We start from the raw sequence: 109,954 nt of genomic DNA on the forward strand, positions 1-109,954 counted from the left end.
CAGCTGTTCAATACCAGGTAGCTACCGGCCAGTATCGCGGCGATGGCGAGTACGCTGCCGATCAGAATGTGCTGGAAGCGCCGGCGGTGTGCGGCTTTCTTCTGTTCGCGGTGTGGCAGCAGGTTGATGCGGATCATGTCAGTCGAATCTCCGCAGGGCGAGACCACAGGCGACCAGCAGCGAAGGCGCATCCAGCAGCAGTTCCTTCAGCGGAATGCGCGGCGACTGGGTCATGGTGGTAAACGGGTTGGCAATCATGGTGCTGATCTGGGTACGCGCCAGTACGGCCTCGTCCAGGCCCGGCAGCATGCTGCAGCCACCGGCCAGCAGGATGTAATCCACGCGCAGGTATTGCGACACGCTTACCGTGGTGTAGAAGAACTGCAGCGCCCGCTGGATCTCCTGGGCCAGCGAGTCCACGAACGGGTGCAGCAACTCGCTTTCGAAACTGTCGGGCAGGGTCATCGAACGCTTGGCAACCTCGGCGTCCTCGAAGCTGTAACCGAAGCGGCGCTGAATGTCGCGGGTGAGCTGGCTGCCGCCGAACACCTGTTCGCGGTAGTACAGCTGCTGGTCGTTGCGGATGATCGAGCAGTGGGTCTTGTTGGCGCCCACGTCGAACAGGGCGAAGGTCTGGTTCATGCCCTGATCCGGCAGTTGCTGCTGGATCTGTTCGAAGGCGGTCATCATGGCAAAAGCGTCGATATCGACCACCTCCACCTTCAGCCCGGCCATTTCCGCCACCGCCACGCGCTCTTCCACCTTCTCCTTGCGTGCGGCACAGATCATCACGTCCAGGTCGCCGGCGCTGTTGAGCGCCGGGCCGAGCACCTGGTAGTCCAGGTTCACTTCGGCCAGCGGGAACGGGATGTACTGGTTGGCCTCACGTTCGACCTGCAACTCCAGGTCGTCCTCCTCCGCCGCGGCCGGCACCAGGATCTTCTTGTAGATGGCCATCGAGGTAGGCAGGCTGATGGCGACACGGCGCGTGGGGCTATCCAGCCGCTTCCAGGCGCGGGTAATGGTGGCGGCAACCTCTTCCATATTGTTGATGTTGCCGTCGATGATGACGTCCTTGGGCAGCGGCTCAATGACGTAGTGTTCGAGTTGCGGTGTCTGGCCAATGGCGCTGAACTCCACGATCTTGACCGCGGAGCTGCTGACATCCATTCCAAGCAGCGAATGCTGGGCGGGTTTAAGCCAACTTCCCAGAACGTTCTGCATGCTGGCGAAGTCAAAGCGACGTTTTTCTTCTGCCATCTGTGTATGGCCTGCCGGATACCGGCGGCCAACCTCCCTGGTTGCGGCGCTTGTTTGCTGCGCTTTGTTGCAAATCGTCGTGTGGCACGACCATACAGGTATAATGCCCCATCACATTTATAGGCTAGAACATCATGCTCAAGCGTGTTGCGATCATGATTGCAGGCATAGTTGCCGGCACTGCCGTGCTGCTGGCTGGTTTGCTTGCCGTCGCGATCATCGTGACCTACCCCCGACTGCCGAGTCTGGACATCCTTACCGACTACCGGCCCAAGATGCCGCTGCGTGTTTACACCGCGGACAGTGTGCTGATTGGCGAATTCGGCGAGGAGCGTCGCTCTTTTTCCCGCATCCAGGACGTGCCGCAAAACATGAAGCAGGCATTGCTGGCGGCCGAGGATGAACGCTTTTACCAGCACGGTGGCATTGATTACCTGGGTGTCTTACGTGCCGCAGTTGGAAACGTAGTATCCGGACGCACGCATTCTGGTGCAAGCACCATTACCATGCAGGTAGCCAAAAACTTCTTCTTATCGAGTGAAAGAACTTTCACTCGTAAATTCAATGAAGCACTGCTGGCCTTCAAGATTGAGCATACTTTATCGAAAGACCAGATTCTCGAGTTATACATCAATCAGATTTATCTGGGGCAGCGTGCTTACGGTTTTGCCGCCGCCGCGCAGGCTTATTATGGCAAGCCTTTGAATTCGCTGAGTATTGCCGAAATGGCCATGCTGGCGGGTTTGCCCAAGGCGCCATCCAGCTATAACCCGATTGTTAATCCGGACCGTGCCAGACTGCGCCAACTGTATGTTTTACGGCGCATGTACGAGCTGCATTTCATTACCAACGAACAGTATGAAGCGGCCAAGGCAGAAAAACTGGTTCTGGCACGCCAGGTAACCGATACCAGCCTGCCGGCGCAGTACGTGGCGGAGATGGTGCGACAGGCCATGTATGGTCGCTACAAGGAAGCGGCCTACACCGAGGGCTACCGCGTATACACCACGCTGGATAGTCACCACCAGCAGTGGGCGTTCGACTCGCTGCGCGCCGGTCTGCTGGACTACGACCGCCACCAGTCCTACCGTGGCCCGGAATCCTTTGTCGACCTGTCCGCCATCGCCAGCGATGAACTGGAAGAAACGCTGGATGAGGCGCTGTCCGCCATTCGCGACAGCGGCAATATGCAGCCGGCCATCGTGCTGGATGCCAGCCAGTCGCGCGTCAAGCTGTACCTGCGTGGCGGCAAGCGCGTGGACGTTACCGGCAGCGGCCTGAGCTTTGCCCGCTTTGCGCTGTCCGATCGCGCCCCGCCGGCCCAGCGCCTGCGCCCTGGCGCGCAGATTCGCGTGGTGCAGGATGCCAAGGGCAACTGGCAGATTACCCAGATGCCGGAAGTGGAGGGTGCCTTCGTGGCGCTGGATCCGCGCAGCGGCGCCATCAAGGCGCTGGTAGGTGGTTTCGACTTCAACCGCCGCAGCTTCAACCACGTTACCCAGGCCATGCGTCAGCCGGGTTCCACCTTCAAGCCGTTCATCTACTCGGCAGCACTGGATCGCGGTTTTACACCGTCCACGCTGATCAACGATGCGCCGCTCACCATCGACCCGCAGACCATTGGCGGCCAGAGCTGGGACCCGAAGAACGATGACGGCAAATATGCCGGCATGATCAGCATGCGCCGCGCGCTGGCTCTGTCGAAGAACCTGGTGTCCATCCGCATCATGATGGCCATCGGCCCGGATTTTGCGCAGCAGTACGTGCAGCGTTTCGGCTTCGACCCCAAGAACGTGCCGGCCTACCTGACCATGGCGCTGGGTGCCGGTCAGGCTTCGCCGCTGCAGATGGCCGAGGCCTACTCGGTGATCGCCAACGGCGGTTTCCGTACCCGTGCCTACTTCGTTGACCGCATCGAGGACGCAGACGGCCACGTGCTGGCCAAGACCGCGCCGGTGGTGGCGGGGCAGAACGCGCAGCAGGTGATGGACCCGCGCAATGCCTTCATCATCGGCAACATGATGAAGGACGTGGTGCGCTTCGGTACCGCCAACCGTGCCACCGCGCTGGGCCGCAGTGACATCGCCGGCAAGACCGGTACCACCAGCGAATTCCGCGATGCCTGGTTTGCCGGCTTCAACCCCGGTCTGGTGGCGGTTACCTGGGTGGGCTACGACCAGCCGCGCAGCCTGGGCCGTTACGGCTACGGTGCCACCGCGGCACTGCCGATCTGGATCAACTACATGGGCAATGCGCTCAAGGGTGTACCGGATGTGGAGCTGCCGCCGCCGAACGGCGTGGTGGTGAAGCCGGGCGCCGGTCTGCGCGGCAATGACGAGTACTTCCTGGACGAGTTCCAGAACACCAACCCTGAGCTGCACATCAACAACCGTGGCAGCGTGCCGGGCAGCGGCAATGGTGGTAGTGATGCTTCCGACAGCGGCTCGCAGGCACCGCCACCGCCGTCGCAGGATGCGGTGGAAAACGTCAAGGAACAGCTGTTCTGAGCGTACGCCTGGAAACAGCAACGGCCCGGGGGCTTGTTTCCCCCGGGCCGTTTTCATTCACAGCTGCCGCTTATAGCAGCTTGAGCAGGTTCTCCGGCGGGCGGCCAATGGCGGCAGCAGTATCGCCCACGGCGATCGGGCGCTCGATCAGGCGCGGATGCGCCAGCATGGCGGCGATCAGCGCTTCTTCGCCGAGGCTGCTATCGGCCAGGCCCAGTGCCTGGTATTCCTCTTCCTTGCTGCGCAGCAGCTCGCGCGCGGAAATGCCGAGCAGGGCCAGGATGTGGCGCAGCTCCTCGGCGCTGGGTGGCGTTTTCAGGTAGTCGATCACCTGCAGCTCGGCGCCGCGTTCCTGCAGCAGTTGCAGGCCTTCGCGCGATTTGGAGCAGCGGGGGTTGTGATAGTAGCGCAGCATGGTGGGCCTTTCCGGCGTTGTATCCGTCATGAAGTACAGTCGACAAAGACTGGGTCAAGCGCCTAATGTACAAAACGCCTGATTTGAGGGGGACTCGAAAAACCCTGCTTTCCAAGCGAGACAAGGCGCGAGCGAAACGACCTCCGCTGCATATGCTTGATATGCAAGGAGGCATAATCGTGAGCAAGGCCGTATCGTGACGAAAGCGGGTGTTTTTCGAGGCGCCCTTGAAACCGCACAGTGTAGTGCGCGGGCAACCTTTTGAGAAAGCACCTTATCTACATGGCCGATTCCGCCAATAAAAAGCATGGGGCGCTGGCCCTGCTGCTGGCGGCCCTGGCAACCCTGGGGCCGTTCTCCATCGATACCTTCCTGCCGGCGATGAGCGACATCGGCCATGCGCTGCAGGCCAGCCCGCTGCAGATGCAGCAGGCGCTGTCGGTATATCTGTTCTGCTATGGCCTGATGATGCTGTGGCACGGCGCCATCTCCGATGCGGTTGGCCGCAGGCCGGTGGTGCTGGTGACCTCCCTGCTGTTCGCGCTGGCGTCCGTGGGCTGCATGCTGGCGCCCAACCTGGGTACGCTGCTGCTGTTCCGCGCACTGCAGGGCCTGTGCGGCGGTGCTGGCCTGGTGGTGGGACGGGCGATCATCCGTGACCGTTTCACCGGCCACGATGCGCAGCGCATGATGTCGCAGGTCACCATGCTGTTCTCGCTGGCGCCGGCGGTGGCACCGGTGATCGGCGGCTGGCTGTTCGGCGCCTTCGGCTGGCGCTCCATCTTCCTGTTCATGGCGCTGGTGGGGCTGGCGCTGTTCGTGGCCAGCTGGCGCAGCCTGCCGGAAACCCACGGCCCGGCGCAGCGCAGCGCCCTGCACCTGGGCAAGCTTGCGGCCAACTATCTGGAGGTGGCAAAGAAGCACGACTTCCAGCTGCTGGCACTGGCCGTCACCTTCAACTTTGCCGGTTTCTTCGTCTACATCCCGGCGGCACCGGTATTCCTGATGCAGCACCTGGGGCTGGGGCACAACGATTTTCTGTGGCTGTTCGGCCCGGCGGTGGGCGGCATCATGCTGGGGGCGTTTGTTTCCGGGCGGCTGGCCGGCCGCCTTGCCGCGCGCGAACAGGTGAACCTGGGCTACGGGCTGATGTTCGCCGCCGCCGCGCTCAACCTGCTGCAGGCGCTGTTGCTGACGCCGGCGGTGCCGTGGGCAGTGCTGCCGCTGGGGCTTTACACCGTGGGCATGTCGGTGGCGGCGCCGTCCATCACCATCGTGCTGATGGACCAGTTTCCGCACCTGCGCGGCACAGTGTCTTCGGTGCAGGGCTTCGTGCAGACCATGATGTCCACGCTGCTGGCCGGGGTGATTGCGCCGCTGGTGTGGGGCAGCGTGCTTAACATGGCCTGCTGGATGACCTTCTCGGTGACGGCGGGCTTCCTGCTGCGCATGCGCTACCGCCGGCGCATGGATCGCCACTATCAGGCGATCGAGCTGGATTCCTGAGGCAGCGCTTCAGGCCTGGGCATTCACCAGCGTGGGCTGCAGCACGCGCTGTACATCGGCCGGGCTGATGCCCACCAGGAAGCCGCGCTTGCCGCCGTTGATGTAGATGCGCGGCAGCTCGGCGATGCTGGCTTCCATATACACCGGCATGGCGGCCTTGGTGCCGAACGGGCTGGTGCCGCCCACCTGGTAGCCGCTGTGCTTGTCGGCGGTTTTCGGGTCGCAGGGGCTGATCTTTTTGGCGCCGATCTGCTTGGCCAGCATGCCGGTGCCCACCTCGCAGTCGCCGTGCATCAGCACGATCAGCGGTTTCTTCTGCTCGTCTTCCATGATCAGCGTTTTCACCACGCAGTGCTCATCCACCCCCAGTTCGCGGGCGGAGACCGTGGTGCCGCCGCGCTCCTCGTACTTGTACAGGTGCTCGCTGTAGTCCACCTTGTGTTCGCGCAGTACCCGTACTGCCTGGGTTACCGGTGTCTTGTCCTTGGCCATACCTGTATCTACCACAAAATCAAACCGGTGCTCATTGTACGCGGCGCGGCCAACGTTGCCACAGCCGCCAGGCCAGCAGCACGGCCAGGATGCCGGCATACAGCATGGGCTGGCTGATGTCGCGCTTCACCAGCCACCAGTAGTGCAGCACGCCGCAGATGGCCAGCGGGTAGACCAGCCGGTGCAGCCGGCCCCAGTTGCGTTTCAGCCGTCGCATCCAGTTGTCGGTGGAGGTGAAGGCCAGCGGCAGCATCATGCTCATGGCCGCCATGCCCACGGTGATGAATGGCCGCTTCATGATGTCGTGGCCGATGGCGTGCCAGTCGAAGAACTGGTCCAGCCACAGGTAGCTGGAGAGGTGCAGCACGCCGTAGAAGAAGGCGTACAGCCCAAGCATGCGCCGCAGGCGCAGCAGCCAGCCGGGGGCGCCCAGCCAGCGCAGCGGCGAAACGGCCAGCGTCAGCAGCAGGAAGCGCAGCGTCCAGTCGCCCAGCGCGCGGATCAGGTATTCGATGGGGTTCACCGCCTGGCCGCCAAACACCACGTAGGCGATCTGCGCCAGCGGCAGCAGGCACAGCGCGAACACCACGCCCTTGAGCCAGGACAGCTGGCGTGGTGACGGGCGGACAAGGTTGGCCGCAAGGGTAGTATTCATAGTCATGTCAGAACCTGTTTACGATCTCGCGAGCTAGCGCGAGACAAGGCGAGAACGGCTGAGGGAGCGGAGTTTACGAACAGTAAATGAGCATTTCGAAGACGTTATCAACGCCGTGTCGCCGAAGCGCAGCAGCTCGTAAACCGGTTCTCAAAAGTTCTTTACCAGATCCATGCCTCGGTACAGCTGTGCCACCTGCGCGCCGTAACCGTTGAACGGCAGCGTCTTGCGCTTGAGGAACTCGCCGATGCGCCGCTCGGTAGCCTGGCTCCAGCGCGGGTGGTCCACCGCCGGGTTGACGTTGGAGTAGAAGCCGTACTCGTCCGGTGCCGCCTGGTTCCAGCTGGTCAACGGCTGCTTTTCCACCAGCCGGATGCGGGTGATGGCCTTGATGCTCTTGAAACCGTACTTCCACGGCACCACCAGGCGGATCGGCGCGCCGTTCTGGTTGGGCAGCACGTCGCCGTACAGGCCCACCGCCAGGATGGTGAGCGGCTGCATCGCTTCATCGATGCGCAGCCCCTCGCGGTACGGCCAGTCCAGCACCCGCCGCGCCACGCCCGGCATCTCGCCCGGGTGCAGCGCGGTTTCGAACGCCACGTACTTGGCTTTGGAGGTTGGCCGCACCTGCGCCAGCAGGCTGGCCAGCGGAAAGCCTATCCACGGAATCACCATGCTCCAGCCTTCCACGCAGCGCAGCCGGTAGATGCGCTCCTCCTGCGGGTACTTCAGCAGCTCCTCGATGCCGAAGCTGCGCGGCTTTTCCACCTCGCCATCCACCACGATGTTCCACGGCCGCGTCTTGAGCTTGCCGGCGTACATTGCCGGCTCATCCTTGCTGGTGCCGAACTCGTAGTAGTTGTTGTAGCTGGTGATATCGCTGCGGCTGTTGGGCTGCTCGGTGGTGGAGAACGGGCTTTTCCTGGCCGGCAGGCTTGCCAGCGCACTGGCCGGCAGCAGCAGGCCGGCGGCGCCAACCATGAACTGGCGGCGGTTGAGGTAAACGCTGCGGGGGGTGATATCCGACGGCAGGATGTCGGAAGGGTGGCGAATCAGCATGGCGCATCTCCTGGCAGGTGATGCCGGTGAGTCGGCAGGGGCGGTCAAATCTGACAGCGTAGAGCGCAAAAAATTCTCAACCGGGCGCTATGCGGCCAACTTTATGGTGGCTAGAGGCGGATGCCGGCGATGGCCAGTGCCACGAACAGTGCTGCACTGAGCAGCAGAGCCACCGCCAGGGTGCGCACGAAGCGGTGAATGTGTTGCCGTTGCTGCCGGCTCAGCAGCCAGCGGGCGGCCAGGTAGCAGATACCCAGCAGCAGGAACAGGCGGAACAGGCGGCCGATCATCGCGATATCCGGCAAATATGAAGGGTGACGATTATCAGGAACGGGTAGGCAGGTGCGCAAGCGCAGGTTACCGATATAATCGGGGCTTGCCATGGAGAAGCCTTGCCATGGACGTGCCAGAGTCGCAAAGACCGTGCCGCGCGTCCATCGCCGACTAGCAAAGAGAAACGCATGCCCAATAACGCATCTTCCGTCGGTATCGTCAGCGCGCAGCGCGCGCTGTTCGAGACACCGCTGGAGCTGGCCAGCGGGATGACGCTGCCCGGCTACGAGCTGGTGTTTGAAACCTATGGCGAACTGAACGCCGAGCGCAGCAATGCCATCCTGATCTGCCACGCGCTGTCCGGCCACCACCACGTTGCCGGCCGCTACAGCGCCGACGACAAGGCCGCCGGCTGGTGGGACAACATGATCGGCCCCGGCAAGCCCATCGATACCAACCGCTTCTTCGTGGTGGGCGTCAACAACCTGGGCGGCTGCCACGGCAGCACTGGCCCGTCCAGCATCGACCCGGCCACCGGCCAGCCATGGGGCTCGCGCTTCCCGGTGATGACGGTGCCGGACTGGGTTACCTCGCAGGCGCGCCTCGCCGACCGGCTGGGCGTCGGCCGCTGGGCGGCGGTGATCGGCGGCAGCCTGGGCGGCATGCAGGCGCTGCAGTGGAGCATCGCCTACCCGGAACGCATCGCCCACGCAATGGTGATCGCCTCGGCGCCCAAGCTGTCGGCGCAGAACATCGCCTTCAACGACGTGGCGCGGCAGGCCATTCTCACCGACCCGGATTTCTGCGGCGGCGACTTCTACGCCGTTGGCACCATTCCGCGCCGCGGCCTGCGCCTGGCGCGCATGCTGGGCCACATCACCTACCTGTCGGACGACGGCATGGGCGAGAAATTCGGCCGCATGCTGCGCTCCGGCGAATACAAGTTCGGCTACGACGTGGAGTTCGAGATCGAGAGCTACCTGCGCTACCAGGGCGACAAGTTCTCCGACTACTTCGACGCCAACACCTACCTGCTGATGACCAAGGCGCTGGATTACTTCGACCCGGCCAAGGACTACGACGGCGACCTGGTGGCGGCGCTGAAAAAGGCCAGCGCCAGCTTCCTGGTGGCCAGCTTCACCAGCGACTGGCGCTTCTCGCCGGAGCGCTCGCGCGAAACGGTGAAGGCGCTGATCGCCGCCGGCAAGCGCGTCAGCTACGGCGAGATCGAATCGGTGCACGGCCATGACGCCTTCCTGATGACCGATCAGCCCTATGTGGAGCTGATGCGTGCCTACCTGAACCGCGTGGCCGAGGAGGTGAACGCATGAGCTTTTTCGATTCCCTGCGCCCCGACCTGCAACTGATCGCCGACTGGATTCCGCCAGGCAGCCGCGTGCTGGATCTGGGCTGTGGCGAGGGCGAACTGCTGGCCTGGCTGCAGCACAACAAGCAGATCAACGGCTATGGCGTGGATTTCGACGTGAACAACGTGGTGAGCTGCGTGAAGGCCGGCGTCAACGCCATCCAGGGTGACCTGGAGGCCGGCCTCGCCGAGTTCGAGGACCAGCGCTTCGACCACGTGGTGCTGTCGCAGACCATCCAGGCCATGCGCCATACCGAGGAAATCCTGCTGGAGATGCTGCGGGTTGGCCGCGAAGCCATCGTGACCTTCCCCAACTTCGGCTACTGGCAGAACCGCTGGCAGATCATGCTCGGGCGCATGCCGGTGTCCGACGACATGCCCTACCAGTGGTACAACACCCCCAATATCCACTGGTGTATGCTCGGCGACTTTGACGCGCTGTGCGCCAAGAACCGCATCCGCGTGCTGGAGCGGGTGGTGATGACGCATGGCCGGCAGGTGAATGTCCTGCCCAATCTGCGCGGCAGCCTGGCGTTCTACCGCGTCAGCCGCGGCTGAATGCGGCCAACCCTGTATCGGCGGGCGCTGCGGCGCCCGCTGTGTTTTCGACAAGAGGGCGTGTAATGCGCGATATCCGACAGCTGGGCAGCTGGCGCATGCTGATGATCTGGGTACTGGGCTTTGCCAGCGGCTTGCCGCTGGCGCTGTCCGGCACCGCCATGCAGGCCTGGCTGACAGTGGACGGCATCGACGTGGCCACCATCGGCTTTCTGAGCCTGGTGGGGCTGCCGTATACCTTCAAGTTCCTGTGGGCGCCGCTGATGGACCGCTTCGAGCCGCCGCTGTTCGGCCGCCGCCGCGGCTGGCTGGTGCTCACCCAGCTTGGTCTCGCCGCCGCGCTGCTGGCGATGTCGGCGCTGTCGCCGGCGCGCGACGTGCAGGGCTTTGCCTTGCTGGCGGTGCTGCTGGCCTTTCTGTCCGCCTCGCAGGACGTGGTGATCGACGCCTACCGCACCGACGTGGTGACGCCGGAGCAGCGCGGGCTGGCGTCCTCGCTAGGGGTGTTCGGCTACCGGCTGGCCATGGTGCTGTCCGGTGGCATCGCCATGGTGTGGGCCGACCCGCTCAATGGCGGCGGCTGGAGCTGGAACGGCATCTACCGGCTGATGGCGCTGATCATGCTGCTGCTGGCCGGGCTGTCGCTGCTGCTGTTGCCGCCGGTGCCCAAGGACAGCGTGGCGCCGCAAAGCGATGCGCGCAACGACCTGAAAGGCTTTGCCGCGCTGCTGCTGGTGGTGGTGATCGGCTACCAGTTCACCACCCATCTGGTGGCGCCGCTGGCGGATCGCGTGCTGTCGCCGCTGTTCCCGCTGGCGGTGAGCCAGCCGCACTCCGCCAGCCAGGGTGCAGTGCAGGCCGTGGCACAAACGGTGCCGCCTGCGGCCAACCCTGCAAGCACTGCGACCGGCAACAAGATGCAGGCCGGCAAGGCGGCAGCCGCCAGACCGGCGGTAGCGCCCAAGAAGAAATGGGTGGATCTGCTGTCGCTGCTGATCGGCGTGGCGTTTACCGTGCCGCTGGCGTGGTGGGCGGCGCGGCGGGCGAAGTTCGAAACCCTCAACCGCTCGCTGGGCAACTTCTTCAGCATGGAAGCGGCCGGCTCCTTCCTGGCGCTGATCATCCTCTACAAGCTGGGCGATGCCTTCGCCGGCGCGCTCACTACTACCTTTCTGCTTAAGGGCGTGGGCTTTGCCCAGGCCGAAATCGGCGTGGTGAACAAGGTGATCGGCATCTGGCTCACCATTGTCGGCGCGCTGCTGGGCGGCACGCTGATGCTGCGGCTGGGGCTGTATCGTGCGCTGCTGGGCTTTGGCGTGTTCCAGATGTTCTCCAACCTCGGCTTCTGGCTGGTGGCGGTGTCCGGCAAGGGCGCCTGGGGCGGCTTCACCCTGCCGGCCTTCGACTGGATCATCGTGGCGCTGAAGGAAAGCACCCAGGTGGACTACCTGCTGCTGTTCGCGGTGGCGCTGGAGAATCTGGCCAGCGGCATGGGCACCGCGGCTTTCGTCGCCTTCCTGATGGCGCTGTGCAACCACCGCTTTACCGCCACCCAGTTCGCGCTGCTGTCGGCCTTCGCCGCCATCGGCCGGGTGTGGGTGGGGCCGCTGTCCGGCGTGCTGACCGAAAGCATAGGCTGGCCGGCGTTCTTCCTGTTCGCCACCGCCTCCGCCGCGCCGGGGCTGATCATGCTGATGCGGCTGAAGACGCGGGTGATGGCGCTGGATATCGCCCGGGCCTGAGCCTGCAAGGCCGCCGGGGACAAGAAAAAATGCCGTTCACGGAGCAGCGTGAACGGCATTTTTGCGTGGCTGGCCTGACGCGGGCGGCTCAGCCGTTTGCGGCCAACCTTTTCGCGGCCTCGGCCAGGCGTTTGCCCTGGGCGATGGCCAGTTTCTTTTCGTCCTCGCTGATCGGCGCATGCTGACTGCCGGCCACGTGGCTGGGGCCGTAGGGGGTGCCGCCACTGCGGGTGTGGCTCAGCGCCGGCTCGGTGAACGGTAGGCCCATGATCAGCATGCCGTGGTGCAGCAGCGGGATCATCATCGACAGCAGCGTGGATTCCTGGCCGCCGTGCTGGCTGCTGCTGCTGGTGAACACGCAGGCCGGCTTGCCGGCCAGGGTGCCCTGCATCCACTCCGCCGCGGTGCCGTCAAGGAAGTACTTCAGCGAGGCGGCCATGTTGCCGAAGCGGGTGGGGCTGCCCAGCGCCAGGCCGCTGCAGTCGGCCAGGTCCTGCCTTTCCACATAGGGGGCGCCGTTGTCCGGCACCGCCGGCGCGGTGGCCTCGCACACGGTGGAGACCTTGGGCACGGTGCGCAGGCGGGCGCGGCAGCCTTCCACGCTGTCGATGCCGCGGGCGATCAGCCGCGCCAGCTCGCGGGTGGCGCCGTGCTGGCTGTAATAGAGCACCAGAATATCCTGCATGACCAGTCCTATCGGTTAACATTGGCAACCAGCATTTTACCGGCTCGCCCCTACCGTGTCCCTTTCCGTCCCCACCGTGTTCGGCTTTGCCGTGTTCATCCGCAACCGCCTGGCGCAGCAGCGCGTGCTGCAGGTAGCGGGCAGCCTGACCTTTACCACCCTGCTGGCGCTGGTGCCGCTGCTCACCATCGCGCTGACGATGATGTCGGCGTTCCCGGTGTTTTCCGACTACAGCACCCGCTTCAAGGTGATGCTGCTGTCCACGCTGGTGCCGGAGTTCGCCGGCAAGGTGATTACCGTCTACATGCGCCAGTTTGCCGACAATGCCGAAAAGCTCACCGCCGCCGGCATCGTGATGCTGGGGGTGACCTCGCTGATGCTGATGTCCACGGTGGAGCGCACCTTCAACAGCATCTGGGGCGTGCGCCGCGCGCGGCCGTGGCTGCAGCAGGGCATGGTGTACTGGACGGTGCTGACGCTGGGGCCGCTGGTGCTGGGCGGCGGCCTGCTGGGCTGGCGGCTGCTGTTCAAGACCACCCGCATCGAGCACACCATGCCGCTGCTGGCGGAAACCCTGCAGGCGCTGGGCAGCATCGGCCTCACCATGCTGGTGCTGGGCCTGTTGTTCCGCATCGTGCCCAACCGCTACGTGCCGATGCGCCACGCCATGCTGGGCGGGCTGGTGACCGCGGTGCTGCTGGAGGTGACCAAGCTGGTGTTCGGTTTCTATATCGGCGAGGTGGCCAACTACCAGCTGGTGTACGGCGCCTTCGCCAGCCTGCCCATCCTGCTGCTGTGGCTGTTCTGCCTGTGGCTGGTGGTGCTGGTGGGCGCGGTGCTCACCGCTTCGTTCTCCTACTGGGAAGGCCGCGCCTGGCGCCGCCGGCTGGAGCCGCGCCGCCGCTTCCTGGATGCGGTGGAGGTGCTGGTGATGCTGGACCGCGCGCAGGATGCCGGCCAGGCCTTGCGCCCGGAAGACCTGCGCCGCGAGGTGAAGGTGGGCTACGACGAGCTGGGTAGCGTGCTGGACAAGCTGGCGCTGGCCGGCTACGTGCAGAAGGGCGGCAACGATGGCTGGGTGCTGCTCAAGCGGGCGGAGGGGATTTCCCTGGCCGATGTGTTCCGCCTGTTCGTCTACCGCCCGGAGCTGAATGCCGAGGATGACGATATCGCCGCCGGCGTGGAGCAGCTGCTGCAGCCCACCATGGGCGAGCTGGCTCAGTTCAGCGTGGCGGAGTTTGCGCGCCGGGTAGGGCGGAAGTAGTCGCGGTTGCCGTAGAAGGCGGCATCCTGCTGCGGCCACCAGCCGGGCATGCCCAGCAGCGGCAGCGGTAGCAGCTCGCGCGGGCGGGCAAGCCAGCCGTCGTCGGCCAGCAGGGCCGCCAGGCGCGCATCCAGCGCCTGCTGGCGCTGCCAGTAGTCCAGCCGGAAGAATTCCTCTGCCACCGGCAGCAGCAATGCCTTGCCGCACCAGCCGATGTGCATCGCCAGCCCCTGCTCGAACAGCGCATGGCCCAGCACGTGGCTGTCGATGCGCTGCCCCCAGTCCGCGGCGCGGCCGACGAACAGCGTCTGCCAGTCCATGTCGCGCAGCGCCTGTGCCAGCGTCTCGTCGCTTACCGGCACGATCACTCCGCATTCATCCAGCAGCGTGGCCGCGTCGCGGAACGGCCCGCGGCCAACTTCGCCACGTTCGATGGCGCGCACGTGGCGGTTATTCAGCGCCAGCTTGCTCTGCGGCCACGACAACCAGGCCAGCGCGCCGAACCAGTCATGCCAGTTCTGCGTGCGGGTGGGTACTTCGCCGCTGCTGCCGATATGCATCTCGTAGTACAGTTCCGGCGCCAGGTCGCAGGCAAAGCGCAGTGTCGCGGGCAAAGGTTGGCCGCAAGCACGGGCATGCGCCAGCAGCGCGTCGTACTCGGCCTGGCCTGGCCAGTCGGCAAACTGCGCAGCCTCGCGCCACGGCGCCAGGCTGCGGTACAGCGGGTGCGGCTGCCAGCTGCTGAAAGCGGTGGGCAGGCAGCCCTGGGCGACCATGCGCATTACTGGGCCTGGCTGCTGGCTTGGGCGGCGGGCTGGTTGCCGGCTTGCGGCTTGGCGGTGAAGTGGTTGATCACGCTGGCCAGCACGATGCCGATGACGGCCAGCAGGGCGAGACGTTGCAGTAGATTCAGTTTCATCGGGCTTTCGGCAGTAAAAATGCCGCCGGTACGGCCGGTCGGCAGGGAGTGGGCATGGCGGGGCAGTGCCGCCGCCACCGGGGGCGAAGTATCCGGCAGAAGGCCATGGTGTGTCACCTCCGTCGCATCGCTCGCCCCCATTGCAGCGGCTAGGCCAGCACGTGGGCCTGGCCGTCGACGCTGATCTGTACCGTGCTGCCGGGCTGCGGGGTGGCAAGACCGCTGTATTTTACCTGCAGCAGGGGCGTGGCGCCGTCGCCAGCCTGCAGGCGGATGCCCAGCAGGCTGCTGTGGCCGCCAAAGTCCACCTCCGTCACCGTGCCCAGGCAGCCGCTTTCCGCGGCGGCTTGCGCGGGCAGCGGGCGGATCTGCAATTGCTCCGGCCGCAGCATGATGCGGGCGGCGCCGGTTGGCGCGGTATCGCGGGTGGGTAGCGCGCCCAGCACGCAGTGCGCCCGGCCGTGCTCGATGCTGGCCGGCAGGATGACGGCCTCGCCCAGGAACAGCGCGGTGTCTTCGTCTGCCGGGTAGCGGTACAGCTCGGCCGGGCTGCCGGCCTGTACCAGGCGGCCCCGGCGCATGACGGCCAGCTGGTGGGCGAAGGACAGCGCCTCGGCCTGGTCGTGGGTGACAAGGATGGTGGTGATGCCGGCCGCGGCCAGCAGCTGCGATACCGTCTTGCGCATCTCGGCGCGCAGCCCGGTGTCCAGCGCGGAAAACGGCTCATCCAGCAGCATCAGCCGCGGTTGCTGTGCCAGCGCACGCGCCAGTGCCACCCGCTGCTGCTGGCCGCCGGACAGCTCATGCGGCCAACGTTTGAGCATGGCCTGGTCCAGCGCCACCCGTTCCAGCAGCTCCCGGACGCGGGGCAGCTTGTCGCGGGCCCGACCCGGCAGGCCGAAGCCGATGTTGTCCGCCACCGTCAGGTGCGGAAACAGCGCGCCATCCTGCGGCACGTAGCCGATGCCGCGCTGGTGTGCCGGTACGGCGCCGCGCTCATCGGCCAGGATGCTGCCATCCAGCCGGATGCTGCCGGCGTCGGGGAATTCGAAGCCGGCAATCATGCGCAGCAGCGTGGTCTTGCCGGAGCCGGATGGCCCGACGATGGCGGTGCGGCTGCCGGCGGCAACTTGCAGGCTGACTGCATCCACCGCCGGTGTAGCGGCATACCATTTGCCCAGTTGGCTTATTTCAAGAGTGCTCATCGGCCTGCAGCCCGTCGTGATTGGTGGTAGAGCAGCCAGGTCAGCGGCATGGACAGCAAGACCATGATGACCGCGTAGGGGGTGGCTGCAACGTAGTCGATTTCGCTGCTCAGCGACCAGAAGCCGGTGGCCAGCGTGCGGGTGCCGCTGGGGGAGAGCAGCAGGGTAGCCGTCAGCTCGGTGGTGATGGCCAGGAACACCATGGCCGCGCCGGCAGCGGCGCCCGGCGCGGCCAGGCGCAGGGTGACGCGCCACAGCGCACGGGCCGGGGACAGGCCCAGGCTTCTGGCGGCGTTCTCCAGCTCCACCGGCGCCTGCGCAATGCCGGCCCGCAGGCTTACCAGTGCGCGTGGCAGGAACATCAGCAGATAGGCCAGCAGCACGGTGACCACGGTCTGGTAGATGGGCCGTGCCCAGTGGATGGTCACGGTGACCAGCGCCAGCGCCACCACGATGCCGGGCAGGGCGCTGGTGATGTAGTTGCAGCCTTCCAGCAGGCGGTTGAGCCGGCCGGGGTGGCGTATCGACAGCCAGGCCACGGGCACGGCGGCCACGGTGGTGAGCGCGGCGCCGGCACAGGCCAGCAGCAGGGTCTGCCCCAGTGCCGGCAGGATGGCATCCATCGGCCAGGCGCCGATGCCGCCGATGGCCAGCCAGCGCCCCAGGGTGAACAGCGGTACACCCAGGGTAAGCAGGGCGACGGCGGCATGCAGCAGCAGCGCCAGCAGGCGGGTGGCCGGCGACAGCCGGTGCGGGGCGGCCATGCGCGCACTGCCGCTCCCCACCCGGGCATAGCGCGCCTTGCCGCGGGCCAGCGACTCCAGCAACAGCAGCAGCAGGCAGTTCAGTGCCAGCACCCCGGCCAGCATGTTGGCCGCAGGCCCGCTGAAGGTGGACTGGAACTGGTCGAAGATGGCGGTGGTGAAGGTATCAAAGCGGATCATGGCATACAGGCCGTACTCCGCCAGCAGGTGCAGCCCTACCAGCAGCGCGCCGCCGGCGATGGCCAGCCGCAGCTGCGGCAGTACCACGCGGCAGAAAATGGCCCATGGCCGCAGACCCAGCGAGGCGGCCATGTCTTCCAGCGCGGGGTCGAGGCGGCGTAGCGTGGCCGCCACCGGCAGGTACAGGAAGGGAAAGTAGGCAATCACCGAGATCAGCACGCCGGCTGCCAGGCCGTGCATGCCGGGCAGCAGGCTGATCCAGGCATAGCTGTGCACGAAGGCCGGCACGGCGATGGGTGCCACCGCCAGAGCCGACCACCAGCGACGGCCCGGCAGAGTGGTTCTTTCCGTCAGCCAGGCAAGCAGCACCCCCAGCACAGTGCACAGTGGCACGGTGATGACGACCAGCAGCAGGGTGTTGACCAGCAGTTCTCCCACCCGCGGGCGGAACAGCAGCTGGTGGATGGTGTCCCAGCCGGTTTGCAGGGAGACGCCGAACACGAAACCCAGCGGCAGCAGCGCCAAGAGGGCGACCAGCAGGGCCGCGGCCAGCAGCCAGGGGGCCGGCCTGGCGTGTCGGCTGGCACAGACGGCCAAAACCCCGCGACGCGGGGTGTTGGCCGCAGCGTTGGCGCCGGGCAGCGAAACAGAGGATGGCTCGGGCATCGGCTTACAGCAGCCCTGCCTGCATCATCAGGTCGATCACCTTCTTGCCGTTCAGGCGCGACGGCTCCACCCGGGGGGCGTCCAGCTCTTTCAGCGGCACCAGTTTGGCGTTGGAGGCCGCGCCCACGCCCACGGCATATTCAAACGAATTGCCGGTACGCAGTACCGCCTGCCCCTGCTTGCCGGTGATCCATTTCACGAACGCCTGCGCCTGCTCCTTGTGCTTGCTGGATGCCAGCACGCCACCGCCGGACAGGCTGACGAAGGCACCCGGGTCCTGGCGCTTGAAGTAGTGCAGGGCTGTGTTCTTGCTGTTTTCACCGGTCTTGGATTGATCCACGAAGCTGTAGTAGTGGTAGATCACGCCGCCATCGATCTGGCCGGCGTTTACCGCCTTGAGCACGGTGCTGTTGCCCTTGTAGGCGGTGAAGTTGGCCTTCATGCCCTTGAGCCATGCCAGCGTTGCCGGCTCGCCCTTCAGCTCCAGCATGGCGCTGACGATGGCCTGGAAGTCCGCACCGCTGGGCGAGGCGCCCCAGCGCCCGGCCCACTTGGCATCGGCCAACTCCTGCAGCGACTTGGGCAGCTCCGCCGGCTTGAGCTTGTCCTTGTTGTAGACGAAGACGGTGGAGCGGGCGGCGATGCCGGTCCACTTGCCGTGGGCAGGGCGGAAGGTGGCCGGTACCTGGGCCAGGGTGTCGGCCGGCAGCTGTGCCAGCAGGCCGGCATTGTCCACCAGCGCCATGGCCGGCGAGTTCTCGGTCAGGAACACATCGGCCGGCGAGGCCTTGCCTTCCTGCACGATCTGGTTCCCAAGCTCGCTGTCGCCGCCATTGCGCAGCGTCACCTTGATGCCGGTTTCGCGGGTAAAGCCGTCCACCCAGGCCTGGGTCAGGTTTTCATGCTGGGCGTTGTAGACGACGATGCCATCGTCTGCCAGCGCAGCCTTGGCCGAGAACAGGGCGACAAGTGCGGCCGCGGCAAGGGCGGTGCGGGAGGAGCGGGACGGGAAAAGGGTCATGCGAGCGGTCTCCAGATCAGCTAGACGGGGCGTGCAGCAGTTTGCCGTTGCGGCGCGCGTGGTCACGGGGCAAGGGTGCCGAACTGGTCGTGCCAGCCCCGGGTGGAGGCGCAGTATAGGGGATTAATCGCATAAATGGGAATTATTTTTATTTGTATTGGTGTGTGACTGCCGGCTGAGATCCGCCGGTGGCCAATGATCAGGCTGCTGCTGTCCTGGCCGCGGTATCGGTTTGCATGGGCTGACCAGACCATGCATGAAAAACCCGCAGGGCCTGGGCCGTGCGGGTTTTGTCGGAAGGGGTGTCGACGCGGCAACAAGCCGTCGGCACGTGGGGCGGCTATTAGTAGCCGTACATGGTGTGGGCTCCGGACTGCTTGTGCGGCCCCTCTGGCCAGATGTGGCGCTTGTCGTGCCGCATGATGGAGTAGAGGCAGGCGCCCCAGACGAGCAGGGTGGCCAGGCCCAGCGGGCGCAGGGTTTCCGTACGCTCCCAGCTCAGCAGCCGCATCGCCGCAAGCATGGTGCCGCCGCACAGCAGGATGGCCAGCTGCCGTTGTTGCCGGCTGCAGGCGGTGGCCTCATAGAGAATCCGGCCGAGCAGCACCGTCAGGGGCAGGATCAGGGCGCCAAAATAGTGGGCTTCGGAGATGGGCGGCACCAGCAGGCTCCAGCTTAGAAAGGCGCCGGCAAGCGCCAGCTCGTCATGGCGGTTTTGCACCCGCCGCGACGCCAGCAGCATGGCCAGCAGCATCAGGCCGCCGCTGAGCGTCACCAGCCGCTTGCTGCTTTCCGCGCCGAGGCCGGCAGACAGGAACATCGCCTCCAGCGACTGGTTCCTGGGCTTGGTGGTATCCATCAGCTGTTCGAACAGCGGGGTGCTGCTGGCGCGCTCGTGGTTGGACATCAGTGCCGGTGCGGCAACGACTTCGACCCAGCGCGCATCATCATGGAGATTCTGGCGCCAGCCCAGGGCCAGGCCGGGCAGCAGCAGGCCCATGACCAGCAGGCTGGCCGCCGTGGCCAGCAGGACGCGCCATTGCCGGCGCCAGATAAAATAGGCCACCAGTACGGCGGGAAAGACTTTCATCAGTATCGCCCCGGCCAGCGAGGCCCCGGCGGCGATCGGCCGGCCGCGAAAGTGCAGGTAGAAGGTGGCCACCATCAGGGCGAACATGAATACCGAAGCCTGGCAGCGCATCGCCCCGGACACCAGGATCACGCACAGCGATGCCAGCGGCAGGCCATACAGCAGGTCCTTGTGCCGGTCCGGCACGGTAGCGGGCAGCAGCCGTACCGACATGATGGACACCGCGGCAATGGCCGCGATTTCCAGCAGGTACCAGAGCAGGGCGCCGGACGCCAGCGACATGCGGGCGAAGGGAACCATCAGCAGGGCGAACGGTGGCGGGTAGACGTATTTCCACCCCCTGACATTCTGTGCCGAATACAGGTCGCCATGGTTCAGCAGGGCCTGGCCCGCGGCGGTGTAGACCGTGTAGTCGGTGCGCTGGATGTCCGACCACGCCACACGGTAGACGCAGGACAGCCCCACCCCCAGTAGCAGCAAGGCAAGAAAGCCGAGCAGAAAGATGCGACGACGGGTCATGGTGCGGCCAACTCTGGAAATAACGGTGCCGGGGTTGGCCGCACGGCTGCCAGAGTGTCGCGGTGGCACGGGTGGCGCACGCTAGGCCGCCTGCAGCCCAGGGCCACAACAGGGCCGTGGCGGTGTTGTCGGGTCGCTGGCGGGCATTGCCCTGTCCGGGCCGGTCAGCCAGAACCGGCCGAACTGCTCGGCAATGGTGTGTTCGAGTGCGCGCCGGCGCTGGTATTGCGCCCGCTTGCTGGAGGGCACTTCGGACAGCGGGCGTTCGTGCCCCGCGGTATCCAGCCGGAAATGCCGGGCATTCAGGCGGGTGCTGCCCAGCGAGTGCCAGAAAGCGTCGTAGTCCGCCTGGATCGACTGGTAGCGCCGCCAGGCGGTGTTGTGGACATGTGCCAGATTGCTGACGGCCAGCACCGTGTCGATGCCCATCAGCCGCGCCAGTGCATACAGCGACTTCATCAGCAGCACCTTGGGCATCAGGCCATGCAGATCCTTGGTGACCTCGCGGAACAAGTCGCGACCGCCCTGGCCACTGGGGCCCTGCAGGCAGCCGATGTAAATCTGGGCCCGCCCCTGACGGTCCTGGCCGAAGGAAAAGGCCAGTGTGGCAAGGCGCTGCCCGCCGGTTTCCGGCTGCAGCGTGAGCATCAGTTCGCCTTCCTTGTCCATGGTGTGCGTTACGGATAGCTGGACGCGGTAGCCCATGCCGCTTTTGCCGCTGACGGCAGCCATGAAAACCGCGTGCCGGCTGAGCAGGCTGTGGCGCAGTGGCTGGGGCAGACGCTGCAGGAACAATTCGAAGTGCTGGCGCAGCAAGCGCAGCTTGGTGCGCGTGCCATAGCCGGCACACAGGTAGGGGCGCTGCAGCTTGTGCAGCCACTGTGGCTGCTGTGGCAAGGCGGTGACCAACTCCGGCTGCGCCTGCAAATAGCGGAACCAGTGTTCGGAATAGGGCCACTGGGCCAGCGCCCGCAGCAGGAATTTGCAGCGGCGGGCTATCCCTTGCTGCCCCTGGCCATACAGCGCGGTGGCATTCAGCAGTGTACGTAGCATGGGAGGCCTCTTGTGATGGTTGTGGGAAATTATCACACGTATTTTTTACGGGTGGGAAAATTTCACACGAAGTAGGTGCGTGGTAGTATTCGCACTCCTCCTGCCCCGGTTACTGCCATGCTTGAGACGAGCACTCCGCCCAAGACAGAACGGCGCTTCATCAGCACGATCGAGCACATGCTGCGGCCATTGGTCCGGCTGCTGCTCGACCATGGCGTGGGTTACCCATCGCTTATCGAAATGCTGAAAGCCACCTATGTGAGCGTGGCCGAGCGTCATTTCCGGCTGGCGGAAAAGGCGCAGACCGATAGCCGGATCAGCCTGTTGACCGGCGTGCACCGCAAGGACGTAAAGCGTTTGCGTGGCGATGGGCGGCACTCGGAGGCGGATGCGCCGCTGGCGGCCCAGGTATTGGGCCGCTGGACCGGCGATGCGCGTTTTCTCGACGAGAACAAGGCGCCGCGCGTGCTGCCGCGGCTTTCCCGTGCCGGCAGTGAGTTGTCGTTCGATGCGCTGGTGCAGTCGATCAACAAGGACATTCGTCCGCGGGCACTGCTGGACGAATGGTTGAGCGTTGGCGTCGTCACCCTGGATGCGGACGACTGCGTACAACTGCAGCTTGATAGCGCCGTGCCGTCGGCCAGCAGGAGCGACAAGCTCGAATTCCTTGGCCGTAACCTGCATGACCATCTTGCTGCCGTCGGCGCCAACCTGCGTGAAACACCGGCGCCCTTCATGGAGCGCTGCGTGTTCTACGACGGGCTTACTCCCGGGCAGGTGGCGCAACTGCAGGCCATGGCTACCCAGCGTGCCATGGACACCCTGCTGGAGCTGAACCGGACTGCCCAGCAGATGCTGGCCTCCAATGGCGATAGCGTCGAAGACAGCCGGCGCTTCAATTTCGGGGTCTACTTTTTTCACGAGGCAGCCGATGAATCCGAGCGCTAAGCATTGTCTGGCGCTGCTGATGCTGCTCGGCAGCGCAGTGCAGGCGGCACCGATGTGCGAAATCGACCCTGTTGCGCACCATGCCCGGGTGCTGCAGGGAGAGAACGGTAGTGGCGGTATTGGCGGTACCGGCGCGCCGGCCATCGACAATGGCGGCGGCATTGGTGGCACTGGCGTGCAGGTGGCAGAGGGGACTGGCGGTATCGGCGGTACTGGCGCCCCGCTGCGGGTGCCGCTTGCCGGCCGGGTGATGTTTGCCCATGGCACCGCACTGGCGCTGCGCGGCGATGGCATGTCACGGCCGCTGCGGGTGGGTGAGCCGGTATGTGAAGGTGATAGCGTGGACACCGCGCAGGATGGCCTGGTGCAACTGGCCATGGCCGATGGCGGGCGGCTGGATGTCCGTGCGCAGAGCCGGATGCGCATCGACCACTTTGTGCTGCCGGAAAACATGGATGGCAGCGAACGCTTCGCGGCCACCCTGGAGTGGGGCAGCCTGCAGGCCACGACCGGCGATATCGGCCATGTGCACAAGGAGCTGTACCTGTTGCATACGCCGCTGGCGGAAATCGGCGTACGCGGTACTTCGCATGAGGTGTTCCACGTGCCGCAGGCACTGCCTGGCATACCGGCGGGTACTTACAACCGCGTGCTCTCCGGCGCTACCGTGCTGCGCAGCAGCGAAGGTGCACTCGACCTGGCCCCGGCACAGGCCGGTTTCATTCCGCTGGGTGGTGGCAAGCCCAGCTTGCTGGATCACCTGCCGGCTGCCTTGAGCACGCAGAATATCCTGGGGCTGTCCGCCGCCTGGCGCCACCTGTCGAAGAATCTCCGTAGCGAGGAAGAGCCGGCGGCCGTGTATTTGAAGCCGCTGACTACCATCGAACACCAGGTGGACATGACCGCCTTGTCACCGTGGGGATCGGCGTATGTCGGCGCCAGCCAGGATCTGGCGGCGGGGCAGGTACGCGTGGGCGGCGTGGTGAGCAGCTGGCGCAATCACTCGGTCATCGTGCTCGACCCGAGCTGGGGGCTGCCGTCTGCCGTGGCCGACACCACCAATGGCTTCAACTTCTTTACCACCGATGTCACCAACCTGTTCGACCTAGGGCTGGACAAGGTGGATGGGGTTTACGTGCTGTGGGGGCTGTATGGGCAGGGCAATGATGTCGACCCGCTGAGCGGCGCGATGCGCAATGTGGACTTTCACCATTTTGCGTTTGCGCCGCGCGGCATCACGCCTGCAAGCGTGCTCAATAACCTGTCCGGCACGGCAAGCTTTGGCAACCTGGTGGGTTCGACCATGTTGACCGATGAGAGCGGCAGCGTCGGTGGCCAGCTCAATACCCTGCAGATCGGCGTGCAATTCGGCCCGCAGATCAGAGTGACTTCCTATCAGCTGAACGCCACCGATGCGCAATCGCGCACCTGGAATGCGCAGTTCAGCGGCAATGTCGGGCTGCCCGATTTCAGGGCCGGCAGGCTGCCGCTCACCGTGCAATGCAGCGGCGATGGCTGCGGCAGCAGCACCGGTAGCGGCAGTGCCGCCGGGGTGGTGATCGGCAACAACGGCAAGGGCATTATTACCAGCTATGGCTTGCAGACCAGTGGCGGTGCCAAGGCAGGTGGCGTCGCCGTGGTCAGCCGCCCATGAGTGGTAAACCGTATCGCCAGGTGCTGCTGTTCGTCATGCTTGGTGTGCTGGCACAGCCGGCAGTGGCTGACGAATGTGATGACGCCCTGGCGGGCGCCGAGGCGGACTGGCATGCCGGCAGGGTGGCGGAGGTGGCGCGCAAGCTGCACCAGAATGAGCTGGCATGCGCTGCCCATGCGCGCTACAACCTGGTGCTGGGCGAGGCATTGCTGGCGGCCGGGCGGGCGGCAGATGCCGTGATGCCGCTGGAACGGGCGGTGGCGTTGGCGCCGGAAGAGCAAGGCGGCTGGCGTGCGCTGGCCCAGGCCTGGCTGCAGCTGGGTGAGGGCGTGCCGTTGCCGCGGCAGGCGCAGGCGGCAGAAGGCGAAAGCTGGGAGCTGGGGCGTACCCTGCACTGGCAATTTGGCCTGGAGCAGACGCGCGGGCACGACGACAATGCCTCCCAGGCGACGGCGCAGCCTGGTATCCGGGTGCCGGCATTGGGCGATATACGCGTGATACTGAGCCCGATGTCGCGCCGGCGTGGTGACAGCTACTGGGCGCATACCCTGAGTGCGGATGGCCAGTGGCTGGCATCGCCCGCCACCGCACTGCACCTGGGGCTGGCGGATGCCCGGCGCAACTACGACAACCTGGGTGTGTTCTCGACGGAAGAGCGCAATATCGCCGCCGATGTGCAGCATGACGGCAGCTATGGCAACTGGCAGTCCGGTATTCAGTACGACAGCCTGCGGCAAGCTGGGATACTGGTGCGCCAGTCGGTGGCCGGTAATGTGGCGTGGCAGCCATCACCGACTCTGCTCTTGCGGCCAACCTTCGGGCTGGACCTGGGCGGCTACCGCTACCAGGGGGGCAAGCAGGCGCCTGACGGCTATGTGGAAAAAGGCATGTCGGTCAGCGGCAGCCTGCCACTGGGGCCGCTGGCCACGGCCTGGTCGCTGCGTTCGGGGCGGGACTTCTCTACCGTGCGGCGGGCCGATGGCGACCGCGATTTTCTCGGCCTGCGCTGGTCGGCATCTGGCGCGCTTACCCAGCGAATCGACTGGTTCGGCTGGGTCGAGCGTACCGACAGCCACTATCACGACAGCAACCCGGCGTTTCTTGCCGAGCGGCATGATGTACTCAATGGCTTCACCGCCGGGCTGGGCTGCGCCATCTATCGCGGCCTCAGCCTGCGCAGCCAGCTGTCGCTGTCGCGACAGCATTCCAATATCCCGCTTTACGATTATCAGCGTACCGACATGAGTCTGAGCCTGCGCTATGAGCTGGGGCGTTGAGCGGCGCCGTGTGGCGGTAGGTTGATACCAGCAGCGGTGTGACTGATACCAGCGGCAACGGTAGTGAGCGGCAGGCCGGCATGGGCAAGAAAAAACCCGCAAAGCCTTGTGCCATGCGGGTTCTGACGGGTGATGCGGATTCAGGTGGGCCTGGAGTTGGCGTCCCCAGCAGGAATCGAACCTGCAACTAGCCCTTAGGAGGGGCTTGTTATATCCATTTAACTATGGAGACCGAACCGGGAAATCAGGCGTTGCGCGCTACCGACAGGGTGGCGATTTCCGCCAGCGCCTGCTTGTATTCGCCTTCCGGCAGCGGCGCCAGCGCGGCCACTGCGGCAGCGGAGGCCTTTTCGGCCTCGCTGCGGGCGTAATCCAGCGCGCCGCAGGATTGTACCGCAGACAGCACTTCGTCGAAACGGTCACGGCTGGCGGCTTCCAGCGACTGGCGCACCACGGCGGCGGCATCGGCCGGGCCGTGGCGCATGGTGTAGATCAGCGGCAGGGTGGGTTTGCCTTCGGCCAGGTCGTCGCCCAGGCTCTTGCCGATGGTGGCGGCGTCGCCGCTGTAGTCCAGTACGTCGTCGATGATCTGGAAGGCGGTGCCCAGGTGCATGCCGTAGTCGGACAGCGCCTGTTCCTGTTCCGGGGTGGCGTCGGCGACGATGGCGCCCACGCGGGTGGCGGCCTCGAACAGCTTGGCGGTCTTGTACTGGATCACCTGCAGATACTGCTGTTCGGTCACGTCCACGTTGCCGATGTTCAAGAGCTGCAGCACCTCGCCTTCGGCGATGATGTTGGTGGCTGTGGCCATTACTTCCAGGATGCGCATGCTGCCGCTCTCCACCATCATCTGGAAGGCGCGGGTATAGAGGAAGTCGCCCACCAGCACGCTGGCGGCATTGCCGAACATGGCATTGGCGGTTTCGCGGCCGCGGCGCATGTCGGATTCGTCCACCACGTCGTCGTGCAGCAGGGTGGCGGTGTGGATGAACTCGATCATCGCCGCCAGGGTGTGCAGATGCGGGCCCTGGTAGCCCAGTGCGCGGCCGGCCATCAGCGTCAGCACCGGGCGCAACCGCTTGCCACCGGCGGAAATGATGTACTCGGCCACCTGGCGGATGAGTACCACGTCGGAATAGAGGCGGGTGCGGATTGCCTGGTCGACAGCTTGCATATCGTCGGCAATCAGGGTGCGGAACAGCGGATTGTTGGACATCGCGGCCGGTTTCTTCGCTATAGGGTTGGGCTGGAAAATCGCGCGATGTTAGCAGAATAGCGGCCATTTCCGCCACGGTTGGCCGCATGCGCGGGGCGTGTTCCGGTAAAAAGTTGACGGCATTCAGTGACTTGCGTATAGTCGCGTGTTCCTTGCGCACCTGGCGCACAGGAAAGAACATTTAGGAGCTATACGAATGTATGCGGTCGTAAAAACTGGCGGCAAACAGTACAAAGTTGCCGTTGGCGAAAAACTCAAAGTAGAACAGATACCTGCAGACATCGACAGCCAAATCGTACTGGAAGAAGTGCTGATGGTTGTAGACGGTGATCAGGTTTCCGTAGGTGCCCCGCTGGTATCCGGCGCTAAAGTGCAGGCTACCGTAGTTGCCCACGGTCGTGGCGATAAGGTACGTATCTTCAAGATGCGTCGCCGTAAGCACTACCAGAAGCACCAAGGTCACCGTCAGAACTACACCGAAATCCGCATCGACGCGATTTCCAAGTAAGGATAAACAGACATGGCACACAAGAAAGCAGGCGGTAGCTCCCGCAACGGCCGTGATTCCGAAGCCAAACGCCTGGGCGTGAAAGCCTACGGCGGCGAGCTGATTCCGGCAGGTTCCATCATCGTTCGTCAGCGCGGCACCAAGTTCCACGCTGGTGAGAACGTTGGCATGGGCAAAGATCACACCCTGTTCGCCAAGGTAGATGGCTACGTTGCATTCGCTGTTAAAGGCGCATTCAACCGCAAGACCGTTACCGTGGTACCGTACACCGGTGTAGACGCTGAGTAATCTCGCGTTCTAGTCAAAAAGCCCTATCCTGCGATAGGGCTTTTTTGTTTCCCCGCAAAACACGCGAGGCGTGAGGCGCAAGCGGCTGCGGCCAGGCTGCAGCATCGGCGCGATGGCGGCTGTTTGCGCCTGACTCCTCGAACTGGAGATAGCAAGACATGAAATTCATTGACGAAGCCCGCATCGAAGTGCGCGGCGGCAAGGGCGGCAACGGCTGCGCCAGCTTCCGCCGCGAGAAATTCGTACCGCGTGGCGGCCCGGACGGCGGCGACGGCGGCCGTGGCGGCAGCGTGATCGCCATTGCCGACGAGAACATCAACACCCTGGTGGAATACCGCTTCGTGAAGAAGTACCTGGGTGGCAACGGCGAAAATGGCCGTGGCGCCGACTGCTACGGTAAGGGCTCGGACGATATCTACCTGCACATGCCGGTGGGTACCCAGATCATCGACATCGACAGCGACGAAGTGCTGGCCGACCTGACCTTCAACGGCCAGGAAGTGATCCTGGCCAAGGGCGGCCGCGGCGGCATGGGCAACATCCACTTCAAGAGCTCGGTGAACCGAGCCCCGCGCCAGTTCACCCGTGGCGAGGAAGGCGAGATCCGCAACCTGCGCCTGGAGCTGAAGGTGCTGGCCGACGTGGGCCTCTTGGGCATGCCGAACGCCGGCAAGTCCACCTTCATCCGTGCGGTGTCCGCCGCCAAGCCGAAAGTGGCCGACTACCCGTTCACCACCCTGCACCCCAACCTGGGCGTGGTGCGCATGGATGACACCTCCAGCTTCGTGATCGCCGACATCCCCGGCCTGATCGAAGGCGCGGCGGAAGGCGCCGGCCTGGGGCACCGCTTCCTCAAGCACCTGCAGCGCACCGGCATCCTGCTGCACCTGGTGGACCTGGCGCCGTTCGACCCGGAAACCGACCCGGTGCAGGAAGCGCGCGCCATCGTCGAAGAGCTGAAGAAGTACGACGAAGAGCTGCACAACAAGCCGCGCTGGCTGGTGCTGAACAAGGTGGACATGCTGGAGCCGGAAGAGCGTGACGAGAAGGTGAAAGCCTTCCTGGACGCCTACGAATGGCCGCAGGCGCAGCCGGACGACCGCTTCGGCTTCGACATGAGCGCAGCGCGCTACTTCGTGATCTCCGGCCTCACCGGCGAAGGCACCCGCGACCTGGTATTCGCCATGAACGAATACATCAAGGTGCTGCGCGAGGCCGCCCGCAAGGCACGCCAGGAGGCGGAAGACGCCGAGCGCGCCGCCAAGCTGGCCAAAGCTGCCGCCGCGGTGATCCAGCCGGTTGCCGCCGGCGACGATGCGGCCCCGGCCGCCGAGTAACACCCCAGCCGCCGCGTGCGGCCAACCCTGCCGCGTGTGGCCATGTCATTGACTAGCCAGCGCTGCAAACCAGACAATCCGGTCTTTGCAGACCGGATTGTTTGCTTTTGAACTCCCTAGCCGAATTCTTCCGCCCCGACATCGCGCCGGACACGCTGCCGCAGCTGAACAAGCTGACGGCGGCCTGGCCGTACCTGGCGGTGTTCGTCACCCTGTTCCGCGGTGGCGAGGAGGAGGTGCTGATGCGCCTCCTGGTGCTGCGCGAGCTGGGCGGCCGCGCCGATGCGCCGTACTGGACGCCGCAGGAAATCGCGCAGCGTTTCGCCTACCTCAACGACACCAAGCTGAACACCATCCTCGGCCGCCTGCGCGAGGGCGATCTGCTGGTCTACGACAGCGACAGCGGCCGCTACGCCCTGAGCGAAGGCGCCCGCGTGGCGCTGTCGGCACTGGCCACGCTGCTGGATTTCGCCGGCGACGACGTAGAGCTGGGCTACCTCACCAGCCAGGTGGCCGCCGGCCAGGCGGTGGGGCAGGTGTCGGAGGAGGCGATGCAGCACCTGCTGGCGCGCCTCACCGAGCTGCACGACGAATTCGCCGACGCGCTGGAATCGCAATCGGAATTCCGCATCCGCGCCGCGCAGCACCGGCTGGAATCGGTGTGGCGCTGGGTGCAGAAATCCACCGACGTGGTGCGCAGCCTCACCCAGGACGAGAGCCTGACGCTGACCACGCTTACCCAGGCGCAGGCCATTGCGCTGGCGCAGAGCCGCATGCTGGCGCTGGCCGGCACCTTTGAGCGCCGGCTGGCACAGTTGGCCGCACAGCGCGTGCACCTGGGCAACTCCGGCCTTACCTCCACCGACATCGCCGACTTCCTGCGCCGCCAGGGCAGTGCCTGGCTGGCCAGCCAGGCCAGCGGGCCGCTGGCGCTGGGGGTGGAGCCGGCCTTCCTGTCCACGCCGGAGCTGGGCGATGTGGCCGAGTTCGAGCTCTTGGGCCGCGAGCGTGCCCGCGCCGAGGACAGCACCCTGCCGCAGGCAGCCAGTGCCGAGGCCGCCGATGCGCCGGAAGTGGAGCGCCTCTTGGAAGCGGAAACGCTGTACGACAGCCTGCTGGAAATGGGGCTGCAGCTGGGGCCGGACAACGACGGCTTCCATATCTCCAGCGCGGTACTGGCCGACAGCTACAACGAAACCGCCTACCGCCTGTCGCTGCTGTCGCTGCTGGGCGACCCGGAAACCAGCAATGACGCCAGCGTGGTTGCCGCGCTGGCTCGGCTGCCCTACCAGCTGGCGGGCGGCGACGACATTCTTCATCTCGATCACCCGGAAGTCGCCACCCTGTCGGATGCGCGGCTTCTGGCCAACAAGGCCGGATAATGGACCAAGCCGTAGCCACACTTACCGCGCGCCTGCTGGCGCACCGCGTGCTGCCGCGCACCGACCCGCTGGCGCGCCGCGCACTGCTGGATGAAAACTTCCGCCACGACCTGGATCAGCAGCTGGCCGCCGTCGGCCTGCAGCTGCTGGAGAACCCCTACGCCGAACACATCGCCGTGGCCCTGCTGCCGGCAATGACCGAGCCGGTATTCGGCAGCGGCGAAGCCTGGCTCAACAACAACCTCGGCCTGCCGCGCGATGGCGTGGCGCTGCTGGTGATCGTGTGGGCGCTGATCATCCTGCCCAAGCGCGAGCGGCAGCTGGCGCGGGTGGAAGCCGGGCGCGAGAACCAGAGCGATATGTTCGGCGAGCAGAAACCGCTGCCCACCGGCGACAGCGTGTCGGTGGGCATCTCCGAGGACGCGCTGTACGCCGACTTCGGCAAACAGCTGGGCGGGCGTACCCGCTTCAACGCCAACCTGGGCCGGCTGGTGAACCTGGGCTTTCTGCAGCGGCGCAACCGCTGGCTGGTGGAAGGCCCGATGCTGGACCTGATGATCGACTACAGCGCGCTTGCACCGCGCATCATCGAAGGTGCGCTGGCCGAGGTGCTGGGCCGCCGCAGCCAGCTGTCGCAGGTGCTGGATGCGGCAACGTTGGCCGCAGCCGATGCCGCCGAAGCCGCGCCGCAAGCCGAAGCAAATACCGAGCAACACACCGGAGAGGACGCCTGATGTTCCAGATGCAATCTATCGAAATGGTGCACTGGGACTTCTGGCAGCGCCTGTCCGTGCCGCTGGACGCGCAGATCGTCACCATCATCGGCCCCAACGGCTCCGGCAAGACCACGCTCTTGGATGCGCTGCGCACCCTGCTGGCCATCAAGTGCTCCGGCAAGCGCGACTACAAGCGCTACGTGCGCAACAACCGCGAACCCTTCGCCTACCTGCGTGGCGTGGTGGACAACCCGCGCCGCCTGTCCGGGCTGTATCCCACGCCATTCTTCCCGCTCACCAGCGAGCAGGTCACCCTGCTGTGCCGCATCAAGAAGCAGGGCGGAGACTGGGTGCGTCATTACGCCATTGCAGAAGGCGACGTGGCGCTGGACGTGGCGCTGGCCGACGAGGCGCTGCAGTGGCTGGGGGTGAACGAATACAAGCGCCGGCTGGAAGCCGCCGGCCTGACCGCGGCGGTGGGCGAGGTGCTGGCGCTGGAGCAGGGCGATACCGACAAGCTCACCGAATACAGCCCGCGCCAGCTGCTGGATCTGGTGTTCCAGGTCTTTGGCGACAAGGACGTGCTGGCTAACTACCAGCGCGCCCGCGATGAACAGAAGGCCGCCGAGGCCGAACTGGCGGCACTGGTGCGCCAGCAGGAGGCGCTGGATACCCGCGTCGAGGCGATGAAGAGCCGTGCCGGCCGCTACCTGGAATGGCAGGGCATTCAGAAGCGCGCCGCGCGGCTGCGCGACGAGGCGCTGCCGGTGCTGGGTCTGCTGGATGGCCGCGTCGGCGTGGGCAAGGGCTGGCAGGACTACCGCCGCGCGCAGCACGGCTTCCACGACATGCTGCGCCAGCGCCGCGACACGCTGGCGCTGGTGACCACGCTGCGCGATGCCGAGAGCGCCGCTCAGGCGGCGCGCGATGCCGCCGAGACGGTGCGCGTCGAGGCGCAGACCGCCTTCATGCAGGCGCGCGACGCCGAGCGCGACGTGGCCAGCCAGCTCAAGGAGCGCGACCGCCTGCAGGCGCTGTCCAGCCGCGAGTACGGCGAGGACGCCATGGCGCTGTCGCACAAGCTGGCCGGCCTGCGCGACAACATCGACAAGCTCAAGGACGAGCTGAAGGCGCACAAGCTGCAGCGCGACGGCCTGATGGGCGAGCTGTCGGCGCTGGAAGGCGGCAAGCCGCGCGCACCGGAAGACGTGCGTGCTTTCCGCGCCGAGCTGGACGATGCCGGCATCGGCCACACCATGCTGGCCGACATCGTGGAAGTTACCGACAGCCGCTGGCAGGGCGCGGTGGAGGCGCTGCTCAAGCCCTACCGCCAGGTGGTGCTGCTGGACAACCCCGCTGACCGCCGCGCTGCCTGGCAGCTGGGCGAGAAGCTGCGCTACCGCCACTTCGTGGTGCCGGACACCGCCGCCGCGCCGCGTGCGCGCAGCGGCAGCCTGCTGGAAGTGGTGCGCTTTGCGGCCAACGCGCCGGAGTGGCTGCACTCGCAGCTCAACCGCGTCAGCCGCGTGGCGGACGTGAAGGAAGGCGCGCAGCAGGACGGCGACTGGATCACCCCGGAAGGCTACTTCCGCGAACGCCGCGGCGCGCGCCACATCGGCGTGCCGGCCTACGATTACGCCTTTGGCGAAGCCGCACGCCAGGCGCGGCTCTTGGGCCTGCGCGACGAACTGAAGTCGCTGAACGTGCGCGTGCTGCGCGACGAGGAACAACTGGTGGCCGCCAGCCGCGAGGCGGCACAGCTGGCCGACTACCTGTCGGGCATGGATGCCATCCGCCTGCTGGACAGCCGCGCCGAGGAATTCGCCGCGCTGGCGGCGCAGGCCGAATCGCTGAAACAGGCGGTGGCCGAGGCCGGTGAAAGGTTGGCCGCAAGCCAGGCCGAGTGCGACGCCGCCGAGCAGCGCTTCAGCGATGCCCGCCTGGCGCACGACCGCGTCTGCCAGCGCGAGCAGGACGGCATGAACAAGCTGGCCGCCGCGCGCAGCGAAGTGGAGCAGGCGCGCCGCAGCCTGCGCCGCGGCATGGCCGAGCTGCGCGAATGCCGTGCCCACCTGCCGGCCGCCGCGCAGGACGATGCCTACGTGGCGCAGCTGGCCGACGAGTTCGAATCCGCCGCCGACGTGCGCCACGAGATCCACTACCTGGAAGAAAAACTCGCCAGCGGCGATTGGGAAACCGACGACGCCGTGCTGCAGCTGAAGGACAAGCTGCAGGAAGACCTGGCCAGCCTTACCCGAGACTGCCAGCGCCGCCAGGCCGAAGTGGAGCGCGCAGCGGCGCTGACCCACGACGCGCGCGACGCCTATATCGGCAAGCTGCGCGCCACCGTGCGCGCCTATGCGGCCAACGTCAAACGCCTGGGCGAGCTGGCCGGCATCGGCGTGGAAGTGGAGCTGCCACAGCTGTCCAACGACGACACCGTGCTGGCGCAGGCCGGGCTGGTGCTGAAGTTCAACTTCGACCAGAAGGGCCTGATGGGCATGAACGACGGCGAGGCCTCCGGCGGCCAGCAGGTGATGAAGTCGCTGATCCTCTTGATCGGCCTGATGATGGACGAGGCCAACCCGTCCGGCTTCGTGTTCATCGACGAGCCGTTCGCGCATCTGGACATCTTCAACATCGACCGCGTGGCCGGCTTCCTCAAGGCCACCGAGGCGCAGTACCTGATCACCACGCCCAACACCCACAACATCAACATCTTCGCGCCGTCCGGCCTTACCCTGGCCACGCGCAAGAAACGGCCGGGCGAGGTATGGGCGCCGCCCATCCTGCAGACCCGCCGCCGGGTGGAGGCTGCGTCGTAAGCCGCCTGCCGTCGCCGCTCAAGGGCCGCTCACCGTCACCGGTGGGTGGCTTTTTCTTTGGCCGCCCGCTGCCAGGGTGGCGGTCTTCCTGTGGCTGCGTGTACTACGGCTGGCAGCACTTATCTTGATATTATTTGATTTAATGCATTTGTCTTTGCGTAGTGGGTATGCCATTATCACGACCCAATTATGAAGAATGGCTAACAGGTGCCGTGCCTGGGCCGCTTGTTTACAAGGGCGAAATCCATGAGAAAGACGCTGTTATCCCTGAGCCTGATCGCTGCCGCCGTGGCAGTGAGCGGCTGTGCCGCCACCGAGCAGTCCCGTTCGCTGGAGGTGGCCAAGGTTGCTACCGCCGGCAAGCCCTACCAGGGGCAGCGCAGCCTGATCTCCGTCGGCAAGTTCGATAACCGCTCCAGCTACATGCGCGGCATCTTCTCCGACGGCGTGGACCGCCTGGGCGGCCAGGCCAAGACCATTCTGATCACCCACCTGCAGCAGACCGGCCGCTTCAACGTGCTGGACCGCGACAACATGAGCGAGATCAGCCAGGAAGCCAAACTGAAGAACCAGGCGCAGAAGCTCAAGGGTGCCGACTTCGTGCTGACCGGTGACGTGACCGAATTCGGCCGCAAGGAAGTGGGCGACCACCAGCTGTTCGGCATCCTCGGCCGTGGCAAGGAGCAGATTGCCTACGCCAAGGTGAACCTGAACGTGGTGAACGTGCAGACATCCGAAGTGGTGTTCTCGTCGCAGGGCGCGGGCGAGTACAGCCTGTCCAACCGCGAGATCATCGGCTTTGGCAGCACCGCCAGCTACGACTCCACGCTGAACGGCAAGGTGCTGGACCTGGCCGTGCGCGAGGCGGTGAACAACCTGGTGACCGGTATCGAATCCGGCGCCTGGCAGCCAGCACAGTAAGGGAGGCCGCCATGATCACACGTCGACTGGCGCTGGTCGCCGCATTGCTTGCCGGGGCACTGACCGGTTGCGCCGGCCAGCAGGCCAAGCCGCTGTATCACTGGGGCGTCTACCAGCCGCAGGTGTACGAATACTTCAAGGGTGACGGCAACAGCCACGAAGCGCAGATTGCCGCGCTGGAAGAGGATGTGCAGAAGGCCCGCGCCACCGGCGAGACCCTGCCGCCGGGCTACCACGCCCACCTGGGGATGCTGTACTCCCATGCCGGCAAGCTCGACCAGGTGAAGCAGGAATTCGAAACCGAGAAAGCCATGTACCCGGAATCCGGCTCGTTCATGGATTTCCTGCTGCGCAACTTCAAGAACTAAGGGGACATCATGCGCTTTTCCACCCTGAAAGGGCTGCTGGCCCTGCTGGTCGTGGTGCTGCTGGCCACCGGCTGTGCCACGCCCAAACCCTATGACTACGCTGCCTACAAGCAGAGCCGGCCCAAGTCGGTGCTGATCCTGCCGCCGCTGAACAACTCGCCGGAGGTGAAGGCCACTTACGGCATGCTGGCGCAGATGAGCCGCCCGCTGGGCGAGGCCGGCTACTATGTGTACCCGGTGGCGGTGGTGGATGAAACCTTCCGCCAGAACGGTCTGACCACCTCGGGTGACATCCACGCGCTGCCGGCAGCCAAGCTGCGCGATATTTTCGGCGCCGATGCCGCACTGTATGTGGAGGTCAAGAAATACGGCGCCACCTACACGGTATTCGACAGTGCCGTGACGGTGGCGGCAGAAGCCAGACTGGTGGATCTGAAAAGTGGCCAGCTGCTGTGGAACGGCAGCGCCAGCGCCTCCAGCGCCGAGCAGAACAACAACAATAACGGCGGGCTGATCGGCCTGCTGGTTGCGGCGGTGGTGAAGCAGATCGTGCACAACCTGAGTGACGACAGCTACCAGTACGCCGGCATTGCCAGCCAGCGCCTGCTGTCGCCGCGCCCGAACGGCCTGCTGTACGGCCCGCGCTCGCCGCTGTACGGCCAGGACGGCGCGCCGGCGCAGTAAATCTTGTAGCAACGAGAGCTTGGCCGCAGCGGGTGCTGCGGCCTTTTTTACGCCCGGCGCGCGGCAGATGACAAAACCAAGCAAGTGCTCGACAATGCCGTTCTCATCAATTCCGGCATCATCTTGCGGAGCTTATCAATGCGTACGCTGACTTCACTGCTGGGCAATTCGCAAAAACTGGATGGCGGCGCCATGTTCGGCAATGCGCCGCGCGCCATGTGGGAAGGCTGGCTGCCGCCGGACGACGCGCACCGCGTCAACCTGGCCTGCCGCTGCCTGCTGGTACAGGAGGCCGATGGCCGTCGCATCCTGCTGGAAACCGGCATCGGTGCATTTTTCGAGCCCAGGCTGCGCAGCCGCTACGGCGTGGTGGAGGAGCGGCACGTGCTGCTGGATGCCCTGGCGGCACAGGGCCTGAGCGATGCCGACATCGACGTGGTGGTGCTGTCGCACCTGCATTTCGACCACGCCGGCGGCCTGCTGGCGCCGTGGGATGGCGGGCCGGCGCGGCTGCTGTTCCCCAATGCGCAGTTCGTGGCCGGGCGCGAAGCCTGGCAGCGGGCGCTGAACCCGCACCCGCGCGACAAGGCGTCCTTCATTCCGGAGCTTATCGAGCTGCTGGAGCGCAGCGGCCGGCTGGTGCTGGTGGATGGTGAACAGCCGCCGGCCTGCCTGCCGCCGGACTGGCGCTTCCATCTCTCGCACGGCCACACGCCGGGCATGCTGCTGGCGGAGATTCCGCTACCGGACGGGCCGCTGCTGTTCGCCGCCGACCTGATCCCCGGCGTGCCCTGGGTGCATGTGCCGATCACCATGGGCTATGACCGCTACCCGGAACTGCTGATCGACGAAAAGCGCCAGCTGCTGCAACAGTTGGCCGCACGCCACGGGCGGCTGTTCTTCACCCACGACCCGGCGGTGGCCTGCGCCGATGTGCTGTGGGATGGCGAGCGCCGCCGTTTTGCCACTGCCGCGCCACAGGCGGAACTGTGCGCGGCCACCCGCTAGGGTGTGGTAAATGTTTAACATTATTGACGAAGGCTAAGCCGCGAACAGCGGTGGAATAGCCGGGCAACCGCCCGCTGCCGTGCTGTGGCAGCGGGCGGTTTTTCTTTGTGTCCGTGAGTAATGAAAGCCTTGCCGGGTAATGCTGCATGCCGTGCGGATGGTGTGGTGCAGCTGCGCTCGGCCGCGCCGGCCGGCAGCTGTCGGCATGGCTGTGGCTGGTAGTGATGTTTAAAAAAATGCCCGGCAAGCGGGGCGTGTTGGCTATAATCGCCCGTACAGCAAAAGCACCTTCTTGGTTGCAACCCCGGCACAGGATTCATCTGTGCCCGGCCGTTACCATCGGCCTTTGCGCATCAACCCGCGTCCGCGACGCGAAAGATTTTGCTGCGGCGGCGGCAGCATGCCGCTGCCGCTTGTTACCGCCATGGTGTTTGCCACCTGGTTCGGCCCGGAAGCGCTGCAGGGGATTCCCTTCACCTTCCTGCCGGAAGGCGCCTCGGGCGTCACCGAATATCCGCACCGCATGATTTCCCTTGTATGTCACGATTCACCGGGGCCCTGGCCCCGGTTTTTTTTATGCGCATGAACACAGTGTTGCCCCGTTCCGCTTGTGCGGCTGGCGGGCGGCATGGCATGGTCACAGCCATGACTCGTTATGCTTCCCACCGCCTTGCCTACCTGTTGCTGACGCTTACCGCGCTGTTCTGGTCCGGAAACTTCGTGCTGGCGCGTGCCATGCACGCCAGCGTGGCGCCACTGACACTGGCGTTTGTGCGCTGGAGCATCGCGCTGCTGTTGCTGCTGCCGTTCGGCGCCGCGCCGGCCTGGCGCCAGCGCGCGCTGTGGCTGCCGTACTGGCGACGCCTGCTGTGCCTGGCGCTGCTGGGGGTGAGCGGCTTCAACTCGCTGGTGTACTGGGGGCTGCAGTACACCGCCGCCACCAACGGCGTGCTGCTCAATTCCTTCATTCCGCTGCTGATCGTGCTGCTGGGCGCGCTGTTCTTCGGCATGCGCAGCAGCACGCGGCAGATGCTGGCGGTAGCGGTATCGTTCCTTGGCGTGCTGCTGATCGTGGCGCACGGCGACTGGCAAAGGTTGGCCGCACTGGATATCAACCGTGGCGATGCGGTGCTGTTCCTCGCCATGGTGGCGTGGGCGCTGTACACGCTGCTGCTCAAGCCGCTGCCGGCGGCGCTGGACCGCGTCGGCCTGCTGACGCTGCTGGTGGCCATCGGCCTTGTCGGCATTGCGCCGTTCTTCGCTGCCGAGCTGCTGGCCGGCCGCAGCACGCCGCTGAACCCCGCCACGCTGGCCACTTTTGCCTACGTCGGCACGCTGCCATCGGTGGCGGCATACTATTGCTTCAACCTGGGCGTGGCCCGGGTGGGCGCGGCGCGCGCCGGCATGTTCATTCACCTGATGCCGATGTTCGGTGCCTTGCTGTCGGTACTGTTCCTTGGCGAGCAATTGCACGGCTATCACCTGGCCGGCATCGTACTGATCCTGGGCGGGGTGCTGCTGGCTACCCGCGTCGCACAATCTGCACCATCCGAAAGCACACAAGCATGAGCCGATTCTGGAGCCCGATAGTCCACAGCCTGACGCCCTATGTGCCGGGCGAACAGCCGCGCATCACCCGGCTGGTAAAGCTGAACACCAACGAAAACCCCTACCCGCCGTCGCCCAGGGTGCAGGCAGCCATTGCCGCGGCAACCGCCGACACGCTGCGGTTGTACCCGGACCCGGAATCCACCGCGCTGCGCGACACCATTGCCGGCTACTACGACGTGCAGGCGCAGCAGGTATTCGTCGGCAACGGTTCGGACGAAGTGCTGGCGCTGGTGTTCCAGGCGCTGCTGCAGCATGGCGCGCCACTGCTGTTCCCGGACATCAGCTACAGCTTCTACCCGGTGTACTGCAAGCTGTATGGCATCGACTACCGCACCGTGCCGCTGGATGGCGACTACGCCATCGACCCGGCTGGCTATCAGCAGCCCTGCGGCGGCATCATCTTCCCCAACCCCAATGCGCCCACCGGCCGCCTGCTGGTGCGGGAGGCCATCGAGAGCCTGCTGCAGCAGCACCCGGACACGGTAGTGGTGGTGGACGAAGCCTATGTGGATTTCGGCGGCGACAGCATGATCCCGCTGGTGCAGCAGTACCCGAACCTGCTGGTGGTGCAGACGCTGTCCAAATCGCGCTCGCTGGCCGGGCTGCGTGTCGGCCTGGCGGTGGGCAGCGCCGAGCTGATCGACGGCCTGGTGCGGGTGAAGAACAGCTTCAACTCCTACCCGCTGGACAAGCTGGCGCAGGCCGGCGCCCAGGCTGCATTCGAGGATGAGGATTACTTTCGCGCCTGCCGCGACAAGGTGATTGCCAGCCGCGAGGCACTGGTGGCCGGGCTGACTGCGCTGGGTTTCGCGGTGCTGCCGTCTGCGGCCAACTTCGTGTTCGCCCGCCACCCGGCGCACGACGCGGCAACGTTGGCCGCACGCTTGCGCGAGCGCGCCATCATCGTGCGCCACTTCAAGCAGGCGCGTATCGACCAGTTCCTGCGCATCAGCATCGGCACCGAGGCGGAATGCCAGCTGCTGCTGGCTGCGCTTACCGATATCTTTGCTACCGGAGTCGAAGCATGAGCGAGCAGGACAAACAGACAGGGCTGGCGCGGCGCACCCAGGTGATGGGCGAGGCGTTCGCCAGCAGGGCGATGGGCAATCTGGACGGTTTTTCCCGCCCGCTGCAGGACTGGCTGAACGAGCACGCCTGGGGCAGCACCTGGCAGCGCGACGGCATCGACCTGAAAACCCGCAGCCTGCTGACCTGCGCCATGCTGGCGGCGCTGGGGCGCAGCAATGAGCTGAAAGGCCATGTGCGCGGCGCCATCAACAACGGCGCCACCCTGGTGGAGCTGCGCGAGACGCTGCTGCACTGCGCGGTGTACGCCGGCGCGCCGGCCGCGGTGGAAGCCTTCCGCGCCGCGCGCGAAGTGCTGGCCGAGCTGGGGCTGAGCCTGCCGGACGAGGGTTGAGCAGAGCGATGGTGATAAGTGTTCCCGTTTACTCGGGAGCCTGTACGTAGGGCGGGTTGAACCGGCGGTTCATACCCGCGTGAACCGCCAACGCCGCGCGGGTAGGGCCTGCGGCCAACCCGCCCTACGCGCTGCCGGACGAGGGCTGACCCAAAAAAACAGCCCGGCACAGGCCGGGCTGGATGGCGACAGGCACCTGCGGGTGCCTGTTTGCGTTAGCGGGTTTGCAGTGCCGGTTGCAGCTCGCCGTCGGCCGCATCGGCGGCATGCAGCGCGCGCACCGCGTCGGCATCGTGCTCCTGGGTCAGGTAGCGGGTGCGCCAGCCACTGCGCACACCCCAGTGGTAGAAGCCCAGGCTCACCAGCGCCACTACCACCATGTCCAGGCCGTAGGGCAGCAGGTTCATGCCGCCGAACTCGCTGCTGCCGATGCAGGACAGCAGGGCCATGGCCGGCAGGTACAGCACCATCCACAGCGCACCTTTCACCTCGCGGCCAAAACCCTGCCAGCCGGCCTTGTGCTGGTACCAGAAGTACACCGGCAGCGCGGCAATGATCAGGAAGATGATCTGGCCGGTAAGCGGCCAGCGCGCCCAGTACAGCACCAGCGAGGCGCAGACGAAGGCGAACGGCGCGATCAGCGGCATGCCCTTCAGGTTCAGCGGGCGCGGCAGTTCCGGCGCGGCGCGGCGCAGCGCAGCCACGCTGATCGGGCCGGTGAGGTAGGAGATCACGGTAGCCACCGAAATCACCGCCGCCAGCGTACCCCAGCCACGGAAGAAGAACAGGAACACATAGGCCACCGCCAGGTTGAACCACATCGCCGGGCGCGGCACGTGGTACAGCGGGTGCATGCGGCCGAAGATCTTCGGCATGGTGCCGTTGCGCTCCATGGCGTAGATCATGCGCGCGGTGGACGCCATGTAGGCGGCACCGGTGCCGCTGGGGCTGATGAAGGCGTCAAAGTACAGCGTCAGCATCAGCCAGTTCAGGCCCAGTGCCATGGCCAGCTGCGCGAACGGCGAGCTGAAATCCAGGCCATGCCAGCCGTGTACCAGGTCTGCCGGGCGCAGCGCACCCAGGAACGACACCTGCAGCAGCACGTAGATCACCGCGGCGATCAGGATGGAACCCACCACGCCGAACGGGATGCTGCGGCGCGGGTTGATGGCTTCGCCGGCCATGTTGATCGGGCTCTGGAAGCCGTTGAAGCTGAACACGATGCCGCTGGTGGCTACCGCGGTCATCACGCTGGCCCAGCCGTAGGGCGCAAAGCCGCCCGGGGTGTGGCCGCCCAGGTTGCCGGCATCGAAGCCGCTGTAGATCAGCGCGCCGATGGTGGCACCCGGCACCAGCACCTTGAACACGGTGATGGCGCTGTTGGCCTTGGTGAACAGCTTCGCGCTCCAGTAGTTCAGCAGGAAGTAAACCAGCACCAGCAGTGCAGCCAGCTGCAGGCCGGTGCCGCTGAGTTCGCCGTTGCGGTACAGCGCCTGCGCCCACGGGAACGACCACGAGCTCATGTACTGCACCGAGGCTTCCGCCTCGATGGGAATCACCGACACGATGGCGATCCAGTTGGCCCAGCCGGCCATGAAGCCCAGCAGCGAGCCGTGCGAGTAGCGCGCATAGCGCACCATGCCGCCGGTTTCCGGGAACATGGTGCCCAGCTCGGCGTAGGTGAGGGCGATGGCCAGGATGATCACCATGCCGATGATCCAGGCAAAAATGGCGGCGGGGCCGGCGATCTGGGCAGCATGGGCGGCACCGAACAGCCAGCCGGAGCCGATGATGGAGCCCAGGCCGGTCAGCATCAGCGCGACCGGGCCAATATGGCGTTGCGGGGTATGTGACACGTAAATCTCCACGGTGTTGATCTTGTCTGTTGTCGCCAGCGGGTAGCCGGCGCGGACTTTTTATGCCACCTGGTTGGTGGTCTGCTTGTGGTGAGGCGCGACTTTACGTGCACGGCACCCGTTTCATATGTAACATTTTGTTAATTTGATCGAAAAGACAGGTGACAGCTACCCTCTGGCGGTGCCTGTGACTGCGGCGCTATCCCCTGCCGTGCGCGGGGTTGAAATTCTGCCGCCATGGGCCAAACTGCCAGCTTCTCCCCTCACCAGACAAAGGACACACCATGGCAAGCGTCACCCTGCGCGGCAACCCAGTAGAAGTCGCCGGCCAGCTGCCGGCAGCCGGCAGCCAGGCTCCGGCATTCAGCCTCACCTCCGGCGACCTGGCCGACGTGGGCCTGGCCGCTTTCGCCGGCAAGAAGAAGATCCTCAACATCTTCCCGTCCATCGATACCCCGACCTGCGCTACCTCGGTGCGCAAGTTCAACGAAAAAGCCGCCAGCCGCGAGGGCGTGGTGGTGCTGTGCATCTCCGCCGACCTGCCGTTCGCGCAGAAGCGCTTCTGCGGTGCTGAAGGCATCGAAGGCGTGGTGAACCTGTCCACCTTCCGCAACCCGGCCTTTGCCGAAGCCTACGGCGTGAAGCTGGCCTCCGGCCCGCTGGCCGGCCTCACCGCCCGCGCGGTGGTGGTGCTGGATGAGAGCGACAAGGTGCTGCACAGCGAACTGGTGGCCGAGATCGGCAGCGAGCCGAACTACGACGCTGCACTGGCGGTGCTGTAAGCACCGCTGCATGCGGCCAACGTTGGCCGCAACGTGTGATCAGGCAGGCTCCCTTCGGGGAGCCTGTTTTGTTTTGTGGAGTAGGGCGGAAGCCCCGCAGGGGCGTTCCGCCGACTAGGTGGCGACAAGGTTGGCCGCATGAAAAAAGCTCCCCGCAGGGAGCTTTTTTCATGGCGTGGGTCGCTCAGGCGCCCTGCATGCGGAACCAGCCCAGGTCGCGGTTCAGCTGCTGCGAGGCATCGGTGAGCTGCTGCATGGCCGGTGCCAGCTGCTGCATGCGCTGGAAGATTTCGCTGGCCAGCGACGACACTTCCTCGCCGTGGTCGAGGATGCTCTGGCTGGCGTTGCTCTGCTCGCCGCTGCTGGTGGCAATGTCTTCCAGCACGCGATGGATGCCGGACATGGCCGCGTCCACGCCCTGCAGCGCCGCGCTCAGCGTTTCCTGCGCGCGGGTGCTGTCGCTGCTGGCGCTGCTGGCGGTGTCCATGGTGCCGCACAGTGCGGTGGTGGCGCCCTCCACCCGCAGCAGGGTGTCGAAGATGCGCGCGGTGGCGTCGGCGGTGCGCTCCGACAGCTTGCGCACCTCGTCGGCCACCACGGCGAAGCCGCGGCCCTGTTCGCCGGCGCGCGCCGCCTCGATGGCGGCGTTCAGTGCCAGCAGATTGGTCTGTTCGGCCACGTCGCGAATCATGGTGCTGATCTGCGCGATATCGCTGATCGAGGTTTTCAGCTGTTCGGTTTCCTTCACCGCGCCGTGGATGCGCTGCGACAGCGCCTGCAGGGTAGCGGTGGTGTCGTTCGCCAGCTGGCGGGCGTGGCTGGCCTGGTCATTGGCCTGCTGGCTGTCGGCCAGCGCCTGGGAAATGGCGCGGTCGATATTGGCGGATACACCGGCAATGGTCTGTGCCGACTGGCGGCTCTGCTCGCTCTGGCCGGCCTGCTGGCGGGTAATGCCGGTGACCTGGCTGGTCATCGCCAGCACTTCGTGCGCCTCGCGCTCGCTGGCAGCGGCGTTGCGGCTGACGCTGTGCAGCAGCTCGGCCAGCTTGTCGAGGAAGCGGTTGATGTGGCTGGCAGCCTGCGACAGCTCGTCCTGGCCATGTTGCGGCAGGCGGGTGGTGAGGTCGCCTTCGCCCAGGCGGTCCGCCGCGCGCTGCATGGCGGCAATCTGCTGCTTCAGGCGCCGCGCCAGCAGCACCTGCGACAGCACGACCACGATGCTGGCCAACAGCAGCGGCCCCAGCAGCCACAGCCCCAGGCGCAGCATGCGCTGCTGCATGTCGGCTTCGGCCTGCTGCTGTTGCTGGCGACCGGCCTGCAGCCGGCTGTCGATCTGCGCCACCAGCGGCACGATGCTCAGGTTGTAGGCTTGCTCGGGAATCGACAGCGCATCCTGCGGCGCGCTTTCGGCGATTTTCAGCGCCGATTGCAGGTTGGTGTGGAAGCTTTGCCAGTGTTTGCCGGCGCTGGCGGCAAAGTTGCGGCCTTCGTCGGCCGGCAGCGCGCTGGCGATGGCCGGCAGCAGGCGGCCTACTTCACCGTTGATATTGGCGAGTTTGCCGGCGGTTTCCGGCAGCAGCGGGTCGGCGCGCGACAGCGACAGCACGTCGGCTTTAAGGGTTTGCAGATCGGAGGAGAGTTGTTGCTGCCGGCTGTAACCGGAGAATTCGCTGCGCAGCGCCAGCCATTGCTGGCCGCTGCTCAGTGCTACCGCCAGCAGGCAGCCCAGGGTAAGAACCACGGTGAGCCACAGGCGTTTTACTAGCGTCATTGCTGCATTCCTTCATCGAGAAGCCGCAGTTTATGTAAGGCACGTTACATTACGATGACGTGTTACATGGCGGGGCAGGGCAGGCAGGCGGGGGCCGGCCTACCTTAAGCCGGATGCGTGACGATCTGATGACGCCGGGCGGGAAGGTTGGCCGCAGCCTACTGCGCCAGGCTGGCCTTGTGCTTTTCCATCACCCGCACATAGTGTTCGGCGGAATACTTGAAGTAGGCCAGCTCGCCCTCGGTAAGCGGCCGCACCTGTTTTACCGGGTTGCCCAGGTACAGGTAGCCGGATTCCAGCCGCTTGCCCGGCGGCACCAGGCTGCCGGCGCCGATCAGCACGCGGTCTTCGATTACCGCGCGGTCCAGGATGATGCTGCCGATACCGATCAGCACCTCGTTGCCTATGGTGCAGCCGTGCAGGGTGACGTGGTGGCCGATGGTGACATCGCGGCCGATCACCAGCGGCGCGCCCAGCGGGTCGCTTTCCTTGCGGTGGCTCACGTGCAGCATGGCAAAATCCTGCACATTGCTGCCGGCGCCGATGCTGATGCTGTTCACGTCGCCACGCACCACCGCGCACGGCCACACCGACACATTGGCTGCCAGGCTGACCTCGCCGATCACCACCGCGGCCGGGTCGATGTAGCAGGAGGAGTCGATCTGCGGCCGGTGGCCGTCGTAGCTGCGGATATTGCGATTCACCGAGTTGTCCTTATCTTGAAGAAATTACGCGTGCCATCATACCGCTCGCGCCCGCATGCCACATCGTCCGCGTACCACGCGGCTGCCACAGGAAACCGCCATGAGCCAGACCAACCCGTTGCTCGACTTCTCCGACCTGCCCCGCTTCGACACCATCAAGCCGGAGCACATCACCCCGGCGCTGGACGTACTGCTGGCCGAGGCGCGCACCGCCATAGCCGCCGTCATCAAGCAGGGCGGCGACAGCTGGGAAGAGGTCTCCGAGCCGCTGTCCGACGCCACCGAACGCCTGTCGCGCGCCTGGGGCGTGGTAGGCCACCTCAACGGCGTGATGGGCAATACCGACGGCCTGCGCGAGGCGTACAACGCCGAGATCCCGCGCATCTCCGCCTTCTTCACCGAGCTGGGGCAGAACCTGGAGCTGTTCGCCCGCTTCAAGGCCGTTGCGGCCAACCCTGCGTTTGCCGGCGCCAGCGCCGCGCGCAAGAAGGTGATCGAGAACGACCTGCGCGACTTCCGCCTGTCCGGCGCCGAGCTGCCGGATGAGCAGAAGGCGCGCTTTGCCGAGCTGTCCAGCCGCCTGGCCGAGCTGTCCAACCAGTTCTCGCAGCACGTGATGGACGCCACCGACAGCTTCTCGCTGTACATCGAAGACGTGACCGAGCTGGCCGGCATTCCGGAAGACAGCCTGGCCATGTACGCGGCGCTGGCCGAGGCCGATGGCCAGCCGGGCAAATACAAGCTGGGCCTGCAATTCCCGCTGCTGTTCCCGGTGCTGCAATACGCCGACAACCGCGCACTGCGCGAAAAACTGTACGAGGCCAACGCCAAGCGCGCCTCCGAATTCGGCCCCGCCGAGCAGGACAACGGCCCGCTGATCCGCGAGAAGCTGCAGTTGGCCGCAGAAGAAGCGCAGCTGCTGGGCTTTGCCAACTACGCCGAGCTGTCGCTGTACACCAAGATGGCGCAAAGCCCGCAGCAGGTTACCGACTTCCTGCGCGACCTGGCGCAGCGCGCCAAACCCTACGCGCTGCAGGATCGCGCCGAGCTGGAAGCCTTCGCCCGCGACGAACTGGGCCTGGCCGAGCTGCAGGCCTGGGACATCAGCTACGCCGCCGAAAAACTGCGCGTGGCGCGCTACGCCTTCTCCGAACACGAAGTGAAGCAGTACTTCCCCGAGCCCAAGGTACTGGCCGGCCTGTTCGGCGTGGTGGGCAAGCTGTACGGCGTGCGCTTTGCTGCGCGCAGCGTGGCTGCCTGGCACCCGGACGTGCGTTACTACGAAATCTTCCAGGGCGATGCGCTGCTGGGCGGCTTCTACCTCGACCTGTACGCCCGCGACGGCAAACGCCCCGGCGCCTGGATGGACGACGTGCGCGGCCGCCGCGTGAAAGACGGCCGGGTGCAGACCCCGGTGGCCTACCTGGTGTGCAACTTCAGCCGCCCGGTGGGCGACAAGCCGGCCTACTTCACCCACGATGAAGTCATCACCCTGTTCCACGAATGCGGCCACGGCTTGCACCACCTGCTCACCCGCGTGGACGAGCTGGGCGTGGCCGGCATCAGCGGCGTGGAATGGGACGCGGTGGAGCTGCCCAGCCAGTTCATGGAGAACTTCTGCTGGGAATGGGACGTGCTGCAGGGCATGACCGCCCACGCCGACAGCGGCCAGCCGCTGCCGCGCGATCTCTACGACAAGATGATCGCCGCCAAGAACTTCCAGTCCGGCATGCAGATGGTGCGCCAGCTGGAGTTCTCGCTGTTCGACATGCTGCTCTACACCGCTGCCGACCCAGGCAGCATCGACTGGCTGGCGCTGCTGGAACAGGTGCGCGACGAGGTGGCGGTAAACCGCCCGCCGGCCTACAACCGCTTCCCCAACAGCTTCAGCCACATCTTCGGCGGCGGCTATGCAGCCGGCTACTACAGCTACAAGTGGGCGGAGGTGCTGTCCGCCGATGCCTACGCGGCGTTCGAGGAGGCCGGCGGCGCCAACCCGGTGGTGGGCCGCCAGTTCTGGGACGAAATCCTGGCAGTGGGCGGCAGCCGCCCGGCGCTGGAATCCTTCCGCGCCTTCCGCGGCCGCGACCCGCAGATCGACGCACTGCTGCGGCACAGCGGCATGAGCGAGCCGGCGGCGGGTTGAGCGCGGCTTAACGGCATGCGGCCAACGTTGGCCGCAGGGCAGTGTGAACAAGGGCAAGCCTGTGACGGGCTTGCCCTTTTGTCATGCTGGCAAGATATGATTTGACGTTAAGGTGGCAAGGAGGCGCTTGCCATGCTGGCTGCAACATGGCCGGATTAATTTTTGCGGTGAGGTCACATGAACAAGGATCAAGCTTTTGCTGTGTTGAATGCCTCCTTCGCTTGTGGTTCTGATACTTGGGTTGCACCTGAGCATGATCGGGCTACATACATTGCCAATAAATCACAGCAGCTTCTTGGCTGCGTTATTGATCCGGTGAAAGTTACGATTCAGGGAGAAATGTTCCACTATGGGGTACACGAAAAACTAAGCCAATCACAGCTTCGCGCCATTGCACATCAGGACGGGCGCTGGTTGATTTACTCACCTGACCAGGATGTTTTTGCTCTTGGGTTTGGCGAAAGTGCGACAAGACTGACAGTGCTAGGCTTTGCCAGCGGAGATGCATTGGCCGAATGGTTGGGTTGAGCAAGTAACAAGTAGCCCGGGTTAGTGCAGTGCACACGGGGAAATACGTCTCGTGCATCCCGGATGCGCTGCGCTTATCTGGCGAGCGGCTGTCCAGCAGTAGCAATTTTCTGATGGAGTTCCCATGCAGGCATATGAGTTCATCGAGGGGTACGAGCAGGTTGTTGCCCGGTTCGGGCAGTGGCCCAGTTTTCATGATGGGGAAGTGCTGCGCATTATTCTGGATCGGTCGCCTCGTTTGCCTGACGGGACGAGCATTCCGTCTGTCGAGATTCACCTTCGTGGCTGGATCATGGGACCAGAGCTTGCCGAGGATGGCCGCTATAAACTCCGCAACGACTCCGTTATTCACTTCCTGTTTGAAGGCATTTCGGAATTTGAGCTCGAAGGCTTCAATCAACAGAATGTGGTGACCTCGGTAAACCTCGCACTGAGCGATGGGCCGCATGGCAGCAATAACATCTTGCATGTCGAGTTTGAGCACTGCTACCAGTTTTGCTGCGCTTTCATTGCTCGGCGGGCCAGGGTTATGAGTATCCGTCCTTATTCCGAACCGCTCGCTGGTTTGGCCTGAGCATTGCAACGTCCAAGGTCCACCCTGCCGGGTAAAACGTTGGCCGCAAGCTGCTTCCACAACTTCCCGGATCGCCACCCGATGCAGCACATTCTGTTCCTCTGCTCGCAAAACCGCCTGCGCAGCCCCACCGCCGAGCAGGTGTTTGCCTGCTATCCGGGCATTGCCTGCGATTCCGCCGGCCTGCATGAGTCGGCCGAGGTCTATCTGAGCCCGGAGCAATTGCTGTGGGCGGACATCGTCTTCGTGATGGAGAAGGCGCATCGCAGCAAGCTGTCGCGCAAGTTCCGGCGCTACCTGAATGGCAAGCGGGTGATCGTGCTGAACATTCCCGACAACTACGGCTATATGGATCCGGTGCTGGTGGAGTTGCTGCAGCGCAAGGTGGCGCCGTTTCTCAAACCGGCCAGCCCGACGGCGTGATGGCGGGTCTTGGTCGCCACTGCTTGCGCGGTGAGGCTGCATATCAACCTCGCTGCTATAACGAAGCTCCTTCGCCGGCCAGGCCGTGCCGGCAATCACTGCGAGACATCACCATGAGCACGACTTTCCGTACCCGCCGCCAGTTTGCCGCCACCCCGGATGCGGTATTTGCCGCCATGGCCGATGCCGGGCGCATCGCCCGCTGGTGGGGGCCGGCGGGTTTCAGCAACCGCATTGCCGAATTCGATTTCCGCCCCGGCGGGCGCTGGGTGTTCGAGATGATCGGGCCGGACGGCACGGTGTATCCCAACGAATCGGAATTCACGGTGATAGAGACCGGGCGCCGGCTGGTGTTGCGCCATGTCTGCCAGCCGCATTTCCAGCTGACCATCACCCTGCAGCCGGTGGATGGCGGCACGCTGCTGCTGTGGGAGCAGGCGTTCGACGACGCGGCGGTGGCAGCGGCGCTGCAGCATATCGTGGAGCCGGCCAACGAGCAGAATCTGGACCGGCTGGCGGCGGAGCTGGCCACAGGCTGAAGCCATGCCGCAACGGCCCTGATATTGCCTGGGCCGGGCCTGGCAACAATTTATGCCGCTGGCGCGGAACCATTGCCGCGGTCGGTGTTCAGACACATGTCTGTAGCATGTCGCATGCTTCAAGGCAGCAAGCGAACTGACTGTGCCCCCGCTCATGCGGGGGTCTTTTTTTGCCTGCGCCAAATGAAAAAAGCCGCGAGCAAGTCGCGGCAAAGGAGAGCCGGCGCCACTGGCGCAAGCAAGCAATCAGCGTTGTACGGCGGCCAGCATCAGACCGGCAATCATGAACAGGCCGCCGGACGTGCGCGAGAAGCGCTTCAGGCGCTGGCCGTGGGCCAGCCATTCGCCCAGGCGGCCACCGGCAGCCGCCAGCAGCACGGCAATCACCAGGTCGGCCACTACCCAGGTGGCGGCCATGACCAGGTACTGCGGCCACAGGCTGTGGCTGGGGTCCAGAAAGCGCGGCAGCAGCGCGGAGAAGAAGATGGTGTCTTCCGGGTTGCTCACCGCGAGCAAAAAGGCGGGGCGGAAGCCGCTCCACAGCCGGGAGGCGGGGCCGCCATCGGCGGCGCCATCCAGCTTGAACGGCTTGCGCCACAGGGTAATGCCCAGCCACACCAGGTAGCCGGCGCCCAAAAGCTTCACTACCTTGAAGGCGGTGGGCGAGGTGAACAGCAGCGCGGTGATGCCCAGCGCCGACAGCGCCATCAGCAGCAGCGCACCGGCGGAAAAGCCCAGCGCATTGGGGATGCCGCCGCGTGCGCCATGTTGCGCGCCGTGCGACAGGGTAAGCAGCGGGCCCGGGCCGGGCGCCGCCATCAGCATAACGATGGTGCCAAGATAGAGAATCCAGTTACTGAACGACATGATGCGAGTCCTTGGCGCCACGGCGCGGGGGCCGTGAACGCGGTTTCCTGCCCGTCCGCGGGCGGGCCGTGCTTGCGGCCAGGGGGCGGAGGGCATGTGTGGCCTGCGGCAGGGCGCGGTGGCGCCGGACGCAGGCAGATATTGCCGAGCGCGCGGGTAGCGGCTCAGGCGCTATTCAATGGGGAAACGGGCAGGAAACGACGCTAACGCGGCGGTTTGGACTGCAGGTCAGGCTGGGCGGCCGGATGCTGGCGATGAGCTTGCGGCTTGGCGGGGGAGCGTACGGAGAAGTCGACGGCCAACGGGGCCAGGCGACGCTGATGCGGGTTCTTGGTAGGGCACTCGTTGAGAGCCTGATTGGCCGGATGGCGCGAATGACGAGAGAACAATTGGAACTTCCGGTTACGAAGATGTGGCCATTCTAGGGGGCCTCGGTGGGGCTTGGCAAGCTTGGTGTTTATTTTGTTAGACGCTGCACTGCAATAACTGGCTGATTTTTGGCCGTGATGCCGCTGCAGGTGTTTGGAATTTTAGCCGCGTTGTCAGCCTGCGCCGGCCGCGCTAAGGTGACGCCCTGCAATCTGAACCGGAGCACCCCATGCAACTTGCCACCTGGAACGTCAATTCGCTGAAAGTGCGCCTGCCGCACGTGCTGCAGTGGCTGGCGGAAAACCCCGTAGACGTGCTGTGCCTGCAGGAGCTGAAGCTCGACCAGCCGGCGTTTCCGCAGGCCGAAATCGAGGCGGCGGGCTACCAGGCGGCATGGCTGGGGCAGAAGACCTATAACGGCGTGGCCATCCTGGTGAAGAACGGCTGCAGCATGAGCGACGTGGTCAGCGGCATCCCCGATTACGACGACGAGCAACGCCGGGTGATCGCCGCCACCGTGGACGGTGTGCGGGTGATCTGCGCCTACTTCGTCAACGGCGAGGCGGTGGATTCGCCCAAGTACCAGTACAAGCTGCAGTGGCTGGCGAACATGGAGCGCTATGTGGCCGCCGAGTTGGCCGCACACCGGGATTTTGCGCTGCTGGGCGACTACAACATCGCACCGGAAGACATCGACGTATACGACCCGGAAGGCTGGCACGAGCAGGTGCTGTGCACCACGCCGGAGCGCGATGCCTTCCGCCGCCTGATCGGCATGGGCCTCACCGACAGCTTCCGCCACTTCAACCTGGAGCCGAAGATGTACAGCTGGTGGGATTACCGCGCCATGATGTTCCGCCGCAATATGGGCGTGCGCATCGACCATATCCTGATCAGCGACAGCCTGAAGGCGCGCGCCAGCGGCTGCGTTATCGACAAGGCCCCGCGCAAGTGGGAACGCCCGTCCGACCACACCCCGGTAGTACTCACCCTCGGCTGACACAAGGATTCCACCATGCCGCATCTCACTGTTGAATATTCCGCCAACCTGCAGCAACTGCCGGCACCGCAGCTGCTGCAGCGCCTGAATGACGTACTGCTGCAAAGCGGCCAGTTTGCCGGCCCGGACATCAAGAGCCGCGCGCTGCCGCTGCCGGTGTTCCTGGTGGGCGACGAGCCGGCAGGCCATGCCTTTGTGCATGTGAAGCTGGCGCTGCTGTCCGGCCGCCCGCCGGAGGTGAAGAAGATGCTGTCGCAGCAGCTGCTGGACGCGTTGCAGAGCGTGTGCGACTGGCCGGCGGAGCTGGCGGTGCAGCTGTGCGTGGAGCTGATGGATATCGATCGCGCCGGCTACAGCAAGACGGTGATGGAATGAAAGCGCGACTGATCGGCGTCCTGGCCCTCCTGCTGACCGGCTTGCTGCCGGTGGCGGCACAGGCCGGCGACGTACCGGGACGCTTCGATTTCTACGTGCTGACCCTGTCGTGGTCGCCGGATTACTGCGCGGCGCGGCCGCAGGATGCCGAACAGTGCGGCCGTTCCTACGGCTTCGTGCTGCATGGCCTGTGGCCGCAATACCAGCGCGGCTACCCGGCCGACTGCAGCAGCGAGTTGCTGCAGCCGCAGATCGAGCGCCAGTTCGCCGGCCTCTACCCCAGCCGCAAGCTGTTCCGCCACGAATGGCAGAAGCACGGCAGCTGCAGCGGGCTGAGCCAGCAGCAGTTCCACCAGCTGGCCGCCAGCCTCAAGGCAAAAGTACGCATCCCCGCTGCCTACCTGGCGCCGGCGCAACCGCTGCGCCGCAGCCTGCCGCAGCTCAAGGCCGATTTGTCTGCAGCCAACCCCTGGCTGCCGGCCAGTGCCATCAGCGTAGCCTGCAGCGGCAGCGGCCGCTTCCTGCAGGAAGTGCGGCTGTGCATCAACAAGCAGGGCAGCGCCGCTGTTGCCTGCAGCGAGCAGATGCAGCGCGCCGAGGCACGCAGCTGCCGCCAGCCGGATGTGCTGGTGCGCAGTGTGCGCTGAAGCAAAGGGTGTAGCAAGAGGCGATCCGCGGATCGCCTTTTTTCATGGCGGCTGCAGGTTGGCCGCAGGCCATACCTGCGCGAGGGGGCTGGCTGTGCGCGGGTATGAACCGCGGGTTCAGCCCGCCCTACGCACCATCGCCCTGAGTCCGGAGAAGCACCCTGTTGGCCGGCGCTCCCCGAGCCGCCGCCGGGTGCTTCACGACGTTGGCCGCAACAGTTGTCACTTGCCACTGCCTGCCGCCGGCCCGCGGGGCTGCCGGCCGGCAGCGGGCGCAGGTATGCTGGGCATCCTGTTCCGTAGCGCTGGCGTGCCATGTCCGAAGACATCCATTTCCTGCTGTTGCCCGAGTTCTCCATGCTGGGTCTGCTGTCGGCGATCGAGCCCTTGCGGGTGGCCAACCGCTTTCGTAGCGACTTGTACCGCTGGCATCTGCTGAGCGTGGATGGCGAATCGGTGCGTGCCAGCAACGGCATGTCGCTGCAGGCGGAGGGCAGCTTCGCCAGCGTGGCGGCGGTGCAGACCTTGTTCGTGGTGGCCGGCTTCAACCCGCTGGCGCATGGCGCGGCCGGGCTGAATGGCTGGCTGCGGCAGCTGGAGCGGGCCGGCGCCACGCTGGGCGGCATCGATACCGGCTGCTTCGTGCTGGCCGAGGCCGGGCTGTTCCAGCAGCAGCGGCTGACCCTGCACTGGGAGGCGATTGCCGCCTTCCGCGAGCGCTTCCCGCTGCTCAACGTCACCCAGGAGCTGTTCGAGATCGATGGCCGCCGCATCAGCTCCGCCGGCGGCACTGCCTCGCTGGACCTGATGCTGGAGCTGATCGGCCGCCGCCACGGCGCGGCGCTGGCCACCCAGGTGTCGGAGCAGTTCGTGCTGGGGCGCATCCGCGCCAAGAGCGATCACCAGCGCATGCAGTTGGCCGCACGCTATGGCGTGCACAACAAGAAGATCGTGCAGGTGCTGGCCGCCATGGAGGCCAACACCGAGTGCCCGCTGTCCAGCGACGAGCTGGCCGATGGCGTGGGGGTGACGCGGCGGCAGCTGGAGCGGCTGTTCCGTGCCCAGTTCGACGAGACGCCGAGCAGCTTCTACCTGCGGCTGCGGCTGGAGCGGGCACGCGAGCTGCTGCGCCAGACCGATATGAGCGTGCTGGAAGTGGGCGTGGCCTGCGGTTTCGAGTCGGCCACCTACTTTGGCCGCGCCTACCGCAAGCAGTACGGCACTACCCCCAGCCACGACCGCAACGCCATCGCGCCCGGGCACGGTTAGGGGGCCTTGCCATCAACAAGCCAGCTGCGGCAGATCGCGGAACAGCGCCAGCGCTTCCGGGTTGGCCAGCGCCTCCTGGTTGCGCACCGTGCGGCCGTGCACCACGTCGCGCACTGCCAGTTCCACCGGTTTGCCGCTGCGGGTGCGCGGAATGTCCGCCACCTGCACGATACGCGCCGGCACGTGGCGCGGGCTGGCGTGCTGGCGGATGCGCTGGCGGATACTGTCCTCCAGCGCCGCATCCAGCTGCAGCCCGGTGGCCAGGCGCACGAACAGCACCACGCGCACATCGCCCTGCCAGTCCTGGCCGATGCACAGCGCTTCCAGCACCTGTGGCACGGTTTCCACCTGGCGGTAGATTTCGGCGGTGCCGATGCGCACGCCGCCGGGGTTGAGCACCGTGTCGGAGCGGCCGTGGATGATCATGCCGCCGCGCGCGGTGAGTTCGGCGTAGTCGCCATGCACCCAGGTATTGGCGTAGCGGGCGAAGTAGGCAGCGTGGTACTTGCTGCCGTCGGCATCGTTCCAGAAGCCCAGCGGCATGGACGGAAACGGCGCCACGCAGACCAGCTCGCCCTTGTCGCCCACCACCGGCTGCTGCGCCTCGTTCCACACCTCCACCGCCATGCCCAGCCCGCGCGCCTGCAGCTCGCCACGGTGGATGGGCAGCGTCGGGCAGCCCAGCGCGAAGCAGGACACGATGTCGGTGCCACCGGAGATCGAGCACAGCGCCACGTCGGGCTTGATGGCGCGGTACACGTAGTCGTAGCTTTCCGGCAGCAGCGGCGAGCCGGTGCTGTACAGCACGCGCAGCGCCGCCAGATCGTGCTGCGCCGGCTGCACGCCGGCCTTTTCCAGTGCCGACAGGTATTTGGCGCTGACGCCGAGGTGGCTCACGCCCAAGCGAGCGCACAGCTGCCACAGCAGGTCTTCATTGCCGGCCGGCAGCGCCGCACCGTCGTACAGCACCAGGCCGGCGCCGCAGGCCAGTGCGCTGGCCATCCAGTTCCACATCATCCAGCCGCAGGTGGTGTAGTACAGCAGGCGGTCGTTCGGGCGCAGGTCGCCGTGCAGCTGGTGTTCCTTCAGGTGCTGCAGCAGCGTGCCGCCGGCGCCGTGCACGATGCACTTGGGCACGCCGGTGGTGCCGGAGGAGTACAGGATGTACAGCGGCGCATCGAAGGGCAGTGGCTCGAAGTCGATCAGGGCCGCCGGGTAGGGGGCAATGAAGTCGTCCCAGCTGCAGATGCGCTCGCCGGCCGGCAGCTGCGGGCTGTCGCCCTCACTGGTACTCACGATGAATCTCTCCACGCCGGGCAGCGCGGCGGCCAGCGCCGCCAGCTTGTCATCCAGCGCGATGCGCTTGCCGTTGTAGCGGTAGCTGTCGCTGGCGAACAGCAGCCGCGGCGCGATCTGGCCGAAGCGGTCCAGCACGCCCTGCACGCCGAAATCCGGCGAGCAGCTGCTCCACACCGCGCCAACGCTGGCGCAGGCCAGCATCACCGCCAGGGTGTGCGGGCTGTTGGGCACCAGCGCCGCCACGCGGTCGCCCGGCCGGATGCCGTGCGCGCGCAGCGCCTGCGCCAGCCGGCTGACGGTGTCGTACAGCTGCTGCCAGCGCCACGCCACCGGCTGCAGCCGTTCGTCCACGCCGTACACGGCAATGGCGTCGTCGCGGCGGCGCAGCAGGTTCTGCGCGAAGTTGAGGCGGGCGCCGACGAACCAGCGCGCGCCGGGCATGCGCTCGCCGTCCTGCAGCACGCAGTCCGCCTCGCGCTGGCTGATCACGCCGCCAAAGCGCCACACCGCCTGCCAGAATGCCGCCGGCTCGCGGATGGACCACTGGTACAGCGCGTGGTAGTCCGGCAGCGCCTGTTGCTGCTCGGCGGCGACCTGCGCCTGGAATCGCTGCAGCAGGCTGTCGCCGCGCGGCTGCCACAGCGGGGCGGCGGCGTTCATGCCGCACCTCCTTGCCGGGCGGCGCCGGGCAGGGCGATCACCCGCCCGGCGTAGGCCGGCCACGGCCCGGCACTGCTTGCGGCCAACTGTTGCACCTGCGCCAGCACTGCCGGGCTGAACGCTGCGCCACGCGCGATGCCGGTATCGATGTGCATCAGCATCTGCTCGCTTACCGCCGCCGGTTCGGCATCGTCGCCACGGTACAGGCTGAAGTAGACATGCAGCCGCTTGCTGTCGTGGCCCAGCAGTTGCGCCTCTACCCGCAGCGGCTCGCCCAGCTTCAGCTCGCGCAGGTAGTTCAGGTGCACTTCCAGCGTGTACACCGAGCGCTGGCTGCGCTGGCGCTCGGCTTCGTCCAGGCCGATGCGCTCGATCAGCGCGTCGCTGGCCAGGCTGAACGCCAGCAGGTAGTAGGCGTCGCGCATGTGGCCGTTGTAGTCCACCCAGTCGCTGCGCACGCTGTTGCGATAAAGGCACAGTGCCGTCATGTCACACTCCGTGTGGGTAAGGAAAGCATGGTTTCCATTCAGGTATTGGAACGGTATCGAAAAATGGTGCGCCCGGCATGTAGGGCGGGTTGAACCAGCGGAACTGTGCGCGGGTATGGCCTGCGGCCAACCCGCCCTATGGTGAGCCTCACCCAACAATCCGGCTAACTTCACAAAAGGCAGGGTCGAACCGACTTGCCCCAAACCCGTTGGCGCGAGCCGGGCAAAATGGTGCCGTCCAGCAGGTAGGGCGGGTTGAACCGGAGGTTCATTCCCGCGTGAAGCGACAACTGTGCGCGGGTATGGCCTGCGGCCAACCCACCCTACGGTGTAGCCGTACCGCCGGGCAGGTTTTCGCCCCCGCTTACACCCCGTGGCGGGCCTTGCAGGCCTCGATGGCACGCTGCACCTGGATGATGCAGTCGTCGCGGTAGCGCTCCAGCGCCTTGATCGAGTGCTGGCCGAGCTGCTCGCTGGTGCCGGCCACCACGCTGTCGATCAGCTCGTCGGTAAGCTCCGGCGCCTGCAGCTTGGTCCACGGCAGCTGCAGCGCCGGGCCGAACTGCTGCATGAAATGTCGCATGCCGGCGTCGCCGCCCGCCAGGGTGTAGGTGAGGAAGGTACCCATGAAGGACCAGCGGATGCCGGCGCCGTAGCGGATGGCGTCGTCGATCTCGCCGGTGGTGGCCACGCCGTCGTTGACCAGGTGCAGCGCCTCGCGCCACAGCGCTTCCAGCAGGCGGTCGGCAATAAAGCCCGGCACTTCCTTGCGCACGTGCAGCGGGTGCATGCCGAGTTCGGCGTAGATGCGGCTGGCGGCGACGATGGTCTCCGGCGCGGTGTGCTGGCCGCCCACCACTTCCACCAGCGGCAGCAGGTACACCGGGTTGAACGGGTGGCCCACCACGCAGCGCTCGGGGCGCTGCGCGTCGCGGTAGAACTCGCTGGGCAAGAGGCCGGAGGTGGAGGAGGCGATGATGGCGTCCGGCTTGGCGGCCGCCGAGATGCGGGCGTGCAGTTCCTGCTTCAGCGACAGCCGCTCCGGCGCGCTTTCCTGAATGAAGTCGGCATCGGCCACCGCTTCTTCCACCGTGGCGACGAAGCGCAGCCGCTGCGGCGAGGCGCCGGGCTTCAGCCCCAGTTGCTGCAGCGCCGGCCAGGCGTTGGCGATATTGGCGCGCAGTTGCGCTTCGGCGCCTGGTGCCGGGTCCCAGGCCACCACGTCCAGGCCGTTGGCCAGTGCGCGTGCCACCCAGCCGCTGCCGATGACGCCGACGCCGAGGGCGGCGAAGGTTTTCAGTTCGGTAATCAATGCCATGTCGAGTCTCCTGCCTGCCGGCATGGGCCGGCGGTGTGATGTGCGGTATGCGGCCAACCTTTAGCCGCGTTTCTTCAGCCCCAGCTTCTTGCGGCCTTCTTCCGGCGTCAGCGTGCGCGCGCCCAGCTTTTGCACGATGTCGATGGCGCGCTCCACCAGCGAGCCGTTGCTGGCGAACACGCCCTTGTCCAGGTAGAGGTTGTCTTCCAGCCCCACGCGCACATTGCCGCCCAGCAACACCGCCTGCGCCACCATCGGCATCTGCATGCGGCCGATGCCGAAGCCGGCCCAGATGGCGCCCGGCGGCAGGTTGTCCGCCAGCGCCTTCATGCTGGTGGTGTCGGCCGGCGCGCCCCAGGGAATGCCAAGGCAGAACTGGAACAGCGGCGCATCGTCCAGCAGCCCTTCCTTCAGCATCTGCTTGGCAAACCACAGGTGGCCGGTGTCGAACACCTCCAGCTCCGGCTTCACGCCCAGTTCCTGGATGCGTTTGGCGCCGGCGCGCAGCTGCGCCGGGGTGGAGACGTAGATGTAGTCGCCGTCGCCGAAGTTGAGCGTGCCGCAGTCCAGGGTGCAGATTTCCGGCAGCAGCTCCTCGACGTGGATCAGCCGCTCCAGCCCGCCTACCAGGTCGGTGCCTTCGCCGAAGGCCATCGGTGTTTCGCCGGGGCCGATCTGCAGGTCGCCGCCCATGCCGGCGGTGAGGTTGAGGATCATGTCCACGCCGGAGGAGCGGATGCGGTCCACCAGTTCGCGGTACAGCGCGGGGTCGCGGCTGCCCTTGCCGGTGTGCGGGTCGCGCACATGGCAGTGCACCACGGTGGCGCCGGCACGGGCCGCCTCGATGGCGGCATCGGCGATCTGGCGCGGGGTGACGGGGAGGTTCGGGTGCTTGCCGACGGTATCGCCGGAGCCGGTCACCGCACAGGTGACGATCACTTCCTGGTTCATGGGTGCTCCTAGGGTTCAGGGCAAAGGGATTCAGGGCAAAGCCTCTCCTGCCGCGCGCCAGCGGGGCGCGGTGGGGTGTAGCGAAGGAGAGGGAGGCTTACTGCTGCGCGAGGTAGGCCTTGACGGCGGGCAGGCCCGGCTTGCCGTCATAGGTGGTGACGCCATCCAGCCACGGTGTCAGCACTTGCGGGTTGCGCTGCAGCCATTGGCGGGCGGCGGTATTGGGGTCGATCTTCTGCATGATCGGCGCCATGACGTGGTTTTCCATGTCCAGCGTGTACTTGAGGTTGCCCACCAGCTTGCCGACATTGGGGCAGCGCTGCTGGAAGTCGTTGGCCAGCACGGTGTACACCTTGGAGCCGCCGTAGTTGGGGCCGAACTGCTTGTCGCCGCCGGACAGGTAGGTGAGCTTCATCATGAAGTTCATCGGGTGCGGCTCCCAGGCCAGGAACACCACCATGCGCTTCTGCTTGAAGGCCTTGGTGGCCTCCACCAGCATGCCGGCCTCGCTGGATTCGATCAGCTTGAAGCCGCCGAGGCCGAACTCGTTGCTGTCTATCATCTTCTTGATCTGGGCATTGCCCTGGCTGCCGGCTTCGATGCCGTAGATCTTGCCGTCCAGCTCCTTGCGGAAGCGGGCGATGTCGGCAAAGGTGCGCAGGCCCTTGTCGGCGGCGTAGCTGGGCACGGCCAGCGTGTACTTGGCGCCGTCCAGGTTGGGCGTGGGCAGCACCTGCAGCGCCTTGGCCTGCACGTAGGGGCTGATGGCCGGGGTCTGCGACGGGTCCCAGTAGCCGAGGTAGGCATCCAGCTGCTTGCTCTTCAGGCCGGCGAACACGATGGGCTCGGAGGCGATGGTCTTGCTGGGGGTGTAGCCCAGGCCCTGCAGCACCACGCTGGCGAGGCCGGTGGTGGCGGCGATGTCCGACCAGCCCACGTCGGCAAAGTGCACGTTGCGGCAGCTTTCGGGTTCGGCAGCCAGCAGCGGGGCACTGGCCAGGCACAGCAGCAATCCGGTGGTACGTAGCTTCATGTCTCATCTCCTTGGTGGTGACGACTTCACGGGTACGACGGGGGATACCTTACCGGTGCGGGCGTGGCGCTCTGCCACCTGTAGCGACAGCTGCTCAAACTGCAGCGACACATTGTGACGCGGGGGTGAAAAAAGTGGGAGGTGTGGGGTGGGGGAGTCTTACGCTCTCGCAGGGCGAAAGCCCCACAGGGGCGTTCCGCCGTGTTGCGAGCATCTTGCGGCCAACTTTGTGCGCTGCTGGGGGCGAACGGCGGAACGCCCGGTGTTACCGGGCTTCCGCCCTACGGGTAGCGTGTAGGTTGGGTTGAGCGTAGCGAAGCCCAACGTTTAGCGCGTAGTGGTTGTGGCTTGGTGTTTTGGGTAGGCGTGGAATCCGCTGTGCGGATGATGTTTGAAGTCGCCGGTTCCGCCCGGCGTACGGGGAGGGGGGCGTGCCGCCGCCCCTTCCACCCCTGCTCGCCGGATGGTTTGATAGGGTGGTCCGCGAAACCCCGGCCAAAAAGGCATTTGCCAGGCGCCGGCAATTCGCCGTTTGCTAACGTCAAACGGCTCAGCTGCCGTCTTAAAACCTGGGGAACACCATTTTGGCCGGCGCTCCCCGTGGGGCAGTTTGGGTGCTACACAACGTTGGCCGCATGTTGTGGGCGTGGGTTGATGTGGCCAAAGTTTTTATTCCGTTTCTTGTAGGGCGGGTTGAACCAACGGTTCATACCCGCGCACAGCCAGCCACCTCTCGCGGGTATGGCCTGTGGCCAACCCGCCCTACGGCAGATCCCACCTGACAATTACGCCTACAAAACAAACAGCGGGACCGAACCGACGTGCCCCAATCCCGTTGGCGCGAGCCGTGCAAAATGGTGCGCCCCAGGTTTTAAGACGCCGATCTGTCTGAGTCCCGAGCCGTTAGCGAGGGGCGAGTTCGGCGGCGCCTGGGGCGTGCCTTTTTGCACGGGGTTTCGAGCAGCCCCGGGGAGCCGGGGATTGTTAAGGGGGCCGCGGTGGCCCCCTTAACCTGTCCGCCGGGCGGAACCGGCATCAAAATCATCATCCGCGCAGCGGATACAAAGCCTGATAACGCGGCAACCGTTGGGCTTCGCTACGCTCAACTCAACCTACGCACTTATGCGGCCAACCCGCCCTACACGTGACTGCCGGCACGAAAAAAGCGGCCCGTCATGGGCCGCTTGGTGTGCGAGAGCCGAGGGCGCTACAGGAAGCGCGCCGGCGCGTACGGCGTCGGGTCGGTGAACGGCGTTTCGTGGCAGATCAGCTGCGCCAGCAGTTGGCCGCATACCGGCCCCAGCGTCAGACCATGGTGGGCGTGGCCGAAGTTGAACCACAGGCCGCGGTGGCGCGGGGCGGCGCCCAGTGCCGGGCGCATGTCCGGCAGGCAGGGGCGGCTGCCCATCCATGGCGTGGCGTCCAGCCGTTCGCCCAGCGGGAACAGCCCGCGCGCCAGCGCTTCCGCCTGCTCCAGCTGCGCGTAGTTGGGCGGCGCGTCGCGGCGCGCCAGTTCCACGCCGGTGGCGATGCGCAGGCCGCGCTGCATCGGCGATACCACGAAGCCGCCTTCCACGTCGGCCACGGTGTACTGCAGCCCAGGCCCCTGCGGGCGGTAGTGCATGTGGTAGCCGCGCTTGGCCTGCAGCGGGATGTGGTAGCCCAGCGGGCGGAACATGTCGTCCGACCACGGCCCCATGGCCACCACCACCTGCGCGGCGCGCAGCGTGCCCTGCACGGTGGCAATCTGCCAGCCGCTGCCGTCCGGCGTCAGCGACGTAGCTTCCTGCTGCAGCAACACGCCGCCCAGGGTCTGGAAATAGGCGGCGTAGCCGCGGGTGAGCGCGCCGGGGTCGGCCACGCGTTGCGGGTCACGCCAGTGCACCGCACCGGCAAAGCCCTCGCCCAGTCCCGGCTCGGCGGCGCGCAGCGCGGCGGCGTCCAGGATCTGCAGCCGCAGGCCGTGTTCGGCGGCGATGCGGCGGGCGTTGTCGGCCTCGCGTTCGAAACCAGCCTCGGTGCGGTAGGCCTCGTACAGGCCGTCGTCGCTGCACAGCTGCTGCATATTGGCGGCGGTCAGCAGGGTGGCGTGTTCGTCCAGGCTGCGGCTGATCAGCGGCAGCATGTCGTGGGCGGCCGCGGCGAGGCGATGCGGGGCGGAGGCGCGGAAGTAGCGCCACAGCCATGGCGTGCTCTGCAGCAGGGTGGATGGCTGGTAGCGCACGTCGGCACTGCGGTTGCGGGCGATGCGCAGCACGCTGCCGATGTCGCGCGGAAAGCCGTAAGGCGTCACGGCGGCGCGTTCCAGCAGGCCGGCGTTGCCGTGGCTGGTTTCCTCGCCGGGGGCGCGGCGGTCCAGCAGCGCCACGCGCTGGCCGCGCTGCTGCAGGGCGATGGCGGTGGAGACGCCGATCATGCCGGCGCCCAGGACGATGATGTCGAAATCCATATTGCTGCTCTTTATCAGATGCGGTTGCCATGGGCGCTGTGGGCAGCGGCCATGGCAACGGAATCTGGTTTGCGCGCAGGTTTCCGGGTTGGCCGCATGCTGCGGCCAACCCGGTACCCGCCTTACTTGGCGATGATGTCGCGCTTGAAGAACTTCATCGACAGGCGGCTCAGGGTGCCGTCTTTCTTCAGGCTGGCGATGGCCTTGTTCAGCTCGGCGGTCAGTGCCTTGTTGTCCTTGCTCACGCCAAAGCCGGTGCCTTCACCCAGGGTAGCGAAGTCGCTGAGCACCTTGCCGGCAAAATCGAAGTCCTTGCCCTGCGGCTTGCTGAGGAAGCCATCCGTGGCGTTCTGCGCTTCCTGCACGCTGGCATCCAGGCGGCCGGCGGCCTGGTCGAGGTAGATCTGCGCCTGGTCGCGGTAGGCCACGATCTTCACGCCGTTCTTCTCCCAGTGTTTGCGCACGAAGTCTTCCTGGGTGGCGCCTTCCAGCACGCCCACGGTCTTGCCTTTCAGGCTGGCCACGGTGGGCTGCAGGCCGCTGCCGCGCTTGGCCACCATCTGGATCGGCACGATGTAGATCGGGGTAGTGAAGTCGACGGATTCGCGGCGCTTGGCGGTGATGTTCATCGCCGAGTTGATCACCTCGAACTTCCGGGCTTTCAGGCCGGGGATCAGGCCCTCGAACGAGGTTTCCACCCAGCTGCACTTGGCCGCCATGCGTTCGCATACCGCCTTGCCCACTTCGATGTCGAAGCCGACCAGCTGGCCGTCGGCCTGCTTGCTTTCGAACGGCGGGTACAGCGGCTCCAGCCCCATGCGTATGGTGGTCTGGGCGATGGCCGGCATGGCCAGCAGGGCGAGGAGGGGCAGGGCGAGCTTGTGAAGGGTACGGCGAGTCATGTGGCTTCTCCAGAGGTGATTGCTTGGTCTTCCCGTGAATCGTGCGCGGTGGGCCGCATCTCGTTGGGGTGGTGTTAATGTAGACAAAAAATCCATAGTGGACAATTTATTTCTATTTTTTGTTGGCCGCTGCTAGACTGCGTGGACAGAATTTCCACAATGGACACAAGGCGCATCGCGCCGGGAGACGCTCATGACCACCTCGCACCAACGCCCGCCGATGATTCTGAACGCCGAACAGATCCGCCCGCTGCTGGCTGGCCTGCCGCTGGCCGCCACCCTGCGCAGCCTGTTCGCGGCGCTGGCCGACGAGCAGGCGGTACAGCCGGCACAGACGCTGACGCTGTTCCCGCAAGGCAGCGGCGATTTCATCACCTACCAGGGCGTACTGGCCAGCGAGCAGGTGTTCGGCGCCAAGCTGTCGCCGTACATCGTTACCGGTGGCAAGCCGGTGATTACCGCCTGGACCGCGCTGATGTCGATGCAGACCGGCCAGCCGTTGCTGTTCTGCGACGCCGGCGAACTCACCGCCGAGCGCACCGCCGGCACCACCGCGCTGGCGGTGGACGAACTGGCACCGGCCGACAGCCGCGTGCTGGTGCTGATCGGCTGCGGCGCGCTGGGGCAGGCGCATCTGCGCCACGCGCTGCCGCTGCGCGACTGGCGCGAGGTGCGCGTGTACGCGCCGGATCTTGCGGCCAACCCTGCGCTGCAGCAGCAACTGAGCGCGCTGGATGCGCGCGTGCGCTGCTGCGACAGCCTGGCTGCCGCCACCGACGGCGCCGACGTGATCATGCTGTGCACCTCGTCCGCCGCCGCGGTGCTGGACCCGGCCACGCTGGGCAAGCCGGCGCTGATCACCTCCATCAGCACCAATGCCGTCAACGCGCACGAAGTGCCGCCGGAAAGCCTGGCCGGCATGGACGTGTACTGCGACCATGCCGCCAGCACCCCCGGCCGCGCCGGCGAAATGGTACTGGCTGCCGAACGCGGCTGCTGGCACCCGGTAGCGCTGTGCGGCGACCTGGCCGCGCTGGTGTCCGGCCGCGCGCCGCGCCCGGACTACAGCCGCCACGTGTTCTTCCGCTCCATCGGCATGGGGCTGCAGGACGTGGCCATCGCCCACGCCATCTGGCAGCGCCACGCGGCCACTTGTCCGGCCTGAGCACATCGGTCACTATCCGCGTGTCCTCTACCCCCGACGCAACCATGAGCGCCCACATCGCATCCCGCCAGCAACTGCTGCTGGCGCGCTACCAGCACCTGGCAGACGGCATCGCCCGGCTGTTCTTCCCCTATGCCGAGGTGGTGATCCACGACCTGGAAACCCAGCGCGTGCTGTACCTGGCCAACAACCTGTCGCGGCGCGAGGTGGGGGATGACGCAGCGCTGGAGGAGATCGAGCGCACCATAGACGAGCGCACGGTGGGCCCGTACGAAAAGCTGAACTGGGACGGCCGCAAGATGCGCTGCACCAGCTCGGTACTGTTCGACGATGCCGGCACGGCGCTGGGGGTGATGTGCATCAACTTCAACATCGCGGTGTTCGAGAACATGCACGGCATGCTGGATATGCTGCTCAAGGGCGCCGGGCTGGTGGAGCAGCCGGCGGAGCTGTTCCGCGACGACTGGCAGGAGCGCATCAACACCTTCATGCACGCCTGGCTGCACGAGCGCCAGCTGGCGCTGAACACGCTGACGCGCCAGCACAAGCGCGAGCTGGTGGCGGCGCTGTACGCCGAGGGAGCCTTCAACGGCAAGAGCGCCACGCACTACATCGGCAGCGTGCTGGGGCTGGGGCGGGCGACGGTGTACAAGTACTTGAAGGAGCTGCGCGGGGAGTAGCCGTGCGATTGGCGCGGCTACCTGTCAGGCAAAAAAAAACTGCTCCGCGCCAGGGCGCAGGAGCAGTCAAATGGAGAGATGTGAATCAATGATGCCCCGGGTCAGCCCCCTGCGGCACGCTCCAGAGTGCTCTCCGGAATGCCTGGCATTGGAATGAAGTTGGGCAATTGCTTCATGCGTTCGATCCAGCGCTGGATATTCGGGTAGGCGCCGAGATCTATGCCGCCTTCGCCCGCCATGGCGGTGTAAGGGAAGCAGGCAATATCGGCGATGGTGGGCTGCTCCAGCGCCAGCCACTGCCGCCCGGCCAGGTGCTCATCCATGATCTTGAAGACGCGATGGGCGCCGGCCTGCAGTTTTTCCAGATCCAGCGGGTAGTTCAATATCTTTACCAGGCGGGCCGCTGCGGAATTCATGATTTCGCCGCCCCCGGTGGCAAGCCATTGGCTGATGCGTGCCGCCGACTCTGCATCTTCCGGGTACCAGCGCTTGGTCTGATCGTACTTTTTGGCCAGGTAGACCAGGATGGCCTGGGCATCGCGCAGGCGCAGCGGGCCGTCTTCAAAAATCGGAATTTCACCGAAAGGATTCAGCGCAGTGTATTGCGCGTTCTTATGCTCCTTGTTGATGAAGTCGACGGGTGTTTTCTGGTAGTTGAGTCCCAGGATGCTGAGGAACAGGCGAATCTTGTAGCAACTGCCGGAAAGCTCGAAATCGTAAAGTCGAAGCATGGTAAGTCTCCTAGGTATGAGGTCGCCTTGAACGGCCTCACGGCAATCTGCCAATCACGGCGTTGGCACCCGCTGCGCGTTCAGATGGTGCGGCCATAGAAGCCCAGCCGTTCCTCATCGCTGAACATCACATCGGGATTTTCGTAGTACGAGAAGACGGCAATCATGCGATCGGTATTCCCTTGCACGGTGGTCACGCGGTGCGCGGTGTTCTTGCCGCGGAATACGTTCAGGGTGCCGGCTTTCACTTCCAGGTTTTGCACCTGCCTGTCCTGTCCTTCGAGCAGTCTGGCCACGCCATCGTAGTTTGGATCGTTGTCGGACCGCAGGTTGGTGCGGTACTCGAAATGCCCGCCTTGCTGGGGCTCCTGCAGCAACAGGGTGGTGGTGAATTCAGAACGGTCGAAATGCCAGTTCAGGGCCTCGCCCGCGCGATAAGACATGATGTTGATCCGTGCCAGCGGGTCCTGCATCAAGTGCAGGGCTTCTTTCCCCATGGTGGCGGCCAGGAAGCGTAGCAGGGGCGGGTATTCATAGATGGTCTGAACCAGACTGGTGGCAATCTGGTCCGCACATACGGTGTGGTTGATGGTTTCCACCTTGCGTAGTGCGGGGTGCCCGGCGGGCAACTCGGGAATGTCGGGTTTGAAATAGATGTTGTGCACACGTTTGTGGGTGTGGGATTGCGTGTCCATGACCGGGCGGATTTCCGCTACCGCTTTTTGCGCAACACCTGGGCGCAGAAAGCCTTCCAGGTTGAACATCCCGGTGTTGGCCAGTTCGGCAGTGGCGCTGGCAACAAGCGCCTGCCATTCTGCGCTGCCCTCCCGGTCTAGTGGGTAGCGGTCAAGATCGATAATTTCTCGCATGCTCATCTCCATTCGGAACAGACCCAGGTACACCGCCTTATCCGGTTGTGTTGCGGCAATCGGCAGCCTGTGAGGGTCGGGTGGTTTCACATTGCAGAGCACCGGGGCTGCCGCGAGACGCTTGCTACAAGGCATCGCGAACCCCGCATCGCTGCTGAAAAAATGGGCTGCAGATGTGGTGGCCAGAATCTACATAAAAGAAAACTTAATATCAACGGCATAAATTATTGCTCTTGCACAAGAAAAACTTTATGTGCGTGCTGCGGGCCGCGCTTTGGGAGGGCGGTGCAACTGGATCACCAGTGCCCAGGTATTGCCGCCACCAGGCGCGGATGCGGCCAACATGGGGCTGATTGCATACTGTTTGGGCCGAGGGTGGCGGGGGGAGCTGGCGCGGAGCCGCGGCCAGGAAACGGACTGATCACAGCGCAGGCGCGCTGTAACGCCGCACGCCTGCTGGCGCGGCGCATTGGCGACCATAAGACGCCGGAGCCGGCGCCTTATGGCCATGTGGGGAGGGTCAGGCTGCTTTGTTGCCCAGCAGTTGCAATAGCCGGCGGACTTCCGTGCGCTCGGCCATGGCATTCGGCGTGAATGCGCAGTAGGGGTGGCCAAGCTTGATCGAGGTGGTCGACAGGGCTATCAGGCGGCCGGCCTCCAGGTCGGTCTGCGCGGTGATGCGCTGTCCGAGGGCGATGCCCAGCCCCATGCGGGCCATGGAGGTTGCCAGGCTGGAAAGCCCGGCCCGCCGCCCGCGTGAGGTATCCAGGTGGCGCGGGTTACCCGTCTTGGAAAACCAGTCATGCCAGGTTGGATGTGAGGCGTAGTTCGGGCCCCAGTTGGTGTGGATGAACATGCTTTCGTGAATGTCCGCCAGGCTGAAGTCATTGTTGCCATAGCGATACCAGAATTCGGGTGTGCACACTGGCAGCACTTCGTCGTGGATGAGCGGCGTCATCTTCAGCGCCGGGTAATGGTAATCGCCATAGCTGATGCGCAAATCGATATTGTTGCGTGCCAGGTCAACCGGGTCATCTTCAACCCGGATGTCGATCGACATCTGCGGGTAGACCTCCAGCAGTTCGGCCAACTTGGGTGTCAGCCATATCTCCGCCAGTGAAAATGGCACGCTCACCACCAGACGCGTCCGCAGTTCTCCTTCCTGTATCCGTTGTGTCATCGCGGCAATATCACTGAGCGCACGCGAGGTTTGCGGGTAAATGGCATGGCCTGCATCCGTCAGCGTGATGCGATTGCCATTGCGCACAAACAATTGCTTCCCCAGGAATGTCTCCAGATTGCGTACTTGCTGGCTGATTGCCGCGGAAGAAACGCAGAGTTCTGCCGCGGCCAGCACGAAACTGCCGGTACGCGCGGCAACCTCAAAAGCCTTGACGGCATTGAGTGGAGGAAGAGCGGCCATGACTTGTTCTTTCAAAAGAAAATCTATGGCAACCATAACAATTTCGTCTGTTGTGGTAAAGAATTAATTTATGTACATTGAGATTACTCAATTCAAGGTGGTGTTTTTTGTGGCAGTGACCGGCAGTAGCTAGCTGGCGCACCGCCCCGGTTCCAAAAAATCAAGCCGTAAACAGGTTCCCTGTGCCGCGGCAGAAACGGCCCAGTCCATTGGCTGGACAACACGCTCGTAACACACATCGGAGAACGAGACATGCATGCACCCAAACTGTCTGCAACAACGCTGGCATTAATGGCCGCCATGGCTACTTCAGTGCTATCCGGCCAGGCGGAGGCCAAGGACTGGCAAAGCGTCACCATTGCGCTGGAGGGCGCATACGAGCCGTGGAATCTGACCAACCCGGATGGGTCGCTGGGTGGCTTCGAGCCGGAGTTGGCCGCAAATCTCTGTGCCCGCATGAAAGTGAAGTGCAAGCTGATCGCTCAGGACTGGGACGGCATGATTGCCGGGCTGAAAGTGGGCAAGTTCGATGTGATCATGGACGGTTTGGCGGTGACGGAGGAGCGCAAAAAAGAGATAGCCTTCTCCGTGCCCTATGCCAGTACGCCGGCAGTGTTTGCCGCCTTGAAAAACGGACGTTCCGCCAACCTGAGCGGAACGGGCAAGGAGATTAGCCTGACTGGGCGGGCAGCGACGGATAAGCCGGCCATGGATCTACTGCGCAAGGAATTGAAAGGTAAAACCATTGGTATCCAGACGGGCACCGCGTTTGCACCGTTCATTTATACCAACTTCAAGGAAGTTGCCAGCATTCGCGAGTACAAGACAGCGGCGGAACATGATATGGACCTGCAGGCTGGCCGCATTGATGTCGCTTTTGACGATGCCACTTACTTTGTTTCGGCTTTTGCCAGGCCGGATAATAAAACCCTGGCGTTTACCGGGCCAAAAATCGGCGGCCCTATCTGGGGTGTGGGGGAGGCGCTTGGCTTCCGGCAGGCCGACACGGATTTGAAGGCCAGGTTTGATGTGGCAATCAAGGCCGCCTTGGCGGACGGCACGGTAAAAAAACTGAGCGAGAAATGGTTCAAGCTCAATATCGCGCCAAAACAATGAAGCACTATGGGGGTCGCCAGCCCGATATATGCCGGGCGTGAGTGAGCATCCCCCACTCGCTGACGGGCACCTCGAAAACTCCAGCTTGCGTTGCGATGCTTGTATTGCGCACGACTGCTCCTTCCGACATATCCACCAGATGTCGCGTAGGTAGTTGCGTTCGTACCTTGTCTCGCTGGCAATCGGGTTTTTTCGAGGTGCCCTTACGCTTGCGCCGGGCAGCGTGGCAATGCCGCAATGAGCAAAAAACCGCGCATGAGCCGGTTATTTTCCCTGGCGGTGCCCTGCTATCCCGATCGCACCTCGAAGTGCTCGAACATCGCCGCTACCTGCTGCTGCAAGCCGGCTTGCGGCCAACCTGCTGCGATGGCAGCGAACGGCTGCGGCAGCTGCGGGCCGGGGCGCAGCAGCTGCCAGGCGTAGCGGCGCACGCCGCGGCGGGCCAGGTCGGTAGCCAGTTGCAGCAGGGTGGCGTCGTTGTGCAGTGCCGGGTGGATGGTGCTGCGGCATTCGAAGGCGGTGCCGTGCGCCAGCAGCAGGTCGAGGCAGGCGAAGGCGCGGGCGCCGCTGCCGCCGCTGCCGGTCAGCGCGGCGTAGCGGCCGGGCTGGGTCTTGATGTCCAGCCCCACCCAGTCCAGCAGCGGCAACACCCGCTGCAGCCGGTGCGGGTAGCCGCCGGCGGTGTGCAGGCCGGTGGCGAAGCCCAGTGCCCGCACCTCGGCCAGCAGTGCCGGCAAGGCGGGGTCGGACAGCGGCTCGCCGCCGGAGAACACCACGCCATCCAGCAGGCCGCGGCGGCGTTGCAGCTGTTCGCGCAGCTGCGGCCAACGGTGGTGGCCGTGGCGGCGTTGCAGCAGCGCGGGGTTGTGGCAGTAGCCGCAGCGCCACGGGCAGCCGGCCAGGAACACCACTGCGGCCAGCCGGCCCGGCCAGTCGCAGGCGGAGAACGGCTGCCAGCCGCCGATGCGGGCGCGCTCAGCCGGCGCGCTGTTGGTCGAAGTGGCGGCGTTCATGGAATTCACCCTGCTTGCCGGTGTTGAACGAGGCTACCGGGCGGTGGTAGCCCATTACCCGCGTCCATACCTCGCAGCGGGTGCGTTCTTCGTCTTTCAGTTCAATGGCTTGCTGGTTCTGCATGGGGTTTCCTTTCAGGTTGGCCGCATGGCGGCGGTGGGCATGGTTTTTTGCTGCGGAGCCGGTGCTGCTTAGTCGCAGCAGGCGGCGCGGCGCTTTTTCTCGATCAGCTCGGTATCGCACTTCGGGCAGTAGTCGTGGCGGCCGGACAGGTAGCCGTGGCTCGGGCAGATCGAGAAGGTCGGGGTGATGGTGATGTAGGGCAGGCGGAAGTTTTCCAGCGCGCGGCGCACCAGCTGGCGGCAGGCGTCGGCACTGCTCACCGCCTCGCTCATATACAGGTGCAGCACGGTGCCACCGGTGTATTTGCGCTGCAGCTCGTCCTGGCGCAGCAGCGCCTCGAACGGGTCGTCGGTGAAGCCCACCGGCAGCTGGCTGGAGTTGGTGTAGTAGGGCTGCTGCGGCGTGCCGGCCTGCAGGATGCCGGGGTAGCGCTTGTTGTCCTCGCGGGCGAAGCGGTAGGTGGTGCCTTCCGCCGGCGTGGCCTCCAGGTTGTACAGGTGGCCGGTGGCCTGCTGGAACTCGACCATGCGCGCGCGGATGTGGTCCAGGTAGCGGCAGGCGAAGGCGTGGCCCTGGTCGCTGGTGATGTCGTGCTGATCCGCGCTGAAGTTGCGGATCATCTCGTTGATGCCGTTCACCCCCAGGGTGGAGAAGTGGTTGCGCAGGCTGCCCAGGAAGTGGCGGGTGTACGGGTACAGCCCGCCGTCGATGTGCTGTTGCACTACGCGGCGGCGTGCTTCCAGCACCTCGCGGCCCAGGTTCAGCAGACGGTCGGTCTCGGCCAGCAGCGCGGCCTCGTCGCCGGCAAAGCGGTGGCCCAGGCGTGCGCAGTTGAGGGTGACCACGCCTACCGAGCCGGTCTGCTCGGCGCTGCCGAACAGGCCGTTGCCGCGCTTCATCAGCTCGCGCAGGTCCAGCTGCAGGCGGCAGCACATGCTGCGCACCATGTGCGGCTCCAGTTCGGAGTTCACGAAGTTCTGGAAGTAGGGCAGGCCGTACTTGGCGGTCATGGCGAACAGCAGCTCGGTGTTGTCGCCGTACCAGTCGAAGTCGCGGGTGATGTTGTAGGTGGGGATGGGGAAGGTGAAGGCGCGGCCGCAGGCATCGCCGGCCAGCATCACCTCAATGAAGGCGCGGTTGATCAGCGCCATTTCCGCCGCGCAGTCGCCGTAGCGGAACGGCATCTCCTCGCCGCCCAGCACCGGAATCTGCTCGCGCAGGTCTTCCGGGCAGACCCAGTCGAAGGTGAGGTTGGTGAACGGTGTCTGCGTGCCCCAGCGACTGGGCACGTTCAGGTTGTAGACCAGCTCCTGCATGCATTGCCGCACCTGCGCGTAGCTCAGCGCGTCCTTTTTCACGAACGGCGCCAGGTAGGTATCGAAGGAGCTGAACGCCTGCGCGCCGGCCCATTCGTTCTGCAGCGTGCCAAGGAAGTTGACGATCTGGCCGCAGGCGCTGGACAGGTGGCGCGGCGGCGCGGATTCCACCTTGCCGCCCACGCCGGCAAAGCCCAGCTGCAGCAGGGTGCGCAGCGACCAGCCGGCGCAGTAGCCGGACAGCATGTCCAGGTCGTGGATGTGCAGGTCGCCGTGGCGGTGAGCGCTGGCGGCTTCGGCCGGAAACACCTCGTTAAGCCAGTACTCGGCGGTGAGCTTGCCGGCGATGTTGAGGATCATGCCGCCCAGGCTGTAGCCCTGGTTGGCATTGGCCTGTACCCGCCAGTCGGCACGGGACAGGTATTCGTTGATGCTGCTGACGGCATCGACGTGGTGGCTGGGGCGTGCGTTCATGTTTGCTCCAATATCTTGTGTTTGGAGAATTGTATGAACGCACCATCTGGTGTTAATTGATGTGTATCAAGCCCCTGAAAATACCCTTGGCATGCTGCGTGGCAGCAGGGTTGGCCGCATCACGGCAGCAGCGGCGCCGGCATCACGATGCTGCGCTGGAAGCGCAACAGGGTTCGCCCCGGGTTGTGGTAGCGGTAGCCCTGCCCGGTGCTGTAGCCGGCGGTGGCGCCGGCCAGCAGCGTCAGCGCGGTGTCGGCATAGCGCAGCTGCAGCGTGCCGCTGTACACCTCCACGATCTCGCCGCAGCCGGCCGGGTCCGGCGTGGCCTGGTAGCTGTCGCCGGGCGCCAGCTGCCACTGCCACAGCTCCAGCGTGCAGTTCGGCAACGCCAGGCTGTGCAGCAGGGTGGCGTGGCTGTCCTGGCTGTTGCCCTGCCACACCCGCACCGGCGCCTCGCTGCCCGGCGGGCGCACCAGTTCGGAGAAGGTCAGCCCCAGCGCGCCGGATAGCCGGTCCAGGGTGGCGATGCTCACATTACTGGCGCCGGCTTCGATATTCACCAGCATGCGGCGGCTGACATCGGCGGCGGTGGCCAGTTTTTCCTGGCTCCAGCCCAGGCGCTGGCGTGCATCGCGCAGATTGTGCGCCACGTGGTTGCACACTTGCTGCGTAGAGTGATCATTCATTGTGCAGTATATTGCTCACTTATAGATATGTGCACTATAGTGCACAGGATCGAGCACTCACCCTACACCCGAGCCCATACCATGTCCACCCTTGCCGCCAGCGCCAGCGCCAGCCCGCCTGCCCGTTCCCTGCTACCCGACCTGTCCCTGGTGGTGGTCACCATGCTGTGGGGCGGCTCCTTCCTGGCGGTGCAGACTGCGCTGCACTGGGCCGGCGCCTTCAGTTTCGTCGGCATGCGCTTTTGCGTGGCATCGCTGCTGGCCTTGCTGCTGTGCCGACGCGAGCTGCGCAACATTACCCGTGGCGAGTGGCTGGGCGGCATGGCGGTGGGGGCGGTGCTGTACGGTAGCTACAACCTGCAGACCCTGGGCCTGCCCTATATCCCCAGCAGCACCTCGGCCTTCCTCACCGGCCTGTACGTGCCGCTGGTGCCGCTGCTGCAGTTGATCCTGTTCCGCGAGCGCCCCAGCCTGGCGGCCTGGGGCGGCATCCTGCTGGCCTTTATCGGCCTGCTGCTGCTGGCGGGGGTGAATGGCCTGAGCATCCACCTGGGGCTGGGCGAGACGCTCACGCTGGTTTCCACGCTGACCATTGCGCTGGAAATCTGCCTGATCAGCCACTTTGCCGTGGGCTGCAACGCGCGACGCATGGCGCTGGTGCAGTTGCTGACCGTGGCACTGCTGTCGCTGGGGTCGGCGCTGGTCTCCGGCGAGGCGCTGCCGCAATGGCACCCGGTGCTGCTGCTGTGCGTGCTGGGGCTGGGCTGCACCACGGCGCTGATCCAGGTGATGATCAACTGGGCGCAGCGCACGGTGCCGGCCACCCGCGCCACCATCATTTACGCGATGGAGCCGGTGTGGGGTGGCGTGGTGGGTTGGCTGGCCGGCGAGGCGATGACGGCCGGCAATGTCGGCGGTGCCGCGCTGATCGTGGCCAGCGTGCTGCTGAGCCAGCTGGGCGCCCGCAAGCCGGAGCACGCCCCGGCCTGAAGGTTGGCCGCACGCTCAGCGTGCCAGCAGCTCCAGCGAATCCGCCAGCTCGCCCACCCGCTGCTTGGTGGCATCCACCAGGCCGCCGATTTCACCGGCGGATTCGGCGGATTCGGCGGAGCGGTTGGCGAGCTTGCGCACTTCATCCGCCACCACCGCGAAGCCGCGGCCCATCTCGCCGGCCCGCGCCGCTTCGATGGAAGCATTCAGCGACAATAGATTGGTCTGCGCCGCAATATCGTTGATCACGGTGACGATCTGGCCGATCTGGCTGCTGGAATGCATCACCGCGCGCATGGCGTGGTCGGTGGCGGCGCGCGCCTCGCGCTCGGTGCTGACATCGTGCAGGAAGGCGGTGTAGCCGATGCCGTCGTCGAGAATGATCTTGGATAGCGACAGCGTGGCCCACAGCGTCTTGCCGTCGCGGCGCTCGATTGCCACCTCGCGGCTGGTGCCCACGATCTTGTCGTGGCCGGTGCTGCGGTTGGCATTCACCAGGTTGTCGTGATTGGGCTGGATCGCCATCGGCACCAGCATCTTCACGTTCTGGCCCAGCACCTCGCGCCGCTCCAGCCCCCACAGTTTTTCCGCCGCGCGGTTGAAGAAGGTCACTTTGTTATCGTGATCGATGGTCACCACCGCATCCTGCGCCTGCTCCAGCGTCTGGTTGATGACCTCGCGCGCCGAGCGTTCGCGGCTGATGTCCTTCACGAAGGCGGTGTAGGTGATGTCGTCGCCAACCTGCACCTTGGACAGCGACAGGCTGGCCCACACCTTGCTGCCGTCGCGGCGCTCGATTTCCACCTCGCGGCTGGTGCCGACGATCTTGTCGTGGCCGGTGCTGCGGTTGGCGTTCACCAGGTTGTCGTGATTGGGCTGGATGGCCATCGGCACCAGCATCTTCACGTTCTGCCCCAGCACCTCCTGCCGCGACAGGCGCCACAGCCGTTCGGCGGCGGCGTTGAAGAAGGTGACGTTGTTGTGCCTGTCGATGGTGACCACCGCGTCCTGCGCCTGCTCCAGCGTCTGGTTGATGACCTCGCGCGCGGCGCGTTCGCGGCTGATGTCCTTCACGAAGGCGGTGTAGACGATGCGGTCCTGCAGCCGGATCTTGGACAGCGACAGGTTGCCCCACACCCGGCTGCCGTCCTTGCGCTCGATCTCCACGTCGCGGCTGGTGCCGACGATCTTGTCCTGGCCGCTGCTGCGGTTGCTGTCCACGTAGTGGTCGTGCTGCGGCTGGTGCAGCTTGGGCACCAGCATCTTCACGTTGCGGCCCAGCACCTCGTCGCGGCGGTAGCCCCACAGCGTTTCCGCCGCGCGGTTGAAGAAGGTGACGTTGTTGCGCTCGTCGATGCTCACCACCGCGTCCAGCGCCTGTTCCAGCGCCTGCTCGGCACGTTCGCCGTGCTCGTGCTGCGCGCTGGCGTCCTTGAGGAACAGCACGCGTTCGCCATTCAGTTCGGCCTGCGACAGCTGCACCCAGCGGCGGCTGCCGTCAGCGCATTGCAGCGGGTACGCGCGGCTGCCGTCGCGCGCCACGGTGGCGGCGTCCGGCAGCTCGGGCAGCAGGCGCGCCAGCGGCGTGGCGGGCAGCTGCTGGCGGCTGATGCCCAGCAGGCTGGCGGCGGCGGCATTGCCGTAGCGGATGTTCTGTTGCGCGTCGAGCACGAGTACGGCGTCGCTGTGCTGCTCCAGCAACGGCGACGCCATCTGCTTTCGCCGGCTGGCGGGCAGCAGGCGGCCCAGGAATGTAGGTACGGGGTGGGTCATGGCGGGTCACTCCACGGGGTGGCACGGTGGGGAGGCCGGCCTGGTTGGAAATATCTGTTAATTTTTCTATCTAATAGGTAGATACTTCAATATGTATATATATTTTTCGTGTAAGTAAAACTACTCAATGTCGCTGGAAAGCCACTTGGCATGTGTGTTGGGCATCGCTCATGGCAGATGCAAGGGGAATGGGCGGCGGAGTGCAGGGGTAGTTGGCTGTGCAGCCGGGGCAGATGATGCAACACCGGGGAGGCTTGCCGCCTGGTGGCAGCTCGGGCGGCCGCTGCAGGCTGCAGCGGCCGTTGTGATGGGCCTGCCACCGTTGTGCGGCAGCAGGGCAGCGTTCTTAGCTGCGCGGGGCGGCGTTCAGCCGGGGGGCATGCGGTGTTTCGGTGCGCGGGTTGAGGTTGGCCGCAAACTGGCGGGTGGCGGCGGCCCAGGAGAAGCGCTCCGCCACCTGGCGTACGTGGTCGCGATCCAGCCGCAGCGCCTGCAGGCAGGCGCTGTGCAGGTCGTTGTGCAGCACGCCGCCGCCGCTGTCGCCCACCACGTCCAGCGGGCCTGCCACCGGGTAGGCCGCTACCGGCGTGCCGCAGGCCATGGCCTCCAGCAGCACCAGGCCGAAGGTGTCGGTAAGGCTGGGGAACACGAACACGTCCGCCGCGCGGTAGAAGCGCGCCAGTTCGTGCTGCGGAAACACGCCGGCAAAGTGCACTGCCGGGTAGCGCTGGCGCAATTCTTCCAGCTGCGGGCCTTCGCCCACCACCCACTTGCTGCCGGGCAGGTCCAGCTGCAGGAAGGCTTCGATATTCTTTTCCACCGCCACGCGGCCGATGTAGACGAAGCGTGGCGGCGCGGTTTCCAGCCGGTCGCGCTCGCCAGGGCTGAACAGCGAGGTATCCACACCGCGCCCCCACAGCACCACATTGTTGAAACCGCGCTGGCGCAGCGCGCGCACGATGCTGGGCGTGGGCGCCATCACCGCGGCGGCCGGGGCGTGGAAGCGGCGCATGAAGGCGTAGCTGATGGCCAGCGGCAGCCGCGTGCGGGCGGCAACGTATTCCGGAAAACGGGTGTGATAGGCGGTGCTGAACGGCTGGTCGTGGCGCAGGCACCAGCGGCGTGCCGCCCAGCCAAGCGGGCCTTCGGTGGCGATGTGCACCGCGTGCGCATCGAATGCGGCCAACCTTTGCGCCACCTTGCGGTAGGGGAACAGTGAGATGCGGATGTCCGGGTAGCTGGGTAGCGGCATGGTGGCAAAGCCGTCGCCATCATCGTGCTCGCCGCCCAGCGGGGTGATCAGCGCCACTTCGTGGCCCAGGGCACGCAGCTCGCGTATGGTTTCCAGCAGGCTGCGCACCACGCCGTTGACTTGTGGCAGCCAGGCATCGCTTACGATCATTACGCGCATGCGCTGTGCTCCTCGCTGCTGTGCGCCGACAGCGGGTCGGCGGCGATATCGATATCCGCCACCGGCTGCGGCATGGTCGCGCTGCTGCTCTGGGCGGCAAGGTGCGTCCAGTACAGCACCTCCAGCCGGCCGTCGTGGTGTTCCACCAGCGCCGACAGGCTTTCCACCCAGTCGCCACAGTTGCCGTAGACGATGCCGTCGATATCCTTCACTTCGGCCTTGTGGATGTGGCCGCAGATCACGCCGTCAAAGCCGCGGCGGCGCGCCTCGGCCGCCAGGATGTGCTCGAAATCGCTGATGAAGTTCACCGCGTTCTTCACCTTGTGCTTCAGGTACTGCGACAGCGACCAGTACGGCCGCCCCAGCTTCTGCCGCAGCCAGTTGACGTGGCGGTTCAGCTCCAGGATCACGGTGTACAGGCTGTCGCCCAGGTAGGCCAGCCACTTCACATGCTGGATCACGCCGTCGAATTCGTCGCCGTGGATGATCAGCAGGCGCTTGCCGTCGGCGGTGTGGTGCTCGGCCTCGCCACGAATGGCGATACCGCCGAAATCCAGTCCGGTATACTGGCGGGCTGCTTCGTCGTGGTTGCCCGGCACGTACACCACGCGGGTGCCCTTGCGCGCCTTGCGCAGCACTTTCTGCACCACATCGTTGTGTGCCTGCTTCCAGTACCAGGATTTCTTCAGCTGCCAGCCATCGATGATGTCGCCCACCAGGTACAGGGTGTCCGACTCGTTGTGCTTGAGGAAATCCAGCAGAAAGGCGGCCTGGCAGCCGCTGGTGCCAAGGTGGATATCGGATAGCCAGATGGTGCGGTAGCGGTGGCTCATGGTGACTCTCGTGCCGGTCGGATGGCCAGATGGTGCGACCGTTCTGTGACAGCACCATGAGCGGTGGGTGACGGCAAGGTGACAGGCTGCCAAGAAACTGCGCGGCGGGGTGCCTGTCGATGCTCTTAAGCTTGCATTAATGCAAGTGGTTTTCAATACCCGCCTGCGCCTGGCCGCAGGTGTATTCCTCGTATAGCGAAAGTCATGAAGAAGTTCTTCCGCCCCGAGCGGGCAGAGTGGCTGGCCCTGGCCGCATCAATATTGTTTGTCGCGCTGTTCAACCTGCCGTTCTGGCAGCGCATGCTGGCCATCGTCGGCCCGCTGGACGGGCACGGCGTGAAGATGCTGGGCCTGGCCTTCGTGCTGCTTACCGCCTTCATCAACCTGCTGCTGCTGTTGCTGTTGTGGCCACGCATCGGCCGCCCGCTCTTGACCGTGCTGTTCGTGCTTACCGCCGCCATCAGCTATTTCATGAGCCAGTACGGCGTGCTGATCGACATGAACATGGTGCGCAACGCCATGCAGACCGACGGCGCGGAGGTGCGCGACCTCATCACCGTGAAGATGGTGCTCACCGTGCTGCTGCTGGGCGGCCTGCCCAGCCTGTGGCTGTGGAAGGCGCCGCTGCGCTTCCGCCCGGTGCTGCGCGAGCTGGGCTGCCGCCTGCTGGCCTTGCTGGTGAGCAGCGGTGTGCTGCTTGGCGTGGCCATGGTGGGTTACCAGGACTTTGCCTCGCTGTTCCGCAACAACCGCGAGCTGCGCTTCGTGATTACGCCTACCAACTACCTGCAGGCCACGTCGTCCTATCTGCAAAGCCGCTACGAAAAGGCGCAGCCGCTGCAGCAGGTCGGGCTGGACGCCAGGCGCGGCAAAGGTTGGCCGCAAGGCAGCAAGCCGCGCGTGCTGGTGCTGGTAGTGGGTGAAACCGCCCGTGCCGACCACTTTTCGCTCAACGGCTACGCCCGCCAGACCAACCCGGAGCTGTCGCAGGCAAGCGGGCTGATCAACTACCCGGATGCCTGGTCCTGCGGCACCGAAACCGCGGTGTCGGTGCCGTGCATGTTCTCCTCGCTGCCGCGTGAACAGTTCGATACCGACGAGGCGCGACACCGGGAAAACCTGCTCGACGTACTCAAGCGCAGCGGGCTGGATGTGGCCTGGCTGGACAACAACTCCGGCTGCAAGGAAGTGTGCAACCGGGTGAGCACCGAACTGCTTTACGACGACCAGGACCCGAAGTACTGCAATAGCGAGGAATGTTTCGACGACATCCTGCTGGGCGCGCTGGATAGCCGCCTCAAGCACCTGCGCCACGATGCCGTGATCGTGCTGCACCAGAAGGGCAGCCACGGCCCGGCCTACTACAAGCGCTACCCGCCGCAGTATGCGGCGTTCCAGCCGGAGTGCCGCACCAGCGAGCTGCAGAAGTGCGGGCGGCAGGAAATCGTCAACGCCTTCGACAACACCATCCGCTACACCGACCACATCCTGGCGCAGATCATCGCCCGGCTGCAGGCCGACAAGCGGGTGGCCGGCAGCCTGTTCTACCTGTCCGACCATGGCGAATCGCTGGGCGAAAACAATATGTACCTGCACGCCACGCCCTACATCGTGGCGCCGGATGCGCAAAAGCACATCCCGATGCTGGCCTGGTTCTCGCCGCAGTGGCTGGCGGCGGACGGCATGACGCCAGGCTGCCTGCAGCAGGGCAGCCGCCAGCGCTACAGCCAGGACAACCTGTTTCACACCGTACTCGGGCTGATGGATGTGCAGACCAGCCTGTATGAAAAAGGGCGGGACATGTATGCCGCCTGTCGCACGCAGTAACCGTTAGGAACCCACCATGTCTCTCGAAGCGCTGAACATCGCCGTTTTCAAATCCATTGCCGCTCAGGCCGGCACCGCACCCTGGCACATCTCGCTTGCCCGGCTGGCCGCGGCAGACCTGATCTACTTCCTGCCGCTGATGCTGGTGGTGATGTGGCTGTGGGGCAACGAGCGCACCCGCAACACCGCGCTGCGCGCACTGGCGGTCACCGTGCTGGCACTGCTGGGCAACCTGCTCATGGGCAGCCTGTGGTACCACCCGCGGCCGTTCGCCATCGGCCTGGCGCCGAACTGGATCAACCACGCGGCGGATTCCTCCTTCCCCAGCGACCACATGACGGTCTGCTGTGCCATCGCCTTCTCCTGGCTGGCTTCCGGCTGGCGCTGGCTGGGCCGCAGCAGCCTGGTGCTGGCGCTGCTGGTGGCGCTGGGCCGCATCTACCTGGGTGTGCACTACCCGCTGGACATGCTGGGGGCGGCGCTGATGGCGGCTGCGGCCAACCTGGTGGTCGCACGGCTGTGGCCGCAGCTGGGCGGCAGCCTGCAGCACACGCTGCAGGGCGTGTACCAGCGCCTGTTCGCGCTGCCGATCAGCCGCGGCTGGTGCCGCCGCTGAGCACGGGCGTCGGTTAAATCTGGATTGGGCCCGGTGAAGCGAGGCCCAACGTTTACCGTGTTGTTTTGCGGGTAGTTTTGTATCCGCTGCGCGGATGATGATTTTGATGCCGGTTCCGCCCGGCGGACGGGGTACTTTCTTTTGCTTCGCCAAAAGAAAGTACCCAAAGAAAAGGCGACGCCCTGATATCTATTGGCGCTGCTCGAAACCCCGTGCAAAAAGGCACGCCCCAGGCGCCGCCGAACTCGTCCCTCGCTAACGGCTCGGGACTCGGACAGATCGGCGTCTTAAAACCTGGGGCAAATTAATACAATTTCGCCCGGCTCGCGCCAACGGGCTTGGGGCAAGTCGCTCTCGTCCTGATACCCGAATAGCAGGAGGAGTTGAGTGAACACGGTGTGTAACTTTTCACCGCGCGCAGCAGATCGTGAGCAGCTGTAAGCGCCGGTTAAGCCTGGCCGGCTACAGTTGCCTCCGTAGCTGCAGGCGTGCAGCTGCATCGCTCAGGGAATGCCACGTTATGAACCGACTGTTTGTTGCAGTTTTGCTGGCGGCCTCGGCCGCCAGCGTTTTTGCCGCGGCCCGCTGCCCGGCGCAGCCGAAGGGCAAGTGGCAACCGGAAGCCGAGTTCAGGAAGCAGCTGGCCAGCCAGGGCTACCGCATCAGCCGCTTCCGCATCAGCGGCAACTGTTATGAAGTCGAGGGTCGCAACCGGGACAACAAGCAGGTCGAGATCGATTTTGACCCGGTCTCCGGCAAGCCGGTCAGAAGCGATATCGAAGACTGATTGCCTTTACCTTGCCCAGAGTCTGTCCAGCATGCCGTCGCCAGGCGGCATGCCGAACCGGCTTTCACAGGAGAATTTCATGTCCGCCATGCAGGAACAACTTGCCATCAACCGCGCCAAGGTGTGGGACCCGTTCGTGCGCGTGTTCCACTGGTCGCTGGTGAGCTGCGTCACCCTCAACCTGTTCATCCTGGAAGAGGGCAAGCAGGCGCACCGCTGGAGCGGCTACATCGCCGTCGGCCTGGTGCTGGCGCGCCTGCTGTGGGGCTTCATCGGCAGCGAGCACGCCCGCTTCGCCAGCTTCTTTCCCACCCCGTCGCGGCTGAAAAACCACCTGGGCGCCATCAGGCGCGGTCAGCACCCGCAGGTGGTAGGCCACAACCCGCTGGGCGCGCTGATGATGTTCGCGCTGATGGGGCTGATCCTGTCGCTGGGCGTTACCGGCTACCTGCTGCGCACCGATGCCTACTTCGAGGACGAAATGCTGCAGGACATCCACGGCGCCATCGCCAACACCCTGATGGCACTGGTGGGCCTGCATGCGCTGGCCGCCATCGTGATGAGCCGCATCGAGCGGGTGAACCTGGTTCGTGCCATGATTACCGGCATCAAGGAATGGCGTCAGGGGTGATACATGCGGGTGCTGATCGTCGAGGATGACCCCCTGATCGGGGACGGCCTGCAGGCCGGCTTGCAGGCGCTGGGCTTCAGCTGCGACTGGCTGCGCGATGGCAAGCTGGCGCTGTCCGGCATCCACGCCGCGCCTTACGACGCGGTGGTGCTGGACTTGGGCCTGCCCGGCATGGACGGCCTGGAGGTACTGGCCGCCTGGCGTAAGGCCGGCCGGCAGGAGCCGGTGCTGCTGCTCACCGCGCGCGACGCGGTGAACGACCGCATCCGCGGGCTGGATGCCGGTGCCGACGATTACCTGACCAAGCCGTTTGCCCTTGGCGAGTTGGCCGCAAGGCTGCGCGCGCTGCTGCGCCGCCGCAGTGGCAGCAGCGTGCCGCAACTCAGCCACGGCCGCGTCAGCCTGGACCCGGCGGCGCGCCAGGCCACGCTGGATGGCGAGCCGGTGGCCTTGTCCGCGCGCGAACTGGCGGTGCTGGAAGTGCTGCTGAACAACCGCAACCGCGTGCTCAGCCGCGCCGAGATCGAAGAAAAGCTGTACGACTGGGCGCACGAGGTGGAAAGCAATGCGGTGGAGGTACACATCCACCACCTGCGCAAGAAACTGGGTGCCGATTTCATCAAGACCCGCCGCGGCCTGGGCTACACCCTGGGGGATGCGGAGTGAGGGCCAGCCTGCGCGGGCAGCTGATTCGCGGCCTGCTGCTGGTGGTCACGCCGCTGTGGCTGATCACCAGCGTGCTGATGGCGCTGGATGCCCGCCACGAAGTCTACGAGCTGTACGACAACCAGCAGCGCAGCTTTGCACAGCAGCTGTACAGCACGCTGCCGGTGCTGCTGCGCCAGCGCGGCGAGCCGGTGCAGCGCGAGGATCATGTCGACCACCAGGCCATCGCGCTGTGGGGGCCGCAGGGGCAGCCGCTGCTCACCGACCCGGAAGGCGTGGAGCTGAGCTACCACGGCGGCAAATCCGGCTTCCATACCGTGATGCACGACGGGCGCGAATGGCGGGTGTACTACCTGTCCGGCGTGGAGGGTACCGTGGCGGTGGCGCAGGAGCTCAGCGAGCGGCGCGAGATCATTCGTGGCCTGCTGGGCACGCAGAGCCTGCTGTGGCTGCTGCTGCTGCCGTTTGCGCTGGGCGCGGTATGGTGGGCGCTGGGCCGCGGCCTGCGGCCGCTGGAGGCACTGCGCAGCGCGCTGCGCCAGCGCCAGCCGGACGATGCCACTCCGCTGTCGCGCGAGGTGCCGCGCGAACTGCAGCCGCTGATCGACAGCATGAACGGCCTGATCGACCGCTCCGCCGGCACGCTGCAGCGCGAGCGGCAGTTCACTGCCAGCGCCGCGCACGAACTGCGCAGCCCGCTGGCCGCGCTGCGGGTGCAGGCCGAGCTGCTGACCCTGCTGGATGAACCGGCGGCTCGCAATGCCGCCGCCGGCAAGGTGATGCAGGGCGTGGACCGCGCCAGCCACCTGGTGGACGAGTTGCTGTCGCTGTCGCGGCTGGAACAGCAGCAGGGTCTGCCCAGCCAGCCACTGGACTGGGCGCAGATCGTGGAGCAGGCCTGCCAGCAGGTGGCGGAGCTGGCGGCACAGCGCGGCAGCCATATCGAGCGGCAGATCAGCGGCGCACCGTTGGCCGCAGGCGAGGCCACGCTGCTTACCCTGCTGCTGCGCAACCTGCTGGACAACGCGCTGCGCTACTCGCCGGCGGGCAGCCGCATCGTACTGGAAGCCGGCCCAAGGCAGATCCGCGTGCTGGACAACGGCCCCGGCATCGCCGCCGAATACCTGGCGCAGGTAGGTCAGCGCTTCTTCCGCCCGCCGGGGCAGAGCCAGAGCGGCAGCGGCCTGGGGCTGTCCATCGTGCGCCGCATCGCCGAGCTGCATGGCCTGACGCTGGCCTGGCACAACCGGGAACAAGGCGGCTTGGCGGTGGAGCTGACTGCCGGCCATTGAGTGCGGCGTGCATTGCTTATCGATCCCGCGTTGATAAGCAATGCAGATTTTCTTGGTTCGTGCCCCTGCGGCGCTTGGCTAGATTCTCCCCATCGCATACCAACTGATAGGGATCACGCCATGAAGCGCCTTACCCGCCTTGCCACCGCCACCACCCTGCTGTTTGCCCTGTCCGGCCATGCGCTGGCCGACGTCACCCTGCTCAACGTGTCCTACGACCCCACCCGCGAGCTGTACCAGGACTTCAACACCGCCTTCGCCAAGTACTGGAAAGCCAAGAGCGGCGAGACCGTCACCATCAAGCAGTCGCATGGCGGCTCCGGCAAGCAGGCGCGCTCGGTGATCGACGGCCTGGAAGCCGACGTGGTGACCCTGGCACTGGGCTACGACGTGGACGCACTGAATACCGAAGCCAAGCTGATCCCGCCCAACTGGCAGCAGCGCCTGCCCAACAACGCCTCGCCCTACACCTCCACCATTGTGTTCCTGGTGCGCAAGGGCAACCCGAAAGGTATCAAGGACTGGAACGACCTGGTCAAACCGGGGGTGGAAGTGGTGACGCCGAACCCGAAAACCTCCGGCGGCGCGCGCTGGAACTACCTGGCCGCCTGGGGCTACGCGCTGAAACAGCCGGGCGGTAACGACGCCAAGGCCAAGGACTTCGTGCAGAAGCTGTACCAGCACGTGAAAGTGCTGGATTCCGGCGCCCGCGGCGCCACCGTCACCTTCACCCAGCGCGGCATCGGCGACGTGCTGCTGGCGTGGGAGAACGAAGCCTACCTGTCGGTGAAGGAATTCGGCCCCGACAAGTTCGACATCGTCACCCCGTCGCTGTCCATCCTGGCCGAGCCGCCGGTGAGCGTGGTGGACAAGGTGGTGGACAAGCACGGCACCCGCAAGGTGGCCGAAGCCTACCTGCGCTACCTGTACAGCCCGGAAGGCCAGGAGCTGGCGGCGAAGAACTACTACCGCCCGCGTGACCCGAAAGTAGCCGCCAGGTACGCCGGCCAGTTCAGCAAGGTGAAGCTGTTCAGCATCGACCAGCTGTTCGGTGGCTGGACCCGCGCGCAGAAGACCCACTTCGCCGACGGCGGCGTGTTCGACCAGATCCAGGTGAAGTGATGCTGAGCCGCCTGCCGTTGCAGCTGCTTGCCGACGGCGGGCTTGCCGATGGCCGCACCCTGCTGGCGCTGGCGCGCGGGCAGGGTGCGTTCGTGCTGGAAGCGCTGCCGGCGCTGGATGTCTGGCTGCAGGCCGCCACGTCACCGTTCGTGCTGCTGGCGCATGGCGACTTCTGCCTGCCGGCACTGGCGGCCGTGGACGCAGACAGCCGCTGCCGTGCCGCGCTGCTGCTGTCGCCGCAGGGCGACCCGCTGAGCGCGCGGGCGTTGCCGTATCCCGCACTGGTGGCCTGCCACCGCCCCGACCCGCGTTACCCGCGCCTCACCCAGGCCGCCGGCCTCGCCGCCGCCTGGCAGGCGCGGCTGCATTTGCTGTCCGGCAGTGATGACGCTACCGAACTGGCGCCGCTGCTGGCCGAACTGAGCCGGCTGGCCAGCCAGCCGCTGGCGGGGGAGTGCTGAGGGGAGGTTGGCCGCATGGTGATGCGGCCAACGTTCTTGTTCCGTTTCTTGTAGGGCGGGTTGAACCATAGGTTCATACCCGCGCACAGCCAATCACCTCACGCGGGTATGGCCTGTGGTCAACCCGCCCTACGAGGTTAGGCGCTTCCACCAAAGCAACCTTCCAAAAATAGTGCGTAGGTTGGGTTGAGCGCAGCGAAGCCCAACGTTTACCGAGTCAGGTTTTGTATCCGCTGCGCGGATGTTGTTTGAAGTCGCCGGTTCCGCCCGGCGTACGGGGAGGGGGGGCGTGCCGCCGCCCCCCTCCACCCCCGCTCGCCCCAATGGTCCGCGAAACCCCGGCAAAAACGGCACCCGCAAGGCGCGGCCGAACTCGCCGCGCGCTAACGTCGCGCGGCTCAGACAAAGCGGCCGCTTAAAACCTTGCGGATACCGTTTTTGCCGGCGCTCCCCGTGGGGCAGTTTGGGTGCTACACAACGTTGGCCGCATGTTGTGGTCGTGGGTTGATGCGGCCAACGTTTTTGTTTCGTCTCTACGAGTGGCGCCGCCAACGGTAGGGCGGGTTGAACCAACGGTTCATACCCGCGCAAGCCGCCAACATTGCGCGGGTATGCCTGCGGCCAACCCGCCCTACGGCAGACCTCCACCCGACAATTATGCCCACAAAACAAACAGCAGAACCGAACCGACGTGCCCCAATCCCGTTGGCGCGAGCCGTGCAAAATGGTGCGCCCCAGGTTTTAAGACGCCGATCTGTCTGAGTCCCGAGCCGTTAGCGAGGGGCGAGTTCGGCGGCGCCTGGGGCGTGCCTTTTTGCACGGGGTTTCGAGCAGCCGCCGGGGCGCCGGGGATTGTTAAGGGGGCCGCGGTGGCCCCCTTAACCTGTCCGCCGGGCGGAACCGGCACCTAAATCATCATCCGCGCAGCGGATACAGAACTACCCGCAAAACCACGCGGTGAACGTTGGGCTTCGCTACGCGCAACCCAACCTACGCGCTGTTTTGCCGGCGCTTCCCGTGGGGCAATCGGGCGCTTCACAACGTTGGCCGCATACCTTGTTCTGGGCTTATGCGGCCAACGTTTTTGCTCACCTTGCGTGCTCAGTCTGACAGTCGGGCCACCAGGCTACTGCATGCCTGCTCAGCAAATTTCCTGGCCCATTCTTCCGTTTTCATGAATTCCGGCTGTAATCGGGCAAGTGCCGCTGCCGACCAGCGGTGCTGGATGGCCCGAGGTGGCAGGTGGTCTGTTTCGGAGACGATCACAGCTAGTGTCCGAATGTCCGGGTCGTCTTCGGTAATACCCGTCTGCCCTTGCAAGGCATGGGCCTGAAGTGCGCCTTCAAAAAAGGACAGCTCTCCGGCCAGCATGGCCTGGCAGAGGGCACGCAGTTGCTGGCGAGCCTGGCGTTGCTGAATGTCGATAGGGGGAGTGTTCATGGTGAGTGCTGTTCACTTATTGGCATGCTGGGGTCTGGAATGGGAGTGTCATGCGGCCAAGCTTTGCGAGGTTGGGCATTGATGATAGCCAGTTGCATCCGCTTGCCGCCAACCTTGTGCCGTGATTGGCGATGGCGACGATGATGATGGAACGCCGGTTAAGCCGAGCATCCGAGCTACGCGCCGGCTACGCCCGGCATCAATTTTTAAAACCACCCGCTATATCAATACGCCACATTCCGCTTTTTCAGTTATTGAATAAGCAACGAAGAAATCCTTATTTTTCGAATAAGGGGCCGGCCAATATCCTGTGGCCAGTTATATAGCCACAGGACGCACCATGAACCCGACCACCCGAGGAGCCGCCGCATGAGCCGTGCCGCTACCTTGCCCCGTGTGCTGCCCGGCTTCGGCCTGTCGCTGGGCTTTACCCTCACTTATCTGTCGCTGATCGTGCTGATTCCGCTGTCGGCGGTGTTCTTCCGCGCCAGCGGCCTGAGCCTGGATGGCTTCTGGGCGGCGGTGAGCGCGCCGCGCGTGCTGGCGTCCTACCGGCTCAGCTTCGGCATGGCGCTGCTGGCGGCGGCCATCAACAGCGTGTTCGGCCTGCTGCTGGCCTGGGCGCTGGTGCGCTACCGCTTTGCCGGCAAGAAGCTGGTGGATGCGCTGGTGGATCTGCCGTTCGCGCTGCCCACCGCGGTGGCCGGCATCGCGCTTACCGCCCTGTACGCCGGCAACGGCTGGCTGGGGCGCTACCTGGAGCCGCTGGGCATCAAGGTGGCGTTCGGGCCGCTGGGGGTGCTGGTGGCGCTGGTGTTCATCGGCCTGCCCTTCGTGGTGCGCACGGTGCAGCCGGTGCTGGAAGACCTGGAGACCGAGCTGGAGGAAGCCGCCTCCAGCCTGGGCGCGCACCGCTGGCAGACTTTCCGCCACGTGATCCTGCCGGTGCTGCAGCCGGCGCTGATGACCGGTTTCGCGCTGGCCTTCGCCCGCGCGGTGGGCGAGTACGGCTCGGTGATCTTCATCGCCGGCAACATCCCCATGGTGTCGGAGATCACCCCGCTGATGATCATCAGCAAGCTGGAGCAGTACGACTATGCCGGCGCCACCGCCATTGCCGGGGTGATGCTGGTGCTGTCCTTCCTGCTGCTGCTGGCTATCAACGGCCTGCAGGCCTGGCAGGCGAAACGTAGCGGAAGGAGTGCATGATGGCCGGCGCCGTTTCCAATCTCTATGCCCAGCACGACCGCGCAGCGCTGCTGGAAAGCCGCCAGGCCACCCGTGAGCCGGCGTGGGTGAAATACACCATTCTCGGCCTGGCACTGGGTTTCTTCGCCGTGTTTCTGCTGCTGCCGCTGGCAGTGGTGTTCGCCGAGGCGCTGGCCAAGGGCTGGGATACCTACCTTGCCGCGCTGCTGGAGCCGGACGCGCTGTCGGCGGTGAAGCTCACCCTGCTGGCGGCGCTGATCTCGGTGCCGCTGAACCTGGTGTTCGGCGTGGCGGCGGCGTGGGCGATCACCCGTTTCGATTTTCGCGGCAAGCAGCTCTTGATCACCCTGATCGACCTGCCGTTCTCGGTGTCTCCGGTGGTGGCGGGCCTGGTGTACGTGCTGGTGTTCAGCAGCCACGGCTGGGTAGGCCCCTGGCTGCTGGGCCACGACATCAAGATCATCTTCGCGGTGCCGGGCATCGTGCTGGCCACCGTGTTCGTCACCGTGCCCTTCGTTGCCCGCGAGCTGATTCCGCTGCTGCAGGCGCAGGGCCGCGAGGAGGAAGAAGCCGCGGTGGTGCTGGGCGCGCGCGGCTGGCAGGTGTTCTGGTATGTGACGCTGCCGAATGTGCGCTGGGCGCTGCTGTACGGCGTGATTCTCAGCAATGCGCGGGCGATGGGCGAATTCGGCGCGGTGTCGGTGGTGTCCGGCCATATCCGTGGCGAGACCAACACCCTGCCGCTGCACGTGGAGATTCTTTACAACGAGTACCAGTTCGCTGCCGCCTTCGCCGTGGCCAGCCTGCTGGCACTGCTGGCACTGGTGACGCTGGCGGTGAAGAGCTGGGTGGAGTGGCGCGCCACGCGCAATTGAATACATCACCCGGGCCAGTGAGCGCTCGGGACTAGGTTGGCCGCAAGACGGCAACGGAGAAACAAGATGAGCATCCAGGTACAGAACATACACAAGGCATTCGGCGATTTCGTCGCCCTCGACAATCTCTCGCTGGATTTCCCCAGCGGCGAACTGGTGGCGCTGCTGGGGCCGTCCGGCTGCGGCAAGACCACGCTGCTGCGCGTCATCGCCGGGCTGGAGCAGGCCGACAGCGGCCGCGTGCTACTGGATGGCGAGGACGCCTCCGACACCCACGTGCGCGAGCGCCAGGTGGGCTTCGTGTTCCAGCACTACGCGCTGTTCCGCCACATGACGGTGTTCGACAACGTGGCCTTCGGCCTGCGCATGAAGCCGCGCAGCCAGCGCCCGAGCGAGGCGGACATCAAGCGCAAGGTGCATGAGTTGCTGAGCCTGGTGCAGCTGGACTGGCTGGCGGACCGCTTCCCGGCGCAGCTGTCCGGCGGCCAGCGCCAGCGCATCGCCCTGGCGCGCGCGCTGGCGGTGGAGCCGCGCGTGCTGCTCTTGGACGAGCCGTTCGGCGCGCTGGATGCCAAGGTGCGCAAGGAGCTGCGCCGCTGGCTGCGCCGCCTGCACGACGAGCTGCACATCACCTCCATCTTCGTTACCCACGACCAGGAAGAAGCGCTGGAAGTGGCCGACCGCGTGGTGCTGATGAACCACGGCCGCGTGGAGCAGATCGGCAGCCCGGGCGAGGTATACCGCCAGCCGGCCACGCCCTTCGTCTATGGCTTCCTGGGTGCGGCCAACCGTTTCGAGGGCAGCGGCAGTGCCGGCGGCATCGCGGTGGGCAGCGCCCGCCTGTCCAGCGAGCCGGGCTACGATGGCCGGGTGATCGCCTTCGTGCGGCCGCATGAACTGGATATCATCCCCAGGGAGGCGGGCGAGGGCATACCGGCGCGCATCAGCCGCGTGCTGACGCTGGGTGCGCTCACCCGCGTGGAGCTGGAGGGTCGCGACGAGCTGGCCGGCCAGCAGTTCGACGTGGAACTGCCGGCGGAAAGCCTCCTTGCCGCCGGCCTGCAGGCCGGGCAGCCGGTACGACTCAAGCCGCGCAGCGTGCGCGTGTTCGCCAACAACGAAACGGCAGGTGCCGCATGAATTTCCAGCAGCTACGCATCATCCGCGAGACAGTGCGGCAGAATTTCAACCTCACCGAGGTAGCCAATGCGCTGTTCACCTCGCAGTCCGGCGTCTCCAAGCACATCAAGGACCTGGAAGACGAGCTGGGCGTGGAGCTGTTCGTGCGCAAGGGCAAGCGCTTTCTCGGCCTGACCGACCCCGGCAAGGAGCTGCTCACCATCGTCGAGCGCATGCTGCTGGATGCCGGCAACATCAAGCGCCTGGCCGAGCAGTTCAGCCAGCGCGACGAAGGCCAGCTCACCATTGCCACCACCCATACCCAGGCGCGCTACGCGCTGCCCAAGGTGGTGACCGCGTTCAAGAAGGCCTTCCCCAAGGTACACCTGGTGCTGCACCAGGCCAGCCCGGACGAGCTGGTGCGCCTGCTCTTGGCCGGCGAAGCCGACATCGGCATCGCCACCGAGGCGGTGGCCGAGGTGCCGGAGCTGGTGTCCTTCCCCTACTACAGCTGGCACCACGCGGTGATCGCACCGCCGGAACACCCGCTGCATGGCCAGCCGCTGTCGCTGGAGACACTGGCCGATTACCCCATCGTCACCTACCACCAGGGCTTTACCGGCCGCGCGCAGATCGACCGCGCCTTCGCCGATGCCGGCCTGGCACCGGACATCGTGATGGCGGCACTGGATGCCGACGTGATCAAGACCTATGTGGAGCTGGAGCTGGGCGTGGGCATCATCGCCTCGATGGCGGTGGATGCGCAGCGCGACAGCCAGGTGCGGGTAGTGCCGGGCGAGCCGCTGTTCGGCCACCAGACCACCCGCGTCGCCATCCGCCGCGGCCACTACCTGCGCAGCTTCGCCTACCGCTTCATCGAGCTGTGCTCGGCGGCGCTGGACGAAGACACCGTGCGCCGGGCGCTGTCGCCGCTGGCGCAGGATTGAGCTGATTACGATCTTTGGCTCGCGAGGACGTGAGCCTGTTCTGCAATGCTTGCGGCCAACTTTGAAGGTTGGCCGCAAGCACGTAGGTTGGGTTGAGCGTAGCGAGGCCCAACGTTTACCGGGTTGGTTTGGTGGTGTTGTCGGGTGTGGAATCCGCTGCGCGGATGATGTTTGAAGTAGCCGGTTCCGCCCGGCGCACGGGGTACTTTCTTTTGCTTTGCCAAAAGAAAGTACCCAAAGAAAAGGCGACCCGGGGCTGCTCGAAACCCCGTGCAAAAAGGCACGCCCCAGGCGCCGCCGAACTCGTCCCTCGCTAACGGCTCGGGACTCAGACAGATCGGCGTCTTAAAACCTGGGGCGCACCATTTTGCCCGCGCTCGCGCCAACGGGATTGGGGCAAGTCGGTTCGGTTCAGCCGGCTCGTAGGGTGGGCAAAGCGCAGCGTGCCCACCAGTGTGATGTTGGCCGCATCCACCCAGGAGCAAGGCAGCCGTCAGCACGGCGTTGTGGTGCCAGCCCGTAGGTTGGGTTGAGCGTAGCGAAGCCCAACGTTTACCGCGTTATCCGGTTTTGTATCCGCTACGCGGATGATGTTTGAAGTCGCCGGTTCCGACCGGCATATGTGGATTGGCTCGCGGTAGGGCGGGTTGGCCGCAGGCCATACCCGCGCAGAGTTGGCGGCTTGCGCGGGGATGAACCGTTGCTTCAACCCGCCCTACTTGCTGGGAGAGCGGCTTTGCCACGCGGCGGCCAACCTTGTTGCGATAAGGTTGGCCGCAAGCATTTTCTGCCCATCAGCTACGCACCGCCCGTGCCGGCAGCGCCTGCCACAGCGCCGCGCCGGCGATCAGCAGGCCGCCGATCCAGCCGCTGCCGGCCAGCGGCTCGCCCAGCCAGGCCACCGCGAACAGCGCGCCCCACAGCGGCTCGCTGCCCAGCAGCAGCGCCACCTTGCTGGGGCTGGAGTCGGCCAGCGCGCGGTTCATCGCCCAGAAGGCGAACAGGGTGCAGAACAGCACCAGGAAGGCAATGGCCAGCCAGAACGGCGCCACTGTCGGCAGCGGCGGCAGCCCGCCGGGCTGCAGTAGCGCGAGCAGTAGTGCCCCGACGCCCACCAGCGCGCTCTGCACGCCGGTGAGGCCCAGCATGTCGATACCCTTGCCGGCGGTAAGCCGGGTGGCAAGGCAGGTCTGCACGGCACGCAGCAGCGCCGCCAGCAGCATCAGCGCATCGCCGCTGGCAAAGCGGCCGGCCGCCATGCCGGTGAGCAGCCAGGTGCCCAGCAGCGACACGATGGCCGCCAGCCATAGCCGCGCCGCCGGGCGTTTGCCGAACCACAGCCATTCCACCGGCGGCGTCAGCAGCAGGCACAGGCTGATCAGGAAGGCGGCGTTGCCGGCGCTGGTGTGCGCCACGCCATAGGTTTCCACCAGGATCACCGTCAGCAGCCCGGCGCCTATCGGCAGCGCCGCTCGCAGCGTGGCAGCCTGCTGCGCGCGCGGCAGCCGCAACCAGTAGGGCAGCAGCAACAGCGCGCTCAGCAGAAAGCGCAGCGCGATGACGCCGGCTACCGGGTAGAAGGCCAGCGCGCTCTTCACCATGCTGTAGCTGCCGCCCCAGATGGCGGCGGTGAGCAGCAGCAACAGTTCGGCGGGAATCAGGATGCGGTTCATGGCGGGCTCCTTGCATGTGTTGGCTACCAGTATGAAACTGCATGCCGGTATTGATAATCGGCCATTCAGGCACAGGATTTTTGCGCCATGAGAACAAGTGAGCTATTGCCGCTGCTGGCGGACCTGGCAGTGCTGGTGGAAGTGGTGGAGGCGGGTTCCTTCAGCGCCGCCGCGCGGCTGCAGGGCAGCACGCCGTCGGCGGTGAGCCGGCAGATTGCCCGGCTGGAGGCGGCGCTGGGGCTGAAGCTGCTGGAGCGCAGCACGCGGCGGCTGCGGCTGAGCAGTGGCGGGCAGGAGGTGCTGCGCCACGCCCGCGCCATGCTGGAGGCGGCCCGCGCCGCCTGCGACGGCGCTGCGCACCACGCCAGCAGCGTCAGCGGCCGGGTAAGGTTGGCCGCACCCAAGGCGGCGCTGCGGCAGCTGATTCATCCACAGCTGCCCGGCCTGCTGCAACTTTATCCACAGTTGTCGCTGGAGTTGCAGGTAACCGACCAGGTGGTGGACCTGATCGCCGACGGCGTGGACATCGCGCTGCGCCTGGGCGACCCGCCGCCCGGCTACGTGGCGCGGCCGTTCATGGAGGTGCGTACCCTGCTGTACGCCGCGCCGGCCTACCTGGCGGCCAACGGCACGCCGCAACATCCGGCCGAGCTGGTGCGCCACAGCTGCCTGCAGCTGGCGGAGCTGCCGGGCGACGACGAATGGTGCCTGATGCGCGACAACGAGCGGGTGGTGGTGAATGTGCGCGGCCGCTATGCCAGCAACCACAGCGAGATGCGGCGCGAAGCAGCCGAGTGGGGGCTGGGCATCGCCTGCCTGCCGGATTTCTCGGTACGGCAGCAGCTGGCGGATGGCAGCCTGCAGCAGGTGCTGCCGGGCTGGCAGTTGCTGGGGCGCTACCAGGGCAGCTGCTGGCTGGTGTACCACGCCGACCGCTACCGCTCGCCACGGGTGCGCGCGGTGGTGGATTACCTGCTGCAGATTGCTGCCGATCTAGGCCAGCAGCGCGCGTAGCAGGCCGATGCCGGCACAGGCGGCAATCACCGGGATTACGCCGCGGCCGCCCTTTACCAGCGCCCACAGGCTGGCGGCGGCCAGCAGCGCGGCGAACCAGTCGATGCCGGCGGCGAGTCCGTGCGGCCACAGCAGGTGCCGGCCGAAGAACAGCGCCAGGTTGACGATCACCCCCACCACCGCGGCGGTGATGGCGGTAAGCGGCGCGGTAAAGCCCAGCTTGCCGCGGGTGTGCTCCACCAGCGGTGCGCCGGCGAGAATGAACAGGAAGGATGGCAGGAAGGTGTACCAGGTGACCCAGCTGGCGGCGACGATGCCGCTGATGCTCGCGCTGCCGGCGCCGAACAGCGGCGCGCCGTAGCCGCCGACAAAGGCGACGAAGGCCACCACCATGATCAGCGGCCCCGGCGTGGTTTCGCCCAGCGCCAGGCCGTCCATCATCTGCCCCGGGCTCAGCCAGCCGAAGTGCGTCACCGCGCCCTGGTAGACGTAGGGCAGCACCGCGTAGGCGCCGCCGAAGGTCAGCAGTGCCGCCTTGGTGAAGAACCAGCCCATCTGCGGCAGCGTGTGCTGGCTGCCGGCAAGGCTGACGGCCAGCAGCATCGGCAACCCCCACAACAGCGCACCGCTCAGGATCAGGCGCAGCAGCTTGCCGTGGCTGTAGGTGGCATGTGGCGGTGGCGGGGTGTGGTCGTTGATCAGCGCCTGGCTGTCGTCCGGCGCGCCGCTGGCGGCGTGCCCCTTGCCGCCGGCAAATACCTGCGGCCAACGTCTGGCACCCAGCCAGCCGGCCATGCCGGCCAGCAGCACGATGGCCGGGAACGGCAGCGCGAATAGCGCCAGCGCCAGCAGCGCGGCGGCGGCGATGCCCCACAGCAGCGGGTGCTTCAGCGTGCGGCTGCCTATGCGCCAGGCGGCCTGCAGCACGATGGCCAGCACCGCCGCCTTGATGCCGGCAAAGGCGCCGGCCACCAGCGGCAGCTGGCCGAACACCATGTACAGCCAGGACAGCGCAATCAGGATCAGCAGCGAGGGCAGCACGAACAGCACCCCGGCCACCACGCCGCCGCGGGTACGGTGCATCAGCCAGCCCAGGTAGGTGGCCAGCTGCTGTGCCTCCGGCCCCGGCAGCAGCATGCAGTAGTTGAGTGCGTGCAGGAAACGCTGCTCGGAAATCCAGCGCTTGTTGTCCACCAGCTCACGGTGCATCAGCGCGATCTGTCCCGCGGGGCCGCCGAAGCTGAGCAAGCCCAGCTTCAGCCAGAAGCGCAGGGCATCGCGAAATGGCACGGCGGGGTGGGACATGGCGGGCTCCGGACAGCAAAACACCCCGTACGGGACGGGGTGTTACGGGAACAAGGTTGGCCGCAAGGGCCAGGCTTGTTGTTACTTCTATTACTTCTCGACGAAGGCGCGCTCGATGGCGTAGTGGCCCGGCTCGCCCATGCGCGGCGATTCGTGGAAGCCCAGTTCGTCCAGAATGTGGCAGGTGTCGTCCAGCATTGCCGGGCTGCCGCACAGCAGGGCGCGGTCGGTTTCCGGGTTCAGCTGCGGGATGCCCAGCTGCTTGGCCAGCTCGCCGCTCTTGATCAGGTCGGTCAGACGGCCCTGGTTGCGGAACGGCTCGCGGGTAACGGTCGGGTAGTAGACCAGCTTCTCGCGTACCAGCTCGCCCAGGTACTCGTGCTCGGCCAGTTCCTTGGTGATGTAGTCGTGGTAGCCCAGCTCGTTCACCCAGCGCACGCCGTGGATCAGGAAGATCTTGTCGTACAGGTCGTAGACTTCCGGGTCCTTGATGATGGACATGAACGGTGCCAGGCCGGTGCCGGTGGACAGCAGGAACAGGTGCTTGGCGCCCGGCAGCAGGTTGTCCTGCACCAGGGTGCCGGTGGGCTTGCCGGAGATCACCACCTTGTCGCCCGGCTGCAGGTGCTGCAGGCGCGAGGTCAGCGGGCCGTTTGCCACCTTGATGGAGTAGAACTCTAGGTGTTCTTCCCAGTTGGCGCTGGCCACGGAGTAGGCGCGGATCAGCGGTTTGCCGTTCACCTCAAGACCGATCATCACGAACTGGCCGTTGATGAAACGCAGACCCGGGTCGCGGGTGCAGGTGAAGCTGAACAGGGTGTCGTTCCAGTGATGAACGGACTGGACGGTTTCGGTCGTGAGGGTAGCCATGTGTGTTTGTCTCTACATGCGGCAGTAATTCAACAGGCGCGTATTCTACCCCAGCTTCCAAATAACTGCTTGGACGGAAAGGTTCTGTCTTTATTGCTTTTTTGATATTACTCAATTTATGTAATGAGAGTAATTCTCGAAATTTGGCTAAACGCCGCCCTGGCGGGCGATCCGCCCGGCAACTTGCCGCCGCCGGACGCGCAGGTTATGTTGCTGTGCAACAACAAGCGGGAGAGATCAGGGCATGAAACTGTGCGTGATAAACGGGGACGGCATCGGCCGCGAGGTGGTTCCACAGGCGCTGCGGGTGCTGCAAACGCTGCTGCCGGCGCTGCAAACGGTAGCGGCGGAAGCCGGATGGGACACATTCCGCCAGCACGGCACCGCGCTGCCGGCTGCCACGCTGGCGGCAGCGCGCGACTGCGGCGCGGTGATCTTCGGAGCGGTGAGTTCGCCGGCGCACAAGGTGGCCGGCTACCGCTCGCCCATCGTGCAGCTGCGCCGCGAGCTGGGCTGCCACGCCAACCTGCGGCCAACCCTGAGCCTGCCCGGCTGCGGCGTCGACGGCATCGACCTGCTGATCGTGCGCGAGAACACCGAGGACCTGTACATCGGCGAGGAGCAGTCCGACGGCGACACCGCCTCCGCCATCAAGCGCATCACCCGCGCCGCCTCGCAGCGGGTGGCGCAAAGCGCCTGCGAGCTGGCGGTGGCCGAGGGCCGGCGGCGGCTTACCATCGTGCACAAGGCCAATATCATGCCGCTCACCGACGGCCTGTTCCGCGACGTGGCGCGTGAGGTGGCGGCCGGCTACCCGCAGCTGGCGGTGGACGAGCTGCTGGTGGATACCGCCGCGCTGAAGCTGGCGCAGGCGCCGCAGGGCTTCGATATGTTGCTGGCGCCCAATCTGTACGGCGACATCCTGTCCGACCTGGCGGCGGCGTTCGGCGGCGGCCTGGGCGTGGCCGCCTCGCTGAACCTGGGCGCGCAGGCCGCCATTGCCGAGCCGGTGCATGGCTCGGCGCCGGACATCGCCGGGCAGGGCATTGCCAACCCGGTGGCCAGCCTGCTGTCGCTGGCCATGCTGCTGCGCCACTGGTGGCGGCTGCCAGAGTTGGCCGCACGGCTGGAGCAGGCGGTGCGCGCCACGCTGGCGGCCGGCACCCGCACGCCGGATCTGGGCGGCAGTGCCGGTACGGTCAGCTTTTGCGATGCAGTGATTGCGCGGCTGTAGGGCGGGTTGAGCCCGCGGTTCATACCCGCGTGGCTGGCCGGCAGCGTACCCGCGCCACTGCGACAAGGTGTCGCATTCCGCCGTCGCCGGTCACCCGCTACAGTGGCGGCTGCGGGAAGGCGTTCCCGCGCTCCAAGCGAACTGCCTGCCGCCCGCCTGTCGGGCGGCTTGTTTTTGCCGTGCGACAAAATGCCGCAAGCGGCAGTGGCAGTACTCGCGCAGCGGCAATGCTAAAGTGCCGGCCATGACTTCCCCTGTTTCCCCTTTCCTGTCTGCCGGCCGGCTGGAGGCCGTGTCGCAGCGGCTGTACCTGCTGCGCTGGGCCATGCTGGGCAGCGCGCTATTGCTGCTGTTGCTGGCGTTTGCCCGCCAGCTGCAGCTGCCGTGGCTGCTGCTGTGGCAGGCGCTGACCACGCTGGCGCTGCTCAACCTGTCGCTGCCCTGGCTGGCGCGGCGCGCGCTCGGCCCGCGGCAGTTGCTGGCGCTGGGGCTGGCCGGCGATGTGCTGGTGCTGACCGAGCTGCTGGCGTTCAGCGGCGGTGCGGCCAACCCCTTGGCCTCGCTGTACCTGCTGCCGGTGCTGTTCGGCGCCTTGCTGCTGCCGGCGCGGCAGGCCTGGGGCCTGGCGCTGGCCAGCCTGGGCGCCTACGCGCAGCTGTTCGCCTGGCATCTGCCCTGGCCGCTGGCCGGCGACGATGCCGCCTACGCTTTCCGCCTGCACCAGGTCGGCATGTGGCTGACCTTCGCCGTGTCGGTGTTGCTGCTGACGCTGTTCGTGTCCTACCTGGTGGCGCAGTTGCAGCAGCGCGAGGCGGCGCTGGCGGCGGCGCGCGAAGCACAACTGCGCAACGAACAGCTGGTAGGGCTGGGGGTGCAGGCCGCGGCGGCGGCGCACATGCTGTCCACCCCGCTGGGCACGCTGACCCTGCTGTGCGACGAGATGCTGCACGACGCCAGCGGCGCGCAGCGCGACGACCTGCTGCTGATGCAGCGTCAGCTGCAGCTGTGCCGTGAGGCGCTGGTGCAGTTGCGTGCCGGCAGCAGCGGCGAGGGCGAAGTGCTGCCGGTGTGCCGCCAGCTGGAACTGCAGCTGCAGGGCTGGCACAGCACACGGCCGCAGGTGCGGCTGCTGCGGCTTGGCCTGCTGGAAGGCGGCCCGGCACTGCGGCTGGATGCACGCTTCTGGCCGGCGCTGTTCAACCTGCTCAACAACGCTGCCGATGCCGCCGGTAGCGGCGCGGCTGACAGCTGCGAGGTGGAGCTGAGCGTGGCGGTGGAGGGTGCCTGGCTGCGGCTGGATATCCACAACCGCCGCGGCAGCCTGAGCGCGGCGCAGCTGCAGCAGGCCGGCTTGGCGCCGCTGGATTCCGGCAAGCCGGCCGGGCTGGGCCTGGGCGTGCTGCTGTCGCATGCCACGCTGTCGCAGCTGGGTGGCGAACTGAAACTCGACAACGACCCGGCCGGCGGGGTGCGCGCCATCGTGCGCTTGCCGCTGGACGGGCAAAGCGGATAGCGCATGAACAGCATCCTGATCATCGACGACGACGCCACCTTTGCCACGGTGCTGGCGCGTAGCCTGGCCCGCCGTGGCTTGACCGTGACGCATGTCGCCAGCGCAGCGGCGGCGCTGGACGCGCTGCAAGCGGCGCCGGACGGCATCATCCTCGACCTCAACCTGGCCGGCGACAGCGGCCTGCGCCTGCTGCCGCAGCTGCTGGCCGCCGCGCCGGCGGCGCGGGTGCTGGTGCTCACCGGCTATGCCAGCATTGCCACCGCGGTGGAGGCGGTGAAACTGGGGGCGGTGAACTACCTGGCCAAACCGGCCACGGTGGACGACATCCTGGCGGCGCTGGGGCAGCTTGCGGCCAACCCGGAGGCGCCGCTGGCCTGCGCGCCGATGTCGCTGAAGCGGGTGAGCTGGGAGTATCTGCAGCGGGTGCTGGCCGAACACGGCGGCAATGTGTCGGCCACCGCGCGGGCGCTGGGCATGCACCGGCGCAGCCTGCAGCGGATGCTGGCAAAACGGCCGGTAAAGGAATGAACGGCAGCGCTGCGAGCGTACGCAACGTTACCTAAGTACCTGATGAAGCAATGGACAAGCTAGAGCAATTACGCTAAATTGTGCAGCGCACTCAAACCGAAAGGTTTTTGTGGTGTTAGCCCCTCGAAGCATCTGCCGGCCCCTCGCCGGTGTGATGTTTCTTCCTCGTGTTGGCCCCTGTGGAAACCCTCAGGGGATTTTTTTTGCCTGCTCGCCGGGCGTATCCCCGCCACCATTGCGCTGCTCCCAGTCGGCCAGGTAGGCCACCAGCGCGTCCGGCGCCAGCGGTCTGGCAAACAGGTAGCCCTGCGCGGTGTCGCAGCCGATCTTGGACAGGAAGTTCGCCTGTTCCGCCGTTTCCACCCCCTCGGCAGTGATGCTCAGCATCAGGCTGTGCGCCAGGGTGACGATGGCGCGGCAGATGGCGCAGTCGCGCACCGCTTCCGGGGTGTCCTTCACGAAGGAGCGGTCTATCTTCAGCCGGTCTATGGTCAGGTGCTTGAGCAGTGCCATCGAGGAATAGCCGGTGCCGAAGTCGTCGATGGCGATGCTCACCCCCAGCGCCTTCAATTCGCCCAGCACCCGCTGGCTGTCTTCCATGATCTGCAGCGTGCTCTCGGTGACTTCCAGCTCCAGCAGGTGCGGGTACAGCCCGGTTTCCAGCAGGATCAGCCCCACCCGCCGCACGAAATCCGGCGCCGCGAACTGCCGTGCCGACACGTTCACCGCCACCCGCAGCGGCAGCTGGTAGCGTTCCTGCCACTCGCAGGCCTGGGTGCAGGCGCTGCGCAGCACCCACTCGCCGATGTCGTGGATCAGCCCGCATTCCTCCGCCACCGGAATGAACTGGTCCGGCATGATCAGCTGCTCGCCGTCGCGCCAGCGCACCAGCGCCTCGAAGCCGGCCAGCGCGTCATCGCCCAGCGTCACCAGCGGCTGGTAATGCAGCTCGAAGGACTGGCGGCGCACCGCCTGGCGCAGATGCTGCTCGGTCTGCATGCGCAGCCGTACCTTGTCGGCCATGCCGTCGTTGAACAGGCACCAGCGGCGCTTGCCCTGGATCTTGGCCTCGTACATGGCGCTGTCGGCGGCGCGCAGCAGCTTGTCGATTTCCTGGCCGTTATGCGGGAACAGCGCAATGCCGATGCTGCAGCTGATCACCACCGGCTCGTCGGTGAGCAGGATGGGCTCTTCCAGCCGGTTGATCAGCCGGTTGGCCAGCTGGATGCATTCGTTCTCGCCGCTGCCGGGGCAGACGATGAAGAATTCGTCGCCGCCGAAGCGGGTGGCCAGGTCGCCGCGGCGGATGGTTTCCTTGATGCGCGCCGCCACGATCTGCAGCAGGCGGTCGCCGGCGGCATGGCCCAGGCTGTCGTTCACCAGCTTGAAGCCATCCAGGTCGATGAACACCAGGCCCAGCGGCTGCTGGTGGCACAGCGCGCGGTCCAGCTCCACTTCCAGCTGCTCCTGCAGCAGGTGGCGGTTGCCCAGGCCGGTGAGCGCGTCGTGAAACGCCATGTGGTTGAGTTCGCGCTGCGCATTGTGGATGCCGGAGATATCCGAGCAGGCAATGATGAAGTGCGACAGCTGCTGGTATTCGTCGTGCACCGCGCAGATGTGCTCCCACACCGGGAACAGCTCGCCGCCGTTGCGCCGGCACAGGATCTCGCCGTTCCACAGGCCGTTGATCTGTTCGGCCAGTTGCAGGTAGAACTCGCCGCTGTGGCGGCGCTCGTGCAGCAGCTCGTCGATATCCTGCCCCATCACCTCGGCAAAGCCGTAGCCGGTCATGCGCAGAAAGGCCGGGTTGACGATCTGTATCGTCCGCTGCGGCGACACGATGGCAATGCCCTCGGCGGTGGTGTGGAACACCGCGCTGGCCTGGCGCAGTTTTTCTTCCATCTGCACCCGCTCGGTCACGTCACGCAGCACGCCCACCAGCTTGGTCTGGCCCTGGTTCTGCCCCTGGAACTGCTTGGCATTCAGCTCCACCCACGCCGCTTCGCCGTCCGGGCGCTGCATGCTGGCTACCATTTCCACCTGGCCGCGCTGCTGCAGCATGGTCAGCAGCTTATCGCGGTCGTTCTTGGCCAGCAGGCGCATGAACGACGGCGCGTTGTCGCGCAGGGTGCCGGGGTGGATGCCGGTGAGCTGCTGGAGATGCCCCTGGCTGAAGAAGGTGGATTGCTGGTCGTCCCATTCCCAGATGCCCAGCTTGGCGGTGTCGATGGCCATCTGCAGCCGGCGGTGCTGGTCGCGGGTTTCCGCCTCGGCGGCGCGGCAGGAAAACGCCATGCGCAGCGTGGCGTTCAGTTCGCGCAGCTCGAAGGGCTTGAGCAGGTAGCCGTAGGGGGCGCTTTCCTCTGCCGCCTTGAGGGTGTTTTCCTCGGCGTAGGCGGTCAGGAACACCACCGGGATGTCCAGCTCCTGGCGCAGCACGGCGGCGGCCTCGGTGCCGCTCATCTCGCCATCCAGGTGGATGTCCATCAGGGTGAGGTCAGGGCGCAGCTCGCGGGCGCGGGCGATGGCGCGCTCGCCGGAGGCGCTGATGTCCACCACCTCGAAGCCCAGGCTGCGGATGCACTCCTTCAGGTCCAGCGCCACGATGCGCTCGTCTTCCACGATCTGTATGCGGTGGCTCATGGCGTTTCTCCCGCCGCCAGCGAGGGAAAGTGCACCACGAAGCGGGTGCCCTGCTGCGGCTGGCTGTGTACCGTCAGCCGGCCCTGCAGCTGGTCGGCCAGCATGGGCAGCAGCTGGAAGCCCAGGGTGCGGCTTTCGCCCAGCTCCACGCCGGCGGGAAGGCCCACGCCGTCGTCGGCCACTTCCAGGCTGTTGTCCGGGCTGCCCGGCTGCAGCTGCAGCCGCAGCGTGCCCTGTTCGCGCCCGGCAAAGGCGTGCTTGAAGGCATTGGTGACGATCTCGTTCACCAGCAGCCCCAGCGGAATGCTCTGCTGCAGCTCCAGGAACACTTCCTCCGGTGGCGGCGCGAACTGCACCGAGATCTTGCGGTTGTCGGCAAAGGAGTGCTGCAGCAGCATCAGCAATCGCTCCAGGTAGGTGGTGAGCGGCACGCGCGAGAAGTCGCTGCGTTCGTACAGCAGCTGGTGGATCAGTGCCATCGATTTGACGTGGTTCTGGCTTTCCACCAGCGCCACGCGCACCGGCGCGGCGGCATTGCGCGCCTGCAGGTTGAGCATGCTGGAGATCACCTGCAGATTGTTTTTCACCCGGTGGTGCACCTCGCCCAGCAGCACGGTTTTTTCCGCCAGCGCCTTTTCCATGGCCTGCTGCGCCTGGTAGCGCGCGGTGACGTTGGTGATGGAGGCCAGCGTCAGCAGCTGGCCGTCGATTTCCAGCGGGTTGAGGCCGATCTCGCACGGAAAGCCGGAGCCGTCGCGGCGCAGCGCGAACAGCGGCTTGCGGTTGGCCATGTCGCGGGTGGAGGGGCTGGCGAAGAAATGCTTCACCAGCGACTGGTGCTGGTTGCGCACGCTGTCCGGCAGCAGGTGTTCGAAGCCCTGGCCGACCAGTTCCTCGCGGGTATAGCCGAACAGCTCTTCCATGCGGCCGTTCACCAGCCGGATCACGCCGTGGCGGTCCACCATCATCAGTGCGTCCGGGGTGGCTTCCACTACCTGGCGGAAGTGGGTTTCGCTCTGGCGCAGCGCGTTTTCGCTGCGGGTGCGGTCACTGACATCGTTGGCCGAACCCACCAGGTGGGTGATCTCGCCGCTGTCGTCGCGCAGCGGCGCCAGCATGAAGTCCAGCGTCACGCGGCTGTCGTCCAGCATGCGCACGCGGATGTCGCGGCGCACCGTCTCGCCGCTGGCGGCGGTGGCCACCACTTCGTGCGCCAGCTGGCGCATTTCCTCGCTGAAGCTCCACCAGAAGGTGTCCCACAGCTTCTGGCCGCGCACGCTGTCCAGGCTGATGCCGGCGGCCTCCAGCGGGGCGCGGTTCACTTCCAGCACCGTGCCATCCGGCGCCAGCACGCCAACGAAGGTAAACAGCTTGTCCAGCACCCGGCGCACGTGCTGCTCGCTCTGGCGCAGGCGGCGCTCGGTGTCGCGGGCGTGAGTGACGTCTTCCACCATGGCGACGATGCCGGCGATGCGGCCCTGCTGGAGGTAAGGATGGTAGCTGGCGTTCCACAGCCGGAAATGGCCGGAGCCCGGCGGCACCTCGGCGCGCGCCTCGAAGTTGCAGCGCGCCTGGCCGCTGGCCATCACGTCGCGCATGATGGCCTCCAGCCGTTCGCCCACGTCCGGCAGCACGTCGCGCGGGGTGCGGCCCAGGTGATAGGCCACGGGGTGGCCGTTGGAATCGGCCAGCAGCTGGTTGATATGGCAGTAGCGCAGCGCCAGATCCAGCACCGCGATGCCGATGGGGGCGCTGTCCAGCAGTGCCGCCAGCAGCGGGTCGCTGGCGAGGGATGAGGTCATGACATGCGGCTCCCGGACGGACTTCTATAAATTCAGGGTAGTCGCAAAGCCCGACAAAACAATGTCATTGCCGCATGTTCATGCGGCAGGCGTGCCGCTTACAGCCATTTGCCGGGGTTCATGATGCCTTGCGGGTCGATGGCGCGTTTCACGCTGCGCATCAGCGCCAGCGCCGCCGGGTCCTTGTAGCGCGCCAGCCAGTGGCCCTTGAGCTGGCCCACGCCGTGCTCGGCGGCCAGCGTGCCGCGGTGGCGGTACACATGCTGGTAGACGATGGCGTTCACCGCGTCCTCGTCGTCGAACAGCGCGGCATTGCCCGGCCGGGTGTAGCTGATGTTGTAGTGCAGGTTGCCGTCGCCGGCGTGGCCGAAGGCGATGATGCGCACGCCGGGGAAGGCCGCCTGCAGCGCCGCGTCGCAATCGGCCAGGAAGGCGGGTATTGCCGAGCTGGGCACGCCGATGTCGTGCTTGATGCTGGAGCCGTCGCGCTTCTGCGTTTCCGACATGTCCTCGCGCAGCTGCCACAGCCGCACGCGCTCCGCCTCGCTGTGCGCCAGCACGCCGTCGCAAAGGTTGGCCGCATGCGCCAGCCAGCCCTCGAACGCCGCCTGCAGCGTGGCCGGCGCACCGCTGTCCGACAGTTCCACCAGCAGCGCCCACGGTGCAAAGAACGGCACCTTACCCGGCTGGTATTTGTCCAGCAGCCGCTGGCAGGCTTCCGACATCATTTCAAAGGTGGTGAGCCGGTCGCCAAAGGCGTTCTGCAGCGCGGTAAGGGTGGCGATGGCCTGCTCGGCACTGTCCACCGCCAGCATGGCGGTGGCGCGGGCGGTGGGCTGCGGGTAGAGCTTGAGCGTGGCGGCGGTGATCAGCCCCAGCTGGCCTTCGGCTCCGATGAACAGCTGCTTCACGTCCAGGCCGCTGGTGTCCTTGCGCAGGCTGGACAGCGCATCCAGCACCGTGCCGTCCGGCAGCACCACCTCCAGCCCCAGCGCCAGCTCGCGCATGGTGCCGTAGCGCAGCACCGCCAGCCCGCCGGCATTGGTGGCCAGGTTGCCGCCGATCTGGCAGCTGCCTTCCGACGCCAGCGACAGCGGGAACAGGCAGCCGGCATCCGCCGCCGCCTGCTGCACCGCCGCCAGCGTCATGCCGGCTTCCACGGTGATGGCGCGGCCCGCCACGTCCACCGCGCGCAGCCGGTTCAGCCGCCGCAGCGCAATCACCAGCTGGCGGCCGCTGCTGTCCGGCGTGGCGGCGCCGCAGGTGGAGGTATTGCCGCCCTGCGGCACGATGGCGAGGTGCTCCGCCGCGCACAGTTTGACCAGCGCCGCCACCTCGGCAGTGCTGGCCGGCAGCGCCACCGCCAGCGGGCGGCCGTGGTAGCGGCCGCGGTAGTCGGTGACGAAGGGCGCCACTTCGTGTTCGGCGGTGAGCAGGTTGGCCGCACCGACGATGGCGGCAAGGCGGGAGACGAGATCGGTCATCGCAGGGCTTTCACAGGGAAAGAGTCAATCGGCGGCATCATCCGCCGCTTGCGGCCAGGCTTCAACCGCCGCGTCGCAGCCGTGGCCTATTGCCAGGTAGCGCCGCGCCAGGCGGCCGAATGCCGGCAGCAGCGCGGCGGGCAGCCAGTGCAGATACTGCCGTGGCGCCGTCAGCAGGCCGCAGTGGTAGCGCGCGGCATCCGCCTGCCAGATGAGGGCGGGGCAGGGGCCGTGGCGGTGGCGCAGCAACAGCCGCGACAGCGGGCAGGGCGCACTGGCGCAGCACACGCCGCAGCCGTTGCACGGCGCGCCGAAGGCCGGCTTGGCCGGGGCCGCGCGCTGCAGCCAGATGCGCTGCGTGGCGGGCATGGCTAGTCGGCGGCTTCCGCTTCCGGCTCGGCGATATCCGGCGCCATCAGCGTGTCCGGGTGTTCCCAGCCGGGCTGGGCGGCGATGCGCGCCAGCCAGGCGGCGATATGCGGCCAAGCTTGCACATCGATGCCGGCATCGGCGGCCCACCACAGGTAGGCGCTGGCGGAGACGTCGACAATGCTGAAGCCGCTGGCCAGCAGGTAGTCCTGACCGGCGAGATGGCTGTTCAGGGTGTCCAGATCGTGCTGGCAGCGCGCCGCCAGCCAGTCCAGCACCGCCGGTGGCTGTGGCTCGAACTTGCGGGCAAAGCGCAGGTTGGGCAGCGACAGGCCGATGCGGTTGGCCTCCCAGCACAGCCATTCGCGGATTGCTTGCTTGTCGCCGGGGCGGCCGGCCAGCACGCCTTCGCTTTCCGCCAGCCACTGCAGGATGGCGTCCGACTGCACCATGGCCACGCCGTCCACCACCAGCGCCGGCACTTCGCTCCAGCGGCTGGCGGCACGAAACTCCTCCGGCCGCGCCTCGCGCGCGGTGGCCAGATCGACATGGCGGTATTCATGGGATACATCGCCCAGCACCAGCGCCAGGCGCACTTTGTAGCTGTGGCCGGAGTCGCGGTTGCCGTACAGGATCAGATTGCTCATGGTGAAAGGCCGTCGGGCTGCAAAACGGCGATGATACGGGGCGCGCCGGCTGGCGGCCAACTGTCTTGTGACGGCGGCATGGGCAGGCTTGCGGCCAACGTGTACTTCGTCACACGCAGGGTGGGCAAAGGCCATGGGCCATGCCCACCGGCGGGAGTCACTGGCGGGCACGCTACGCTTTGCCCACCCTGGCCTGGCCCGGTAGCTACTTCTGCCAGTAGGTCTTCACGTTGACGAATTCGTACAGGCCGAACTCGGACAGCTCGCGGCCGTAGCCGGAGGCTTTTACCCCACCGAAGGGCAGGCGCAGGTCGGAGCTGGTGTAGCGGTTGATGAACACCGCGCCGGCTTCGATGTCGCGGCCCAGTTGCCAGGCGCGTTCGGTATCGGCGCTGAAGATGGTGGCGCCGAGGCCGAACGGGGTGTCGTTGGCCAGGCGAATGGCGTCGGCTTCGTCGCGGGCGCGCAGGATGCTGGCTACCGGGCCGAACACTTCCTCGTGGTAGACGCGGCAAGCCGGGGTAACGTCGTCCAGTACCGTGGCGGGGTAGTAGAAGCCCACGCCGTGCGGCATCACGCCGCCACTGAGCAGGCGCGCGCCGTTGTGCGCCGCGTCCAGCACCTGGGCGTGCAGCGCCTCGCGCAGGTCGGCGCGGGTGAGCGGCGCCAGCGTGGTGGCGGTATCCGCCGGGTGGCCGGGCACCAGCGCCTGCACATGCGCCATGAAGGCTTCGATGAAGGCATCGGCCACCTGCGGCACCACGATCATGCGCTTGGCGGCGTTGCAGCTCTGGCCAGCGTCGCGAAAGCGCGAGTGCGCGGCCTCGGTGGCGGCGGTTTCCACGTCGGCATCGGCCAGTACGATGAAGGGGTTGCTGCCGCCCAGCTCCAGCACCGATTTTTTCAGGTGGCGCCCGGCCATGGCCGCCACCTGGCGGCCGGTGCCGGTGGAGCCGGTGAAGGCCACCGCGTCCACGCCGCGGATGGCGTCGTCCACCGCATCGTGGTTGATCCACGCCACGTCCAGCACGTCCAGCCCGGCATCTCGCACGATGTCCAGCAGCAGCGCGGTGCTCTGCGGCACCGACGGCGCCGGTTTCACCAGGCAGGCATTGCCGGCCATCAGCGCCGGCACCGCGAAGCGCAGCACCTGCCACACCGGGTAGTTCCACGGCATGATGGCCAGTACCAGACCCAGCGGCTCGAAGGCCACGCCGCTCTTGCTGGCGCCGGTGGCGATGTCCTGCGGCGCCAGCAGGCGCGGCGCCAGTTCGGCGTAGTAGCGGATCAGCTGTACCGATTTGTCGATCTCGGCCAGGCATTCGCGCAGCAGCTTGCCCACTTCCAGCGATACCAGTTCCGCCAGCGCGTGGCGCTGCGCCGCCAGGCGGTCGGCCAGCAGCAGCATGCGCTCGGTGCGAGCCACGGTATCCAGCCGCGACCAGCGGTGCTGCGCCTGGCGCAGGCCGGTGAGCAATGGTGGCAGGCAGTCGGCATCGAGGGCGGGGCGGGTGAAGACCACTTCGCCGGAGGCAGGGTTACAGCTGGTGAAGGCGTTCATGGCAGCAGGGGTAGCAGGGCAATGACAGTCGTTAGACTGTAACAAATGCGGCCAACCCTGACCATGCTGCAAGGTTGGCCGCAAGTAGCGCGGGGCCGGCTCAGGCGTTGAGATCCAGTGGCTGCTCGCCGCTGAGGAAGTAGCGAATGGTGTCCTGCACGCTCTTGATGGCATCGCCGAACGGCAGCGGTTCGCTGCCGCGGAAGAACAGCCCCTTGCTGACTTCGCCGCGGAAGGCGGCTGCCAGCTTGAGGTCGATGCAGAACTGGCCGACCTTGGCCAGGCCGTCGCGCAGGCCGCATACCGACAGGCAGTTCAGCGCCTGGGTGCAGCGTTGCGGGTCGGCGCGGGCTGCCGCTTGCAGCTTGTCCTCGCGCTTGAGGTAGCTTTTCAGGAACGGGGTGAGGATGCCGCGCGCCGGCAGGCCGGCCACCGACATGAATTCCACGATGTCTTCCTGTTTGGCCCCGGCCAGAGTGCGTTTGAAGTCGATGTGGGCATCGCCTTCCTCGGTCACCGCGAAGGCGGTGCCGATCTGCACGCCGCTGGCGCCGTATTCGCCCAGGTAGGTCTGCACTTTTTCATGGCTGTTCACGCCACCGGCCACGATCAGCGGAATGCGTTCGCGCTCCAGCCCCAGGCCGCGGAACAGCTCGAAGGTTTCCTCCAGCACGCGCTTGAAATCGAACTTGCCGTCGCTGACGCCGGCGATGCTGGCGGCGCCCAGGTGGCCGCCGGCATGGTTGGGATGCTCGATGACGATGGCGTCCGGCAGGCGGCCCTTTTTCATCCAGCGCTTGAGCACGATGCCGATGCCGCGCGATTCGGACAGGATGGGGATCAGCGCCACCTCCGGGTGGTCGGCGGTCATCTCCGGCAGGTCCAGCGGCAGGCCGGCGCCCATCACCACCGCGTGCGCGCCGGATTCGCAGGCCTGGCGCACCAGCGCGGCGTGGTCGTCCACCGCTTTCATCACGTTCACCGCCACCAGGCCGTGGCCGTCTGCGGCTGCCAGCGCGGCGCGCACTTCGCGGTCCAGCGCGATGCGGTTCAGGCGGTTGATGGCGTCCTGGCCCTGCAGGTTGGCCGCATCGGCCAGCAGGTCGTCGTGCAGGTGGCGCAGGTCCACGCTGGCAATGGTGCCCACGCCGCCCTGGCGCGCCACCGCGCCGGCCAGGCGCTTGGCGGAAATGCCCACCCCCATGCCGCCCTGCACGATGGGCAGCAGCTGGCGATCACGGATGATCAACGGGGAAAAAGTATGCGAGATGGTCATGCCGGTTCCAGCGTCAAAAAAGCAAAGGCAGGATTGTCGGCAGGGAAGGCGCACCCGGCGTTGACCGTGGTCAAGCGGGGCCGGATGAAAAACGGGGCGCCGTGCCTGGCACGGGCGCCCCGCTGGTGTGGCGGCCTGGCGTGTTAAGCCGCCAGGCCTTTCTGCAGTCCAAGCACGATGGCGTGGATGCGGTTGTTGGCGTCCAGCTTGCGGATGATGTTGGCCGCATGGAATTTCACCGTGCGCTCGCTGATGTCGAGAATGGTGGCGATTTCCCAGTTGGTCTTGCCGTGCATCATCCAGTAGAAGATGTCGCGTTCACGGTGCGACAGCGGGTTGCTGCCGCTGCTGGGCGCCGGGCTGATGCGCTGCAGCGCGCGGTGCAGGTGCGGCAGCAGGCTGCCCAGCATGCGCAGCTCGGCGCCGGGCAGGGTGCTGTCCACGCGCAGCTGCGTCAGGTGGCCGTCGTTGTGCAGCGACAGGCAGGCAACGGTCTCGCCGTTTTCCGCACCGAAGAACTGCACCTCGCTGCCCAGGCCCACGCCCTGGCAATCCGGCCCGTGGCTGAGTAGCGGCACGGTGCCGGCACAGAAGCGGCGCGGCGTGCCCAGCCAGCCCTGGTTGGCTACCGGGCCATGATGAATCTGCAGGGTGCCGGTACCACTCTCCTCGGCCAGGCTGTCCAGGTAGCATTGCAGCTGCTGTTCAGAATCCAGTTGCGGCAAGGTGTGGAACCATTGCAGCAAGGTAGTCAACTGTGTGTGCGTCAAGCCGTTGGAGACATGGCCACAGGCAAACGGAATACCCTTTGTCACCTGGCTCTCCTCTGTATGGTTATTTTGAACAGCTATCTTAGCGAAGCAATGTGGGCGTCCCAACGGAATTTCTTCATTGCATGAGTTTTTTGCATGGATGCCATCGCAGATTATCGGGGCTCAACACAAAACAAGGCTGGCAGCGGGAACTTGTTGTTGCAAAACGGCATCACTTTGCAAACTGGCCGGAAGGCCGGTAAATCAGCAAATCTGTCCTATGTGTCATTTACGCTGCTGGCATTTATCAGCTGATCCTTAAATATCTTTAAGCAATGCTTTTTTTCACTTATATTTGACAGAGAAGTTGTAAATTGCATCCGCTTTTGTGTATGACACGTTTTCAAATGGCGTGCACAAGGCGCACTGCCTTACCTCTGTTACGAGATCAACCCTGATGGATACTTTAAAAGCCCTGATGGTCTTCATGACCACTGCCGAGAACGGCAGCTTTTCCGATGCTGCCCGCAAGCTTGGGGTGTCGCCGGCGGCCGTCAGCCAAAGCATTGCCCGCCTGGAGCAGGAACTGGAAGTGCGGCTGTTCAATCGCACCACCCGCCAGCTCACCCTTACCGAGGACGGCCGCCGCTTCTACGCGCAGTGCCGCGGCCCGGTAAACAATCTTGATTCCGCCATCCAGCAACTGAAGGCCAGCCGCGATGAACCGGCCGGCCATCTGCGCATCAGCCTGCCCAATGCCTTTGGCCGCCGCTTCATCCTGCCGCTGATGGAGGAGTTCTGCTCCCGCTTCCCGAAGATCCGCGTGTTCTTCGGCATGGACGACCACTTCAGCGACCTGATCGAGGACGGCTACGACGTGGGCGTGCGCGTGGGCATGATGCCGGACAGCCGCATGGTGGCGCGCCACCTGGCGCACATTCCGCAGTATGTAGTGGCTGCGCCGGGCTACTGGGACGAGCACGGCAAGCCGCGCAACCCGGAAGAGCTGTCGGCACACGACTGCATCAACTTCCAGTTCCCCACCTCCGGCCGCCTGTACAAGTGGGAATTCGAGCGTAGCGGCGAGCGCATTCCGCTGGAAGTGTCCGGCACCTACACCGTGAACGATGTGGATGCGGTGATCGAACTGGCGCGCCTGGGCCTGGGCGTGGCGCAGCTGCCGGCGCACGAGGTGCTGGCCGATGTGCGTGCCGGCCGGCTGGAGGCGGTGCTCACCGACTTCGTATCGATGGAACGTTCCATCTATATCTGCTTCCCGCATCGCGACCACATTGCACCGCGTACCCGCGTGTTCGTGGATTTCGTGCTGGAAAAACTGCTGGAACACCCGGATATCGTCGGCGATCTGCCCGGC

The 109,954-nt window shown here is 65.8% G+C and carries 104 protein-coding genes and 1 tRNA gene (2 of these 105 only partly in view); 55 read left to right on the top strand and 50 right to left on the bottom strand.

The genetic code is table 11. The features are described from left to right. Together PSELUDRAFT_RS07365 and PSELUDRAFT_RS07370 are read right to left on the bottom strand one after the other, a co-directional pair. A protein-coding gene (locus tag PSELUDRAFT_RS07365; protein ID WP_088966232.1) for a PilN domain-containing protein crosses the window boundary here: on the bottom strand, window positions 1–137 show its 5' portion. The gene continues 433 nt to the left of window position 1, outside the view; only the first 137 of its 570 coding nucleotides appear in the window; the start codon lies at window positions 135–137; its stop codon lies beyond the left edge, outside the window. A gap of 1 nt (window position 138) precedes the next feature. Further along, a complete protein-coding gene (locus PSELUDRAFT_RS07370; protein WP_369800090.1) occupies window positions 139–1,260 on the bottom strand; it encodes a pilus assembly protein PilM in 1,122 nt (373 codons plus the stop codon). Between the two features lie 134 nt (window positions 1,261–1,394). On the opposite strand from PSELUDRAFT_RS07370, the gene PSELUDRAFT_RS07375 reads away from it, so the two are divergent. Further along, complete coding sequence (locus PSELUDRAFT_RS07375) at window positions 1,395–3,767, top strand: penicillin-binding protein 1A (protein WP_088966233.1); 2,373 nt, start codon at window positions 1,395–1,397, stop codon at window positions 3,765–3,767. 70 nt (window positions 3,768–3,837) lie between these two features. Here the strand turns inward: PSELUDRAFT_RS07375 and arsC are convergent, their stop codons facing one another. After that, entirely contained in the window at window positions 3,838–4,182 is a 345-nt protein-coding gene (gene arsC, locus PSELUDRAFT_RS07380; RefSeq protein ID WP_088966234.1) for an arsenate reductase (glutaredoxin), read from the bottom strand. 282 nt (window positions 4,183–4,464) lie between these two features. On the opposite strand from arsC, the gene PSELUDRAFT_RS07385 reads away from it, so the two are divergent. Next, complete coding sequence (locus tag PSELUDRAFT_RS07385; RefSeq protein WP_088966235.1) at window positions 4,465–5,688, top strand: multidrug effflux MFS transporter; 1,224 nt, start codon at window positions 4,465–4,467, stop codon at window positions 5,686–5,688. Between the two features lie 9 nt (window positions 5,689–5,697). Here the strand turns inward: PSELUDRAFT_RS07385 and ybaK are convergent, their stop codons facing one another. From ybaK to PSELUDRAFT_RS07405, 4 genes are all read right to left on the bottom strand, one after another. Next, entirely contained in the window at window positions 5,698–6,180 is a 483-nt protein-coding gene (gene ybaK, locus PSELUDRAFT_RS07390; RefSeq protein ID WP_088966236.1) for a Cys-tRNA(Pro) deacylase, read from the bottom strand. A gap of 31 nt (window positions 6,181–6,211) precedes the next feature. Then, window positions 6,212–6,841: a sulfite oxidase heme-binding subunit YedZ gene (locus PSELUDRAFT_RS07395; RefSeq protein ID WP_231895329.1), complete on the bottom strand. Its 630-nt coding sequence runs from the start codon at window positions 6,839–6,841 to the stop codon at window positions 6,212–6,214. Between the two features lie 144 nt (window positions 6,842–6,985). After that, window positions 6,986–7,894 (bottom strand): protein-methionine-sulfoxide reductase catalytic subunit MsrP, encoded by a 909-nt coding sequence (msrP, locus tag PSELUDRAFT_RS07400; RefSeq protein WP_088966238.1) that lies wholly within the window; start codon window positions 7,892–7,894, stop codon window positions 6,986–6,988. A gap of 110 nt (window positions 7,895–8,004) precedes the next feature. After that, entirely contained in the window at window positions 8,005–8,184 is a 180-nt protein-coding gene (locus PSELUDRAFT_RS07405) for a hypothetical protein (protein ID WP_088966239.1), read from the bottom strand. A 171-nt stretch (window positions 8,185–8,355) separates the two neighbouring features. On the opposite strand from PSELUDRAFT_RS07405, the gene PSELUDRAFT_RS07410 reads away from it, so the two are divergent. The 3 genes from PSELUDRAFT_RS07410 (at window position 8,356) to PSELUDRAFT_RS07420 (ending at window position 11,833) form a co-directional block, all read left to right on the top strand. Next, on the top strand, window positions 8,356–9,498 hold the full coding sequence (locus tag PSELUDRAFT_RS07410; protein WP_088966240.1) for a homoserine O-acetyltransferase: 1,143 nt from the start codon (window positions 8,356–8,358) through the stop codon (window positions 9,496–9,498). Continuing rightward, window positions 9,495–10,091, top strand: a complete 597-nt coding sequence (metW, locus tag PSELUDRAFT_RS07415; RefSeq protein ID WP_088966241.1) for a methionine biosynthesis protein MetW — start codon at window positions 9,495–9,497, stop codon at window positions 10,089–10,091. Before PSELUDRAFT_RS07410 ends, metW begins: the two co-directional genes overlap by 4 nt. Window positions 10,092–10,156: 65 nt before the next feature. Continuing rightward, complete coding sequence (locus PSELUDRAFT_RS07420) at window positions 10,157–11,833, top strand: MFS transporter (RefSeq protein ID WP_088966242.1); 1,677 nt, start codon at window positions 10,157–10,159, stop codon at window positions 11,831–11,833. Between the two features lie 88 nt (window positions 11,834–11,921). On the opposite strand, the gene wrbA is transcribed toward PSELUDRAFT_RS07420, so the two are convergent. Beyond that, entirely contained in the window at window positions 11,922–12,518 is a 597-nt protein-coding gene (gene wrbA, locus PSELUDRAFT_RS07425; RefSeq protein ID WP_088966243.1) for an NAD(P)H:quinone oxidoreductase, read from the bottom strand. 55 nt (window positions 12,519–12,573) lie between these two features. Here wrbA and PSELUDRAFT_RS07430 point away from each other — a divergent pair, with 55 nt between their 5' ends. After that, window positions 12,574–13,782 (top strand): YihY family inner membrane protein, encoded by a 1,209-nt coding sequence (locus PSELUDRAFT_RS07430; RefSeq protein ID WP_088966244.1) that lies wholly within the window; start codon window positions 12,574–12,576, stop codon window positions 13,780–13,782. Here the strand turns inward: PSELUDRAFT_RS07430 and PSELUDRAFT_RS07435 are convergent. From PSELUDRAFT_RS07435 to PSELUDRAFT_RS07465, 7 genes are all read right to left on the bottom strand, one after another. Beyond that, window positions 13,737–14,564: a DUF3025 domain-containing protein gene (locus PSELUDRAFT_RS07435; RefSeq protein ID WP_088966245.1), complete on the bottom strand. Its 828-nt coding sequence runs from the start codon at window positions 14,562–14,564 to the stop codon at window positions 13,737–13,739. The two genes, PSELUDRAFT_RS07430 and PSELUDRAFT_RS07435, sit on opposite strands and share 46 nt — an antisense overlap. After that, window positions 14,564–14,701: a hypothetical protein gene (locus tag PSELUDRAFT_RS19310; protein ID WP_157725054.1), complete on the bottom strand. Its 138-nt coding sequence runs from the start codon at window positions 14,699–14,701 to the stop codon at window positions 14,564–14,566. Before PSELUDRAFT_RS19310 ends, PSELUDRAFT_RS07435 begins: the two co-directional genes overlap by 1 nt. 149 nt (window positions 14,702–14,850) lie before the next feature. Next, window positions 14,851–15,906, bottom strand: coding sequence for an ABC transporter ATP-binding protein (locus PSELUDRAFT_RS07445; RefSeq protein ID WP_088966247.1), 1,056 nt, complete (start codon window positions 15,904–15,906; stop codon window positions 14,851–14,853). Further along, window positions 15,903–17,516 carry an iron ABC transporter permease gene (locus tag PSELUDRAFT_RS07450; RefSeq protein ID WP_088966248.1) on the bottom strand — a complete coding sequence of 538 codons (1,614 nt, stop codon included), beginning with the start codon at window positions 17,514–17,516 and terminating at the stop codon, window positions 15,903–15,905. The genes PSELUDRAFT_RS07445 and PSELUDRAFT_RS07450 overlap by 4 nt, the downstream gene beginning before the upstream one ends. 4 nt (window positions 17,517–17,520) lie before the next feature. Then, complete coding sequence (locus PSELUDRAFT_RS07455; RefSeq protein ID WP_088966249.1) at window positions 17,521–18,537, bottom strand: iron ABC transporter substrate-binding protein; 1,017 nt, start codon at window positions 18,535–18,537, stop codon at window positions 17,521–17,523. 343 nt (window positions 18,538–18,880) lie between these two features. Continuing rightward, on the bottom strand, window positions 18,881–20,146 hold the full coding sequence (locus PSELUDRAFT_RS07460) for a glycosyltransferase family 87 protein (RefSeq protein WP_088966250.1): 1,266 nt from the start codon (window positions 20,144–20,146) through the stop codon (window positions 18,881–18,883). Between the two features lie 81 nt (window positions 20,147–20,227). Beyond that, window positions 20,228–21,199 carry a DUF535 family protein gene (locus tag PSELUDRAFT_RS07465; protein ID WP_088966251.1) on the bottom strand — a complete coding sequence of 324 codons (972 nt, stop codon included), beginning with the start codon at window positions 21,197–21,199 and terminating at the stop codon, window positions 20,228–20,230. Window positions 21,200–21,316: 117 nt separating this feature from the next. Between PSELUDRAFT_RS07465 and PSELUDRAFT_RS07470 the strand changes: the two genes are divergently transcribed. Genes PSELUDRAFT_RS07470 through PSELUDRAFT_RS07480 form a run of 3 tightly spaced genes read left to right on the top strand, consistent with a single transcriptional unit; the run spans window position 21,317 to window position 25,078 of the window. Continuing rightward, entirely contained in the window at window positions 21,317–22,147 is an 831-nt protein-coding gene (locus PSELUDRAFT_RS07470) for a DUF6502 family protein (RefSeq protein WP_157725055.1), read from the top strand. Beyond that, window positions 22,131–23,801, top strand: a complete 1,671-nt coding sequence (locus PSELUDRAFT_RS07475) for a hypothetical protein (protein ID WP_157725056.1) — start codon at window positions 22,131–22,133, stop codon at window positions 23,799–23,801. The genes PSELUDRAFT_RS07470 and PSELUDRAFT_RS07475 overlap by 17 nt, the downstream gene beginning before the upstream one ends. Next, window positions 23,798–25,078, top strand: a complete 1,281-nt coding sequence (locus PSELUDRAFT_RS07480) for a M48 family metallopeptidase (RefSeq protein WP_088966254.1) — start codon at window positions 23,798–23,800, stop codon at window positions 25,076–25,078. The genes PSELUDRAFT_RS07475 and PSELUDRAFT_RS07480 overlap by 4 nt, the downstream gene beginning before the upstream one ends. 157 nt (window positions 25,079–25,235) lie before the next feature. Here the strand turns inward: PSELUDRAFT_RS07480 and PSELUDRAFT_RS07485 are convergent. Next, window positions 25,236–25,310: transfer RNA gene (locus PSELUDRAFT_RS07485), tRNA-Arg, on the bottom strand. Window positions 25,311–25,322: 12 nt separating this feature from the next. After that, window positions 25,323–26,294 carry an octaprenyl diphosphate synthase gene (gene ispB, locus PSELUDRAFT_RS07490; RefSeq protein WP_088966255.1) on the bottom strand — a complete coding sequence of 324 codons (972 nt, stop codon included), beginning with the start codon at window positions 26,292–26,294 and terminating at the stop codon, window positions 25,323–25,325. Between the two features lie 196 nt (window positions 26,295–26,490). Between ispB and rplU the strand changes: the two genes are divergently transcribed. From rplU to PSELUDRAFT_RS07555, 14 genes are all read left to right on the top strand, one after another. Further along, on the top strand, window positions 26,491–26,802 hold the full coding sequence (rplU, locus tag PSELUDRAFT_RS07495) for a 50S ribosomal protein L21 (RefSeq protein ID WP_088966256.1): 312 nt from the start codon (window positions 26,491–26,493) through the stop codon (window positions 26,800–26,802). A gap of 12 nt (window positions 26,803–26,814) precedes the next feature. Then, window positions 26,815–27,090 (top strand): 50S ribosomal protein L27, encoded by a 276-nt coding sequence (gene rpmA / locus PSELUDRAFT_RS07500; protein WP_088966257.1) that lies wholly within the window; start codon window positions 26,815–26,817, stop codon window positions 27,088–27,090. A gap of 158 nt (window positions 27,091–27,248) precedes the next feature. Then, complete coding sequence (gene obgE / locus PSELUDRAFT_RS07505; RefSeq protein ID WP_088966258.1) at window positions 27,249–28,427, top strand: GTPase ObgE; 1,179 nt, start codon at window positions 27,249–27,251, stop codon at window positions 28,425–28,427. Between the two features lie 107 nt (window positions 28,428–28,534). Next, window positions 28,535–29,809, top strand: coding sequence for a hypothetical protein (locus PSELUDRAFT_RS07510; protein WP_231895330.1), 1,275 nt, complete (start codon window positions 28,535–28,537; stop codon window positions 29,807–29,809). Then, the gene (locus PSELUDRAFT_RS07515) at window positions 29,809–30,543 is read left to right on the top strand and encodes a hypothetical protein (protein WP_088966260.1); all 735 of its coding nucleotides are present in this window, start codon (window positions 29,809–29,811) and stop codon (window positions 30,541–30,543) included. Before PSELUDRAFT_RS07510 ends, PSELUDRAFT_RS07515 begins: the two co-directional genes overlap by 1 nt. Further along, entirely contained in the window at window positions 30,543–33,350 is a 2,808-nt protein-coding gene (locus PSELUDRAFT_RS07520) for an AAA family ATPase (protein ID WP_088966261.1), read from the top strand. Before PSELUDRAFT_RS07515 ends, PSELUDRAFT_RS07520 begins: the two co-directional genes overlap by 1 nt. 246 nt (window positions 33,351–33,596) lie before the next feature. Next, window positions 33,597–34,271 (top strand): CsgG/HfaB family protein, encoded by a 675-nt coding sequence (locus PSELUDRAFT_RS07525; protein ID WP_088966262.1) that lies wholly within the window; start codon window positions 33,597–33,599, stop codon window positions 34,269–34,271. Window positions 34,272–34,282: 11 nt separating this feature from the next. Further along, window positions 34,283–34,639 carry a DUF4810 domain-containing protein gene (locus PSELUDRAFT_RS07530; protein ID WP_088966263.1) on the top strand — a complete coding sequence of 119 codons (357 nt, stop codon included), beginning with the start codon at window positions 34,283–34,285 and terminating at the stop codon, window positions 34,637–34,639. 24 nt (window positions 34,640–34,663) lie between these two features. Next, complete coding sequence (locus PSELUDRAFT_RS07535) at window positions 34,664–35,323, top strand: DUF799 domain-containing protein (RefSeq protein WP_369800109.1); 660 nt, start codon at window positions 34,664–34,666, stop codon at window positions 35,321–35,323. A 138-nt stretch (window positions 35,324–35,461) separates the two neighbouring features. Further along, window positions 35,462–36,331 (top strand): MBL fold metallo-hydrolase, encoded by an 870-nt coding sequence (locus PSELUDRAFT_RS07540; protein ID WP_088966265.1) that lies wholly within the window; start codon window positions 35,462–35,464, stop codon window positions 36,329–36,331. A 400-nt stretch (window positions 36,332–36,731) separates the two neighbouring features. Continuing rightward, complete coding sequence (locus PSELUDRAFT_RS19315) at window positions 36,732–36,917, top strand: hypothetical protein (RefSeq protein WP_157725057.1); 186 nt, start codon at window positions 36,732–36,734, stop codon at window positions 36,915–36,917. Window positions 36,918–36,976: 59 nt separating this feature from the next. After that, on the top strand, window positions 36,977–37,900 hold the full coding sequence (locus PSELUDRAFT_RS07545) for a DMT family transporter (RefSeq protein WP_088966266.1): 924 nt from the start codon (window positions 36,977–36,979) through the stop codon (window positions 37,898–37,900). Next, entirely contained in the window at window positions 37,897–38,970 is a 1,074-nt protein-coding gene (hisC, locus tag PSELUDRAFT_RS07550; RefSeq protein ID WP_088966267.1) for a histidinol-phosphate transaminase, read from the top strand. The genes PSELUDRAFT_RS07545 and hisC overlap by 4 nt, the downstream gene beginning before the upstream one ends. After that, window positions 38,967–39,362, top strand: coding sequence for a carboxymuconolactone decarboxylase family protein (locus tag PSELUDRAFT_RS07555; RefSeq protein ID WP_088966268.1), 396 nt, complete (start codon window positions 38,967–38,969; stop codon window positions 39,360–39,362). The genes hisC and PSELUDRAFT_RS07555 overlap by 4 nt, the downstream gene beginning before the upstream one ends. A gap of 215 nt (window positions 39,363–39,577) precedes the next feature. Here PSELUDRAFT_RS07555 and PSELUDRAFT_RS07560 read toward each other — a convergent pair whose 3' ends face one another. Beyond that, window positions 39,578–41,218, bottom strand: coding sequence for an APC family permease (locus PSELUDRAFT_RS07560; RefSeq protein WP_088968424.1), 1,641 nt, complete (start codon window positions 41,216–41,218; stop codon window positions 39,578–39,580). Window positions 41,219–41,502: 284 nt separating this feature from the next. On the opposite strand from PSELUDRAFT_RS07560, the gene tpx reads away from it, so the two are divergent. Beyond that, window positions 41,503–42,000, top strand: coding sequence for a thiol peroxidase (tpx, locus tag PSELUDRAFT_RS07565; RefSeq protein ID WP_088966269.1), 498 nt, complete (start codon window positions 41,503–41,505; stop codon window positions 41,998–42,000). Window positions 42,001–42,184: 184 nt separating this feature from the next. Here the strand turns inward: tpx and PSELUDRAFT_RS07570 are convergent, their stop codons facing one another. Further along, on the bottom strand, window positions 42,185–43,771 hold the full coding sequence (locus tag PSELUDRAFT_RS07570) for a methyl-accepting chemotaxis protein (RefSeq protein WP_088966270.1): 1,587 nt from the start codon (window positions 43,769–43,771) through the stop codon (window positions 42,185–42,187). Between the two features lie 158 nt (window positions 43,772–43,929). Then, on the bottom strand, window positions 43,930–44,475 hold the full coding sequence (locus PSELUDRAFT_RS07575) for a gamma carbonic anhydrase family protein (protein ID WP_088966271.1): 546 nt from the start codon (window positions 44,473–44,475) through the stop codon (window positions 43,930–43,932). Between the two features lie 100 nt (window positions 44,476–44,575). Between PSELUDRAFT_RS07575 and PSELUDRAFT_RS07580 the strand changes: the two genes are divergently transcribed. The 5 genes from PSELUDRAFT_RS07580 to PSELUDRAFT_RS07595 all read left to right on the top strand — a co-directional run bounded on the left by PSELUDRAFT_RS07580 (window position 44,576) and on the right by PSELUDRAFT_RS07595 (window position 48,685). Next, window positions 44,576–46,621, top strand: coding sequence for a M3 family metallopeptidase (locus PSELUDRAFT_RS07580; protein WP_088966272.1), 2,046 nt, complete (start codon window positions 44,576–44,578; stop codon window positions 46,619–46,621). 177 nt (window positions 46,622–46,798) lie between these two features. After that, window positions 46,799–47,149 carry a hypothetical protein gene (locus tag PSELUDRAFT_RS19320; protein ID WP_157725058.1) on the top strand — a complete coding sequence of 117 codons (351 nt, stop codon included), beginning with the start codon at window positions 46,799–46,801 and terminating at the stop codon, window positions 47,147–47,149. Window positions 47,150–47,273: 124 nt separating this feature from the next. Further along, window positions 47,274–47,723 (top strand): Imm50 family immunity protein, encoded by a 450-nt coding sequence (locus tag PSELUDRAFT_RS07585; protein WP_088966273.1) that lies wholly within the window; start codon window positions 47,274–47,276, stop codon window positions 47,721–47,723. Window positions 47,724–47,726: 3 nt separating this feature from the next. Further along, window positions 47,727–48,146, top strand: a complete 420-nt coding sequence (locus PSELUDRAFT_RS07590; protein WP_231895331.1) for a low molecular weight protein tyrosine phosphatase family protein — start codon at window positions 47,727–47,729, stop codon at window positions 48,144–48,146. Between the two features lie 113 nt (window positions 48,147–48,259). Beyond that, window positions 48,260–48,685 (top strand): SRPBCC domain-containing protein, encoded by a 426-nt coding sequence (locus PSELUDRAFT_RS07595; RefSeq protein WP_088966274.1) that lies wholly within the window; start codon window positions 48,260–48,262, stop codon window positions 48,683–48,685. A 246-nt stretch (window positions 48,686–48,931) separates the two neighbouring features. Here PSELUDRAFT_RS07595 and PSELUDRAFT_RS07600 read toward each other — a convergent pair whose 3' ends face one another. After that, entirely contained in the window at window positions 48,932–49,552 is a 621-nt protein-coding gene (locus PSELUDRAFT_RS07600; protein ID WP_157725059.1) for a LysE family translocator, read from the bottom strand. A gap of 598 nt (window positions 49,553–50,150) precedes the next feature. Here PSELUDRAFT_RS07600 and xth point away from each other — a divergent pair. From xth to PSELUDRAFT_RS07625, 4 genes are all read left to right on the top strand, one after another. Next, entirely contained in the window at window positions 50,151–50,921 is a 771-nt protein-coding gene (xth, locus tag PSELUDRAFT_RS07610; protein ID WP_088966277.1) for an exodeoxyribonuclease III, read from the top strand. Between the two features lie 15 nt (window positions 50,922–50,936). Then, window positions 50,937–51,296: a 5-carboxymethyl-2-hydroxymuconate Delta-isomerase gene (locus tag PSELUDRAFT_RS07615; RefSeq protein ID WP_088966278.1), complete on the top strand. Its 360-nt coding sequence runs from the start codon at window positions 50,937–50,939 to the stop codon at window positions 51,294–51,296. Beyond that, window positions 51,293–51,943 (top strand): ribonuclease, encoded by a 651-nt coding sequence (locus PSELUDRAFT_RS07620; RefSeq protein WP_088966279.1) that lies wholly within the window; start codon window positions 51,293–51,295, stop codon window positions 51,941–51,943. The genes PSELUDRAFT_RS07615 and PSELUDRAFT_RS07620 overlap by 4 nt, the downstream gene beginning before the upstream one ends. Window positions 51,944–52,258: 315 nt before the next feature. After that, window positions 52,259–53,212, top strand: coding sequence for a GlxA family transcriptional regulator (locus tag PSELUDRAFT_RS07625; RefSeq protein ID WP_088966280.1), 954 nt, complete (start codon window positions 52,259–52,261; stop codon window positions 53,210–53,212). Between the two features lie 12 nt (window positions 53,213–53,224). On the opposite strand, the gene PSELUDRAFT_RS07630 is transcribed toward PSELUDRAFT_RS07625, so the two are convergent. From PSELUDRAFT_RS07630 to PSELUDRAFT_RS07660, 7 genes are all read right to left on the bottom strand, one after another. Next, a complete protein-coding gene (locus tag PSELUDRAFT_RS07630; RefSeq protein WP_088966281.1) occupies window positions 53,225–55,171 on the bottom strand; it encodes an acetoacetate--CoA ligase in 1,947 nt (648 codons plus the stop codon). Further along, on the bottom strand, window positions 55,168–55,659 hold the full coding sequence (locus PSELUDRAFT_RS07635) for a thioesterase family protein (RefSeq protein ID WP_088966282.1): 492 nt from the start codon (window positions 55,657–55,659) through the stop codon (window positions 55,168–55,170). The genes PSELUDRAFT_RS07630 and PSELUDRAFT_RS07635 overlap by 4 nt, the downstream gene beginning before the upstream one ends. Before the next feature lie 364 nt (window positions 55,660–56,023). Further along, complete coding sequence (locus PSELUDRAFT_RS07640; RefSeq protein WP_088966283.1) at window positions 56,024–56,977, bottom strand: L-carnitine dehydrogenase; 954 nt, start codon at window positions 56,975–56,977, stop codon at window positions 56,024–56,026. A 60-nt stretch (window positions 56,978–57,037) separates the two neighbouring features. Continuing rightward, window positions 57,038–57,928, bottom strand: coding sequence for a 3-keto-5-aminohexanoate cleavage protein (locus PSELUDRAFT_RS07645; protein ID WP_088966284.1), 891 nt, complete (start codon window positions 57,926–57,928; stop codon window positions 57,038–57,040). A gap of 97 nt (window positions 57,929–58,025) precedes the next feature. Then, window positions 58,026–58,961, bottom strand: a complete 936-nt coding sequence (locus PSELUDRAFT_RS07650; RefSeq protein ID WP_088966285.1) for a choline ABC transporter substrate-binding protein — start codon at window positions 58,959–58,961, stop codon at window positions 58,026–58,028. A gap of 1,207 nt (window positions 58,962–60,168) precedes the next feature. Next, window positions 60,169–61,410 (bottom strand): FAD-binding oxidoreductase, encoded by a 1,242-nt coding sequence (locus tag PSELUDRAFT_RS07655; protein WP_088966286.1) that lies wholly within the window; start codon window positions 61,408–61,410, stop codon window positions 60,169–60,171. A 122-nt stretch (window positions 61,411–61,532) separates the two neighbouring features. Then, a complete protein-coding gene (locus PSELUDRAFT_RS07660; RefSeq protein ID WP_088966287.1) occupies window positions 61,533–62,312 on the bottom strand; it encodes a transporter substrate-binding domain-containing protein in 780 nt (259 codons plus the stop codon). 193 nt (window positions 62,313–62,505) lie between these two features. Here PSELUDRAFT_RS07660 and PSELUDRAFT_RS07665 point away from each other — a divergent pair, with 193 nt between their 5' ends. Both PSELUDRAFT_RS07665 and PSELUDRAFT_RS07670 read left to right on the top strand, forming a co-directional pair. Further along, on the top strand, window positions 62,506–63,477 hold the full coding sequence (locus PSELUDRAFT_RS07665) for an ornithine cyclodeaminase family protein (RefSeq protein WP_088966288.1): 972 nt from the start codon (window positions 62,506–62,508) through the stop codon (window positions 63,475–63,477). 44 nt (window positions 63,478–63,521) lie between these two features. Next, the gene (locus PSELUDRAFT_RS07670; protein ID WP_088966289.1) at window positions 63,522–64,157 is read left to right on the top strand and encodes a transcriptional regulator; all 636 of its coding nucleotides are present in this window, start codon (window positions 63,522–63,524) and stop codon (window positions 64,155–64,157) included. A gap of 101 nt (window positions 64,158–64,258) precedes the next feature. On the opposite strand, the gene PSELUDRAFT_RS07675 is transcribed toward PSELUDRAFT_RS07670, so the two are convergent. The 3 genes from PSELUDRAFT_RS07675 to PSELUDRAFT_RS07685 all read right to left on the bottom strand — a co-directional run bounded on the left by PSELUDRAFT_RS07675 (window position 64,259) and on the right by PSELUDRAFT_RS07685 (window position 67,216). Next, window positions 64,259–64,888 carry a glutathione S-transferase family protein gene (locus tag PSELUDRAFT_RS07675; protein ID WP_088966290.1) on the bottom strand — a complete coding sequence of 210 codons (630 nt, stop codon included), beginning with the start codon at window positions 64,886–64,888 and terminating at the stop codon, window positions 64,259–64,261. Window positions 64,889–64,968: 80 nt separating this feature from the next. Then, window positions 64,969–65,757: a 2OG-Fe(II) oxygenase gene (locus tag PSELUDRAFT_RS07680; protein WP_088966291.1), complete on the bottom strand. Its 789-nt coding sequence runs from the start codon at window positions 65,755–65,757 to the stop codon at window positions 64,969–64,971. Between the two features lie 520 nt (window positions 65,758–66,277). Next, a complete protein-coding gene (locus PSELUDRAFT_RS07685; protein ID WP_231895332.1) occupies window positions 66,278–67,216 on the bottom strand; it encodes a LysR substrate-binding domain-containing protein in 939 nt (312 codons plus the stop codon). A 216-nt stretch (window positions 67,217–67,432) separates the two neighbouring features. On the opposite strand from PSELUDRAFT_RS07685, the gene PSELUDRAFT_RS07690 reads away from it, so the two are divergent. Continuing rightward, on the top strand, window positions 67,433–68,296 hold the full coding sequence (locus PSELUDRAFT_RS07690; RefSeq protein WP_088966293.1) for a transporter substrate-binding domain-containing protein: 864 nt from the start codon (window positions 67,433–67,435) through the stop codon (window positions 68,294–68,296). Between the two features lie 287 nt (window positions 68,297–68,583). On the opposite strand, the gene PSELUDRAFT_RS07695 is transcribed toward PSELUDRAFT_RS07690, so the two are convergent. From PSELUDRAFT_RS07695 to PSELUDRAFT_RS07705, 4 genes are all read right to left on the bottom strand, one after another. Continuing rightward, window positions 68,584–69,309 (bottom strand): anaerobic ribonucleoside-triphosphate reductase activating protein, encoded by a 726-nt coding sequence (locus PSELUDRAFT_RS07695; RefSeq protein ID WP_088966294.1) that lies wholly within the window; start codon window positions 69,307–69,309, stop codon window positions 68,584–68,586. Further along, window positions 69,272–69,433, bottom strand: a complete 162-nt coding sequence (gene nrdD, locus PSELUDRAFT_RS19325) for an anaerobic ribonucleoside-triphosphate reductase (protein ID WP_157725060.1) — start codon at window positions 69,431–69,433, stop codon at window positions 69,272–69,274. The genes PSELUDRAFT_RS07695 and nrdD overlap by 38 nt, the downstream gene beginning before the upstream one ends. 68 nt (window positions 69,434–69,501) lie before the next feature. Next, entirely contained in the window at window positions 69,502–71,223 is a 1,722-nt protein-coding gene (locus tag PSELUDRAFT_RS07700; RefSeq protein WP_088966295.1) for a ribonucleoside triphosphate reductase, read from the bottom strand. A 119-nt stretch (window positions 71,224–71,342) separates the two neighbouring features. Then, window positions 71,343–71,909, bottom strand: coding sequence for a helix-turn-helix transcriptional regulator (locus PSELUDRAFT_RS07705; protein ID WP_088966296.1), 567 nt, complete (start codon window positions 71,907–71,909; stop codon window positions 71,343–71,345). Window positions 71,910–71,990: 81 nt separating this feature from the next. Here PSELUDRAFT_RS07705 and PSELUDRAFT_RS07710 point away from each other — a divergent pair, with 81 nt between their 5' ends. Further along, window positions 71,991–72,899: a DMT family transporter gene (locus PSELUDRAFT_RS07710; protein ID WP_088966297.1), complete on the top strand. Its 909-nt coding sequence runs from the start codon at window positions 71,991–71,993 to the stop codon at window positions 72,897–72,899. Between the two features lie 15 nt (window positions 72,900–72,914). On the opposite strand, the gene PSELUDRAFT_RS07715 is transcribed toward PSELUDRAFT_RS07710, so the two are convergent. The 3 genes from PSELUDRAFT_RS07715 to PSELUDRAFT_RS07725 form a co-directional block, all read right to left on the bottom strand. Further along, window positions 72,915–74,672 (bottom strand): PAS domain S-box protein, encoded by a 1,758-nt coding sequence (locus tag PSELUDRAFT_RS07715; protein ID WP_088966298.1) that lies wholly within the window; start codon window positions 74,670–74,672, stop codon window positions 72,915–72,917. 346 nt (window positions 74,673–75,018) lie between these two features. Beyond that, complete coding sequence (locus PSELUDRAFT_RS07720; protein WP_088966299.1) at window positions 75,019–76,083, bottom strand: glycosyltransferase family 1 protein; 1,065 nt, start codon at window positions 76,081–76,083, stop codon at window positions 75,019–75,021. Continuing rightward, entirely contained in the window at window positions 76,074–76,916 is an 843-nt protein-coding gene (locus tag PSELUDRAFT_RS07725) for a UDP-2,3-diacylglucosamine diphosphatase (protein WP_167748521.1), read from the bottom strand. The genes PSELUDRAFT_RS07720 and PSELUDRAFT_RS07725 overlap by 10 nt, the downstream gene beginning before the upstream one ends. A gap of 204 nt (window positions 76,917–77,120) precedes the next feature. Between PSELUDRAFT_RS07725 and PSELUDRAFT_RS07730 the strand changes: the two genes are divergently transcribed. The 8 genes from PSELUDRAFT_RS07730 (at window position 77,121) to PSELUDRAFT_RS07765 (ending at window position 84,318) form a co-directional block, all read left to right on the top strand. Continuing rightward, complete coding sequence (locus PSELUDRAFT_RS07730; protein WP_088966300.1) at window positions 77,121–78,743, top strand: phosphoethanolamine transferase; 1,623 nt, start codon at window positions 77,121–77,123, stop codon at window positions 78,741–78,743. A gap of 16 nt (window positions 78,744–78,759) precedes the next feature. Beyond that, window positions 78,760–79,359 (top strand): phosphatase PAP2 family protein, encoded by a 600-nt coding sequence (locus tag PSELUDRAFT_RS07735; protein ID WP_088966301.1) that lies wholly within the window; start codon window positions 78,760–78,762, stop codon window positions 79,357–79,359. Between the two features lie 520 nt (window positions 79,360–79,879). After that, window positions 79,880–80,146 (top strand): PepSY domain-containing protein, encoded by a 267-nt coding sequence (locus tag PSELUDRAFT_RS07740; RefSeq protein WP_088966302.1) that lies wholly within the window; start codon window positions 79,880–79,882, stop codon window positions 80,144–80,146. Window positions 80,147–80,225: 79 nt separating this feature from the next. Continuing rightward, entirely contained in the window at window positions 80,226–80,777 is a 552-nt protein-coding gene (locus PSELUDRAFT_RS07745; protein ID WP_088966303.1) for a cytochrome b/b6 domain-containing protein, read from the top strand. Between the two features lie 3 nt (window positions 80,778–80,780). Next, window positions 80,781–81,443 (top strand): response regulator, encoded by a 663-nt coding sequence (locus tag PSELUDRAFT_RS07750; protein ID WP_088966304.1) that lies wholly within the window; start codon window positions 80,781–80,783, stop codon window positions 81,441–81,443. After that, window positions 81,440–82,735 (top strand): ATP-binding protein, encoded by a 1,296-nt coding sequence (locus tag PSELUDRAFT_RS07755; RefSeq protein ID WP_231895333.1) that lies wholly within the window; start codon window positions 81,440–81,442, stop codon window positions 82,733–82,735. The genes PSELUDRAFT_RS07750 and PSELUDRAFT_RS07755 overlap by 4 nt, the downstream gene beginning before the upstream one ends. Window positions 82,736–82,855: 120 nt before the next feature. Then, a complete protein-coding gene (locus tag PSELUDRAFT_RS07760) occupies window positions 82,856–83,857 on the top strand; it encodes a sulfate ABC transporter substrate-binding protein (RefSeq protein ID WP_088966305.1) in 1,002 nt (333 codons plus the stop codon). Beyond that, a complete protein-coding gene (locus PSELUDRAFT_RS07765; protein ID WP_088966306.1) occupies window positions 83,857–84,318 on the top strand; it encodes a hypothetical protein in 462 nt (153 codons plus the stop codon). Before PSELUDRAFT_RS07760 ends, PSELUDRAFT_RS07765 begins: the two co-directional genes overlap by 1 nt. A 1,101-nt stretch (window positions 84,319–85,419) precedes the next feature. Here the strand turns inward: PSELUDRAFT_RS07765 and PSELUDRAFT_RS07770 are convergent. After that, window positions 85,420–85,758, bottom strand: a complete 339-nt coding sequence (locus tag PSELUDRAFT_RS07770) for a DUF2489 domain-containing protein (RefSeq protein WP_197693950.1) — start codon at window positions 85,756–85,758, stop codon at window positions 85,420–85,422. A 369-nt stretch (window positions 85,759–86,127) separates the two neighbouring features. Between PSELUDRAFT_RS07770 and cysT the strand changes: the two genes are divergently transcribed. The 4 genes from cysT to PSELUDRAFT_RS07790 all read left to right on the top strand — a co-directional run bounded on the left by cysT (window position 86,128) and on the right by PSELUDRAFT_RS07790 (window position 89,908). Continuing rightward, window positions 86,128–86,967, top strand: a complete 840-nt coding sequence (gene cysT / locus PSELUDRAFT_RS07775; RefSeq protein WP_088966307.1) for a sulfate ABC transporter permease subunit CysT — start codon at window positions 86,128–86,130, stop codon at window positions 86,965–86,967. Continuing rightward, on the top strand, window positions 86,967–87,842 hold the full coding sequence (cysW, locus tag PSELUDRAFT_RS07780) for a sulfate ABC transporter permease subunit CysW (RefSeq protein WP_088966308.1): 876 nt from the start codon (window positions 86,967–86,969) through the stop codon (window positions 87,840–87,842). Before cysT ends, cysW begins: the two co-directional genes overlap by 1 nt. Window positions 87,843–87,908: 66 nt before the next feature. Continuing rightward, window positions 87,909–88,982, top strand: coding sequence for a sulfate/molybdate ABC transporter ATP-binding protein (locus PSELUDRAFT_RS07785; protein WP_088966309.1), 1,074 nt, complete (start codon window positions 87,909–87,911; stop codon window positions 88,980–88,982). Next, window positions 88,979–89,908 (top strand): CysB family HTH-type transcriptional regulator, encoded by a 930-nt coding sequence (locus PSELUDRAFT_RS07790; protein WP_088966310.1) that lies wholly within the window; start codon window positions 88,979–88,981, stop codon window positions 89,906–89,908. Before PSELUDRAFT_RS07785 ends, PSELUDRAFT_RS07790 begins: the two co-directional genes overlap by 4 nt. Window positions 89,909–90,702: 794 nt before the next feature. On the opposite strand, the gene PSELUDRAFT_RS07795 is transcribed toward PSELUDRAFT_RS07790, so the two are convergent. Continuing rightward, window positions 90,703–91,581: a DMT family transporter gene (locus PSELUDRAFT_RS07795; RefSeq protein ID WP_088966311.1), complete on the bottom strand. Its 879-nt coding sequence runs from the start codon at window positions 91,579–91,581 to the stop codon at window positions 90,703–90,705. An 87-nt stretch (window positions 91,582–91,668) separates the two neighbouring features. Between PSELUDRAFT_RS07795 and PSELUDRAFT_RS07800 the strand changes: the two genes are divergently transcribed. Further along, a complete protein-coding gene (locus PSELUDRAFT_RS07800) occupies window positions 91,669–92,595 on the top strand; it encodes a LysR family transcriptional regulator (protein ID WP_088966312.1) in 927 nt (308 codons plus the stop codon). On the opposite strand, the gene chrA is transcribed toward PSELUDRAFT_RS07800, so the two are convergent. Both chrA and PSELUDRAFT_RS07810 read right to left on the bottom strand, forming a co-directional pair. Next, complete coding sequence (chrA, locus tag PSELUDRAFT_RS07805; protein ID WP_088966313.1) at window positions 92,575–93,900, bottom strand: chromate efflux transporter; 1,326 nt, start codon at window positions 93,898–93,900, stop codon at window positions 92,575–92,577. The two genes, PSELUDRAFT_RS07800 and chrA, sit on opposite strands and share 21 nt — an antisense overlap. Window positions 93,901–93,990: 90 nt before the next feature. Next, window positions 93,991–94,770 (bottom strand): ferredoxin--NADP reductase, encoded by a 780-nt coding sequence (locus PSELUDRAFT_RS07810; RefSeq protein WP_088966314.1) that lies wholly within the window; start codon window positions 94,768–94,770, stop codon window positions 93,991–93,993. 244 nt (window positions 94,771–95,014) lie between these two features. Here PSELUDRAFT_RS07810 and PSELUDRAFT_RS07815 point away from each other — a divergent pair, with 244 nt between their 5' ends. The 3 genes from PSELUDRAFT_RS07815 to PSELUDRAFT_RS07825 all read left to right on the top strand — a co-directional run bounded on the left by PSELUDRAFT_RS07815 (window position 95,015) and on the right by PSELUDRAFT_RS07825 (window position 98,045). Beyond that, a complete protein-coding gene (locus PSELUDRAFT_RS07815) occupies window positions 95,015–96,004 on the top strand; it encodes an isocitrate/isopropylmalate dehydrogenase family protein (protein ID WP_088966315.1) in 990 nt (329 codons plus the stop codon). 244 nt (window positions 96,005–96,248) lie between these two features. After that, on the top strand, window positions 96,249–97,517 hold the full coding sequence (locus tag PSELUDRAFT_RS07820; RefSeq protein WP_088966316.1) for an ATP-binding protein: 1,269 nt from the start codon (window positions 96,249–96,251) through the stop codon (window positions 97,515–97,517). 3 nt (window positions 97,518–97,520) lie between these two features. Further along, window positions 97,521–98,045, top strand: coding sequence for a response regulator transcription factor (locus tag PSELUDRAFT_RS07825; RefSeq protein WP_088966317.1), 525 nt, complete (start codon window positions 97,521–97,523; stop codon window positions 98,043–98,045). 189 nt (window positions 98,046–98,234) lie between these two features. Here PSELUDRAFT_RS07825 and PSELUDRAFT_RS07830 read toward each other — a convergent pair whose 3' ends face one another. The 8 genes from PSELUDRAFT_RS07830 to PSELUDRAFT_RS19995 form a co-directional block, all read right to left on the bottom strand. After that, on the bottom strand, window positions 98,235–100,688 hold the full coding sequence (locus PSELUDRAFT_RS07830) for an EAL domain-containing protein (protein ID WP_088966318.1): 2,454 nt from the start codon (window positions 100,686–100,688) through the stop codon (window positions 98,235–98,237). Further along, window positions 100,685–102,490, bottom strand: coding sequence for a PAS domain S-box protein (locus PSELUDRAFT_RS07835; protein ID WP_088966319.1), 1,806 nt, complete (start codon window positions 102,488–102,490; stop codon window positions 100,685–100,687). The genes PSELUDRAFT_RS07830 and PSELUDRAFT_RS07835 overlap by 4 nt, the downstream gene beginning before the upstream one ends. Window positions 102,491–102,588: 98 nt before the next feature. Continuing rightward, window positions 102,589–103,974, bottom strand: coding sequence for an FAD-binding oxidoreductase (locus tag PSELUDRAFT_RS07840; RefSeq protein WP_088966320.1), 1,386 nt, complete (start codon window positions 103,972–103,974; stop codon window positions 102,589–102,591). A 24-nt stretch (window positions 103,975–103,998) separates the two neighbouring features. Further along, entirely contained in the window at window positions 103,999–104,343 is a 345-nt protein-coding gene (locus PSELUDRAFT_RS07845; RefSeq protein ID WP_088966321.1) for a hypothetical protein, read from the bottom strand. A gap of 2 nt (window positions 104,344–104,345) precedes the next feature. Beyond that, complete coding sequence (locus tag PSELUDRAFT_RS07850) at window positions 104,346–104,990, bottom strand: glutathione S-transferase family protein (RefSeq protein ID WP_088966322.1); 645 nt, start codon at window positions 104,988–104,990, stop codon at window positions 104,346–104,348. A 205-nt stretch (window positions 104,991–105,195) separates the two neighbouring features. Then, window positions 105,196–106,551 carry an aldehyde dehydrogenase family protein gene (locus tag PSELUDRAFT_RS07855; protein ID WP_088966323.1) on the bottom strand — a complete coding sequence of 452 codons (1,356 nt, stop codon included), beginning with the start codon at window positions 106,549–106,551 and terminating at the stop codon, window positions 105,196–105,198. 100 nt (window positions 106,552–106,651) lie between these two features. Next, a complete protein-coding gene (locus PSELUDRAFT_RS07860; protein WP_369800091.1) occupies window positions 106,652–107,827 on the bottom strand; it encodes an NAD(P)H-dependent flavin oxidoreductase in 1,176 nt (391 codons plus the stop codon). A 143-nt stretch (window positions 107,828–107,970) separates the two neighbouring features. After that, the gene (locus PSELUDRAFT_RS19995) at window positions 107,971–108,642 is read right to left on the bottom strand and encodes a helix-turn-helix transcriptional regulator (RefSeq protein WP_197693951.1); all 672 of its coding nucleotides are present in this window, start codon (window positions 108,640–108,642) and stop codon (window positions 107,971–107,973) included. Between the two features lie 93 nt (window positions 108,643–108,735). Here PSELUDRAFT_RS19995 and PSELUDRAFT_RS19330 point away from each other — a divergent pair, with 93 nt between their 5' ends. Together PSELUDRAFT_RS19330 and PSELUDRAFT_RS07870 are read left to right on the top strand one after the other, a co-directional pair. Next, on the top strand, window positions 108,736–108,894 hold the full coding sequence (locus PSELUDRAFT_RS19330) for a hypothetical protein (protein ID WP_157725061.1): 159 nt from the start codon (window positions 108,736–108,738) through the stop codon (window positions 108,892–108,894). Between the two features lie 142 nt (window positions 108,895–109,036). After that, a protein-coding gene (locus PSELUDRAFT_RS07870) for a LysR family transcriptional regulator (RefSeq protein ID WP_088966324.1) crosses the window boundary here: on the top strand, window positions 109,037–109,954 show its 5' portion. Its footprint extends 51 nt past the window's final position; the window shows 918 of its 969 coding nt (coding positions 1–918); it begins with the start codon at window positions 109,037–109,039; its stop codon lies beyond the right edge, outside the window.

It is taken from the genome of Vogesella sp. LIG4, from assembly GCF_900090205.1.
Classification (GTDB): domain Bacteria; phylum Pseudomonadota; class Gammaproteobacteria; order Burkholderiales; family Chromobacteriaceae; genus Vogesella.

What these genes read in the sequence shown, in the direction of transcription:
- PSELUDRAFT_RS07370 (WP_369800090.1), bottom strand. Translation starts at nt 1,260, where the DNA reads ATGGCAGAAGAAAAACGTCGCTTTGACTTCGCCAGCATGCAGAACGTT.
- PSELUDRAFT_RS07375 (WP_088966233.1), top strand. Translation starts at nt 1,395, where the DNA reads ATGCTCAAGCGTGTTGCGATCATGATTGCAGGCATAGTTGCCGGCACT.
- arsC (WP_088966234.1), bottom strand. Translation starts at nt 4,182, where the DNA reads ATGCTGCGCTACTATCACAACCCCCGCTGCTCCAAATCGCGCGAAGGC.
- PSELUDRAFT_RS07385 (WP_088966235.1), top strand. Translation starts at nt 4,465, where the DNA reads ATGGCCGATTCCGCCAATAAAAAGCATGGGGCGCTGGCCCTGCTGCTG.
- ybaK (WP_088966236.1), bottom strand. Translation starts at nt 6,180, where the DNA reads ATGGCCAAGGACAAGACACCGGTAACCCAGGCAGTACGGGTACTGCGC.
- PSELUDRAFT_RS07395 (WP_231895329.1), bottom strand. Translation starts at nt 6,841, where the DNA reads ATGACTATGAATACTACCCTTGCGGCCAACCTTGTCCGCCCGTCACCA.
- msrP (WP_088966238.1), bottom strand. Translation starts at nt 7,894, where the DNA reads ATGCTGATTCGCCACCCTTCCGACATCCTGCCGTCGGATATCACCCCC.
- PSELUDRAFT_RS07405 (WP_088966239.1), bottom strand. Translation starts at nt 8,184, where the DNA reads ATGATCGGCCGCCTGTTCCGCCTGTTCCTGCTGCTGGGTATCTGCTAC.
- PSELUDRAFT_RS07410 (WP_088966240.1), top strand. Translation starts at nt 8,356, where the DNA reads ATGCCCAATAACGCATCTTCCGTCGGTATCGTCAGCGCGCAGCGCGCG.
- metW (WP_088966241.1), top strand. Translation starts at nt 9,495, where the DNA reads ATGAGCTTTTTCGATTCCCTGCGCCCCGACCTGCAACTGATCGCCGAC.
- PSELUDRAFT_RS07420 (WP_088966242.1), top strand. Translation starts at nt 10,157, where the DNA reads ATGCGCGATATCCGACAGCTGGGCAGCTGGCGCATGCTGATGATCTGG.
- wrbA (WP_088966243.1), bottom strand. Translation starts at nt 12,518, where the DNA reads ATGCAGGATATTCTGGTGCTCTATTACAGCCAGCACGGCGCCACCCGC.
- PSELUDRAFT_RS07435 (WP_088966245.1), bottom strand. Translation starts at nt 14,564, where the DNA reads ATGCGCATGGTCGCCCAGGGCTGCCTGCCCACCGCTTTCAGCAGCTGG.
- PSELUDRAFT_RS19310 (WP_157725054.1), bottom strand. Translation starts at nt 14,701, where the DNA reads ATGAAACTGAATCTACTGCAACGTCTCGCCCTGCTGGCCGTCATCGGC.
- PSELUDRAFT_RS07445 (WP_088966247.1), bottom strand. Translation starts at nt 15,906, where the DNA reads ATGAGCACTCTTGAAATAAGCCAACTGGGCAAATGGTATGCCGCTACA.
- PSELUDRAFT_RS07450 (WP_088966248.1), bottom strand. Translation starts at nt 17,516, where the DNA reads ATGCCCGAGCCATCCTCTGTTTCGCTGCCCGGCGCCAACGCTGCGGCC.
- PSELUDRAFT_RS07455 (WP_088966249.1), bottom strand. Translation starts at nt 18,537, where the DNA reads ATGACCCTTTTCCCGTCCCGCTCCTCCCGCACCGCCCTTGCCGCGGCC.
- PSELUDRAFT_RS07460 (WP_088966250.1), bottom strand. Translation starts at nt 20,146, where the DNA reads ATGACCCGTCGTCGCATCTTTCTGCTCGGCTTTCTTGCCTTGCTGCTA.
- PSELUDRAFT_RS07465 (WP_088966251.1), bottom strand. Translation starts at nt 21,199, where the DNA reads ATGCTACGTACACTGCTGAATGCCACCGCGCTGTATGGCCAGGGGCAG.
- PSELUDRAFT_RS07470 (WP_157725055.1), top strand. Translation starts at nt 21,317, where the DNA reads ATGCTTGAGACGAGCACTCCGCCCAAGACAGAACGGCGCTTCATCAGC.
- PSELUDRAFT_RS07475 (WP_157725056.1), top strand. Translation starts at nt 22,131, where the DNA reads ATGAATCCGAGCGCTAAGCATTGTCTGGCGCTGCTGATGCTGCTCGGC.
- PSELUDRAFT_RS07480 (WP_088966254.1), top strand. Translation starts at nt 23,798, where the DNA reads ATGAGTGGTAAACCGTATCGCCAGGTGCTGCTGTTCGTCATGCTTGGT.
- ispB (WP_088966255.1), bottom strand. Translation starts at nt 26,294, where the DNA reads ATGTCCAACAATCCGCTGTTCCGCACCCTGATTGCCGACGATATGCAA.
- rplU (WP_088966256.1), top strand. Translation starts at nt 26,491, where the DNA reads ATGTATGCGGTCGTAAAAACTGGCGGCAAACAGTACAAAGTTGCCGTT.
- rpmA (WP_088966257.1), top strand. Translation starts at nt 26,815, where the DNA reads ATGGCACACAAGAAAGCAGGCGGTAGCTCCCGCAACGGCCGTGATTCC.
- obgE (WP_088966258.1), top strand. Translation starts at nt 27,249, where the DNA reads ATGAAATTCATTGACGAAGCCCGCATCGAAGTGCGCGGCGGCAAGGGC.
- PSELUDRAFT_RS07515 (WP_088966260.1), top strand. Translation starts at nt 29,809, where the DNA reads ATGGACCAAGCCGTAGCCACACTTACCGCGCGCCTGCTGGCGCACCGC.
- PSELUDRAFT_RS07520 (WP_088966261.1), top strand. Translation starts at nt 30,543, where the DNA reads ATGTTCCAGATGCAATCTATCGAAATGGTGCACTGGGACTTCTGGCAG.
- PSELUDRAFT_RS07525 (WP_088966262.1), top strand. Translation starts at nt 33,597, where the DNA reads ATGAGAAAGACGCTGTTATCCCTGAGCCTGATCGCTGCCGCCGTGGCA.
- PSELUDRAFT_RS07530 (WP_088966263.1), top strand. Translation starts at nt 34,283, where the DNA reads ATGATCACACGTCGACTGGCGCTGGTCGCCGCATTGCTTGCCGGGGCA.
- PSELUDRAFT_RS07540 (WP_088966265.1), top strand. Translation starts at nt 35,462, where the DNA reads ATGCGTACGCTGACTTCACTGCTGGGCAATTCGCAAAAACTGGATGGC.
- PSELUDRAFT_RS19315 (WP_157725057.1), top strand. Translation starts at nt 36,732, where the DNA reads ATGCCGCTGCCGCTTGTTACCGCCATGGTGTTTGCCACCTGGTTCGGC.
- PSELUDRAFT_RS07545 (WP_088966266.1), top strand. Translation starts at nt 36,977, where the DNA reads ATGACTCGTTATGCTTCCCACCGCCTTGCCTACCTGTTGCTGACGCTT.
- hisC (WP_088966267.1), top strand. Translation starts at nt 37,897, where the DNA reads ATGAGCCGATTCTGGAGCCCGATAGTCCACAGCCTGACGCCCTATGTG.
- PSELUDRAFT_RS07555 (WP_088966268.1), top strand. Translation starts at nt 38,967, where the DNA reads ATGAGCGAGCAGGACAAACAGACAGGGCTGGCGCGGCGCACCCAGGTG.
- tpx (WP_088966269.1), top strand. Translation starts at nt 41,503, where the DNA reads ATGGCAAGCGTCACCCTGCGCGGCAACCCAGTAGAAGTCGCCGGCCAG.
- PSELUDRAFT_RS07570 (WP_088966270.1), bottom strand. Translation starts at nt 43,771, where the DNA reads ATGACGCTAGTAAAACGCCTGTGGCTCACCGTGGTTCTTACCCTGGGC.
- PSELUDRAFT_RS07580 (WP_088966272.1), top strand. Translation starts at nt 44,576, where the DNA reads ATGAGCCAGACCAACCCGTTGCTCGACTTCTCCGACCTGCCCCGCTTC.
- PSELUDRAFT_RS19320 (WP_157725058.1), top strand. Translation starts at nt 46,799, where the DNA reads ATGAACAAGGATCAAGCTTTTGCTGTGTTGAATGCCTCCTTCGCTTGT.
- PSELUDRAFT_RS07585 (WP_088966273.1), top strand. Translation starts at nt 47,274, where the DNA reads ATGCAGGCATATGAGTTCATCGAGGGGTACGAGCAGGTTGTTGCCCGG.
- PSELUDRAFT_RS07595 (WP_088966274.1), top strand. Translation starts at nt 48,260, where the DNA reads ATGAGCACGACTTTCCGTACCCGCCGCCAGTTTGCCGCCACCCCGGAT.
- PSELUDRAFT_RS07600 (WP_157725059.1), bottom strand. Translation starts at nt 49,552, where the DNA reads ATGTCGTTCAGTAACTGGATTCTCTATCTTGGCACCATCGTTATGCTG.
- xth (WP_088966277.1), top strand. Translation starts at nt 50,151, where the DNA reads ATGCAACTTGCCACCTGGAACGTCAATTCGCTGAAAGTGCGCCTGCCG.
- PSELUDRAFT_RS07615 (WP_088966278.1), top strand. Translation starts at nt 50,937, where the DNA reads ATGCCGCATCTCACTGTTGAATATTCCGCCAACCTGCAGCAACTGCCG.
- PSELUDRAFT_RS07620 (WP_088966279.1), top strand. Translation starts at nt 51,293, where the DNA reads ATGAAAGCGCGACTGATCGGCGTCCTGGCCCTCCTGCTGACCGGCTTG.
- PSELUDRAFT_RS07625 (WP_088966280.1), top strand. Translation starts at nt 52,259, where the DNA reads ATGTCCGAAGACATCCATTTCCTGCTGTTGCCCGAGTTCTCCATGCTG.
- PSELUDRAFT_RS07630 (WP_088966281.1), bottom strand. Translation starts at nt 55,171, where the DNA reads ATGAACGCCGCCGCCCCGCTGTGGCAGCCGCGCGGCGACAGCCTGCTG.
- PSELUDRAFT_RS07635 (WP_088966282.1), bottom strand. Translation starts at nt 55,659, where the DNA reads ATGACGGCACTGTGCCTTTATCGCAACAGCGTGCGCAGCGACTGGGTG.
- PSELUDRAFT_RS07640 (WP_088966283.1), bottom strand. Translation starts at nt 56,977, where the DNA reads ATGGCATTGATTACCGAACTGAAAACCTTCGCCGCCCTCGGCGTCGGC.
- PSELUDRAFT_RS07645 (WP_088966284.1), bottom strand. Translation starts at nt 57,928, where the DNA reads ATGAACCAGGAAGTGATCGTCACCTGTGCGGTGACCGGCTCCGGCGAT.
- PSELUDRAFT_RS07650 (WP_088966285.1), bottom strand. Translation starts at nt 58,961, where the DNA reads ATGAAGCTACGTACCACCGGATTGCTGCTGTGCCTGGCCAGTGCCCCG.
- PSELUDRAFT_RS07655 (WP_088966286.1), bottom strand. Translation starts at nt 61,410, where the DNA reads ATGGATTTCGACATCATCGTCCTGGGCGCCGGCATGATCGGCGTCTCC.
- PSELUDRAFT_RS07660 (WP_088966287.1), bottom strand. Translation starts at nt 62,312, where the DNA reads ATGACTCGCCGTACCCTTCACAAGCTCGCCCTGCCCCTCCTCGCCCTG.
- PSELUDRAFT_RS07665 (WP_088966288.1), top strand. Translation starts at nt 62,506, where the DNA reads ATGACCACCTCGCACCAACGCCCGCCGATGATTCTGAACGCCGAACAG.
- PSELUDRAFT_RS07670 (WP_088966289.1), top strand. Translation starts at nt 63,522, where the DNA reads ATGAGCGCCCACATCGCATCCCGCCAGCAACTGCTGCTGGCGCGCTAC.
- PSELUDRAFT_RS07675 (WP_088966290.1), bottom strand. Translation starts at nt 64,888, where the DNA reads ATGCTTCGACTTTACGATTTCGAGCTTTCCGGCAGTTGCTACAAGATT.
- PSELUDRAFT_RS07680 (WP_088966291.1), bottom strand. Translation starts at nt 65,757, where the DNA reads ATGCGAGAAATTATCGATCTTGACCGCTACCCACTAGACCGGGAGGGC.
- PSELUDRAFT_RS07685 (WP_231895332.1), bottom strand. Translation starts at nt 67,216, where the DNA reads ATGGTTGCCATAGATTTTCTTTTGAAAGAACAAGTCATGGCCGCTCTT.
- PSELUDRAFT_RS07690 (WP_088966293.1), top strand. Translation starts at nt 67,433, where the DNA reads ATGCATGCACCCAAACTGTCTGCAACAACGCTGGCATTAATGGCCGCC.
- PSELUDRAFT_RS07695 (WP_088966294.1), bottom strand. Translation starts at nt 69,309, where the DNA reads ATGAACGCCGCCACTTCGACCAACAGCGCGCCGGCTGAGCGCGCCCGC.
- nrdD (WP_157725060.1), bottom strand. Translation starts at nt 69,433, where the DNA reads ATGCAGAACCAGCAAGCCATTGAACTGAAAGACGAAGAACGCACCCGC.
- PSELUDRAFT_RS07700 (WP_088966295.1), bottom strand. Translation starts at nt 71,223, where the DNA reads ATGAACGCACGCCCCAGCCACCACGTCGATGCCGTCAGCAGCATCAAC.
- PSELUDRAFT_RS07705 (WP_088966296.1), bottom strand. Translation starts at nt 71,909, where the DNA reads ATGAATGATCACTCTACGCAGCAAGTGTGCAACCACGTGGCGCACAAT.
- PSELUDRAFT_RS07710 (WP_088966297.1), top strand. Translation starts at nt 71,991, where the DNA reads ATGTCCACCCTTGCCGCCAGCGCCAGCGCCAGCCCGCCTGCCCGTTCC.
- PSELUDRAFT_RS07715 (WP_088966298.1), bottom strand. Translation starts at nt 74,672, where the DNA reads ATGACCCACCCCGTACCTACATTCCTGGGCCGCCTGCTGCCCGCCAGC.
- PSELUDRAFT_RS07720 (WP_088966299.1), bottom strand. Translation starts at nt 76,083, where the DNA reads ATGCGCGTAATGATCGTAAGCGATGCCTGGCTGCCACAAGTCAACGGC.
- PSELUDRAFT_RS07725 (WP_167748521.1), bottom strand. Translation starts at nt 76,916, where the DNA reads ATGAGCCACCGCTACCGCACCATCTGGCTATCCGATATCCACCTTGGC.
- PSELUDRAFT_RS07730 (WP_088966300.1), top strand. Translation starts at nt 77,121, where the DNA reads ATGAAGAAGTTCTTCCGCCCCGAGCGGGCAGAGTGGCTGGCCCTGGCC.
- PSELUDRAFT_RS07735 (WP_088966301.1), top strand. Translation starts at nt 78,760, where the DNA reads ATGTCTCTCGAAGCGCTGAACATCGCCGTTTTCAAATCCATTGCCGCT.
- PSELUDRAFT_RS07740 (WP_088966302.1), top strand. Translation starts at nt 79,880, where the DNA reads ATGAACCGACTGTTTGTTGCAGTTTTGCTGGCGGCCTCGGCCGCCAGC.
- PSELUDRAFT_RS07745 (WP_088966303.1), top strand. Translation starts at nt 80,226, where the DNA reads ATGTCCGCCATGCAGGAACAACTTGCCATCAACCGCGCCAAGGTGTGG.
- PSELUDRAFT_RS07750 (WP_088966304.1), top strand. Translation starts at nt 80,781, where the DNA reads ATGCGGGTGCTGATCGTCGAGGATGACCCCCTGATCGGGGACGGCCTG.
- PSELUDRAFT_RS07760 (WP_088966305.1), top strand. Translation starts at nt 82,856, where the DNA reads ATGAAGCGCCTTACCCGCCTTGCCACCGCCACCACCCTGCTGTTTGCC.
- PSELUDRAFT_RS07765 (WP_088966306.1), top strand. Translation starts at nt 83,857, where the DNA reads ATGCTGAGCCGCCTGCCGTTGCAGCTGCTTGCCGACGGCGGGCTTGCC.
- PSELUDRAFT_RS07770 (WP_197693950.1), bottom strand. Translation starts at nt 85,758, where the DNA reads ATGAACACTCCCCCTATCGACATTCAGCAACGCCAGGCTCGCCAGCAA.
- cysT (WP_088966307.1), top strand. Translation starts at nt 86,128, where the DNA reads ATGAGCCGTGCCGCTACCTTGCCCCGTGTGCTGCCCGGCTTCGGCCTG.
- cysW (WP_088966308.1), top strand. Translation starts at nt 86,967, where the DNA reads ATGGCCGGCGCCGTTTCCAATCTCTATGCCCAGCACGACCGCGCAGCG.
- PSELUDRAFT_RS07785 (WP_088966309.1), top strand. Translation starts at nt 87,909, where the DNA reads ATGAGCATCCAGGTACAGAACATACACAAGGCATTCGGCGATTTCGTC.
- PSELUDRAFT_RS07790 (WP_088966310.1), top strand. Translation starts at nt 88,979, where the DNA reads ATGAATTTCCAGCAGCTACGCATCATCCGCGAGACAGTGCGGCAGAAT.
- PSELUDRAFT_RS07795 (WP_088966311.1), bottom strand. Translation starts at nt 91,581, where the DNA reads ATGAACCGCATCCTGATTCCCGCCGAACTGTTGCTGCTGCTCACCGCC.
- PSELUDRAFT_RS07800 (WP_088966312.1), top strand. Translation starts at nt 91,669, where the DNA reads ATGAGAACAAGTGAGCTATTGCCGCTGCTGGCGGACCTGGCAGTGCTG.
- chrA (WP_088966313.1), bottom strand. Translation starts at nt 93,900, where the DNA reads ATGTCCCACCCCGCCGTGCCATTTCGCGATGCCCTGCGCTTCTGGCTG.
- PSELUDRAFT_RS07810 (WP_088966314.1), bottom strand. Translation starts at nt 94,770, where the DNA reads ATGGCTACCCTCACGACCGAAACCGTCCAGTCCGTTCATCACTGGAAC.
- PSELUDRAFT_RS07815 (WP_088966315.1), top strand. Translation starts at nt 95,015, where the DNA reads ATGAAACTGTGCGTGATAAACGGGGACGGCATCGGCCGCGAGGTGGTT.
- PSELUDRAFT_RS07820 (WP_088966316.1), top strand. Translation starts at nt 96,249, where the DNA reads ATGACTTCCCCTGTTTCCCCTTTCCTGTCTGCCGGCCGGCTGGAGGCC.
- PSELUDRAFT_RS07825 (WP_088966317.1), top strand. Translation starts at nt 97,521, where the DNA reads ATGAACAGCATCCTGATCATCGACGACGACGCCACCTTTGCCACGGTG.
- PSELUDRAFT_RS07830 (WP_088966318.1), bottom strand. Translation starts at nt 100,688, where the DNA reads ATGAGCCACCGCATACAGATCGTGGAAGACGAGCGCATCGTGGCGCTG.
- PSELUDRAFT_RS07835 (WP_088966319.1), bottom strand. Translation starts at nt 102,490, where the DNA reads ATGACCTCATCCCTCGCCAGCGACCCGCTGCTGGCGGCACTGCTGGAC.
- PSELUDRAFT_RS07840 (WP_088966320.1), bottom strand. Translation starts at nt 103,974, where the DNA reads ATGACCGATCTCGTCTCCCGCCTTGCCGCCATCGTCGGTGCGGCCAAC.
- PSELUDRAFT_RS07845 (WP_088966321.1), bottom strand. Translation starts at nt 104,343, where the DNA reads ATGCCCGCCACGCAGCGCATCTGGCTGCAGCGCGCGGCCCCGGCCAAG.
- PSELUDRAFT_RS07850 (WP_088966322.1), bottom strand. Translation starts at nt 104,990, where the DNA reads ATGAGCAATCTGATCCTGTACGGCAACCGCGACTCCGGCCACAGCTAC.
- PSELUDRAFT_RS07855 (WP_088966323.1), bottom strand. Translation starts at nt 106,551, where the DNA reads ATGAACGCCTTCACCAGCTGTAACCCTGCCTCCGGCGAAGTGGTCTTC.
- PSELUDRAFT_RS07860 (WP_369800091.1), bottom strand. Translation starts at nt 107,827, where the DNA reads ATGACCATCTCGCATACTTTTTCCCCGTTGATCATCCGTGATCGCCAG.
- PSELUDRAFT_RS19330 (WP_157725061.1), top strand. Translation starts at nt 108,736, where the DNA reads ATGGATGCCATCGCAGATTATCGGGGCTCAACACAAAACAAGGCTGGC.